Origin of the sequence: Streptomyces corallincola (assembly GCF_019104725.1) — a bacterium.
GTDB classification, from domain to species: domain Bacteria; phylum Actinomycetota; class Actinomycetes; order Streptomycetales; family Streptomycetaceae; genus Streptomyces; species Streptomyces corallincola.
The window spans coordinates 1-115343 of sequence record NZ_JAHRXF010000008.1 but is presented as its reverse complement, the minus strand read 5'-3'; the positions used below and the strand labels follow the sequence as shown (position 1 = coordinate 115343).

Sequence of the window (115343 nt, the reverse complement as noted above, 5' to 3'; positions counted from 1 at the left end):
AGGCCGCCGGAGGCGGTGCCGATGTTGCCGCCGATGGTGCAGGTCTCCCAGCTGGACGGGTCCGGCGGGTAGGCGAGGCCGTGTTCCCCGACCGCGCGGGACAGCACGGCGTTGACGACGCCGGGTTCCACGACGGCGACCCGGTCCACGGGGTTGATCTCCAGGATGCGGTCCATCTTCACCAGGGACAGCACGACGCAGCCGTCGGTGGCGTTGGCGCCGCCGGACAGGCCGGTGCGGGCGCCCTGCGGGACGACCGGGACGCGCAGTGCGGTGGCGGTGCGCATGACGTGCTGGACCTGCTCGACGGTGCGCGGCAGCACGACGACGGCGGGGGCCCCGGCCGGGGAGAAGCTGGCCATGTCGTGGGCGTAGGACGCGGTGACGTCCGGGTCGGTGAGCACGGCTTCCGGCGGCAGGACGGCGAGGAGCCGGTCGGTGAGGGTGCCGGTGTGTTCGTCGCGGGGGGCTTCGATACGGCTCATGATCATAGCCTCGCACTCGGGGCCATCGGTGTGAACCCCGTCCGTGCCTTCCCTCGGCCGGACGGGCTCCCCCGCCCGGCTGACGCACAGTGATCGGTATGGAAATCCGACAGTACGGCCATATGGGTCCGCCGTCACCGACGCCGTCCCCGACGCCCTCCCCGGTGCCCGGGCCGCCCCGCCGCCGCGGGCGCCGCCGCCTGCTGATCGCGGCCGGGGCGGTGTGTGTGGCGGCGGGCACGGTCCTCGTCCTGCTGCCCGCCGCGCCGGAGCGGACCCCGGCCCGTCCCTCGGCGGGCGCGCAGGCGCAGGCACGGGCGCGCGCGGAGGCGCGGGCCCAGGCGCGGGCGCTGACCGCCGTCACCTCCGGGGTACCGGCCGCACCGCCCGCGCTGGCCACGCTGATCGCCCGGCAGGAGAGCGCGGTACGGGCCCGCCCCGGGGACGTGGCCGCGTGGGCGGTGCTGGGGTCGGCGTATCTGGAGCGGGGTCGGCACACGGTGGACGCGGCGGACTTCCCGCGCGCGGAGCGGGCGCTGCGCACCGCGCTGGAGGCGGCGGGTCCGGCCGGGGACGCGGTGGCGCTGGACGCGATGACCGCGCTGGCGGTGGCCCGGCGGGACTTCCCCACCGCGAGGTCCTTCGGTGAGCAGGCGGTGAAGCGGGACCCCGGGCGCTGGCAGGCGTACCCGGCGCTGATCGACGCGTACACCGGGCTCGGGGACTACAAGGCGGCCCGGGGCGCGCTGGACAGGCTGATGGCGCTCAAGGTGAACGCGGCGGCGCGTCCGGCGGTGATGGCGCGGGCCGCCGCCGTGTACCGGGACCGGGGCTGGCGGGAGGACGCGGTCGCGCAGCTCACCGACGCGGCCGCCGCCGCCCGCACCCCCGCCGAGCAGGCCGCGTACCTCACCCGGACCGGGCAGCTGGCGTGGGAGCGGGGCGAACGGGAGGACGCGCTGCGGCACTTCGAGGCGGCGCTGCGGCTGGACCCGGACGAGCCGGCGGCGCTCACCGGCCGGGCGCGGGTGCTGGCCGCGCTGGACCGCCCCGACGAGGCGGTGGCCGCGTACCAGACCGCGCTGGCCCGGCAGCCCGACCCGTACGCCACGCTCGAACTGGGCGAGCTGTACGAGGCGTTGGGCCAGAGCGACGCCGCGCGCACCCAGTACGAACTGCTGCTGGAGCGGACCCGGCGGACGGTGGCCGGTGGGGTGGACGAGGAGCTGCTGATCGGCCGGTACGAGGCCGATCACGGCGACCCGGAGGAGGCGGTGGAGCGGCTGCGCGCGGAGTGGCAGCGCCAGCCCGGCATCGAGGTGGCCGACGCGCTGGGCTGGGCGCTGCACCGGGCCGGTGACGACGAGGAGGCGCTGACCTTCGCGGAGACGGCCACCGACTCGACCAAGGGTGGCGGGGTGCGCAGCGCGCTGTACGCGTTCCACCGGGGCATGATCGAGCGGGAGTTGGACGACTACGCGCCCGCGCGACGCGATCTGGAGGACGCGCTGCGCGTCAACCCGTACTTCTCGCCGCTGCGGGCGCCCGAGGCGCGGGAGGCGCTGCGGGGGCTGGACGCGCTGCCCGAGAAGCCCCCGCCCGCCGATTTCCTCTGAACCCGAACGTCCTTGACCTGCCAGGGTGTTACAGGTTGCCGCGCCGTTCCTGCTCGCGCTCGATGGCTTCGAAGAGAGCCTTGAAGTTGCCCTTGCCGAAGCCCATCGAGCCGTGCCGCTCGATGAGTTCGAAGAAGACGGTCGGCTTGTCCTGGACCGGCTTGGTGAAGATCTGCAGCAGGTAGCCGTCCTCGTCGCGGTCGGCGAGGATCTTCAGCTCGCGCAGGGTGTCCACCGGGACGCGGGTGTCCCCGACCCACTCGCCGAGGGTGTCGTAGTAGGAGTCCGGGGTGTCGAGGAACTGGACACCGGCGGCGCGCATGGTGCGGACGGTGCGCACGATGTCGTTGGTGTTGAGCGCGATGTGCTGGACGCCCGCGCCGCCGTAGAACTCCAGATACTCGTCGATCTGGGACTTCTTCTTGGCCACGGCGGGCTCGTTGATCGGGAACTTGACCTTGAGGGTGCCGTCCGCGACGACCTTGGACATCAGCGCGCTGTACTCGGTGGCGATGTCGTCGCCCACGAACTCCTTCATGTTCGTGAAGCCCATGACCTTGTTGTAGAACGCGACCCACTCGTTCATCCGGCCGAGTTCGACGTTGCCGACGCAGTGGTCCACGGCCTGGAAGGTGCGCTGGGCCGGGGGCTCGACGATCGGGTCGGCGGCGGTGTAACCGGGCAGGTAGGGGCCGTCGTAGCCGCCGCGCTCGACCAGGGTGTGCCGGGTCTCGCCGTAGGTGGCGATGGCGGCGAGCACCACGGTGCCGTGCTCGTCCTTGATCTCGTACGGTTCCTCCACGGAACGCGCACCGTGTGCGATGGCATACGCGTACGCGGCGCGGGCATCCGGCACCTCGATGGCAAGATCGACGACTCCGTCCCCGTGCTCGGCGACGTGCCGCTCAAGGAAGCGGGCGTGGTCGGATTCGGCACGAATGACGGAGGTGAGGACGAAGCGGGCGGACCCGCTCTCCAGCACGTAGCTCGCGGTCTCCCGGCTGCCGTTCTCCGGCCCGGAGTAGGCGACCAGCTTCATGCCGAAGCCCGTGGAGTAGTAGTGCGCGGCCTGCTTGGCGTTGCCCACGGCGAAGACGACCGCGTCCATTCCCTTGACCGGGAAGGGATCGGCCTGCCGTGCGGTGTCGGGAACGTGCTGGGTGCCGTCTGTGGTCTGCGTCATAGCCGAAGCGTGACCCTGCCTCGCAAGGTGCGCAATAGTTTGCGCTTTTGTTGGGCAGTATGACCAGCAGAACCACTGTTTCGGCGGACTTTCTGTACAGGATGACCAGAGGGAGGGGTGCGGTGGCGATCGATCGTCTGGACGGCCGGATCATCGTGCTGCTGGACCGGGAGCCGCGGATCGGCGTGCTGGAGATGTCCCGCAGGCTCGGTGTGGCGCGCGGCACGGTGCAGGCGCGCCTGGAGCGGCTTCAGTCGAATGGAGTGATCCGCGGATTCGGTCCCCAGGTGGACCCGGCCGCGCTCGGCTACCCGGTCACCGCGTTCGCCACGCTCCAGATCCGGCAGGGCCAAGGCCCCGACGTGCGGGCGTACTTGGCGACCGTGCCGGAGGTGCTGGAACTGCTGACCACCACGGGCACCGGGGACATGCTGTGCCGCCTGGTGGCCCGCTCCAACGCCGATCTCCAGCGGGTGATCGACCGGGTCGTCGGCTTTGATGGCATCGTCCGGGCCTCCACGGCGATCGTCATGGAGAACCCCGTTCCGCTGCGGATCATCCCGCTCGTGGAGCAGGCGGCCGGGGACGACGAGGAGACGACCGCAGGGGAGCCGGTATGAACGTCTGGAGCGCGGGGGAACCGGCATGAACTTCTGGGAGTATCTCGGCACCCGCCATCAGCAGCTGCTCGTGGACGCCTACCAGCACGCCAGCGCGGTCTTCCAGTGCATGGTGGTCGCCACCCTGATCGGGGTGGTGGTCGGGGTCGTCACCTATCGCACCGCGTGGGCCGCGAACCTTGCCACGCTGACCACCTCCACCATCCTGACCATGCCGTCGCTGGCGCTGATCGGTCTGCTCATCCCGGTGGTCGGGCTCGGTGTCGCGCCGACCGTGATCGCGCTGACCCTGTACGGGCTGCTGCCCATCACCCGCAACGCCATCGTGGGCCTGCGCGGGGTGGACCCGGCGCTGGTGGACGCGGCGCGCGGCATCGGGATGTCCCGCACGATGCGGCTGCTGCGGATCGAACTGCCGCTGGCCTGGCCGCCGATCCTGACCGGCATCCGGGTCGCCACCCAGATGCTGATGGGCATCGCCGCCATCGCCGCCTACGCCTCCGGGCCCGGACTCGGCAACGAGATCTTCCGGGGCCTGGCGTCGCTCGGCAGCAAGAACGCGTTGAACCAGGTCCTGGCGGGCACCCTCGGGATCATCGTCCTGGCGCTGCTGTTCGACGCCGCGTACGTCCTGATCGGACGGCTGACCATTCCGAGGGGTATCCGTGACTGATACGAGGGGTATCCGTGACTGAGCAGGCCGTCGCCGGGGCGACGATCGAGCTGGAGAATCTGACCAAGCACTACCCGGGCACCGAACAGCCCGCCGTGGACAGCGTCAGCATGGAGATCAAGGCCGGGGAGACGGTCGTCTTCGTCGGCCCCTCCGGGTGCGGCAAGTCCACCACCCTGAAGATGATCAACCGGCTGATCGAGCCGACCGGCGGCCGCATCCGCATCAACGGCGAGGACGTCACCGGCATCGACCCGGTGAAGCTGCGCCGCAAGGTCGGGTACGCCATCCAGTCGTCCGGTCTCTTCCCGCACCTGACCGTGGCGCAGAACATCGCGCTGGTGCCGAAGATGCTCGGCTGGTCCAAGGCACGGGTGCGGGACCGGGTCGGGGAGATGCTGGACCTCGTCGGGCTCGATCCGGGCGAGTTCCACGACCGCTATCCGCGCCAGCTCTCCGGCGGACAGCAGCAGCGCGTCGGCGTGGCGCGGGCGCTGGCCGCCGATCCCCCCGTCCTGCTGATGGACGAGCCGTTCGGCGCGGTGGACCCGATCACCCGCGACCACCTCCAGGACGAGCTGATCCGGCTCCAGCACGAACTGCACAAGACGATCGTCTTCGTCACCCACGACTTCGACGAGGCGATCAAGCTGGGCGACCGGATCGCGGTGCTGCGCGAGCGCTCGCACATCGCCCAGTTCGACACCCCGGAGGCCATCCTCACCAACCCGGCCGACGACTTCGTCTCCGGGTTCGTCGGCGCGGGCGCGGCCCTGAAGCGGCTGAACCTGACCCGGGTGCGGGACGTGGAGATGCGGGACTACCCGGCGGTGACCGTGGACACCCCGCTCCAGGAGATCTTCGGCCATCTGCGGGGCAGCGGCACCAACGAGGTCCTGCTGCTCGACCGGCGCCGGCGCCCCTACAAGTGGCTGCGGCGCGGGGACCTGATGCGGGCGCGCGGCTCGCTGGCGCGCGCGGGCACGCTGGTGCACGACACGGTGACACGGGACGCGACCCTGCGGGACGCGCTGGAGGCCGTGCTCACCGACAACGCGGGCCGGGTCGCGGTGACCGGGCGGCGCGGTGAGTATCTGGGCGTGGTGGACATGGAGACGCTGATGAACTCGGTCCACGAACTGCTGGAGGAGGACCGGCTGGAGGCGATGGAACACCAGCACGAGCTGGCGGAGACCCGCACCCAGCAGACCCACTTCGCGCAGGAGGGCGACGGCGGGGAGCAGAAGGCATGAGCGGCAAGGACGACGACGGCCGCGACGGCGGGTACGGGCCCCACGGGCCCGGCACCGACGGGCTCGGGGCGGGCAAGCCGGATGTCGGCGGCCTCGACCTCGACGGACCGGAGGGGCTGGACGGACCGGACGGGCTGGGCCCGCCCGACGACGGGACCGCGCGCCCCGCGCCCCCGCCTCCCGCCCGGCGCTCACCGCTGAGCCGGATCGGCTGGCAGCGGCTGACCCTGCTGCCCGCGCTGCTGATCCTGCTGCTGCTCGCCACCTGGCTGTGGTTCCAGCAGGCCCACCTGGACACGATCTCCACCAACGCGATCTCCGGCGGCCAGGTCACCAAGGCGCTCTGGCAGCACATCCAGCTCACCGTGATCTCCACGTTCTTCGTGCTGATCATCGCCATCCCGCTGGGCGTCCTGCTCACCCGGCGCGCGTTCCGGAAGGCGACCCCGATCGCCATGACCATCGCCAACATGGGCCAGGCCACCCCGGCCATCGGCCTGCTGGCCCTGCTGGTGATCTGGCTGGGCACGGGCACGAAGGCCGCGCTGATCGGCATCATCGTCTACGCGGTGCTGCCGGTCCTCGCCAACACCATCGCCGGTCTCAAGGCCAACGACCCGACGCTGGTGGAGGCGGCACGCGGCATCGGGATGTCCCCGCTCGGGGTGCTCGGGCGGGTCGAACTCCCGCTCGCCGTACCGCTGATCCTCGCCGGTGTACGGACGGCGCTGGTCCTGAACGTCGGCACCGCGACCCTCGCCACCTTCGGCGGGGGCGGCGGGCTCGGCGTGCTGATCACCACCGGCATCACCAACCAGCGGATGCCGGTACTGATCCTGGGCGCCGTTCTCACCATCTCGCTGGCGCTGCTGGTGGACTGGCTGGCCTCGCTCGCGGAAGTGCTGCTGCGCCCGCGCGGTCTGGAGGTGGAGGCGTGAAGGGCCGTACCGTCGCGCTCGGTGCCGCGCTGCTCGTGCTGGTGTCCGGCTGCGGCCTGACCAGCGGGTCCCCGATGGTGGACGACGTCCAACCCGGCTCCATCGGGCGGGGACAGCCACTCAAGGGCGCCGATCTCACCGTGGTGTCCAAGGAGTTCACCGAGCAGCTGGTGCTCGGCGCCATTATGGGCATCGCCTTCGAGGCGGCCGGGGCGAACGTCCTGGACCGCACCGGCATCCAGGGTTCCATCGGCGCGCGGGAAGCCGTCACCAGCGGCCAGGGCGACGCCATGTTCGAGTACACCGGCACCGCCTGGATCACGTACCAGGGCAACAGCAAGCCGATCACCGACCCGCGTGCCCAGTGGGAGGCGGTGCGCAGGGCCGACCTGAAGAACGGGGTGACCTGGCTGCCGCCGTCCCGCCTGGACAACACCTACGCGCTCGCCATGAACGAGGCCAACTTCAAGAAGTACCGGACGAAGACGCTCTCCCAGGTGGCCGAGCTGTCGAAGAAGGACCCCGACGCCGTCACCCTGTGCGTGGAGGGCGAGTTCGCCAACCGCGCCGACGGACTCCACGGCCTGGAGAAGGCGTACGGGATGGACATCCCGGCGCGCAACGTCACGCAGATGGACACCGGGATCATCTACACCCAGGCGGCGAAGGGCAGTTGCACCTACGGCGAGGTGTTCACCACGGACGGGCGCATCCGCTCGCTGCACCTGGTCGTCATGGACGACGACAAGCACTTCTTCCCCAACTACAACGTGGCGCCGGTCATCAACACCAAGGCGTTGAAGAAGTGGCCCGCCATCGCCGAGGTCATCGAGCCGGTCACGGCGAAGCTGGACAACTCGGTGGCGCAGACGCTGAACGCGAAGGTGGACGTGGACGGGGAGGACCCGCACCAGGTGGCGCTGGACTGGATGAAGAAGGAGGGGTTCGTGAAGTAGGGCCGCCCGAGCGGGAGTCGGCCACCCGCTCGCCCGGCCGGTCCCCGCCCGGCCGGGTTCAGCAGCTCGGGACGGTCCCCGTGCCCTTCTCCAGCGCGACCAGCGAGTTGACCGCGCCCTTGAGGTCGGTGACCGCCACCAGCCGCAGCCCCTTGGGGAGTTCGGCCCTGGCGTCGGCGCACTCGGCCTTCGGGACCAGGAAGACGGTGGCGCCGTCGCGGCGGGCGGCCTGCGTCTTCAGGGCCACCCCGCCGACGGCGCCGACCGTGCCGGACGCGTCGATCGTGCCCGTACCCGCGATGATCCGGCCCCCGGTGAGGCCGCCGCCGCTGCCGTCGCCGTCGAGCTTGTCGATGATCCCGAGCGTGAACAGCAGACCCGCGCTCGGGCCGCCCACGTCCGCGAGCCGGAGCCGTACCTTCACCTTCTCCGGGCTGAGGTGGAGATAGCCGAGCGCGGCCTGCGTCGCCGCGTCCTGGGACTGCTCCATCTGCTCGGTGTTGTGCCGCTCGATCTCCTTGACGCTGCCGCCCGTCGGATAGACCGCGTCACGGGGCATCACGGCCCGGTCGGTGCGGAACCAGTCGGTGATCAGCTCCCCGAGGTGGGCGGAGGTGTCCGGGCCGGTCGCCTCGATCGTCGTCATCCGCAGTTCCCCGTCGGTCTTCCGCACCGGCGCGCCCGACACCGTGATGACCTCGGTGTTCTTGTTCTCGCCCAGCACGTTGGCGGTCAGGCCGGGCTGCGCCACCGCGAACGGCAGCGGTGCCAGCGCGGCGGTGGCGATCAGGGCCGCGGCGGGCAGGGCACAGACGGCGACGGCCTGGGGACGCGTGAGACGTGAGAGCACGGAATCAATCTACGTGACGGCCCCGGGGCACCTGTGCGGCGCACGTCAGGGGGGTGCGGGGGTCCCGTGCGGGTGGTCCCTCGCGGGAAGCGGGATAACGGGGGCCCGTACGGAAGCGGGACCACGGGGGTCCGCTACGGGATCGCGGGAGCGGGGCACCGCTCAGCGCAGCGCCTCCGCCACCTCGCGGGCCGCGTCCACCACCCGCAGCCCGACCCGCTCGGGTACGGCGTCCGCGAGCATGACCACGCCCACGCTCCCCTCCAGCCCGGTGACCCCGACCAGCGGCGCGGCGGCACCGCAGGCACCGGCCTCCAGTTCGCCCTGGGTGAGGGTGCAGGCGGGCTCGGCGGCACGGGTCTGCCGGGCGGCGAGGATGGCGCGCCCGGCGGCACCCCGGTCCAGCGGGTGCCGGAACCCGGCGCGGTAGGCGACGTGGTAGTCGGTCCAGGTCGGCTCGACCACCGCGACGGCCAGCGCCTCGGTGCCGTCCACCAGGGTCAGGTGCGCGGTCGCGCCGATGTCCTCCGCGAGCGAGCGCAGCGCGGGCAGCGCGGCCTCCCGTACCAGGGGGTGCACCTGGCGGCCCAGGCGCAGCACCCCGAGCCCGACGCGGGCCCGGCCGCCGAGGTCGCGGCGGATCAGCGCGTGCTGCTCAAGGGTGGCCAGCAGCCGGTACACCACCGTGCGGTTCACGCCCAGCCGTACGGACAGCTCGGTCACGGTCAGCCCGTGGTCGGTGTCGGCGAGCAGCTTGAGGACGCGCAGTCCACGGTCGAGCGTCTGCGAGGTCTCGGCGGTCACGACGCCCACTCCTTCGGCGGTGAGACCGGTGCCTCCGCGCGGCGGATGCGGCCCCGAGTCCGTCGGCACCGCGCTGCGGAGGTCACCGATCGGCAGGACGGCCCGGCCGCTGTGGGCGCGTGTCGCTTCACGGCTGCGCCCCGCAGTTGTACTGCCACGGGGCGTGTGCGTAGCGGGACAGTAGCGAAGGGGGTTCGCTGAGCGGAAGTCTCCGTCCAGAATCCGGTCAGCACCCGGCCCCAACTGGAAGGATTCGTCCCGGTACGGGAGTTGGGGTGCCGGGTCCGCCGGGGTCGCGGCGCGGGTCAGCGCATGCGGGTGGCCCACTCCTGGACCTTCTCGATGCGCTGGCCGAGCTGTCCGGCGGTGGCCTCGGCGCTGGGCGGACCGCCGCACACCCGGCGCAGTTCGGTGTGGATGACGCCGTGCGGCTTGCCGCTCTGGTGGACGTAGGCACCGACGAGGGTGTTGAGCCGCTTGCGCAGCTCCATCATCTCCTTGTGGCTGACCACCGGCCGCCGCTCGGCGGGGAGTTCGAGGAGATCGGCCTCGGTGTCGGGCTTCTTGCGGCTGTGCGCGATCTGCCGTGCCTGCCGCTTCTGGAGCAGGAGTTGGACCTGGTCGGGCTCCAGCAGCCCCGGAATGCCGAGGTAGTCCTGCTCCTCCTCGCTGCCGGGGTGGGCCTGCATGCCGAACTCGGCGCCGTCGTAGAGGACGCGGTCGAAGACGGCCTCGGACTCCAGCGCCTCGAACGAGAACTGCTCCTGCTCGCCGGTGTCCTCGTCCTGCTCCTTGTTCGCCTCCTCCATCTCCTGCTCGGACTCGGCGTACGGGTCCTCCTCGCCGTTCTTCTTCGGCTTGTCGAGGGCGTGGTCCCGCTCCACCTCCATCTCGTTCGCGAAGGTCAGCAGGTCCGGCACGGTCGGCAGGAACACGGAGGCGGTCTCGCCGCGCCGCCGGGAGCGGACGAAGCGGCCGACGGCCTGCGCGAAGAAGAGGGGGGTGGAGATGGTGGTGGCGTACACCCCGACCGCGAGCCGGGGCACGTCCACGCCCTCGGACACCATGCGGACGGCGACCATCCAGCGGTCCTCGCTCGCGCTGAAGTCGTCGATGCGCTTCGAGGCGCCCGCGTCGTCGGAGAGGACGAGGGTGGCCTTCGTACCGGTGATCTCGCGGATCAGCTTGGCGTAGGCGCGCGCGGACTCCTGGTCGGAGGCGATGACCAGGGCACCCGCGTCCGGGATGCCCTTCCTGACCTCGGTCAGCCGCTGGTCGGCGGCGCGCAGCACGCTCGGCATCCAGTCGCCGCGCGGGTCGAGCGCCGTACGCCACGCCTGGCTGACGGCGTCCTTCGTCATCGGCTCGCCGAGCCGCGCCGCGATCTCGTCGCCCGCCTTGGTGCGCCAGCGCATCTGCCCGCTGTACGACAGGAAGATCACCGGGCGCACGACGCCGTCGGAGAGCGCGGAGCCGTATCCGTACGTGTAGTCGGCGGCGGAACGGCGGATGCCCGCGTTGTCCTCCTCGTACGCGACGAAGGGGATCGGGTTGGTGTCCGAGCGGAACGGGGTGCCGGTGAGCGCGAGGCGGCGGGTGGCCGGCTCGAACGCCTCCAGACACGCCTCGCCCCAGGACTTGGAGTCACCGGCGTGGTGGATCTCGTCCAGGATGACGAGCGTCTTGCGCTGCTCGACGCGGTTGCGGTGCAGCATGGGGCGGACGCCGACGCCCGCGTACGTCACGGCGACGCCGTCGTAGTCCCGGCCGAGCGGACCCGCGCTGTACTCCGGGTCCAGCTTGATCCCTATCCGCGCCGCCGCCTCGGCCCACTGCTTCTTCAGGTGCTCGGTCGGCGCGACCACGGTCACCTGCTGGACGACGTGGTGGTGCAGCATCCAGGACGCCAGCGTCAGCGCGAACGTCGTCTTTCCGGCACCCGGGGTGGCCACGGCGAGGAAGTCGCGCGGCTGCTCCTGGATGTACTTCTCCATCGCCCCCTCCTGCCAGGCCCGCAGCTTGCTCGCGGTACCCCAGGGCGCGCGGCCCGGAAAGGCGGGTGACAGGTGGTGCGACGAGGCGGGAACGGCGGAAGTAGTCACGGTCTCCGAGGCGGGGGTAGGCCGACATGGACGACATCCCGCCGGAGCGGGAACCGGGCCACCCTACCGGCGCGAGCGGCTCCGCCGGGGGCGGACGGGGGTGGGTCGGGGAGGGTGCGATTCACGTCACAGGGGTTCGCCGAGTTGCTGGTGCTGCCCAGGGCCGCCCGTAAAGGTCACCGTTCGCCGAGCCGTCTGCTCACCCACGTACCGAACAGGGCGACGACAGCCATCGGGAGGAAGACGGCGGCGAAGGCGACGGGGTGGAGGTGGGCGGCGGAGCCGGTGGTGTGGGCCGCGGTGACGGCCGCCGCGCCGCCCCCGCCGAGCGCGGCGAAGGCGGCACCGGCGGCGGCGAGCAGGACGACGTTGGAGAGGGCGTCGGAGATCTGGAGGGCGGCGGAGTTGGCACCGGCCTCGCGGGGCGGGGAGAGCTGGAGGAGCAGCACGCTGGTGGAGGAGATCACCAGCCCCATCCCGAAGCACCCGAACCCCCAGGCGACGGCGACGGTCCACACCGGCACCCCGGCCAGCAGCACACTCGGCGCGGCGGCGATCGCGGCGGCCACCAGCGCCATCCCGAACGTCATCAGCCGCTCCCGGTACGGCTCGACGCGCGGCCGGGACTGCACCCACGACCCGAGCGCCCAGGTCAGCCCGCCCGCCGCCAGTGAGAACCCGGCCAGCGTCGGCGACAGCCCGCGCTGCGTGACGAGCATCAGCGGCACGAACGACTCCGCCGAGATGAACGCCCCCGCCGACACCCCGCGCAGCAGCACGACCGACGGCAGCCCGCGTACGGCCCGGTAGGTCCCGCGCGGCAGCAGCGCGAGCACGGCCGGTACGAGGAGGGCGGCGCCGACGACACCGGGGAGCAGCGAGAGCCAGCGCAGGTCCTGGGCGGCGTACTGGAGGAGTCCGGCGCCGAGGGAGATGGCGAGGGCGTGGCGGATGCGGCGGGGCTCGGGGGGACGGGTCGTACCGGTGTCCCGGGTGTTCCCGGTGTCCCCGGTGTTCCCGGTGGGCGTGGGGTCGGGGGCGGTGCGGCGGCGGATCTGCGGGAGGGCCAGGGCGAGGGGCAGGACGACGAGGACGGGGATGCCGAGGAAGACCCAGCGCCAGCCGAGGTGTTCGGTGACGGCGCCGGAGGCGAGGGGGCCGACGATGGAGGGGACGACCCAACCGGCGGCGAAGGCGGCCATGATGGCGGGGCGGAGCCGTCCGGGGTAGGCGCGGCCGACGACGACATAGAGGGCGACGATGACTAGTCCCCCGCCGAGCCCCTGCACGGCCCGCCCCAGGATGAACACCCACATGCCCCGCGCGGTCCCGGCGACGACGAGTCCGGCCGCGAACGCGGCGATTCCGCAGGTCAGCGGCGCGAGCGGGCCCCGCCGGTCGGACCACTGCCCCGACAGCACCATCCCGAACAGGCTGGTGGTGAAGTACCCGGAGAAGGCGAACGCGTACAGCCCGACCCCGTGCAGTTCCCGCGCGGCGACGGGCATCGCCGTTCCCACGGCGGTCGCCTCGAACGCGATCAGCAGCACGACGGACACGATCCCGACACTGAGCGCCCGGTACTCGGCTCCCAGCACTCCACCGCTCTGCCGGTCGTCGGTGAGTGGGGGGTCCTGGGACCGAACGGCACGCATGAGAGCCAGCGTAAGGCCCTTCACCCCGGTTGACCCCTGTCAAAAGCCGCCCTCTGTGTACGCCACCAGTCCTAGGACCACTCTTCGTGAACGCCGCGTGGCAACCCCATTGCACCCCGCCCGCACTCCTTGAACCCCCCACCCCCGGGCTCCTACGGTCGTACTCGTCACCAACCCGGCCGTGTGCCCGAGTGGCCCAGGGACTCGCCTGCAAAGCGAGGTACGCGGGTTCAATTCCCGCCACGGCCTCTGTTCTTCGACAGAGGGAAAGGGAGCGGCACCTCTGAAAGCGGGTACCGCTCCCTTTCGTTTTCCCGCGCGATCCGCCGGACGCCCGAGCGAAGTCCCCTATTGCCGCTCCACCCCGTGCCGACAGTTGCGGACAGCGCGCGCCGCCTCGAAACGGGCGTTCGCGTCACCACGCTCCTTCGCCGCACCGAGTTGCCTCATCAACTCGGCACAGCGCTCGCAGCCCTCGTGCGGCTTCGCCTCGTACAACCAGCCGTCCAGCGGCAGATCGACAGCAGGACCGGGATACCGCCGCCCGCTCATCGCCCTCCGTGGCGCGGGCAACGACACGACTCCGTCCCACTGCCCATTTGCACCGACAAGGGCAATTCATCCCCGCGCGGCACCGAGACGGTACGCACCGGCCGCGCGGGAACACGGCCTGGTCCGACCTTGTAGATCCTGATCGTCATCTTGGGCCCCGCCGGTTCCCCGGACGGGGCGGTACTGTCGTTCATGTCCACGCTCCTCAACGGCGTTGACCGTGCCCCGGAACCGTGCCAGCGGCCGCCGGGGCTTCGCACTTCTCGTGACAGGGCGATGTGCGCGCGCTTACGTGGCGTGTTCGCCCGACAAAAAAGAAGACTGGACCGGTGGACCGGTCCAGTCAAGCGGATCGTGGATTCTCTACCGCATGGGGTATGTCGTCGTCTCCTCGAAGACGTGGGAGGGCGTGACCCCTTGCTCGCACACCAGCGGCCGATGCTGCTCGTCATAGGCCACGTGGAGCACGACCGCCACGGCTGTAAGGGCGTCCACCTCCAGGAGAAGGGCCTCGTCGGGCTGGATCAGGCGGACCGTCGTGGTGTCCACACCCTCGGCCGGGGAGCGCCCCGTGGTCCGGCGTACGTAGTGGGTCGTGCCCTCGGCGATCGGGCCTTCCTGGGACAGCTTGGGGGACAGGTTCGCGACGGCGGCCGGGAACCACGCGGTGACCAGAGTGCCCGGCCGGGCGTCGTCGAGCAGTACCAGGCGCGATCTGCGCAGCGCGGTCTCCCCCGGCGTCAACTCCAGCGCCTCGGCGATGCGCTCGGGCGGCACGACCCGGTCCGGGGCCCCCAGCCTCCGGTACGGCGCACCGCCCGCGATCCGGCTGGAACCCTTACCACGGCCGCCCGCAGGCCGCGCGAGAGGCGTCTCCGCAACGGTGAATCCCGAGCCCTGTCGAGCCTCTACAAGACCGTCGAACCGCAGCATGTCGTATGCCTTGACCACGGTCGCCCGCGACACCTGCCACTGCTCCGCCAGATCACGGCTTGAGGGCAGCAACTCACCGGGACCGAACTCGCCTGCGGCGACCCGGGTGCGGAGATCCTCCGCGATCTGCTCGTACTTCAGCAGGGCCATGACGCACTTCCGATCAGTGGACTGGTCCACCGGTCTACCATCAGAATGCCCGCATGACGAAGCCCGAGTTGGCACCGGAGATCGCCAGGTTCTACGGCGAGACCGTCGATGAGAGCACCCGGCTGAGCGGTACGGCGGACGGGGTGCTGGAGATGGTGCGGACTCAGGAGTTGTTGCGGAGGTGGCTGCCGCCGGTGCCGGCGCGGGTGCTGGATGTCGGGGGTGGGCCGGGGGCGCATGCGCGGTGGCTGGTGGGGGACGGGTACGGGGTGCATCTGGTCGATCCGGTGCCCCGGCATCTGGAGCAGGCGGAACAGGTGGGCGCCACCGTGGAGTTGGGGGATGCTCGGCTGCTCACGGCGGCGGACGGCAGCTTCGACGTGGTGCTGTTGCTCGGGCCGCTGTACCACCTGGTCGAACGGGCGGACCGGGACCGCGCGTTGGCCGAGGCGGCACGGGTACTGAAGCCGGGCGGGCTGCTGGCGGCAGCCGGGATCAACCGGTACGCGTCCCTCTTCGAGCATGCGGCCTTCGCGCATCTGCACCGCCCGGCGATGCGCGAGAGTGTCGGCGCGATCCTCGCCACCCAGGTCCACGACGGGAAGAAGGCGTTCACCTCGGCCTACTTCCACAGCGGAGCGGAGCTCGGTGCGGAGGTCCGGGCGGCGGGGTTCGAGGAGACCCGGGTGTTCGGGGTGGAGGGTCCCGCCTGGTCGATGCTCGCGGCCGCCGAGCGCGGCACCGGCGGCGACTTCCGGGACACCGACCTCTTCCGCTCCGCCCTCACCGCCGCCCGCCTCGCCGAACCCCACCCCGAACTCCTGGCCGCCGGCTCGCACTTGCTGGCCCTCGCCCGCCGCCCCGCCTGACGCACGGCATCCCGGACCGCGCTACGGCGACCTGCTCCGTCGCCCCACCGTGCCCTCCTGTCGCACGCCAGGTGTACGGTCCCCCCGTCGTGATCAAGAAGTACTGACGGTTCCTGGGGGGAACATGCGGCAGCGGACGAAGACCGGGGTCGGGCTGGGTGCGGTGGTGGTCGCCGTGCTGGCCATTGGCGGGTGTGGCGGGGCCCAGGGGCAGGGCGGGGCGGAACGTGCGGGCGCGAGCGCGGGCACGCGGAGCAGCGGTGCGACGGCCGGGGCCACACCAGCCCCCGTCTCCTCCGCACCGGCGACCCCGACGACCCCGGCGGACCGACTGGCCGCGCTCGACGGCGGGACCCGGCCCGCGGCCCAGTATCAGGACGTGCTCGGCGCACTGGCCCCGCGCTGCTCCGAGGACCCCGCCCACCTCGCCGGGATCATCGGCAGCACCCTGTCGGACCTCAAGAAGCACGGCGCCGGTGAGGAAGACGCCTTCGGTGTCCTCCAGCACCTGGAACAGAGCGTCCCCGCGGGCGGCAAGCCGGTCGCGTGCGAGAAGGCCGCGGCGAAATACGCCGCCTCACGCGAGGCGAACTAGCCGACCCCGCCCCGCCAGCCCCACCCCGTCCCGCCAGCCCCACCTGCCCCGCCGGTCGGCGAGACGCCTCACAGCACGCCGCTCGCCTCGTTCTCCAGCAACGAAGTCCAGTAGTGCCAGTCCGCCGAAGCCGAAGAAGAAGCCGACACCCCCGGCCCCGGCTCCGACCCCGTCCCGTCCACCGCCCCCAGCGTCTCCCGCATCACCGCCGCCAGGTGGTCGTGGGCGGTGGCCGTCAGTTCCCCGTCCAGGTGGGTGTTGATGGTGTGCTCGTGGTGGAGGAGCCAGAGGGTGAAGGTGAGGGTGGAGAGGTCGGTGTTGAGGGGGTGGAGGGCGCCGTCGTCGTCCGCGTAGGTGAGGACCGCGCCGGTGCGGCCGTCGAGGAGCAGGCTGTGGGCCTCGGCCAGCGCGCCCACCCGGATCAGGTGGTCCGCGTGGGCCGGGAGGCCGGAGAGGCTCTCCTCCTCCGCGTACTCCGTGAGCGTCGGCAGCGGGATGTCCGTGTCCGCGTGGAAGACGGACGCCTGCTCCGGGAGGCCCGCGTCGCGGAGGAACCGGCGGGTCGGCTCATGGGTCAGGGTCGGCGGGAAGTCCACCTCGTCGAAGCGGGCCATCCGGCCCGGTCCGAACTCCTGCTCCAGCACCCGCGTCGGCACCTCCAGCGTCAGGCCGTTCGCCGTGCCGGGGCCCGCCAGCAGGGAGAGCGGGCGGATCAGCGCCGTCGCCTTCCAGTACGGCGGGAGCACACCGTCCGTGCCCTCCTCGAACAACGCCAGCAGGCGGCGGGACGCCTCCGTCGCCGTCGCCACGCCGTACTGCCCGGCCAGCGAGGCGAACCGCCCGCGCAGGCCCGCCAGTTCCTCGGTCGCCGCCGCGAAGCGGAGCAGGGTCGTCAGGGACGGGGCGAAGGGGCGCGGGGCCGAACCCCGGTGCAGATACGCCGTGCTGATCTCGCCCGTCGCGCCGTCGAGCAGGATCGACTCGCGCCCGGCCGCACCGCGCCGGGTCCCCGCCGGGGACAGCAGTTCGCCCATCACCAGACGGTCGCGCAGCTCCTCCGCCAGCCGCAGCGGGCCCTCCGTCGCCTCCGCGCAGGTCCGCAGACCGTGGGCGCGCAGCGGGGAGAACGTCAGCGGGCCGGTGTCGGCGGGGGCACCCGCCGTGGCGAGCAGGCCGCGCGTGGGCGCGTGCGTGACGTACCGGTCCAGTTCCGCCTCGGTCAGCGCCACCGCCGCCGTACCCGCGTCCGCCCCCGTCGTCCTCATCGCTCCCCCGCCTCCGCACGCCGTCCTGTCACTGGGGAGGACAGTACGCCCCACCACTGACAACGGCTCAGAAATAGCGCAGAGCACGGGATTTCAGCAGGTCACAGCGGGAGCACGGCGGCTCCCCACGCCCTCAGCCGCGCGTGAAGTACACCCCGCCGAGCACCACGGCCAGGGCCGCCACCACGAACAGCAGCACCCAGAAGAACAGCTTCCCGACGCTCGGCGGCGGCTCGTACCGCCGCTCCTCCGTCACCGTACGGTCGGTCGCAGCCGCAGCCGCAGCCCCGGCCCCGGCCACATCCCTGTCCCCATCCACGTCCACGTCCACATCCACGTCCGCGCTCATTCCGCGCCGCTCCTCTCCCGCGCTCACCGCTCCACCACCACGGCCGCCTGCGGCCGGATCGGCAGCCGGTTCACCGGCCGCCCCGTGGCCGCCCGCACCGCCGAGGCGATCGCGGCCGGGGACGTCACCACCGGCACCGCGCTCACCGACTTCGCGCCGAACGGCGCCACCACGTCCCGTTCCTCGACCAGCCGGACGATCCGGATGTCGGGCGCGTCCAGCGCGGTCGGCAGGGCGTAGCCGGTGAGGTCGGGATGGCGGACGAGCCCGCGCGGGGTGCGCAGGTTCTCGGTGAGGGCGATGCCCACCCCCTGCGTGACGCCCGCCTCGATGCGTGCCGTGAGCTGCGCCGGGTTCAGCACCCGGCCTACGTCCTGTGCCACCGCCAGCTCGACCACGCGGACCGAGCCCAGCTCGATGTCCACGTCCACCACCGCGCGGATCGCGCAGAAGGCGAGGCCGACGAAGGCGTCGCCCTGGCCGTCGGCGTTCAGGGGCTCGGTGGGGTGGGGGCGGCACTGGGCGGTGGCCCAGAGGGACTTCCCCTCCAGGGCCTCCGCGACGGTGGTGGAGAGCACCCCGTCGTACGAGGTGATCTTGCCGTCGGCGATCTGGAGCAGTTCGGTGGACATGCCGAAGGTGTGCGCGAGCGGCTGGAGGAGCTGGGTGCGGACCATCTTGGCCGCGCGTTCCACCGCGCCGCCGGAGACCCAGGTGTGCCGTCCACGGCAGCCCGCTCCGGCGGGCGGCTGGTCGGTGTCCACGGGGGCGACGCGGACCTCGTCGATGCCCAGGGTCTCCTGGACGATCTGCCGGGCCAGCGTGGTGAAGCCCTGGCCGCTCTCGACGGCCGCGCACAGCACGGTCGCCACGCCGTCCTCGACCTTGACGGTCGCGGTGGACACCTCGTCGGCGCCCTCCGCCCCCAGCATGTGCACCATGCCGAGGCCGTAGCCGACGCCCCGGCGGACCGCGCCGGGCTCGCCCGCGCCCTCGGGACCGCCGGGCAGCAGCCACTCGTCCTCGGGGGCGTCCTTGGGCAGCGCGGGCAGCGGTTCGTCGCGTACCGCCTGGAGGAGTTCGGCGACCGGCGCCGGGCAGGTCACCGTCTGGCCGATGGGGAGGACGTCCCCGGTGGCCAGGACGTTGCGCAGGCGCAGGTCGGCCGGGTCCTGGCCGAGTCTGCGGGCCAGCTTGTCCATCTGCGCCTCGTACGCGGCGCACACCTGCATGGCGCCCTCGCCGCGCACGTGCCCGGAGGGCGGGTTGTTGGTGCGCACCGCCCAGCCCTCGATGAACGCGTTGGGCACGACGTACGGGCCGCAGGCGAAGGAGACGGCGGCGGCGAGCGCGTCGGCGGAGGTGTCGGCGTAGGGACCGGCGTCGAGCAGGATCTGCGCCTCGACCTTGACCAGCCGCCCGTCGGCGTCGGCGTGGTGGCGGTAGCGGAGCAGGGTGGGGTGGCGGTGGGCGTGCCCGAGGAAGGACTCCTCGCGGGTGGCGGTGAGCTTGACCGGGCAGCCGGTGGCCAGCGCGAGCAGGCCGAGCGGGAGTTGGAAGCCCTGGTCCTCGCGGTCGGCGGTGGCGCCGGGCACCCCGGTGACGACGATCTTCACCTGTTCCGGGGAGAGCCCGTAGCAGGCGGCGGCGGTGTTGCGGTCGGCGTGCGGGTCGGTGGAGGCGAGGTACAGCTCGACCCCGCCGTCCGGGCGCGGTACGGCGAGTCCGGCCTCGGCGCCGATGGGCGCCGGGTCCTGGCGGCCGATCCGGTACAGCCCCTCGACCACGACCTCACCGGCCGCGTCCGGGTCGCCGTGACTGAGCGGGATGTGCCGGATCAGGTTGCCGTCGGGGTGCAGGGGCTCGGCCTCGAACGCCTGCTCCGGGTCGGTGACCGGGTCCAGCACCTCGTACTCCACGATGACGGCGGCGGCGGCCATCCGGGCGGTGTCGGGGTGGTCGGCGGCGACGGCGGCGATGGGCTCGCCGTGGTGGCGCACCACCTCGGCGGCGAACACCGGCCGGTCGGGGGTGCCCCGGCCGTGGCGCGGGGTGCCGGGCACGTCCTCGTGGGTGACGACGGCGCGTACGCCGGGCATCTCGCGGGCGTGCCGGGTGTCGATGGAGACGATGCGCGCGTGCGCGTGCGGGGAGCGCAGTACGGCCGCCCAGAGCAGGCCCTCGGCCCACAGGTCGGCCGCGTAGGGAAAGGTGCCCTCGGTCTTGGCCGCCGCGTCGGCGTGCGGCAGGGAGACGCCGAGGCCGTGCGGGAGCGGTTCGGGGCCGGGGACGGCCTCCGGGTCGCCGGGGGCGGTGAGGGGCGCGGTGGCGGCATCCTGGCTCACGCCTGGCCTCCGTCCTGGCCGTGGTGCGGTTCGTGCGGGCCGTCGTGGGGTGCGGGGGCGGCGAAGGTGCCGGGGCTGTCGAAGACGCCGGGGGCGTCGAACGCGGAGTGGTGCACGCCGCCGGAGCCGGGGCCCGCCTGGTGCGGGATGCGCGGCTCGCCGTCGTCGTCGGCGCCGCGTGCCTCGCGTTCGGCGACGACCTCGCGGACGGCGTCCAGTACGCCCCGGTAGCCGGAGCAGCGGCAGAGGTTGCCGCACAGGGCCTGCCGGGTCTCCAGTTCGGTGGGGGCGGGGTTGCCCTCCAGCAGGTCGTGCACGGTCATCGCCATGCCGGGCACGCAGAACCCGCACTGCACGGCGCCGCAGCGGGCGAAGGCGCGCTGCACGTCGGAGGGCTGCCCGTCGGCGGCGAGGCCCTCGACGGTACGGACCTCGCTGCCCGCCGAGGTGACCGCCGGGACCAGGCAGGAGGCGACGAGCCGGCCGTCCACCTGGACGTTGCAGGCGCCGCACTCACCCTGCGAGCAGCCGTCCTTGGCCCCGGCGAGGCCGAGGCGCTCGCGGAGCACGTAGAGCAGGGACTCGCCGATCCAGGCGTCCGCGACGGGGCGGTCGGTGCCGTTGACGCGGAGCACGTAGGAGGCGAGGGGGTGGTCGTCGTGCGGCGGGAGGGGTTCGGGGGCGGGCTCCTCCGCGACGGGGGCCGCCGGGGGCGCCTCTGCATCTCCGGCGGACCCGGCGGACCCGGCGGACCCGGGGGCCTCCGCCTCCGTCCCGGCGGCCTCGGGCACGTCCTCGGGCGCGTCCTCCGGTGCCTCTCCGGCGGCCTCGGGGCCCTCGGCAGCGGTCTCGGGTCCGGCGGGCTCCTCGGGGCCGTCCAGGGGCGTCCCGGCGGCCTCCGGGGGGCCCTCGGGGTCGTACGGCTCGTCGGGCGCGTCTTCGTACCGCTCGTCGCGCGGACCGGGTCCGGCGGGGCCGCCCTGTTCGTCGTACGGCGCCCGCTCCCCGTGCCCGGCGGGCCTCGGATAGGTCACCGGCTCGACCAGCTCGGGGTGTTCGGCGGGCGGGGCCTCCGGGGCGTACCCGTGGGCGGCGCCTTCGGGGTGGCGCGGGGGGAGCTGGCCCCAGGGCTGTCCGGCGCCCTCGGTCGCCCAGGGCGCCGGTGCGCCGCCGGGGAGCGTGGCGGGCGGGGCGGTGCCCCACTGCTCGGCCAGCGCGGCGGGGCTGAACTCCCCCGACTCGTCCGGGAGATCACCGCCCGCGACCGGGATCGACCACTGGCCGGTGACCTCGTGGCCGGGGGCGGGCGCGGCGGTCTCGTCGTACGCCCACGGCTGGGTGGCGTCCGGCCGGTAGGTGAACCGGTCGTCGGCGGGGTGCCGCGGGGGGGCCGCGTCCGGGTCGGCCCACTGGTGGCCGTCGGCCGGGGCCCAGCCGCCGTCCTGGTCCTCGGCGGGCGGGGCGGCGGCGATGCGCGGGGGCACGTAGCCGTGGCCGGGCGCGGCCAGCGGGCTGTCGCCGGCCAGCAGGGCGTCGATGCCCCCCTCGGGGAGTTTGACGAACGCGGTGGCGCCGTCGTCGTAGTCGCCCTGGGGCAGCGGGTCCCACCGGCTGCCGCCGGGGGGCGTGCCCTCTCCGTGCCGGTCGTCGGTCACGACAGCGCCCTCCCGAGTGCTCGTCGGGCCAGTGCGGCGACGGTGCGCCGCAGATGCAGTACGGCGGGCGGCAGCGGGACCACCGAGCCGTCGGGTTCGGGTGCCGGGTCGGGGATGCAGGCCGCGGCGACGTACTCCCCGAAGGCGGTCAGCGCCTCGGGGACCAGGGCGCGGTCGTTGTCCCAGTCGATGAGCGAGGCGACCCACTGTTCGGCGTCCAGCGGGCGCAGCGGCATGGGCGCTATGGCGCCGACCGCGCAGCGCACTCCACGCCGGGCCGGGTCGAGGACCAGCGCGACCGAGGCGAGGGCGCGGCCGGGGCCGGTGCGCCCGGTGGCCTTCAGGAAGACCTGGGGGGCGTGCAGCAGCGGGACCCGGACGAAGCCGATGAGTTCGCCGCCGCGCAGCATGTCCACCCCGGCGAGCAGGTGGGACACCGGGATCTCGCGGCGGGCGCCGTCGGGCCCGGCGATGACCAGGGTGGCCTCCAGCGCGGCCAGCACCGGCAGCGCGTCGCCGGTGGGCGCGGCGGAGGCGATGTTGCCGCCCAGGGTGCCCGCGTTGCGGATGTGCGGGGGGCCTGCGGCGCGGGCGGCGGCGGCGAGCGCGGGGATCAGCGCGGCGAAGTCGGGGCGGCCCATGCGGGCGTGGGTGAGTCCGGCGCCGAGCAGGGCGTGTCCGTCGAGGTACTGCCAGCCGCGGATCTCGCTGATGCGGCCGAGGCCGACGAGCGCGGCGGGCCTGAGCTGGCCGGAGTTGACGGCCGCCATGAGGTCGGTGCCACCGGCCACGGGGACGGCCGCGGGCAGCGCGGTGAGGGCCGCCACCGCCTCGTCCAGGGTCGTGGGCAGCGTGACGGCCTGCGCCGCCCCGGGTGCGTGCGTGGTCAAACCGGCTGCCCCTTCCCGCTGCCCCACCTGTTCCGACCTGTGTGGCCGTACGGTACGTGGTCACAGGTCGGACGTGGCAACTCTGGCACATCTTCGCAGGGGCCGAACGCGGGGGTCCGCTAGGAGGTGTTCGTCCCTGTCGTCGCGGGGTTGACGGGTTTTCGTGGCACTTCTGCGGAGCGTACGGATCAAACCTCTTTGGGGAGCACTGGGAGGTTTGTCCGGTGTGCGCGGGCGCACGCCCACCGGACCGCACTCCCCCGCGCACCCCCACGGCGCCCCCGTGTCCACGGCGCCTCCCTGCCCCCGGCGCCCCCGGCCATCCGCCCCGCCCACCGCGCCTACCGGTTCGGCGGCGGCCCGTCCTTCGGCCGTCCCAGCACCCCGGGCCGCCGCTGCCAGGGGTGCGGTCCGGCGGGCGGCCGGTACGCCACCCCGAGGGCGTCGAGCCGCCGGTAGTGCTCGCTCATCCGGCGCTCGAAGTCCGCGAAGTCCCGTGCCGCCGGGGCGGGAAGCTCGCTCCAGGCGACCTCCGCGAGCGCGGCGAGGCGCGGGAAGGTCTGGTAGTCCACCCGCCCCGCGTCCTCCATCACCTCGGTCCACACGTTGCCCTGAGTGCCCAGCACATGGCGGGCCTCGGCCTCGGTGAGCGCCTCGGGGACCGGCTCGAAGCGGTACACGTCCTCCAGGGTGCGCACATGACTGATCGGCACCGGCTCGTCCTCGCCGGGCGCCTGACGGTGGTCCAGGTACACGTACTGCTCCGGGCACATCACCACGTCGTGCCCGGCGCGGGCCGCCGCGATCCCGCCGCCGTAGCCGCGCCAGGAGGCGACGGCGGCCCCCGGCGCGAGACCGCCCTCCAGGATCTCGTCCCAGCCGATCAGGCGCCGCCCGCGCGCGGCGAACCAGCGGTCGAAGTGCTTGATGAACCAGGACTGGAGCGCGTCCTCGTCGGCCAGCCCGAGATCGGCGATGCGGGTCTTGGCGGTGACCGACTCCGTCCACTGCTCCTTGCGGCATTCGTCGCCGCCGATGTGCACGAACGGCGAGAACTCGGCGGCGTCGGCGGGGAACAGCTCCAGGACTTCCTCGAACACGCCCTCGTAGAAACGGAGTACGTCCTCGGTCGGGGCGAGCACGTTGGCGGAGATTCCCCAGTTGTCCCAGACGGAGAGCGCGGCGGTGTCCACCACGTCGGTGTTGCCGAGTTCCGGATAGGCGGCGATGGCGGCCTGGGAGTGGCCGGGCACGTCGATTTCCGGGACCACGGTGATGTGCCGCTCGGCGGCGTAGGCGACGATCTCGCGGATGTCGTCCCGGGTGTAGAAGCCGCCGTGCGGCCGGTCGTCCCAGAGCGGGGAGGCGCGGTGCCCGAATTTCGTCCGGGAGCGCCAGGAGGCGACTTCGGTGAGGCGCGGATACCGCTCGATCTCGACGCGCCAGCCCTGGTCGTCGGTCAGGTGGAAGTGGAACACGTTCAGTTTGTGGGCGGCCATCAGATCGAGATAGCGCAGCACCCCGTCCTTGGGCATGAAGTGCCGTGCCACGTCCAGCATCAGCCCGCGCCAGCGGAACCGGGGCGCGTCCTCGACGGCCGCCGCCGGGTACACCCAGGCGTCCCGGCGGGCGAGCGGCGCCCGCCGGAAGGCGTCGGCGCCGAGCAGCTGCCGGAAGGTCTGGGCGCCCCAGAACACCCCGGCGGGGCTCGCCCCCTCGATCACCGTCCCGCCGTCGCCGTGGCGCAGCCGGTACGCCTCGGGGCCGCCCGCCTCCGTCTCCAGTGCCGGTACGACCCGCAGCGTGATCCGGTCGCCCTCGCGGGCGGGGTCCAGCGGGAACCCGGTGGCCGCGCCGAGGGCGCCGCGCAGCCAGCGGGCGGTACGGGCGGTGCCGGGGCCCTCGTCGATGCCGGTCCCGGCGTGCAGGGTGAGGGTCCCGGCGGGCGCCAGTCGGCGGGGGGCTGGGACCAGTCCGGCCGGAACGCCGGTGCCGTCGTGGGGAGTCGCGTCGATCACATCAGTCCTTGACCGCTCCGCCGAGTCCGGAGACCAGGCGTCGCTGTACGAGTACGAAGAAGATCAGCACCGGGACGGTCATCACCGTGGACGCGGCCATGACACCGCCCCAGTCGGGCTCGTCGGGCTTGTAGAAGACCAGCAGCGCCATCGGCAGCGTGGACTGCGAGATGTCGCTGATGAGGAACGACTTGGCGAAGAGGAAGTCGTTCCAGGCGGAGATGAAGGAGAACACGCTGGTGGCCACCAGGCCGGGAAGGACCAGTGGGAAAAGGATCTGCCAGAGGAATCGCCCGCGGCTCGCGCCGTCCAGGTAGGCGGCCTCCTCCAGCGCCTCCGGAACCGCTTTCACGAATCCCCGGAGCATCCAGATGGCGAACGGCAGCGAGAACGCGATGTGCGGCAGGATCAGCGAGCTGAGCGTGTTGAGCAGCCCGAGGTCGCGCATCTGGAAGAACAGCGGGATGGTGAGCGCTTCCACGGGCACCATCTGCGCGGCCAGGAACATGATCAGCAGTGTCGTGCGGAACCGGAAGCGGAATCGCGCGACGGCGGTCGCCGCGAGAAAGGCGATCAGCGCCGAGACGGCCACCACACTGCCCGCCACGATCAGGCTGTTGAGAAAGTAGCGCCCGAATTCCTGCTGCCCGAACACCCGCCGGAACGAGTCAAGGGTCGGGGTCAGCGTCCACGGGCGGGGCCGGTCGGACTGGATCTCCCCGGCCGGTTTGAAGGCGCTCAGGACCATCCAGTACAGCGGGAAGGCGACCACCACGGCGGTCAGCAGGGCCGTCGCCTCGGCCGCGAGCCGCCAGGGGCGCCGGACGCGCACCGCGCGAAGGTTCACAGTTCCTCCCCCTGTCGGCGCAGCAGCCGCAGGTACAGCAGGGTCACGGCGAGCAGGAGCAGCAGCATGATCACGCCGATCGCGGAGCCGAGCCCGTACTCGGAGGACGCGAACGCCTGCTGGTAGGCGTACACGTTGAGCACCATGTTCTGGCCCGCGATGCCGCCGCCGTTCGTCATGACGTAGATCTGCGTGAAGACCTTGAAGTCCCAGATCACCGACTGGATGGTGACGACGGTGAGGATCGGGCGGAGCATCGGCGCGAGCACCGAGCGCCAGGTCCGCCACTGCGAGGCGCCGTCGAGCGCGGCGGCCTCCAGCACCTCGGCGGGCACGGCGCGTATCCCGGCGTAGACGGTGACCATCACGAACGGGAAGGAGGACCAGACCACTTCGAGCAGGACGAGGAGGAAGGCGCTGTAGCGCCCGTACGTCCAGGAGTGGTCCCCGAGGCCGAGCAGCCGGTTGACCGGGCCGAAGTCCGGGTCGAACAGGAACAGCCAGACGGTGGAGCCGGTGACGGCCGGGGTCGCCCAGGCGCCCAGCGCGGCCAGCATCAGCGCGAGCCGGGGCACCGCCCGCACCCGGGTGAGCAGCACCGCGAGCGCGCAGCCCACGGCGAGCGTGCCGAGCACACAGGCCGCCGCGAAGAGCACGGTGGCGAGCAGCACCTGCCAGAACTGCCCGTCGGAGAAGACGTCCGCGTAGTTGCCGAAGCCCCGGAACACGGTCGGTTCGCCGCCGCTGACCTGGGCCTGGGTGTAGCGGAAGAAGGAGATCAGGCCGAGCTGGTAGACGGGGTAGACGAGCAGCGCGCCGAGCACGGCGAGGGCGGGCGCGAGGTAGAGCCAGGGCGTCCAGCCGGGCGCCCGGCCCACTCCCCCGCGCCCGGCCCGCCCGGTGCGCGGGGCGGGCGCGGGGGCGTGGGCCGGGACGCCGGGGACGGCCGCGGCCCCCGGCTCGGCGGCCTCGGTCACCGGGGTCACCCGGCGGAGCCGAACGCGTCGTTCATCCTGGTCGCGGCGGACTGGGAGGCGGCGTCCACGCTCTTCTTGCCGCTGACGATCTCCTGGAACATGGTCGGCAGCACCAGCGAGGAGTCGATCTGCGACCAGGCGGGGGATGCGGGCACGAACTTGGCACCGGCCGCGAGGGTGGCGACGAACGGCTTCACGAACGGCTGCCGGGTCGCCGCCTGGTCGCGCACGTCGGTGAAGGTGGGCAGGAAGCCCATCGCGTCGAAGAGTTCGGCCTGCGTCTTCTTGCCCGCGAGCCGCTCCATCAGGTCCACGGCGAGCGTGCGGTGCCGGGTGCTCTTGAGCACGCCGATGTTGTTGCCGCCCGCGAAGGCCGGGGCGATGGTGCCCTTCTCCACACCGGGCAGCGGGACGACGGCGTACTTGCCCCCGACCGAGCCCGCCTCCACGGCCGCGTGGCTGAAGTCGCCGCCGATGGCCATGCCCGCCTTGCCCCCGGCGAACGCGGTCACCGTGTCGTTGCCGCCCATACCGGCGCACTTGGCGGCCGGGCAGTTGGCGGCGCCGAACAGGCTCGTGTACTCCTTGATGCCCTTGCGCGCGGCGGCGCTGTCGATGGCCGAGGCGTACGAGCCGTCCTTGCCGGTGGCCAGGTCGCCGCCGTTGGCCCAGATGAACGGCATGGCGCCGTAGGTGTAGGCGCCGCCGACCGCGAGGCCGTACATGCCGGGTCTGGCGGCGTGGATCGCGCGGGCGGTGGTGGCGAGTTCGGCCAGGGTGGCCGGGGGCTTCAGGCCCAGCTCCTTGAACACGTCGGTGCGGTAGTAGAGCGCGCGGACCCCGACGTAGTAGGGCGCGCCGTAGACCTTGCCGTCCACGGTGACGGACTGGCGGGCCGTCGGGTCGGTGCTCTTGGCCTCGTTCCAGGCCGCGAACTCCTTGGTGATGTCGAGGAGTCCGCCGTCGTGGACGTATCCGGCGGTGTCGGTGTTGCCGAACTCCATGATGTCGGGCGCGGAGGCCGGGTCGTTGAAGGCGGCCTTGACGCGCTGGGCGCGGGTCTCGACCGGGATGTACTCGACGGACACCTTGGTGCCCGCGTGCGCCTTGCGGAAGTCCGCGACGACCGCGTCCACGACCTTCTGCTTGGGCGCGTTGCCGACCTCCTGGAACAGCCAGACGCGTACGGTGCCGGACTTCTCGTCCTTGCCCGAGGCGGAGTTGGACGAGGACTGGGGGGCGCACGCGGTCGCTACGGCGAGGGTGAGCAGCGCGGCGAGTGGGACGTACGGCTTCATGGAGCGTTCCTCCGGAGAGTGAGCACGTTGCAACATGTGCAATGACTGTTTCGCTCTGCACAACTCCACGGAGGCTATGAAGAACATGAACACGACGACAAGAGGTCTCCACCACTCTGTGACCGGAAAACGGGACCGGAGGGCGGGAACCGGAAGCGGACGCGCAAGCGGAAGGCCCCCGGAACGCGCGGGCACGCGCTTCGGGGGCCTTCCGGACAACAGGGGCCGGACGTCGGGGGCCGGGGGCCTTCCGCCGGGGGCGGGGCCGGGGCCGGGGGCCTACTTCTTCTTGTCGCCGTCCCCGTCGCCGCCCTTGCTCATCGACTCGTAGATCTCCTTGCACATGGGGCACACCGGGTACTTCTTCGGGTCCCGGCCGGGCACCCACACCTTGCCGCAGAGCGCGACGACGGGGGTCCCGTCGAGGGCGCTCGCCATGATCTTGTCCTTCTGGACGTAATGGGCGAAGCGCTCGTGATCGCCGTCGCCGTGGGACACCTGCGGCGTCGGCTCTACGAGGGTTCCCGTACCAGACCCGCGCTCGGGCTCCTGAGTGCTCATGGGAGCCAAGGGTACTGAAGCGCGCGGCCGTCAGTTGAGCGACGGGTCCTCCGGATAGGTCGCCAGCATCGCCAGCTCACCGCGCTGCCGCCGCAGCACCGCCCGCCACAGCCGCTCGGGCGCCGGGGAGGACACGTCACCGGGCTCGGACTCCACCACGTACCAGGCACCCTGGGACAGCTCGTCCTCCAGCTGGCCCGGCCCCCAGCCCGCGTACCCGGCGAAGATCCTGAGCGAGCCGAGCGCGGCGGCCAGCAGCTCGGGCGGGGTCTCCAGGTCCACCAGGCCGATCGCCCCGTGCACCCGCCGCCAGCCCAGCGGCCCGGCGCCGCCGGGGATCACCGCCACCCCGAGCGCCGAGTCCAGCGACACCGGACCGCCCTGGAAGACCACACCGGGCTCACCGGCCAGCTCGGCCCAGCCCTGGAGGATGTCGCCGACGCCGACCGGGGTGGGCCGGTTGAGGACGACACCGAGGGAGCCCTCCTCGTCGTGGTCGAGGAGCAGCACCACCGCGCGGTCGAAGTTCGGGTCCGCCAGGGCGGGTGTGGCCACGAGCAGCCGCCCCGTGAGCGAGGACACCTCGGTCATGCCTGCCATGATCCCGCATCCCGCCCCGCACCGGGAGGCGATCCGCCCCGGCCGGGCGAGGGTGCCGGGGGGCGGCAGGGAGCACGTACGGCGCACACGCCGCGCCGGTGACCCGACGCGTCCGGTTCATAACGTTTCGTGTTGTGACAGACCTATGACGCGACCCGGCGGCCCGCGGGCTAACAAGACGGGGGTGATCGGCGTTTACCCTGTCTTCCCGGCCCCTGCGCAATGTGACCGGCCGATCCCTGCCCGACTCTTCGGAACGCGAGATCCATGACCGTCAACGACGATGTCCTGCTTGTCCACGGCGGAACCCCGCTGGAGGGCGAAATCCGTGTCCGCGGCGCGAAGAACCTCGTGCCGAAGGCGATGGTCGCGGCCCTGCTGGGCAGCGCGCCGAGCCGGCTGCGCAACGTACCGGACATCCGCGACGTGCGCGTCGTACGCGGCCTGCTCCAACTGCACGGGGTGACGGTCCGGCCCGGCGAGGAGCCCGGCGAGCTGGTGATGGACCCGACCCGCGTGGAGAGCGCCAACGTCGCCGACATCGACGCGCACGCCGGTTCCAGCCGCATCCCGATCCTGTTCTGCGGGCCGCTGCTGCACCGCCTCGGCCACGCGTTCATCCCCGGCCTCGGCGGCTGCGACATCGGCGGCCGTCCCATCGACTTCCACTTCGACGTGCTGCGGCAGTTCGGCGCGGTCATCGAGAAGCGCGCGGACGGTCAGTACCTGGAGGCCCCGCAGCGGCTGCGCGGCACCAAGATCCGGCTGCCCTACCCCTCGGTCGGCGCCACCGAGCAGGTGCTGCTCACCGCCGTGCTGGCGGAGGGCGTCACGGAGCTGTCCAACGCGGCGGTCGAGCCGGAGATCGAGGACCTCATCTGCGTACTGCAGAAGATGGGCGCGATCATCGCGATGGACACCGACCGCACCATCCGCATCACCGGTGTGGACCAGCTCGGCGGCTACACCCACGCGGCCCTCCCGGACCGCCTGGAGGCCGCGTCCTGGGCGTCGGCGGCGCTGGCCACCAACGGCAACATCTACATCCGCGGCGCCCAGCAGCGCTCGATGATGACGTTCCTCAACACCTACCGCAAGGTGGGCGGTGCCTTCGAGATCGACGACGAGGGCATCCGCTTCTGGCACCCCGGCGGCCAGCTCAAGTCCATCGCGCTGGAGACGGACGTCCACCCCGGCTTCCAGACCGACTGGCAGCAGCCGCTGGTCGTCGCGCTGACCCAGGCCACCGGGCTGTCCATCATCCACGAGACGGTGTACGAGTCCCGGCTCGGCTTCACCTCGGCGCTGAACCAGATGGGCGCCCACATCCAGCTCTACCGCGAGTGCCTGGGCGGCTCCGACTGCCGCTTCGGCCAGCGCAACTTCCTCCACTCGGCGGTCGTCTCCGGCCCCACCAAGCTCCAGGGCGCCGACCTCGTCATCCCCGACCTGCGCGGCGGCTTCTCCTACCTCATCGCCGCCCTCGCCGCCGAGGGCACGTCCCGCGTCCACGGCATCGACCTCATCAACCGCGGCTACGAGAACTTCATGGAGAAGCTCGTGGAACTCGGCGCCAAGGTCGAACTCCCCGGCAAGGCCCTCGGCTGACCCCGGGCACGCGAACACGCGAAATGGGCGGTCCCCCCTGTCGATCAGGGGGGACCGCCCATTTTCTGGAACGTCTCACGCCGAGGCGCCCGGTCAGGGGCGCGGAAACCCGCGCGGGTGAACCGGCGCTGTCAGCGGAACGTCACTTGCCCTTGGCGGCTTCCTTGAGCTTCGAGCCCGCGGAGACCTTCACGCTGAAGCCGGCCGGGATGTTGATCGGCTCACCGGTCTGCGGGTTGCGCGCGGTACGAGCGGCACGGTGGGTGCGCTCGAAGGTCAGGAAGCCGGGGATGGTGACCTTCTCGTCGCCCTTGGAGACGATGTCGCCGACGACGTCGGCGAACGCGGCCAGAACGGCGTCGGCGTCCTTGCGGGTCACCTCGGCGCGGTCGGCCAGCGCGGCCACCAGCTCACTGCGGTTCATGTTCTTACTCCCGTGTTCTTCTTGCCGTGTAGGCGTGAGGTGAGATCGATGCCGATGCGCTCGCGCCCGAAGACGCATCCTGCCCCTACCTGCGGCGCGAAAGCCAATCCGGCACCCGTAGGAGTCGTGAGACCACCCTGGGGAGTCACACGAGGAGCGCCTGCTCGGCCGTCACCCTAGAGGGCGTCCGCCGGTCGGGGGTTCCGCGACGCGCCGGTGCGCCGGCCGCCGCTCACCGCCCCCGACCCTACGGCACGGCGTCCTGGACGGCGCGACGGGCGGGGCAGGGGGGTCAGGAAGCGGCGCCCGCCGCCCGCGCGGCCTCGCTGACGGCACCGGCGACGGCACCGGCGACCTTGTCGTTGAAGACGCTGGGGATGATGTAGTTCGGGTTCAGCTCGTCCTCGCCGACCACGTCGGCCAGCGCCGTCGCGGCGGCCAGCATCATCTGGGTGTTGACGGTGCGGGACTGGGCGTCCAGCAGGCCGCGGAAGACACCCGGAAAGACCAGCACGTTGTTGATCTGATTGGGGAAGTCGGAGCGGCCGGTGGCCACCACGGCGGCGGTCTGACGGGCGACCGCGGGCTCCACCTCGGGGTCCGGGTTCGCCAGCGCGAACACGATGGCGCCGTCGGCCATCGCGGCCACGTCGTCGCCGTCGAGGACGTTGGGCGCCGAGACGCCGATGAACACGTCCGCGCCGCGCACGGCCTCCTTGAGGGTGCCGGTGAGGCCCTCGGGGTTGGTGTTGTCCGCGATCCAGCGCAGCGGCGAGTCGGCGGACGCGGCCACCAGGTCCTCGCGGTCCGCGTGCACCACGCCGTGGATGTCGGCGACGACCGCGTTCTTCACCCCGGCCGCCAGCAGCAGCTTCAGGATGGCCGTGCCCGCCGCGCCCGCGCCGGACATGACGACCCGGATGCTCTCCATCGACTTGCCGGTGACGCGCAGCGCGTTGGTCAGCGCGGCCAGCACCACGATCGCGGTGCCGTGCTGGTCGTCGTGGAAGACGGGGATGTCCAGCGCCTCGCGCAGCCGGGCCTCGATCTCGAAGCAGCGGGGCGCGGAGATGTCCTCCAGGTTGATGCCCGCGAAGCCGGGGGCGATGGCCTTGACGATCTCCACGATGGCGTCGGTGTCCTGGGTGTCCAGGCAGAGCGGCCAGGCGTCGATGCCCGCGAACCGCTTGAACAGGGCGGCCTTGCCCTCCATGACCGGCAGCGCGGCCTTGGGGCCGATGTTGCCGAGGCCGAGCACCGCCGAGCCGTCGGTGACGACCGCGACGGAGTTGCGCTTGATGGTCAGCCGCCGGGCGTCCTCGGGGTTCTCCGCGATGGCCATGCAGACCCGCGCCACACCGGGCGTGTAGACCATCGAGAGGTCGTCACGGTTGCGGATGGGGTGCTTGGACTGCATCTCGATCTTGCCGCCGAGGTGCATCAGGAACGTACGGTCGGAGACCTTGCCGAGGGTGACGCCCTCGATGCCGCGCAGCTGCTGGACGATCTGGTCGGCGTGCGCGGTGGAGCTGGCCGCGATGGTGACGTCGATACGGAGCTTCTCGTGGCCCGAGGCGGTGACATCGAGGCCGGTCACCGAGCCGCCGGACGCCTCCACGGCGGTGGTGAGCTGCGAGACCGCGGTTCCGCTCGCGGGCACCTCCAGCCGGATGGTCATCGAGTAGGAGACGCTGGGCGCCGTTGCCATGCCGACTTCCTCTGCTTTCACCGTGTCGCGTGTTGTGCCGTCCGATCGTCGCACCTACCGCCGAGTACGTGGTAGCCGCCCCGGATTGAGGTTGTTTTGTTCACAGCCGCACGGCCCGGAGATACGGCGGCGGAAGCGGCGCGGCACGCGAAAAAGGAGGCCCACGTCACCCTGGGGTGACGTGGGCCTCCCACGTTCATGACACCGGCCCGCCATGCTCGCCTCGCGGCAAGTGGTCGCTCGTGGCGACTAAGGTTGGGCCCGGGGGCTTGGATCGAACCGGTGCCACGTCCAGGCTAACAAACGGTCGGCGAAAGCCATTCCCCTTGTGCGGGGTTCACCGGAATTCGCCGCCGCCGCGCCACCCGTTCAGTCCCGGAGCAGATCCGGGACGCCCGCCGCGTCCGGCTCGTCCCGCTCCCCCGACACCACGGTGAGCTGCTGGGTGGCCCGGGTGAGCGCCACGTACAGCACCCTGAGGCCCGCCGGGGACTCGTCCGCGATCTCCGCCGGGGAGACGACCACCGTCGCGTCGTACTCCAGGCCCTTGGCCTCCAGGCTGCCGAGCGCGACCACCCGGTCCCCGAGCCCGGCGAGCCAGCGCCGGGCCTCGGAGCGCCGGTTCATCGCCACGACCACGCCGACCGTGCCGTCCACCAGCCCGAGCAGCCGCTCGGCCTCGGCGCGCACGGCGCGTTCCACGGAGCCGTGCGCCCGCGTCGTGACGAAGCGCGGTTCGACACCGGTGGAGCGTACGGCGGTGGGGGCCTCGGCGCCGGGCATGGCGAGGGCGAGGAGGCGGGCGGCCAGCTCGGCGATCTCGGCGGGGTTGCGGTAGTTGACGGTGAGCTGGAAGCGGCGCCGGGGCCGGGAGCCGAGTGCCTCGTCGCGGGCCTCGCCCGCCTCGTCCGGGTCGGACCAGGAGGACTGCGCGGGGTCGCCGACCACGGTCCAGGTGGCGTGCCGCCCCCGGCGGCCGACCATGCGCCACTGCATCGGGGTGAGGTCCTGCGCCTCGTCCACGATGACGTGCGCGTACTCGACGCGTTCCTGGGCGAGCCGTTCGGCCCGCTCCCGCTGGGTCTCCTCGCGCACCGGCATCAGTTCCTCCAGGCCGGTGAGGTGGTCCAGCGGGTCCAGCTCGCGCTTCTTGCGGGGGCGGGCGGGGGCGCCGAGCATCGCGTGCAGCTCGTCCAGCAGGGCGATGTCGTGCACGGTGTGCCCGTCGCGCTGGAGCGAGCGGGCGACGCGGCGGACCTCGCCGGGGTTGAGGATGCGGCGGGCCCAGCGGCCGAGGCGCCGCTCGTCGGCCATCGCGGCGAGCACCCCGCGCGGGGTCAGCTCGGGCCACCAGGCGGCGAGGAACCCGATGAAGGAGTCCTCACTCGTGACGTCCTCGTCGAAGGAGAGCCGCAGTTCGGCGGCGAGTTCGGGGTCGCTGTGCCGGGTGGCCGCGCCGGACTTGGCCCACAGGGCGTCCAGCAGCAGCTTGCGGGCGCGCGGGCGCAGCAGGTTGACCGGCGCGGTGCCGCCGAGGGCAGTCCGGCGTACGTGCTCCAGCTCGGCGGCCTCCAGTTCGAGCCGCCGCCCGAAGGCGACCACCCGCAGCCGGGTCGGCGTGCCCTGCGCGGCCGGGGTGACCTGCTCGTCGGAGTCGTAGGAGTCGTCGGGGTCGCCGGAGTCGGCGGGGACGGGCGCGCCGCCCCCCGCACCGAGTTCCAGGGCGCCCCGTGCGGCCCGGCGCAGCACGCGCAGCATCCGGGAGGAGCCCTTGGCACGGGCCACGGCCGGGGTGTCGTAGAGGGTGGCCTCGGCGCCGTCCACCAGGGAGCCGATGGCGCGGACGGCGACCTGTCCCTCCTCGCCCAGGGAGGGCAGCACGCCCTCGGTGTACGCCACCAGCAGCGGTGTCGGGGAGACGATCAGGATGCCGCCCGCGTAGCGTCTGCGGTCCTGGTAGAGCAGGTAGGCGGCGCGGTGCAGGGCGACGGCGGTCTTGCCAGTGCCGGGGCCGCCCTCGACCAGGGTGACGGAGGCGGCGGGGGCGCGGATGACCAGGTCCTGTTCGGCCTGGATGGAGGAGACGATGTCCCGCATGGTGTGGCCGCGCGCCCGGCCGAGCGCGGCCATCAGCGCGCCGTCCCCGATGACGGAGAGTTCCCGGCCGTCGAGGGACGCGGTCAGCTCGGGGCGCATCAGGTCGTCCTCGACCCCGAGCACCCGGCGTCCCTTGGAGCGGATCACCCGGCGCCGGACGACCCGGCCGGGGTCGCGGGGCGTGGAGCGGTAGAACGGCGCGGCGGCGGGCGCCCGCCAGTCGATGACCAGCGGTGAGTAGTCCTCGTCGAGCACGCCGATCCGCCCGATGTGCAGGGTCTCGGCGATGTCGGCCGTACGGTCCTCGCGGACCGCGCCCTCGGCGGGCTCGACGGCGGTGTAGGCGCCGTCGGGGCCCTTCTTGCCGTCCTTGCCGAGGAGGAGGTCGATCCGGCCGAAGAGGAAGTCCTCGAACTCGTTGTTGAGCCGGTTCAGGTGGATACCGGCCCGGAAGACCTGGGCGTCCCGCTCGGCCAGCGCCCCCGGCGTGCCGACCTGGCCGCGCTGGGAGGCGTCCCGCAACAGGAACTCGGCCTCGTGGATCTTCTCCTCCAGGCGGAGGTACACCCGGTCCAGGTGTTCCTGTTCGACGCGGATCTCTCGCTCGCGCACCGAGTCGGATGCGTGCGGGTGCGAGAGATCCGCGGACTGCTGAACCTGTGCGGCCACCGGGCCCCCTTCTGACGTGCTTGGGCAGCCGTCAACCGTACGCGAAGGGGGGCCCGTCAGGCTACGCGTCCACGTCCACCAGCTTCTTGCCGTCGAACGTGACGATCTCGAACTTGTCGATCTGGTCTGGGGAGAGCGCGGTGCCGCCGCCGATGTAGAGCGGCTTCCTCGCCGTCTCGGAGGCGGCGCCCGCGATGCCGTACCCCTGTGCCGGGACGCTCCAGGAGCCGATGGTCTGGCGCTCCCCGCTACGGGAGATCACGACCATCGAGCACTTGAGGGGTCCCTTGACGCCCTTCAGTTCGAGGACGGCGGAGGTGCCCCAGCCCTTGCCGTCCATACCGACGGTGGCGGTGACCCCGGTGGCCGGGTCGGTGCCGGTGACCTTGCGGGTCATCCGGTCGAACGTGGTCTGCGCGGAGGCCGCCAGCGGCTTCGCCGGGGCCGCGGTCTCCCCGCCGCCGGCCGCGGACACCGCGATCGGGCCGCCGATGATCAGGGCCGCCGCCGCGGCGACCAGGTAGAAGCCCCTACGGCGCTTGCGGGCGCGCTGCTCGGAGACCTCGTCCACCAGTTTCTCCACCAGCCGGGGACTCGGCCGCGCGGACAGCGACTCGCCGATCACCGGGGTGCTGCCGCTGCCGGGCAGGTCCGCGAGGGCGGCCAGCATGGGTTCCATGCCGGAGAGTTCGTCGAGCTGATTGGCGCACCAGTCGCAGCCCGCGAGGTGGACCTCGAACGCGGTGGCCTCGGCGTCGTCCAGGATGCCGAGGGCGTACGCGCCGACGGTCTCGTGCTCGTTGGGCGCCGCGGTTCCCTGAGAGGGGCTCATGGGCCCTGACATACCCGGACCTCCCGCGCCGAACCCCTGCATACCCCCGTAGCCGCGCATCACGCCGTCACCCCCCGCTCCTCCAGAGCCAGCTTCATGGACCGCAGGGCGTAGAACACCCGTGAGCGGACGGTTCCGCTCGGTATGCCGAGCGTCTCGGCCGCCTCGTTGACCGTACGCCCCTTGAAGTACGTCTCGACCAGCACCTCCCGGTGGGCCGGGGTCAGGTCGTCGAGCGCGTCCGACAGCGTCATCAGCCACAGCGCCTTGTCGATCTCGTCCTCCGCGGGGATGACCTCCAGCGGCGACGGATCGACCTCCTGCGGCCGGGCCTGCCGGCTGCGGTGGCCGTCGATGACGATGCGGCGCGCGACCGTCACCAGCCAGGGGCGTACCGAACCGGTCGCCCGATTGAGCTGACCGGCGTTCTTCCAGGCACGGATGAGCGTTTCCTGCACCACGTCCTCGGCGCGCTGCCGGTCGCCCGCGACCAGCCTGAGGACGTACGCGAGCAAGGGTCCGGCGTGCTCCCGGTACAGGGCACGCATCAACTCCTCGTCGGGCTCGGGGGTCTGTGAGGACATGCGATGTCGGGCCCTCGCTCCACGTTCATTGGCCACGGCCGCATCCTTGCGCACGCCCACCTCCGGTGTCCGGGGGTTCCCCCAGTCGGTCGCTCGCCCACCCGTACGCAAGGGGGTGCGGGAGTGTTCAACGCGGACGGGGGAATTTCCCGGGTCCGGCGTGACGAGCGGGACATGCGCGCACATTCCCCCCGCGAGGTGTTCACATTTCCGGCACGACCGGAAGGAGCGGCGCGCTGCCCGGCCCGCACCGGGACCAAACTCCGTGTTGCGGAGATCACTTGAGGCAGGTTGCGGGCATCTCCGGCACAACGCGCTTTACGGGCGCGGGAGTTGCGGCAGCCGGTCAGCGGGTTCCGTGGGGCTCCGCCAATTCCGTGGGCTCCACGGGCTCCGCCGCGAGGCGGTACCCGCGCTTCACCACCGTGCGGATCAGCTCCGGTTCGCCCAGCGCGGTGCGCAGCCGGGCCATCGCGGACTCCACCGCGTGCTCGTCGCGCCCGCCGCCGGGCAGCGCGCGGAGCAGGTCGGCGCGGGACACCACCCGGCCGGGGTGCAGCGCCAGGGCCCGCAGCAGCGCCATGCCCGCCGGGGGTACGGCACGCGGCGCACCGTCGAGCAGCACGGCGTGCCCGCGCAGCTCCACCCGGCGCCCGGCGACCTCGAACGACCGCGCACGGGCGGGGAGTTCACGGCACAGCGTCTGCACCAGGGGTCCGAGCCTGAACCGCTCGGGCTGGACCACCTCGACGCCGTGCGCCCGGAGCGGGGCCGCGGTGACCGGCCCGACGCAGGCGGCGAGCACACCGGTGCTCAACGCCTCGACCACCGCGCCGAGTTGACCACGCCTCCCGGCCCGGTCGAGCAGGGACAGCGCCGCGGGCGCGCTGGTGAAGGCGACGGCGTCCACACCCCGTACGAGCAGGGAGTCCAGCAGCCGGTCCAGCGGGCCGGGGTCGGCCGGGGGCAGCCAGCGGTACACCGCGAGCGGCACCACGTCCGCGCCCCTGGCCCGCAGCGCGTCCACGAATTCGGTGAGCGGTTCGCCGTGTTGCTGGACGGCGATCCGGCGCCCCGCCAACTCCTGGTCGAGCAGCCGCTGAAGCACCTCGGCCAGGGACTCGCCCTCCGGTGACCACGTCTCGGTGAGCCCGGCGCCCCGCACGGCGCCCTTCACCTTGGGACCTCGGGTCAGGATCTCGGCGGCGCGCAGCCGGTCCAGCAGTTCCGCGCCGAGCCCCCAGGACTCGGCCGCCTCCAGCCAGCCCCGGAAGCCGATGGCCGTGGTGGCGACCACGATGTCCGGTGCCTTCGCCACGATCTCCTCGGTGGCGGCGCGGAGTTGGCCGTCGTCGGCCACGGGGACGGTCCGCAGCGCGGGCGCGTGCACGACGGCGGCCCCGCGCCGCCCGAGCAGCCCGGCGAGTTCGTCGGCCCGGCGGGCGGCGGTGATGCCGACGGTGAAACCGGCGAGGGGTTCGGCGGCGGCCGCGGACTCCCGGGCGACGACGGGGCCGCCGGGCGCGGGGTGGTGCTGTGCGTCGTGCATCGTTCTCCTGCTCGGTACCGCCCGTACGGGTCACCTCCGAGCCTGGCACGGCAGCGGACGCCGGTCATCTCCGGGGCGGGGCCGGGGGCGGCGGGGACCGGCCGGGGTCTGTGGGCACCCTCACTTCGACCGGCGTCCGCCCCCGCCCTTCGGCGCCCCCGCGGGCCACGGACGCGGGCGGCGCCGGGCGGCCAGGTCCTCGATCCAGCCGAAGGACAGCACGGCCGCGGCGATCAGCGGCCACACCAGGACGAACGCCCAGAAGGTGTAGGTGGCGTCGTAGAGGGAGGCGGCCCTCGCGTCGTCGAGGAGGGGCAGCCGGTAGGCGAGGTCCAGGATCGGGAACGTGGCCATGATCAGCATGTTGTGCCACAGGTAGATCGTCACCGCGCGGTTGTTGGTGAGGGTGACGAAGCCGTCCCAGCGGGCGAGGCGGCCGGGCAGCCGCTGCCAGGAGGGGCTGTACTGGAGCAGGATCACCACGAACCCGAGCGACCAGCACGCCTGGGCGAACGGGATGTCGTTGAGGTCCCAGCCCTCGGCGCCGTGGTGTCCCGAGGCCCACCACAGGCCGAGGGCCATCAGGGCGGCGGCGGCCGACACCGCGAGGTAGCGCGGCACACGGGCCAGCACCCCGTCGTGGTGGGCGAAGCCGAGCACCCAACAGCCGCCGTAGACAGCGAAGTCGGTGACCGCGTTGCCGGTCTCGCCGGGGATCGTGACGACTCCCGTGCCCACGACGGCCGTCAGCGCGAGCGGCGCCAGCACGGTCGGCCAGGGGAAGCGGCGGACCGCCCACAGCAGCGGCGGGGAGGCGACCACGAACCACAGGTAGGCCCGCAGGTACCAGAGGGGCCCGGCCGCCTGACCGGCCCAACTGCTCTCCAGCAGCCCCGACTCGGAGCCGATGTGCCACGGGTAGGGCGGGGCGCCGATCGGCACGAGGTAGTCGATCAGGTCGAGCACGCCCCAGGTCCCGCCGCCGTCCGGGTCCCGGGCGGGGTTCCAGCCCTGGAGGAACAGCAGCGTGAGCACCACCGCGCCGAACGCCCAGAGCGGGGGCAGCAGCCGTCGCAGCCGCCCCCGGATCACACCCGCGGCGGGCCGGTTCAGCGAGCGTGCCATCAGTGACCCGGCGAGGGCGAACATGACGCCCATCGACGGGAACAGCACCGACAGCCAGGCCCAGCCGAACAGGTGGTACACCACCACCCGGACCAGGGCCACCGAGCGGAGCAGATCGAGGTACCGGTCCCGGCCGGGCTGGGGACGGGCCGGGCCGGGAGAGCCGCCGGACGCCCGCTCCCCCGGCCGCCCGGCCGGAGCGGGTGCCTGCTCATCGGTCCGCTGCCGCGGAATCCCGTACCGGGGCGTGGCGCCCGAGTCCGGTGTCCCCGTCGGATGCGCCTGGGTCATGCGACCGGCCTCCGTTCCCTGCCGCCGCCCGCGCGCTGGGCCGGGACCGCGCCGCCGGGCGCCTCCACGACCCCGGTGCGCCGGAGTTTCTGCCAGCGCAGCCGACCACCGGTGAGGGCGGTGATCCAGGACTGGAGCAGGACGACGTACATCAGCTGACGGTAGAGGATCTGCTGGAGCGGCAGGGAGACGAGGTGCGTCATGCGTTCCCGGTCCAGCCGGAACGCGTAGGCCGCGCAGACCGCCTGCACGGCGAGGACGCCCAGCCAGGCCACGACGGTCTTCGCGGTCGGGCCGAACACCACGCCGTAGAGCAGGAACACGTCGATCAGCGGGGCCAGCAGCGGGGCGAGGACCATGAACAGGGAGACCAGCGGCAGCCCCACCCGCCCGAACCGCCCCGAGGGGCCGCGTTCCACCAGGGCGCGCCGGTGCTTCCAGATGGCCTGCATGGTGCCGTAGGACCAGCGGTAGCGCTGTGACCAGAGCTGTTGCACGGACTCCGGCGCCTCGGTCCAGGCGCGGGCCTTCTCGGCGTACACGACCCGCCAGCCGTCGCGGTGCAGGGCCATCGTGACGTCGGTGTCCTCGGCGAGGGTGTCGTCGCTCATGCCGCCCACCCGTTCCAGCGCGGTGCGCCGGAACCCGCCGACCGCGCCGGGGATGGTCGGCATGCAGCCCAGGACGTCGTACATCCGGCGGTCGAGGTTGAAGCCCATCACGTACTCGATGTGCTGCCAGGCGCCGATCAGCGAATCCCGGTTGCCCACCTTGGCGTTGCCCGCGACGGCGCCCACGCGCGGGTCCCCGAACGGCTGGACCAGCTCGCGCACGGTGGACGGTTCGAAGACGGTGTCGCCGTCCATCATGACGATCAGGTCGTGCCGGGCGTTGGCCACGCCCCGGTTGAGCGCGGCCGGTTTGCCCGCGTTGACCTGCCGGACCACGCGGACGCCGGGCAGCGCGAGGTCCTCGACGACGCGGGCGGTGCCGTCCGAGGAGCCGTCGTCGATGACGATCACCTCGATGGGATGGTCGCTCGCGGCCAGCGAACGGACGGTGTTCTCGATGCACTTGGCCTCGTTGTACGCGGGCACCAGCACCGACACCGGTTCGGTCACCGGCGGCCCCCAGCGGAAGCCGCGCCGTCGGACCCGGCGGGCGTGCGCCCCGGACAGCAGGAACATCAGCGCGAACCGGGCGATGACCAGCACCCCGACGACGGCGAGGCACACCCCGACCACCCCGGTGACCCCGTCCGAGGCGGAGACCAGGAAGATCCACGCTTTTCCCTTCCACAGCTCGGGCCCGGTCACCCTGGTGGAGGCGCTGGGGGCGTGCAGGGCCTCGGTGAGGTTGGCGAAGGTGTAGCCGCGCTGCTGGAGCGACGGCACGAACCGGTCGAGCGCGGCCACCGTCTGGTGCCGGTCGCCGCCGGAGTCGTGCATCAGCACCAGCGCGCCCTTGCCGTCCTCGGGGGTGGCCCGGCGGACGATCTCCGCGACGCCCGGCTTCTTCCAGTCCTCGCTGTCGGTGTCGTTGACGACCGTGATGTAGCCGCGCGAGCCGATGTACCGCGTCACCGGCCAGGACCGGTCGTCCATCGCGTCGGCGAACGAGGAGTACGGCGGCCGGAACAGCGAGGTGCGGATACCGGCCGCGCCGGTGATGGCGAGCTGGTTGGTGGACAGCTCCCAGTCGGTGCGCCGCTTCGACTGGTACGACAGGTCGGGGTGGTTGAAGGTGTGCAGCCCGACCTCGTGTCCCTCGGCCACCATCCGCCGGACCAGCTCCGGATAGCGGGAGGTCATGGTGCCGGTGACGAAGAAGACGGCGTGCGCGTGGTGCTTCTTCAGCACGTCCAGCACCTTCGGGGTCCACTCCGGGTCGGGTCCGTCGTCGAAGGTGAGGACGAGACGGTGGTCGGGGACGCGCAGGCTGGTGGTGCGCCCGCCGCGCGTGTCGATCACCGGGCCGCCGTCGAGGATCTTCTGCGGGACGTGGTCGGTGGCCGCCTCGGGGCGGACGCGGTGGTCCGCGAGGATCTCGCTGTGCACGTAGCCGCGCAGCATCAGCATCGCGGCGAGCGCGCAGAGCACGAGCAGCGGGAGCATCAGGCGCAGCGGCAGGCGGCGGCGCCGGGCGGCGGCACGGGCTCGGCTCGGTGCGGAACGCCGCCGCCGGGTACGGGATGCCATCAGAGGTCGTACTCCGGGGACGGGGTGGACTCCGGGCCCGGACGCGCGGCGCCGGTCGCGGTGCGGTGCACGGCGGGACGGGCGTGCGGGGCGCGGACGGTACGGACGGGCGCGGTACGGGCCCAAGCCGTGCCGGTGCGTGGCTGACCGGCGGTGCGGTGGTGGGCGGCGGGCTGCGGGGCACCGTCGCCGGGGCCCGGTGCGGTGCCGCCGGAGCCGGTGCCGCCGGTGGTGTCCCCGCCGCCGGTCCCGGTGCCGCCCGTGGCGGGCGGGGTCTCGGCGGGCGGCGTGGTGCCGGTCTCACCGGTGGTGCCGGTGCCGGGGGTGCCGCCGGGAGCGCCGGGCGGCGGGGTGGTGCCGCCCGCCGGGGTGGTGGGCCCGGTGCCGGTGGTGGGACGGCCGGTCCCGCCGGGGGCGCCGGTGGGCTTGCCGCCGGGCTTCTCCGGCCCGGTCCCGGAGGCGCTCGGGCGGCCGGTGCCGGAACTCCCGCCCGCGTCCGGTGCCCTGCCGTCGGCGCCGGCCGGGGGCGCCGTGCCGGTACCGGCCGCCGGGGAGGCGCCCGGCGCGGCGGCCCCGCCACCGGCCGTACCGCGTCCGGCCGGTCCGGTACCGGCGGGGGCGGGCGAGGTGTCGGCGCGCCCGGCGGGCCTGTCGCGGTGCTGGCCGGGCACGGGCAGCCAGGGCGCGTCCGAGCTGCCGGACAGCAGGGTGACGACCATGATCACGGCGTACACCGCGCAGACCAGGCCGACGCCCAGGCCGATCCGCCGGTAGCGGCGGCTGCGGCGCCCGGACTCGTCCACGAAGACCGGCCCGTCCTCCCCGCGCGGGGCACCGGCCCTGCTCCCGGCGCCGTCGAGCTGGACGGTCACCTCGTGCGGATCGTTGCCGGTGCCGGTGCCGCCGCCGGGTGGCGGGGCGGGGTCCGGGCCGGGGTCGGTGCCGGTCGCGGCGGCCGGGTCCCAGGGGTCGCGCAGGGCGCCGGTGAGCGGCACGAAGGGGTCGGCGGGGCCACTCGTACGCGGTGCGGCGGCCGGTCCGTCCGTACTCGCCGGACTCGGACTCGTACGCGGTCCGGCGGGACTCGGTACGGCGGGCAGCACGGCCGTCCGTTCCATGTCCGCGCGGGCGGACCGGCCGGTCGGCAGCAGGCCGCTGTCCACCAGGGACATCGCCGCGAGCGAGCCGCCCGAGGGCAGTGCTCTGGTGTCCGGGAAGCTCTGGGCCTCACCGAAGGTCTGGGTCTCGCTCGCCACCACCGGTGTGCCCCACGTCGCGGACGCGATGTCGGGCCAGTCGGTAGGAGCGTCTTCTCGCCACTTCTCCACGCGCGTACATCCCCCAGGGACGGTTCACGGGCGCGCGCCTACGGCACTGAGCACCAGCCGTCGGGCAGGCCCCCACCTGTCCCGAGCGCCCCCCTTGACACACCGTGCTCAGGTCTCGACCGTAGCGCGCGGTAAGAGGCCGAGTACGCCATGTGTCACTTATGGACGTTCCGTTACGGATGTTTTCATCGCATGAACATCACTGGCCGGAATCCACCCGTCCGTGGGCAGCCGCAGCCATCCCCCGGCCCGCGCGCTCTCGGCGGCGGCCGTCCGCAGCGCGGCCAGACCGGGGTGGACGAGCCCCTTGCGCCACACCAGCGACACCGGGGACAGCGGGACGGGGTCGGTGAGCGGGCGGGCGACCGTGCCGGGCAGCGCCGCGAAGTCCACGACCGCCAGCACGGGTTGGTTTCCCTTGGCCATCAGCCGCGCGAACTCCTCGTCCCCGACCGCGAGCGGCTGCGGCGGGGCGAGTCCGATGCCGTACGCGTCGAAGAGGCGGCGCGCGAGATCCGTCCACTCGGTCGTCCGCGTGTTCCCGGCCCCGGCGTACACCGTCTCCCCGGCCAGCGCGGCGAGCGGCACCTCGGGCAGCGCGGCCAGTGGATGGCCCTCGGGCAGCAGCACCGTCATCGGCTCGTACCGTACGGGCTGTTGATCGAGTCCGGCCCGCAGAACGGGGTCCAGACCGGCGAACCTCCCGAACGACGCGTCCAGTCGTCCGGCCAGCAACTCCACCGCCGCACCGGCGAGTCCGCTCTCGTACCGGGCCATCAGCTCGCACTCCGGGGCGAGTTCACGCGCCCGGTGCAGCACGCGGCGGCCGGTGCCGAGGCCGGGCGAGTTGAGGTCCACCAGCAGCGGGCGGGCCTGTCCGGCGGCGGCGAGCAGGTCCTCCTGAGCGGCCAGCACCCGCCGCGCGTACGGCAGCAGCCGCTCCCCGTCCGCCGTCAGCTCCACCCGGCGGGTGCTCCGCAGGAACAGCTCCACCCCCAACTCCCGCTCCAGCCGCCGCACATCACGGCTGAGCGCCTGCTGCGCGAGGTACAGCCGGGCCGCGGCCCGCGTGAAGTGCAGCTCCTCCGCGACAGCGACGAAGGCACGCAGCAGCCGCGGTTCCACGGCGAAGGGGGTGGACATGACCGCGAATCTACAACGCGGGTGCGTGAATGGGCCCCGGACAGGTGTTGGACCAAGTGATCGTCACCGGGCGAGCGTTGAGCCATGCCGAAGACGACGACCGGCGGACACCCGCCGGGGACGAACCCGACCCCGTACCCCCACCCCGACCGGGACGGCGCCCCCGCGCACCCCCACCCCGACCCGCACCGGGACCGGAACCCCGCGCACGAGCAGGGCGGCCGGGCTCGACTCCCGCGAACGGAAGCCGGGTCGGCCACCGCCGTCCCGTACCGCCGCCTCTTCTCCCTCCCCGGCACCCGTGCCTTCACCGCCGGGAATCTCCTCGCCCGGCTGCCCATCGGCATGTTCGCCGTGAGCGCGGTCGTGATGATCGCCGGGACCCGGGGGTCGTACGCGCTGGCCGGGGCCGTCACCGCGACCGGGCTGGCGGCGACCGGGGTGGGCGGGCCGTGGCTGGCGCGGCTGGTGGACCGGTACGGGCAGGCGCGGGTGGCGATACCGGCGACGCTGACCGCCGTGCTGGGCAGTGCGGCGCTGATGCTGTGCGTGCGCGCCGGTGCCCCGGACTGGACGCTGTTCGCGTCCTACGCCGCCACCGCCGCGACCCCGAACATCGGCGGCCTCTCCCGTGCCCGCTGGGCGCATCTGCTGGCCGGTGATCCGGCGGCGCTGCACACCGCGAACTCCTTCGAGCAGGCGGCGGACGAACTGTGCTTCCTGCTCGGCCCGGTGCTCGCCGCGTTCCTCGCCGGGACGTTCTTCCCGGAGGCGGGCACGCTGGTGGCGGCCGTCCTGCTGCTCGCCGGGATGCTGCTGTTCACCGCGCGGCGCGGGACGGAACCGCCGCCGACACCCGCGACCCGGGGCCGCTCCCCGCTGCGCAGTCCGGGCATACCGGCGCTGCTGGTGTGCTTCACGGCGACCGGCGCGGTGTTCGGCTCGATGGAGGTGACGACCCTCGCGTACGCCGACGCCCTCGGCCACCGCGCGGCGGCCGGTGCCGTGCTCGCCCTCCAGGCCGCGGGTTCGTGCGCGGCCGGGCTGCTGTTCGGCGCCCGCCGCCCGGCCGGCGTCCGGCTGCCGCACTGCCTGCTGGCGATGGCCGCCCTGATGGCGCTGCCGTGGCTCGCGGCCACCGCGACCCGTTCGCTGACCGTGCTGGGCGCGGCCCTGCTGCTGGCGGGAACGGCGACCGCCCCGACGATGGTCACGGCGATGACGCTGGTCCAGCGCACCACCCCGGCCGACCGGCTGAACGAGGGCATGAGCCTCACGGTGACCGCCCTGCTGACCGGGATCGCGGCGGGCTCGGCGGTGGCCGGACGGCTGGTGGAGGCGCGCTCCCCCGCGACCGCGTTCCTGCTGCCGACGGCAGCGGCCTGCGCGGCGCTGCTGATCGCCCTGGCCACCCGCCCGGACCGCCACCCGTGCCGCGACGGGAGCCCGGACATGACGAAGGCCCCGTCACGGTTGAGGTGACGGGGCCTTCGCCCACATGGGTTGGGAGGCTGCGTGGGCCTCCCGATCGTGGAGATGGCGGGAATCGAACCCGCGTCCACCGGTGCGGAATCAGGGCTTCTCCGTGCGCAGTTCGCTGTGATTTTCTCAGCCCCGGCGATCACGCGAACAAGTCGCCGACGGGCTCAGTCACTGTTAGGTTTCCCTCTTCACCCCGTGACCGGGATCAAGGTTTAGTTCCCTAGCTGATGCCAGGATCCGGGTCGGGAACAGCCCCGGGCTGACACTTCGCAAATCGCTACTTAGGCAGCGAGGGCGAAGGAATCGCGCTTGGTATTGGCGATTATTTTTTTCGGCCTGTGGTTTACGAGATCATGGCCGCTTCCTCGACACGCTTCCCCTGCTTCGACAGCCGCTGTCGAAACCGATCATCCCCATGTTGTTTTTTCAATCCGCTCCGGCGGACCGGGGCGGGGCGCGCACCCTCGGTGGGGTGCTGTGCCATCGTACGTGACCGACGCGGTTCGGTGCCAGCGCATTTCCCGCGGGCCGGGCACCCGCCCGGCCGCCGCTCCGGTCAGCCGCGCTGCTGGCGGCGGACCGCCGACACCGCGCGCTCGGTCTCGCGCCGGTCCTGCTTCTCCCGCAGGGTCTGCCGCTTGTCGTACTCCTTCTTGCCCTTGGCGAGCGCGATCTCGATCTTGGCGCGACCGTCCTTGAAGTACAGGGCGAGCGGCACGATGGTGTGCCCGGTCTCCTGGGACTTGGCCTCCAGCTTCTCGATCTCCACCCGGTGCAGCAGCAGCTTGCGGCGGCGCCGGGCGGTGTGGTTGGTCCAGGTGCCCTGGCTGTACTCGGGCACGTGCACGTTGTGCAGCCACGCCTCGTGCCCGTCGAGCTGCACGAAGCCGTCCACCAGCGAGGCACGTCCCTGGCGCAGCGACTTCACCTCGGTGCCGGTGAGGACCAGTCCGGCCTCGTAGGTGTCGAGGATGAGGTAGTCGTGCCGCGCCTTCTTGTTCTGCGCGATCAGCTTGCGCCCTTTTTCCTTAGCCATAGTGCCGACCATTTTCGCACCACGACCGGGGTGTCTGGGAAGCGCATTTGCCGGGCGGTGGCTCCGGTCAGCGGTCCTCGGCGCGGGTGCCGAGCCCGGTGAGGACGGTCAGCGCGTGGTCCAGGGCTGCGGAGCCCGCCTCCAGGTCGGGGGTGATGCCCCGCCCGTCCACGGCCCGCCCGGCCGGGGTGCGGTAGTGGCCCACGGTCAGCTCGGCCACCGAGCCGTCGGGCAGCGTGGTCGGCATCTGCACCGAGCCCTTGCCGAAGGTGCGGGAGCCGATGACGACCGCCCGGCCCCGGTCCTGGAGCGCGCCGGTGAGCATCTCGGCGGCGCTCATCGTGCCGCCGTCCACCAGGACGACGAGGGCGCGGTCGGTGTCGCCGCCGGGCGCCGCGTGCAGGACGCGCTGGGCGCCGTCCACGTCGTAGGTGGCGACGAGGCCGCCGTCGAGGAAGGCGGAGGCGGCGGCGGTGGCCTCGGTGACCAGGCCGCCGGAGTTGCCGCGCAGGTCGAGCACGATTCCGGCGCCGGAGGGCGCCCGGCGGACCGCGCGGCGGACGTCGGCACCGGTGCCCTTGGTGAACGCGGAAACCCGGACGACGGTGGCCCCGCCGGGCAGTCGGCGCTCGGTGACGGGGTCGGTGGTCAGCCGGGCGCGGCGCAGGGTCTCGGTCCAGTCGTGGGTGCCGCGCCGCAGGCCGAGGGTGACGGCGGTACCGGCGGGCGCGTCCTGGGCGTCGCCCCTGAGTAACGCGACGACGTCGGTGACCGGGCGGCCGTCCACGGCGGTGCCGTCCACGGTGCGCAGCCGGTCGCCGGTGCGGACACCGGCGCGGGCGGCGGGCGAGCCGGGCCGTACGGCACTGACCTCGACCTGGCCGCGCTCGGTGCGCCGGGCGGAGAGGCCGACGCCGGTGTAGCGGCCGTCGAGCGACTCCCTGAACTCCTGGTACTCGCCTTCGGAGTAGACGGCGGCCCAGCGGTCTCCGCTGCGGCTGACGGCGCGTTCGGCAGCCTCGACGGGCGAGGTCCCGGCGGCCATCGCCGCGGCGGCGGCCCGCCGGACGTCCACCTGCCCGAGGGCCGAACGGCCGCTTCCGGCGGCCGGTTTGGGGCTCTCGTCGGCGGAGAACGCGGTCTCCGGGAAGGAGGCGGTCGCCGCACCGGCGACCAGCACACCGACGAACGCCAAGGTCAGGGCGGCCCCGCGGCGTTGGCGGCGGGGCTGGGGACAGAAGGGGTCACGGCCTGACATGGCGGCGAGTCTAGGACAAGCCGAAGGGCCGCACGCCCGGATGCGCGTACGGCCCTTTTGGCATGTGTCACACCTTCAGGTACTTGCGCAGCGCGAAGAAGGCCGCAAGGGCGGGCATCAGCACACTGGTCGCCAGGATCAGCGGCAGCTTGGTCAACACCGCGTCCCAGCCCACGAAGTTGATCAGCGTGAGCTTGCTGGAGAGCGCCATGCCGTGGTCGATGGTGAAGTACCGCCCGACGACCAGGAAGACGCACGCGAGCCCGCCGCCGATGAGCCCGGCGACGGCCGCCTCCATGATGAACGGCGCCTGGATGTAGAACCCGGAGGCGCCGACGAGCCGCATGATGCCGGTCTCGCGGCGGCGGCTGAACGCCGACACCCGCACGGTGTTGACGATCAGCAGCAGTGCGACGAGCAGCATCAGCGCCATCACGCCGAGCGCGGCCCGGTTCATCAGGTTGAGCAGCTGGAACAGGTTGTCCAGGATGCCCTTCTGGTCCTGCACGGACTGCACACCGTCGCGCCCGTTGAACGCGGTGGCGATCACCTGGTACTTGCGCGGATCCTTCAGCTTGATGCGGTACGACTCCTGCATCTGGTCCGGGGTGAGGGACCCGGCCAGCGGGGAGTTGCCGAACTGCTCCTTGTAGTGCTTGTACGCCTGGTCCTGCGACTCGTAGGTGACCCTCTGCACCAGCGTGGTCATCTTGTCGAGGTCGGCGCGGATCTGCTTCTTCTGGTCCTCGGTGACCGCGCCCTTGGCGCAGTTGACGTCCGTCTGCGCGTCGCTCTTGTTGCACAGGAAGATCGAGACGTTGACCTTGTCGTACCAGTAGCCCTTCATGGTGCTCACCTGGTCGCTCATCAGCAGGGAGCCGCCGAACAGGGCCAGGGACAGGGCCACGGAGACGATCACGGCGAAGGTCATCGTCAGGTTGCGGCGGAGACCGACTCCGATCTCGGACAGGACGAACTGGGCGCGCATGGCGTCTGGTCAAGCCTTTCGCTGGTGAACTTCAGTGCTGGTAGCCGTAGACGCCGCGGGCCTGGTCACGGACGAGGCGGCCCTTCTCCAGCTCGATGACGCGCTTGCGCATCTGGTCCACGATGTTCTGGTCGTGCGTCGCCATGATGACGGTGGTGCCGGTGCGGTTGATGCGGTCGAGCAGCTTCATGATGCCGACGGAGGTCTGCGGGTCGAGGTTGCCGGTGGGCTCGTCGGCGATCAGCAGCTTGGGCCGGTTGACGAAGGCCCGCGCGATGGCCACGCGCTGCTGCTCGCCGCCGGACAGCTCACCCGGCATCCGGTCCTCCTTGCCGCCGAGGCCGACGAGGTCGAGGACCTGCGGGACCGACTTGCGGATCTCGCCCTTGGACTTGCCGATGACCTCCTGGGCGAAGGCGACGTTCTCGGCGACCGTCTTGTTGGGCAGCAGCCGGAAGTCCTGGAAGACCGTGCCGAGCTGGCGGCGCATCTGCGGCACCTTCCAGTTGGACAGCCGCGCGAGGTCCTTGCCGAGCACGTGCACCTGGCCGTGACTGCACCGTTCCTCGCGCAGCACCAGCCGCAGGAAGGTGGACTTGCCGGAACCGGAGGAGCCGACGAGGAAGACGAACTCGCCCTTCTCCAGTTCCAGGGAGACGTCCCGGAGCGCGGGACGGGTCTGCTTGGGATAGACCTTGGAGACGTTGTCGAATCGGATCACGGTGCACCAACGGGTCGCCGGGGGTAGATGAGCGTGACCATACGCGAACCGGGAGCGGCGGCGCAGGGCCCGGTCGCGGTTGGGTACGGCTTGTACGTTTTTGTACGGGAGGCGGGTTCGGTACGCCGTCGGTTTCCCGCTTCTCCGGGCGCCCGCGCCCTTTCCGGGGGAAGCTGGCAGAGTGGAGTGGGAACGTATCCGTTCCCGTGTGCGTTGTCGTAGGTGTTGACACTGCCGGTGCGAGGAGGGCGAGCGCATGACGTACGACCGGTTGGTGTGCGCGAACTGCGCGTCCCCCGTGAGCGAGGGCCGGTGCCCGGTGTGCCGCGCCAACCGCCAGCGGCTCCAGCAGGAGGGCTTCCTGAACGGGGTGAGTCTGAGCCCGGTGATGCTGATCGCGCTGCTCGTGGCGCTGATCGCGGCCGTGGTACTGCTGGCCCACCCCGGCATCTGAGCGGAGCCAGGAGCCGGAGCACCGGCCCGGAACGCGAGAAGGGCGGTCCGGAGCGTCGAGGCTCCGGACCGCCCTTCGTCCTGTCCCGCGGCGTCAGGCGGCCCGGCCGCCCTTGCCCGCCAGGCGCGGCAGCACGCGGAAGCCGATACCGCCCGCGATCATCGTCGCGGCGCCGATCAGCAGGAACGTGGTCTCCCCCGCACCCGTCTCGGCGAGCTGCTTGTCACCGCCCTGCGGGACGGTGTCCGAACCGGTGTCGGTGAGCGCGGAGGACCCGGCCTCCTGCGCGGCCTGCCCGTCGGGCGAGGTGTTGTTCCCGCCGGTGGCGGAGCCGGTGTCACCACCAGTGGAGGCCGTACCGCCGTCGCCGCCGGAACCACCGGTGGAGGAGGTGCCGCCGGTGCTGGAGGTACCACCCGTGGTGGAAGTACCGCCGGTGCTGGAGGTACCACCCGTGCTGGAGCTGCCACCCGTGGAGGTGGAGCCGCCCGTGGAGGTGGAGCCGCCGTCGGTGGAGGTGCCGCCCGTGGTGGAGGAACCGCCGTCGGTGGTGGAGCCGCCCGTGGTGGAGGTGCCGCCGTCGGTGGAGGTGCCGCCGTCGGTGGAGGTGCCGCCCGTGGTGGAGGAACCGCCATCGGTGGAGGTGCCCGTGTCGCCGCCGACGACCCCGCCGATGACGGTCCCGCCACTGATGGTGGTGCTGCCGCCGTCGGTGGTGGACCCGGTGGAACCGTCCGTGGTCGAACCGGTGGAACCAACCGTGGTGGAACCGTCCGTGCCCCCGTCGGTGCCCGCTGTCGTACCGCCGTCCGGCGGGCACTCGGGCAGGGTGCCGATGCCGCAGGTCGGGTCCGGGGTGGGCGTGGGATCGGCGGAGGCGACGCCGGTCACCATCAGCGAGGCACCGGCCGCGACCACGGCGCCGGCCGCTATGCGTGCGACGCGGATGCGCGTCTTCTTCGTCATGTGGTTGCTACCCCCAGTAGCTCTGAGTCGATGAGGGCCGCGCGTGGGGACATGCCGTGATCGACGGAGGCAGCGGTGACGAATGAGGTTCGCGCCCATTCCCCCGGTTCACATGCGCCCCGTAAACACGCATGCCGCGCTTCACCTTTCCGATTTTCCAAAGGAACGTCAAGGCCATTGCGCGCGCAATGTCCAGTGCGGTGCTGTTTGCGGCGACTTGGTGGCCGAAAGTGTGACGCGAAACCCAGAAAACGGGAACTGCCGCCCCTCGGGCGGCAGTTCCCGTATCGACAAAGGTACTTCTTTACTTCTCCTGCTGCTTGCGCCAGCGAATTCCGGCTTCCAGGAACCCGTCGATCTCCCCGTTGAACACGGCCTCGGGGTTGCCGACCTCGAACTCGGTGCGCAGGTCCTTGACCATCTGGTAGGGGTGCAGGACGTACGAACGCATCTGGTTGCCCCAGGAGTTGCCGCCGTCGCCCTTGAGGGCGTCCATGCGGGCCTGCTCCTCCTGGCGGCGCCGCTCCAGCAGCTTGGCCTGGAGGACGTTCATCGCGGTCGCCTTGTTCTGGATCTGCGAGCGCTCGTTCTGGCAGGAGACGACGATGCCGGTCGGGATGTGGGTCAGGCGCACCGCGGAGTCCGTGGTGTTGACGCCCTGGCCGCCGGGACCGGAGGAACGGTAGACGTCCACCCGGAGTTCCGACTCGTCGATCTCGATGTGGTCGGTCTGCTCCACCACGGGCAGCACCTCGACACCGGCGAAGGAGGTCTGGCGGCGCCCCTGGTTGTCGTAGGGCGAGATGCGCACCAGGCGGTGGGTGCCCTGCTCGACGGAGAGCGTGCCGTAGGCGTACGGCGACTGCACGGCGAAGGTGGTGGACTTGATGCCCGCCTCCTCCGCGTACGACGTCTCGTAGATCTCCGTCTTGTAGCCGCGCTGCTCGGCCCAGCGGAGGTACATCCGCTGGAGCTTCTCGGCGAAGTCGGCCGCGTCCACACCTCCGGCCTCGGCGCGGATGTTGACCAGCGCCTCACGGGAGTCGTACTCACCGCTGAGGAGGGTGCGGACCTCCATCTCGTCCAGCGCCTTCTTCACGCCGGTCAGCTCGGACTCGGCCTCGGCGCGGGTGTCCGGGTCGTCCTCCTCCTCGGCCATCTCGAAGAGGACCGCGAGGTCGTCGATGCGGCCACGCAGCGCCTCCGCCTTCCGCACCTCGGCCTGGAGGTGGGAAAGCCTGCTGGTGATCTTCTGCGCCTCGTCCGGGTTGTCCCACAAGGACGGCGCCGCCGCCTGGTCCTCCAGGACGGCGATGTCGGCCCTCATCTTGTCGAGGTCCAGGACGGACTCGATCGACTTCATGGTCGAGGAGAGGGACTTCAGCTCTTCGGATACATCGACGACTGCCACGCCTCCAGCGTAACGGCTGCCGCAAGCGGCCCCGCCCGCTCCCGGCTCTCCGGGGGGCGGGCGGGGGCGGTATCAGGGCGCCGACGTGCTGTGCGTGCCGTCGGAGGGCTCGTCGCCGCCCGAGGTGGCGGCCCAGGCACCGGCGCCGACGGCGGCGGCCAGCGCGACCCCGGCCAGGCCCAGGGTGATCCGGCGGCGCCGGGCGGCGGCCCGGTGTCGTGCGGAGCCGGGCCGGGGCGCTCCGGGCGTCCGGGGGGCGCGGGCCGTGCCGAGCGCTCCCCCGGCCAGTTCGTCGGGGCCCGGGACGCGCATCGAGGTGTGGGTGTCCCGGTTGGAGTCGGGCTTGGCGCCGGGGACGAGGGAGACCGCGCCCCGGCGCCGCACCGGCTCACCGGTACCGGCCGCGGGCGTGCTCTCCTCGGCCTGCTCGGCGGCGGCCTCGGCGCCCGGCTCGTCCACGTCCAGCGGGGGCATCCCGGCGAGCAGCGGCAACTGCTCGCGCAGCCGGGCGGCCAGCTCCGAGGCGCGCAGCCGGGACGCCGGTGCCTTGGCGAGGCACTGCACCAGCAGCTGCCACAGCTCCTCGGGGATGCCGGGCAGCGGGACGACGGTCTCGGTGACGTGTCGGCGCAGTACGGCACCGGGGTGGCCGCCGCCGAACGGGGTGAACCCGGCCAGCAGTTCGTAGAGCACGGTGGCCAGCGCGTAGATGTCCACGGCGGCGCGCGGCGGCAGGCCCTCGACGATCTCGGGGGCGAGGTAGTCGGGGGTGCCGATGATCTTCGTGGCCCTGGTGCGGCGGGGCGAGTCGATCAGCTTGGCGACACCGAAGTCGGTGAGCAGCGCGGGGTGGGAGCCGCCGGGGCCGAGCGGTCCCCGCATGTCGAGCAGGACGTTCTCGGGCTTGACGTCCCGGTGCACGACCCCGGCCGCGTGCGCGGCGGCGAGGCCGTCCGCGATGTCCGCGACGATGGCGACGGCCGCCTCGGGGGCGAGCCTGCGCTCGCGCTCCAGTCGGGTGCGCAGGTCGGTGCCGCGCACCAGGTCCATGACGAGCGCCAGGTCGTTGCCGTCCACCACGAGGTCGCGGACGGTGACGATGTGCGGGTGCTCCAGGCCGAGCAGCGCGGTGCGCTCCTGGACGAAGCGGCCGACGAGTTCCTGGTCGGAGGCGAGGTCCTCGCGCAGCAGCTTGACCGCGACGGGACCGTCCGGCCCCTCGCCCAGCCATACCGTGCCGGCGCTGCCCCGCCCCAGGATCTGGTGGGCGGTGTACCGGCTGCCGATCTTCCGTGCCAAGGCTGCTCCTACGGACGCGTGTTGTCGCCAAACTACGCGCCTGGAGCGCCAACCTTCACCGCGGGGACGGAAATCACCCGTCAGATATCGATAAATCCGCAAAGCCGGTGACGGGTTGGCGTCTTTGCCGGAATGGGGCCGGTTGCGGCCGGGTGGACCGCTTTCCCGGCCCTCCCGAACGTCTCCCGGCCCTCCCGAACGTCTCCCGGCCCTCCCGAATGTCTCCCGGCCCGCCCGAACGCCGTACGGCGGCCCCGGCGCCCCGGTCAGTTGCCGCTGCCGCCGCCCAGGTTGCTCACCCAGTCGCTGACCTCGCCGGTCCACTTGGTCAGCGCCGACCAGTAGCCCTCGCCCTGGCCGACCCAGGTGTGCAGCGGGGTGAGGTCCCAGATCAGCCAGCCCGCGACGAAGAGGATGACCAGCGTGAACAGGCAGCCCTTGAGGCAGCCCAGGCCGGGGATCTTCATCGGGTTGGCGCCGCGCTGCCTCGGCGGCCGGGGCTCACGGGCGGGCCGCCGGGGCTCCGGGGCGTACCCCTGGGGCTGGGGCGGGGCGTACTGCTGCCGCTGCGGCGCGTACTGCTGCGGCTGCTGGGGCGGGTAGCCGTAGTCGGCGGCGGGCTGCTGCCGTCCGCGCTGCTGGGGCTGCTGGGGGCGGCCCTGCGGGGCCTGGCGCTGCGGCTGCTGCGGGCGGGCCGCCTGCCGCTGCGGACGGCGGCGCAGCGGGTCCTCGTCCGGGGCGAGGTACTGCACCTGCGTCTGCTCGTTGCGGTCGCGGGCGGCGCGGAGCTGGGTCTGCCAGGGGTGCGGCTGGTCGGGGGGCTGCTGGTTCTGGTTCTGGTTCTGGTTCTGGTTCTGCTGATTCTGGTTCTGCTGGTACGGCTGGTTCTGCGGGACCGGCGGGAGGACGGCCGTGGGGTCGGCGGCGCCGGTGCTGGGCAGCACGGTGGTGGGGTCACCGGCGCCCGCCGGGCCGCCGGTGGGCAGGAAGCCGGTCACCGCGTTCGGGTCGTACGTGGGCTGCCCGGTGTCCGGGGCGTAGGGCTGTCCGGCGTGCGGCCGGAGGGCGCGGGTGGGGTCGGCGGCGCCGGGCACGTCCGGGACGGGCGCCGGGGCCGGGTCGGGGGCGAGCAGCGCGGCGACGCCGTCCGCCGCGGCGATCCGCGCGGAGTTCGCGTGCACGCCGACACCCTCGGCGACCACGCGCAGGGCGCGCGCCAGGCTCTCCGCGCCGGGGCGCTGCGCGGGGTCCTTGCGCAGGCAGCGCTCGATGACCGTCCACAGCGGGTCGGGGCAGGTGGAGGGGCGGCGGGGTTCGGCGCTGAGGTGCTGGTGCAGCACTTCGAGCGCGGAGGCGCCGGAGAACGGGGGGCGGCCGGTGATCAGTTCGTACATCAGGATGCCCGCGCCGTAGATGTCCACGGCGGACGTCTGCGGGCGGCCCTCGGCGGACTCGGGCGCGACGTAGGCGGGGGTGCCGACGAACTCCTGGGTACGGGTCAGGCCCGGCGAGTCCGCGAGGCGGGCGATGCCGAAGTCGGTCAGCATCGGGTGCATCCGGCCGTCGTCCTGCGCGAGCAGCACGTTCGCGGGCTTGAGGTCGCGGTGGACGACGCCGTCGCGGTGGCTGACGGCGAGCGCGTCGGCGACCTGCGCGGTGAGCAGCGCGGCGGCCACCGGGGTGAGGGGGCCGTTCTCGCGCAGGTAGCGGTGCAGGTCGGGGCCGTCCACCAGGTCCATGACCAGGGCCAGCAGATCGCCCTCGACGACGAGGTCGCGCACCCGGACGATGTTGGGGTGGGTGAGCCGGAGCAGGACGGAGCGTTCCCGCAGGAAGCGCATCACGATGTCCGGGTCGCTCGCCAGCTCCTCCTTGAGGACCTTGATGGCGACCGTCTCGCCGGGCTGGCCGGGCACAGCTGCCTCGGCGCCCGCGGTCTCCCGCTGACGGGCCCGCCAGACGGTGCCCGTGGCGCCGCGCCCGATGGGCTCCTCAAGCAGGTACTTGCTGCCGACTGGCCGCACGTCACGCGCTCCCTGCTGCTTGGCTGCTTGCTTTCCCGGAACCGGTCCGCCGCCGGTTCGGCACTCGGCCCACTGTAGTGCCGCCCCCCTGAACACCACGCGGACCGTCACGACCATGTTCGAAGGAAAGACGCTCACCCCGGTCGTCCGGTTGCCAGGGGGCGGACGTGATCGGTCTCAAGTGATCACCGAAGCGTGACGGGTCGGCCACTTGTCGGGCACTTTTGGGGGCAGAGCTGACCAATCAAGATCACTTGGCCGCCGGGGGCGGGCGCGGCGCCGGTGACAGGTGCGAGGATGCGTGCAGTTACTGGCCGAGACGCCCGTGCTGGGTCGCGCCGACGCGACCGGGGACGCCCCCGCACGGGGAGTGCGTGCCGGGCGGGCTTCGCGGGCACGGCCCAGGGGCCGGGGCCGACCGCGCACGCGCAGAAGGGACCGCTGACGGCGATGCAGATCCGGCTGACCGTCGTAGATCCGCCGGGGCCGTCCCCGCAGCGGGGCCGTGCCGTGAGCCGTGACGTCCTGGTCACGGCGCCGACCGGAACCGACCTCGCGGCGGTGGCGTCGGCGCTGGCCGCCGCGGTCACCGGCGACGGCGGCGGTACCGGCCGGGACACCGGCGGTGCCCCGGTGGTGCTGTACGCCGGTCCGGAACGCCTCGACCCGCGCCGCTGCCTGCTGGGCGAACCGCCGCTGGTGGACGGTGCCGTACTGGCGCTGGGCGCCCCGGCGGCGGCCGAACCGCACCCCGAGCTGGACGACGCCCCGACCCAGCTGCACGTGGTCGCCGGGCCGGACGCGGGCGGGGTCCATCTGCTGCACGGCGGCCGGATCACCGTGGGCCGCTCGGCCGACGCCGACGTCCCCCTCGACGACCCGGACGTCTCCCGCCTGCACTGCGCGGTCACCGTCGCCCCGGACGGCACCGCCTCGCTGGCCGACCTGGGCTCCACCAACGGCACCGTCCTGGACGGGGTGCGCGTCGGCGGGCACCCGGTGGCGTTCGCGCCGGGCGCGCTGCTCCGCATCGGTGAGTCGGCGCTCCGTGTCACCCCGTCCGGCGGACCGGGGGCCCGGGTGCGGACGGTGCCGGACGGCGAGGGGTGCCTGCGTCCGGCGCCGGGGGAGGACGCCGACGCCGGGGGCGTGGCGGAGGGCGCGCGGGTGCCGGGGGCGCGTACGGCGGCGGACCGGGGGGCGCACGGCCCGGCCGGTCCCACGGGGCACGCGTACGGCACCGGGCACGGGTACGCGACGGGTTCCGGGGGCGGGCCGGGTTCCGGAGACCACGCGGAGCGCCGCCCGTACACCGACCCGCGTACGGGACGCCCCTTCACGGTGACCGCCGGAGGCGCGGGCATCCCGATCCCGGCCGGGTTGCCGGGCGGGGACACGCACGCGGGCCGGTACGGCGTCGGCGGCGCCCCCGGCCCGGACCGCGACCCCGGCTCCGCTCCCGACGAGGGCACCGGTGCCGCGCGCTCCGAGGCACGCAGACGGGGTCTCGGCGCCTGGGCGCGGCGGCTGGCGGGCGGTGCCCGGGGCGGCGGCCCGGAGCAGCCCGGCGCGGACACCGGGCCGGTGTCCGGCGCGGTCCCGGAGACGTTCCCGGCCGAGGTGTCCAAGTCCCCCGAGACCTGGCCGGACATGGCCGCGCTGCTGCTGACGGCGCTCGGTCCGGGACCCCGGCTGTGGGAGCGCGGCGCGGGGCACCCGGAGGCGCTGACCGTACGGCTCGGCACGGCGGACCGGGGGGCGCCGGACGGCTCGGGCGTGCTGCCCGCCGTCCCGGTGACGGCGGCGCTCCGCGAGGCGGGCGCGCTGGGCCTGGCCGGTCCGCGCCCCCGGCTGTCGGGGGCCGCGCGCGCGGTACTGGCCCAGCTCACCGCGCTGCACTCCCCCGATCTGCTGGAGATCGTGCTGATCAGCGCCGACCGGGCACGCCCCGAGGCGGAGCGCGTCGCCGAGTGGGCGTGGCTGGGCTGGCTGCCGCACGTCCGTCCCGGACGCGGCCAGGACTGCCGTCTGCTGCTGGCGTTCGACCGCGAACAGGTGGCGGCCCGTACGGCGGAACTGCTGCGCCGGGTCGAGGAACACGCGGCGCACGGGGGGCGGGGTCCCGCCCGGGCGGGCACGGCGGCACCCGCCGACCGCGCCGCCGGGACCACGCACCCGCCGGGCGCCCGCTCCGGCACGGCCCCCCTCCGGGGAACCGGGGAGGAGCCGCCGTACGACCGGCCCGCCGGAGCCGCCGCACCGCAGGGCGCCGATGCCCGGCGGCCCTCGTGGGCGCGGGAGGCGGACGGTCCGGGCGGGTTCCCCGGCCCGTACACGGTGGTCGTGGTGGACGGCGATCCCGGCGGAGCCGCGCTGCACGAGTCGCTGGCGCGGCTCGCGGTGGCGGGGCCGCGCGCCGGGATCCACGTGGTGTGCCTGGCGGACATCCCGGCGGCGACGGCGTCCTCGCCGGTGACGCGGACGTACGAGGCGGCCTGCGCGGCGACGCCGACGTTCCGGCACTGCGGGGCGGTGGCGCTGCTCGGCGGGGACGTGGCGGGGACGCTGCGGCTGACGCGGGTGGCGCCGACGGGCCCGGTCGGGGAGGGCACCCCCGCCGTGGTGGACGCGGTGTCGGCGGCCTGGGCGGAGCGCTTCGCGCGGGCGCTGGCGCCGCTGCGGCCGGACGGTCCGGCGGGCGACCGGCACGCGCGGGCGGCCGTGCCGCTGCCGAGGTCGGCGCGGCTGCTGGACGAGCTGGGCCTGGCGCGGGCCACCCCGGCGTCGCTGATGGCGCGCTGGGCGGACGCGGCGGACGACACCGGGTCGCTGGGCGGCCGGGCGCGTGCGGTGCTGGGCGCCGGGCCGCGCGGGCCGCTGACCGCCGATCTGGTCGCGGACGGCCCGCATCTGCTGGTCGAGGGCCCGGCGGGCAGCGGCCGTACGGAGCTGCTGCGGGCGGTGGTCGCCTCGCTGGCCGCCGCTGAACGCCCGGACCGGCTGAGCATGGTGCTGATCGACGGCCGGGACGGCGTGGGCACCGGCGCGGGCCGCTGCGAGGGCCTGCGGACCTGCACGGACATCCCGCACGTGACGACCCACCTGATCGCCAACGACCCCGTCCGCATGCGGGAGTTCGCGCAGTCGCTGAGCGCCGAGCTGAAGCGGCGCGCGGAGCTGCTGGGGCGCGGCGACTTCACCCAGTGGCACACCGGGCGCGAGGTGTCGGGCCGGATCGTCGCCCAGCGCACCCCGCTGAACCGCCCGGAGCGCACCGACCGCACGGACCGTACCGACCGCCCGGAGCGCACCGACCGGCCCGCGCCCTACGAGCAGCCGGGCAACGGCGACCTGGACACCCCGCCCAGCTCCACCATGCGGCTGCGCCCCGGCGCGGCGGCCCGGCAGGCGGAGGCCGGGCCGCCGCCCGGCGGGACGGCACCGCTGCCCCGTCTGGTGGTGGTCGTGGACGACCTGGACGCGCTGGTGTCCCCGGCGCTGGGTTCGCCGGGGCGGCCCGCCGCCGGTTCGGTGCTGCGGGCGCTGGAGGCGGTGGCGCGGGACGGCGCGCGGCTCGGCGTGCATCTGGTGGCCGCCTCCGCGCCCGGTGGCCGTACGGCGGAGACGGAGCCGGTGCGGCAGGCGGCGCTGCGGGTGACGCTGGACGCCCCGGCGGCCGGGCCGGACGAACCGGCGCCGGGGCGTGGGGTGTTGGTGTCCGGGGACGGTGTCCGCACCGGTTTCCAGGGCGGCCGGGTCACCGGCCGCATCCCGCGCACCGCGACCCTGCGGCCCACGGTGGTCCCGCTGGAGTGGCAGCGCACCGGGGACCCGCCGACCCGTCGCCCGGTCCGTGAACTGGGCAACGGGCCAACGGACTTGGCCCTGCTGGCGAGCGCGGTGGAACGCGCCGCGCGGGAGGTGTCGGCGGCCCGCGTCCCGTCCCTGCTGTAGGCCGCGTCGGCGGGGTCCCGGCTGCCCGGCGGGGCGCGCTGGCTCCAACTGCCGTGCCCCGCCCCCCACTTCCCCGATCACGACCCGGTCACGATCACCGCCCGTACCGCGCAGGCGCTCTTGCCGCCTCCGCTCGGCGCGGCGTAGACCGGTGAGATCGGGAGATGTGTTCCGGCGTTCAACGGAGAACGACGAACGGGGAAGTGATGCAGAGCAGCACGATCCGGGCAGGCAGAACGGCGAGCACCCTCGCCGCCCTTCTCGCGGGGGCGCTCGCGCTCACCGCGTGCTCCGGCGGGGAGACGAAGAAGGAGGGCGGCGACGGCGGTGCCACCAGCGGTGGTTCGAGCCTGAGCCTGCCGAAGCTGGACGGGACGACGCTGGAGGTCGCCGCCGTCTGGACCGGTACCGAGCAGAAGAACTTCAAGACGGTGCTGGCCGAGTTCGAGAGGCGCACGGGCGCGAAGGTGACGTTCGTGCCCGCGCAGGACCCGATCATCAACTTCCTCGGCTCGAAGATCGCGGGCGGGCAGCCGCCGGACGTGGCGATGCTGCCGCAGCCGGGCGCGATCAAGCAGGCCGTGCAGAAGAAGTGGGCCAAGCCGCTCGGCGCGGAGGCGCTGAAGGAGCTGCGGAAGAACTACTCGCGGGGCTGGCAGGACATCGGCTCGGTGGACGGCACGCCGTACGGCGTCTACTACAAGGCGGCCAACAAGTCGCTGATCTGGTACAACGCCCAGGCGTTCGAGAACGCGGGCGCCAAGGTGCCGAAGACCTGGCCGGAGCTGCTGACCACCGCGCAGGCGGTCTACGACTCGGGCGTCACCCCGTTCTCGGTGGGCGGCGCGGACGGCTGGACGCTCACCGACTGGTTCGAGAACGTCTACCTCTCGCAGGCCGGGCCCGAGAAGTACGACCAGCTCGCCCAGCACCGGATCAAGTGGACCGATCCGTCGGTGAAGCAGGCCCTCACCACGCTCGCCCAGGTCTGGGGCAAGAAGGACTACGTGGCGGGCGGCGCGGACGGCGCGCTCCAGACGGAGTTCCCGGCGTCGGTGACGCAGGTGTTCACCGGCGGCGACCAGCCGAAGGCCGCGATGGTGTACGAGGGCGACTTCGTGCAGGTCAACATCGGTGACACCAAGGCGAAGGTGGGCACGGACGCGAAGGCGTTCCCGTTCCCGGCGGCCGGTTCGACGGCGCCGGTGGTGTCCGGCGGCGACGCGGCGGTGATCCTGAAGGACTCCAGGGGCGCGCAGGCGCTGGCGACCTTCCTGGCCTCGCCCGACGCGGCCACCATCCAGGCCAAGCTGGGCGGTTACCTCTCGCCGAACAGGAACGTGCCCGAGTCGGCGTACCCGAACGAGGTGCAGCGGACCATCGCCAAGGCGCTGATCGCGTCCGGCGACGACTTCCGCTTCGACATGTCCGACCAGGCGCCGCAGGCGTTCGGCGGCACGCCGGGCAAGGGCGAGTGGAAGGACCTCCAGGACTTCCTGAAGAACCCGAAGGACGTCGCGGGCGCGCAGGCGAAGCTGGAGAAGGACGCGGCGGCGGCCTTCGGCAGCGGGAGCTGACCCGGTGACCGCGTCGGCCGCCGCGGCCGGGTCCCCACCGGGCCCCGCCGCCTCCGATGGTCCCGCCGCCGGGGGCCCGGTCTCCAAGTCCCCCGGCGGTGGCCGGAGTCCGCGGAGCGTGACCGGTACGCGCAGGGCGGTGGCGGCGCTGTTCCTGCTGCCCGCCCTGGTGCTGCTCGGGGCGCTCGTGGTCTACCCGATCGGGTACTCCGTGGTGCGCAGTTTCCTCAACACCGCCGGGGACGGTTTCGCGGGCGGCGCCAACTACACGGCGCTGTTCACGGACGACGGCATCCGCACCGCCCTGAAGAACAACGTCATCTGGGTGGTGTTCGCCCCGACCGTCTCCACCGCGCTCGGTCTGGTCTTCGCGGTGCTGACCGAACGGGTGCGCTGGGGAACGGCGTTCAAGCTGGTCGTCTTCATGCCGATGGCGATCTCGATGCTGGCCGCCGGGATCATCTTCCGGCTGGTGTACGACCAGGACCCGGACCGGGGGGTCGCCAACGCGGTGTGGGTGGGCGTGCACGACACGTTCGCGCAGTCGTCGGCGTACCCGAAGGCGCATCCGGGGCGGCAGTCGCCGCTGAGGGCGGAGGGCGGCGGGTTCGTCACCGTCTCCCCGGTGCGCGCCGGGCGGCCGGTGGCGCTGCCGCTGGTCGGGGTCGCCCCGGACGTGATGCCGGACTCCGCGCGGCCCGCCGCCGCCGCGAAGCCGGAGCCGGGCAGGGTCACCGGCACCACCTGGCAGGACTTCACCCGTGGCAGGGGCGTCGGGAGGCTCGGCGCCCCGGACGCCTCCGAGCGGGGGTACGCCGGGATGCGCGTCGAGGCGGTGAAGGACGGCAAGGTCGTCGCGTCCACCACGGCGGCGGCGAACGGCACCTTCACGCTGCCCGGGTCGGCCGACGGCGCCCGACTGCGGCTTCCGGCGAGCAACTTCAAGGAGCCGTACAACGGCGTGGACTGGCTCGGCCCGTCGCTGGTCACCCCGGCGATCATCGGGTCGTACGTGTGGATGTGGGCCGGGTTCGCCATGATGCTGATCGCGGCCGGGCTCGCGGGCGTGCCGCGTGAGCTGCTGGAGGCGGCGCGGGTGGACGGCGCGAGCGAGTGGCAGGTGTTCCGCAAGGTCACCGTGCCGCTGCTGGCGCCGGTGCTCGCGGTGGTCACCGTCACCCTGATGATCAATGTGCTGAAGGTGTTCGACCTCGTGTACATCATCGCGCCGGGCTCCTCCCAGGACGACGCGAACGTCCTGGCGCTGGAGCTGTACCGCAAGGGCTTCGCGGAGGGGCGGCCCGGCGTGGCCAGCGCCATCGCGGTGCTGCTGCTCCTGCTGGTGATCCCGGTGATGCTGTTCAACGTGCGTCGGCTCAGGCGGGAGGTGCGGCGATGACGGCGACCGCCACACGGGCCGGCGGGGCGGCCTCCGCCCCGGCCGGAACGAGGGCGCGGACCCCGCTGGGGACGCGGATCGCGGAACGGCTCGGCGGCGGCCTGGTCCGGGTGGTGCTGCTGCTGGTCGGGCTGTTCTGGCTGGTGCCGACCATCGGGCTGCTGATCTCCTCGCTGCGCGCGCCCGAGGACATGAGCGCGAGCGGCTGGTGGACGGTGCTGTCCGAGCCGTCGAAGCTGACCTTCGCCAGCTACCGCAGGCTGCTGGAGAACGGCGACATCACGCACTCGCTGCTGAACACCGTGCTGATCACGGTCCCGGCGACGGTGCTGGTGGTGGTGATCGGCTCGCTCGCGGGCTACGCGTTCGCGTGGATGGAGTTCCCCGGCCGGGACTGGTGGTTCCTCGGCGTGGTCGGTCTGCTGGTGGTGCCGGTGCAGGTGGCGCTCATCCCGATCGCCGAACTGTTCGGCTCCATCGGCCTGTTCGGGTCGATCCTCGGGGTGATCCTGTTCCATGTGGGGTTCGGGCTGCCGTTCGCGGTGTTCCTGCTGCGGAACTTCTTCGCGGAGATCCCCCGCGAACTGCTGGAGGCCGCCCGGCTGGACGGCGCGGGTGAACTCCGGCTGTTCGCACGGGTGGTGATGCCGCTGGGCGGTCCCGCCGTGGCAAGCCTCGGCATCTTCCAGTTCCTGTGGGTGTGGAACGACATGCTGGTCGCGCTGGTGTTCACCAAGTCCGGTTCGCAGCCGATCACGGTCGCGCTCCAGACCCAGGTCCGCCAGTTCGGCAACAACATCGACGTGCTGGCGCCGGGCGCCTTCATCTCGATGGTCGTCCCGCTCGTCGTCTTCTTCGCCTTCCAGCGGCAGTTCGTGTCCGGGGTGATGGCGGGCGCGGTCAAGTAGGCGTCTGCGCAAAGGCGTTGCAGGGGGCGGGCCCGCCGGGGTCCGCCCCCTCGGCCGTTCCCGGGGTCCCCCGGAAGACGTACGCGGGCGTAACCCATTCGCCTCGGCGGACGTTGCCGGGCAGAGCGCCCGAGCGACCGATGTAGCGACCGATGGATGTGCCGTGCCCAGGTTCAGTGTGATCGTCCCCGCGTACGGGGTGCAGGCGTATCTCTCCGAGTGCCTGGAGTCGGTGCTCGGGCAGTCGTTCACCGATGTCGAGGTGATCGCGGTGGACGACTGCTCACCGGACGCGTGCGGGGCGCTGATCGACGAGTACGCGGCACGCGACGCCCGGGTGAAGCCCGTGCACCTGGCCCGGAACCAGGGGCTCGGCCCGGCCCGGAACGCGGGGATGGCGGCGGCGACCGGCGAGTACCTGGTGTTCCTGGACGGCGACGACACCCTCACCCCCGGCGCGCTCGCCGCGATGGCCGACCGGCTGGCCGCGACCGGTGATCCCGAGGTGCTGATGGTGGACTACGCCCGCACCCACTGGCACGGCGCCACCGTCCGCAACCGGCTCGCCCCGCTGCTCACGCAGGACGGCCCCGCGCCGTTCCGGCTCACCGACCGCCCCGCCCTGCTGGGCGTGCTGATGGTCGCCTGGAACAAGGTGTGCCGCCGGGACTTCGTGGCCCGCCGGGGCTTCGCCTTCCCCCCCGGCTACTACGAGGACACCCCCTGGACGTTCCCCGTCCTGTTGGCGGCCGAGTCGATCGCCACCCTGGACCGGGTCTGCGTGCACTACCGCCAGGGCAGGCGGGGCAGCATCCTGCGCACCACCAGCCGCAAGCACTTCGACGTGTTCGAGCAGTACGAACGGGTCTTCGCGTACGTCGATCGGCACCCCGAACTCGACCGCTGGCGGCCGGAGTTGGCGGCCCGGATGCTGGACCACTACGTGACGGTGCTGTCCCGGCGCGACCGGCTGCCGCGCGGCAGCCGCGCCGAGTTCACGCGCCGGGCCCGCGCCCACCACCGCGCGTTCGGGGTGCCGGGCGCGGCGGTGCCCGCGCGCTCACGGCCGCGGCACACCCTGGTCCGGCTCGGCGCGCACCGCGCGTTCGGGGCGCTGCGGCTGGCCGGGGCGGTCCGCAGGCGGCTGCGGCGGCCCGGCCGCGCCCTGGTCCGGGCGCTGCGCGGGGGCCTGCTCGGGCTGTACGGCCGCGTCCAGCGCTGTCTGCCGGTGCGGGCCGACCGGGCGGTCTTCGCGGCCACCGGTCCCGGCGGGGACCTGGCCGCGCTGGAGGAGGCGTTCCGCGCGCACGCCCCGCGGCTGCGCACCACCTGGGTCACCGGCCCGGCGGGCACTCGCACGGCACCGCGCGGGGCGCGTCCGGCACGGCCCGGCGGCGCCGCCCACCGGACGGCACTGGCCCGCTCCAAGTATCTTGTTTCTGACGGGAGTTGGGGTCAGGGGCTGCGCAAGCGCCGGGGGCAGGTCCTGGTGCACGTCCCGGCGGGCACCCCGCTCGGACAGGTCGGCCTGGATCTCCTGGAGCGTCCCGCCGCCGCCCGGAACACCGACTTCACGGCGCTGATGCGCGAGGTGGACCGCTGGGACCACGTCGTCACCGGCAACCGGCACTCCACCCTGGCCCTCCAGCGGGCGCTGCCCGGCCGCTGGACCCCGCTGGAGTGCGGCGGACCGCGCAACGACGTGCTCCAGCGGGCCACTTCGGCGGACGTGGCCCGGCTGCGCACCGAACTCGGAGTCCCCGAGGGCAGCGTGGCCGTGCTGTACGCACCGGCCCGCCGCGACCACCGGCGCACCCAGCACCCGCCGCTGGACCTGGAGCGGCTGGCCCGGCGGCTCGGCCCGCGCTTCGTGTTCCTGTTCCGGCCGCCCGAGCCGTGCGACGGCGCCCTCACGGCGGACGGCCGCGTCCTGGACGTCTCCGCGCATCCGCGCCCGGAGGAACTGTGCCTGGCCGCCGACGCGTTGCTCACCGACTACGCCCCGCTGATGTTCGACTACGCCAACCTGGACCGGCCCGTCGTCCTGCACACCGGCGACCGGGACGCCTGGGAGGCGAGCCGGGGCTCCTACTTCGACGTACGGGCGTTCCCGCCGGGCGCGGTGGCGCGGAGCGAGGACGAGGTGGCGGACATCTTCGCCTCCGGGCACTGGAACGGCTCCCGCTCGGCGCAGGTGCGGGCCGCGTTCCGGGAGCGGTTCTGCCCGTGGGACGACGGCCGGGCCGCCGAGCGGGTGGTACGGCGGGTGGTGCTCGGGGAACCGGCGGGGCGCCCGGCCGCCGTACCGCTCGCGGGGCGGAACCCGGTGCCGTCGGCGGCGGCGCGGGCCCGTGGCCCGCTCGCCACCGTGCCGCAACCTTCCGGCCCGCTTCCCGTCACCGAGAGCCGCTGAACGGCGTTGTCCCTCACGGGAGTCTCCCTGCCCCTCGGCACGACGCGGCCCACCCCGTCCCGGCCGTCCGCCTGGCGCCCGACCGGACGACCGGGCCGCGTCCGCAAGACAACGGAAAGAGCAGAATGCCCCGCTTCAGCATCATCGTCCCGTCCCACGGGGTCGCCGGAAAGTTGTCCGAGGCGCTGGACTCGGTCCTCGGCCAGTCCTTCGGCGACCTGGAGCTGATCCCCGTCCGCGACGCGCCCGACGCCCCGGCCGCCGAGGTCAGCGACGGCTACGCGGCACGGGACGCGCGGGTGGTCCCGGTGGACTCGGACCCGTCCGCCGGGCTGAGCGGGGCGCGCAACGCGGGGCTGCGCGCGGCGACCGGCGGCCATGTGCTGTTCCTCGACGGCGACGATCTGCTGCTGCCGGGCGCGCTGGCCGCGCTGGACGCCCGGCTGACCGAGACCGCCGGGGCGGACGTGCTGTACACCGAGCACGAGCGGGCGCCCTGGTGGGAGGGCGAACCCGGCAACCCGGTGGCCCCGCTGCTGGCGAAGGCGCCGAAGGGGGCGTTCGCACCGGAGGCGTTCCCCCGGCTGACCGGCGCCCACCTCCCCGCGTGGAGCGCGGTCTACCGGCGCAGCTTCCTCACCGAGCACGAACTGACCTTTCCCGAGGGGTACTTCACAGATCTCGGCTGGGGCACACGGGTGACGGCCGCCGCCCGCCGGACCGCCGTGCTGCGCCGCCCGGTGGTCCGGCACCGGCTGCGCAGACAGGGCAGCAGGCTGAACCTGCCGGGCCCGCACCAGCACACCCTGCTGGACCGGGTCGAGGAGGCGCTCACCCACATCGCCGACGCGGAACTGGACGCCGGGGTGCGCGGCGCCCTGTTCGACGAGCTGTTCACGCACGTCCTGCGCACCGCGTCCCGGCCCGAGCGGCTGCCCGGCGGACACCGGGCGTTCTTCCGCCGTGCCGCCCGCCTCCACCGCCGCCACCGCCCGGCCGGGCACCCGGCGCCGGGCGGCAGCCTCGGTGTCCAGCACCGTCTGCTGGCGGCCGGTGCCTACACCGCGTTCCGCACCCTGCGCGGCGCCAACCGGAGTGCGGAGTCGCTGAGTTCGGCCCTGCCCCGCCCGCGCATGCTGCGCACCCGACTGCGGTACGCCCGCGAACTGCGCCGCCCGCTGGACCCCAACCTGGCGGTGTACTGCGCCTACTGGGGCCGGGGTTACGCCTGCAACCCGGCCGCCATCCACGCCAAGGCCCGTGAACTCGCCCCGCACATCCGCTCGGTGTTCCTGGTGGAGGCGGGGCAGGAGCACACGCTCCCCGAGGGCGTGGAGCACGCGGTGATCGGCTCCCGGCGCTACTGGGAGGTGCTGGCGCGGGCCACCTATCTGGTCAACAACGCCAACTTCGCGGAGGGCGTGGTGAAACGGCCGGGCAGTGTCCATGTGCAGACCCAGCACGGCACCCCGCTGAAGACGATGGGCACCGACCAGTCCACCTACCCGGTGGTCGCCGCGCGGTCGGGCAGCTTCACCAAGCTGCTGAGCCGGGTGGACCGCTGGGACTTCAACCTCTCCGCCAACCGGCACTCCACCCAGATGTGGGAACGCGCCTTCCCCGGCTCCTACGAGCAGTTGGAGTACGGCTATCCGCGCAACGACGTGTACTGCACCGCGACCGCCGAGGACGTGGCCCGGGTCCGCCGGGAGCTGGGCGTACCGGAGGGCGCGACGGCCGTGCTGTACGCGCCGACCCACCGCGACCACGCGACCGGCTTCGAACCCGGCCTGGATCTGGAGGAGTTCTGCGCGGCAGCCGGTGACGACGTGGTGGTGCTGCTGCGCGCCCACTACTTCTACGACCGGGGCGGCGCCCGGAGTTCGGACCGGATCATCGACGTGACCGCGCACCGCTCCTCGGAGGACGTGTGCCTGGCCGCCGACGCGCTGGTCACGGACTACTCCTCGATCATGTTCGACTACGCCAACCTGGACCGCCCGATCGTGGTGTTCGCCGACGACTGGGAGGTGTACCGGGAGACGCGCGGGGTGTATTTCGACCTGATGGCCGAGGCGCCGGGACCGGTCGCGCGGACCCCGGAGGAACTGGCCGCCGTGTTCCGGGACGGCTCGTACGCGAGCGCGGGCTCCGCCGCGCTGCGGGCCGCGTTCCGGGAGCGGTTCTGCGAGTTCGACGACGGGCGGGCCGCCGAGCGGGTGGTGCGCCGGGTGCTGCTGGGCGAGCCGCCCGAGGCGCTGCCGCCCGTGGTGCCGCTCGCCGAGCGCGTCCCCGCCCCCGCCGCCGCGACCCTCGTCAGGAGCTGACCCCGCCGTGCCCCGCTTCAGTGTGATCATGCCCTGCTACAAGGTGCAGGGCTTCCTGCGCGAGTGCCTGGACTCGGTGCTCGGCCAGTCGTTCACGGACTTCGAGCTGATCGCCGTCAACGACCGTTCCCCGGACGGCTGCGGCGCGATCCTGGACGAGTACGCGGCCCGCGACCCGCGCGTCACCGTGCTGCACCTGCCGGAGAACGTGGGCCTCGGCCGCGCCCGCAACGCGGGCCTGCCGCACGCCACCGGCGACTATCTGTTCTTCCTGGACAGCGACGACACCCTCACCCCCGGCGCGCTCGCCGCGATGGCGGACCGGCTGGCCGAGACCCGCGACCCGGACGTGCTGGTCTTCGACTACGCGCGCACCTACTGGTGGGGCGGCACCCGGCGCAACGCGCTCGCCCACGTCCTCGCCGACGCGGGCCAGGACACCTTCACGGCCGCCGGGCACCCGGAGATCCTGGACCTGCTGATGGTGGTCTGGAACAAGGTGTACCGGCGCGACTTCGTCACCGGCAACGGCTTCGTCTTCCCGCCGGGCTACTACGAGGACACGCCCTGGACGTTCCCGGTGATGCTGAGCGCCCGCCGGATCGCCGCCCTGGACCGGATCTGCCTCAACTACCGCCAGCGCAGGCAGGGCAACATCCTGTCCACCACCAGCCGCAAGCACTTCGACATCCACGACCAGTACGCGCGGGTCTTCGCGTTCGTCGCCGGGCGCCCCGAACTGGCCTCCTGGCTGCCGTACCTGCACCGCAAGATGGGCGAACACTGTCTCGACATCCTGGCCAAGCCGGACCGGCTGCCGTCCGCCGACAAAGCGGAGTTCTTCCGCCGTACCGCCGAGATGTTCGCCGAGCACCGCCCCGAGGGCGCCCGGGTGGACGGTGAAGTGGCCGTGCTGGAGGGCGGGTTCACCGCGTACCGGATGAAGGCGCGCGCGGGGAGGCTGAGCCGGGAGGCGGCCCGCCGGGCGGGACAGGTGCGCCGGGCGGCCGGCGGCCGGGCGCGCACCGGCTGGTCGGCGCTGCACGCGCTGCGCCCGCTCGACCCGGAACTGGTGGTGTACTCGGCGTCCTCGCACCGGGGCGTGCTGGGCGACCCGGCGGCGATCTGGCGCAAGGCCGCCGAGATCGCACCCCAATTGCGGGGGGTGTGGGTGGTGCGGGACGCGGAGACGGCGGCCGGGCTGCCCGCCGGGACGGAGTACGTGGTGCTCGGCTCGCGGCGCTGTCTGGAGGTGACCGCGCGGGCGAAGTTCTTCGTCAACGACGTCAACTGGCCCGGCTCGCTGGCCAAACGGCCCGGCAGCGTGCACATCCACACCCACCAGGGGACCCCGCTGGAGTACACCGGCGCCGATCTGCTGGGCAAGCCGGGCGCGCGGCTCGGGTTCGACGTGCCGCAGATGCTGCGCCGGGCCGACCGCTGGGACCACAGCCTGGTCGCCAACGCCCACTCCGAACTGGTCCACGAGCGCGCCCACCCCTGCCACTTCGCCTCCGCCCGCACCGGCAGCCCCCGCAACGACGTCCTGGTGGACGCGGCTCGCGGCACGGGCGACACACGGGGGGCGGCGTTCCGGCTGCGCCACGGCATCCCGGCGGACCGCACGGTCGTGCTGTACGCCCCGGCCCGCCGGGACTACCGGCGCGGCGGGTACGTGGAGCGGCTGGACCTGGCCCGGTTCGCGGCCGAACTCGGCCCGGACCGCACGCTGGTGGTCCGGCTGCACCCCTCGCTGGCCGCCGGGCACGCGCGCGGCATGGGCCTGGCGGACCTGGACCGGCGCGGGATCGTGGTGGACGCCACCGACGAACCGCACACGTCGGACGTGCTGCTCGCGGCGGACGCCCTGGTCACCGACTACGCGTCGGTGATGTGCGACTACGCCAACTTGGACCGCCCCGTCGTGCTGTACACCGACGACCTGCCCGCGTTCACCGCGAGCCGGGGCATGTACCTGGACCTCACCACCGGGACACCGGGCCATGTGGCGTCCACCGAGCGGGAGTTGGCCTGGCTCTTCGCCTCCGGCGCCTGGCGGGACGAGGAGTCGGCGCGGCTGCGGGCCGGATTCCGGAAGCGCTTCTGCACGTACGACGACGGCCGGGCCGCCGAGCGGGTCGTACGGACCCTGCTGCTCGGCGAACCGGCCGGGGCGGACGGTCCGGGCGGGGTGCGCATCCCGGCGCAGCACGCGGAGGGCGGACTGCCCGCGACGAGGTGACCCCGGCGCCTTCGGGGACGACGCCCTCCGGGGACTACTCGACGACGAGGTCCACCTCGATGTTGCCGCGCGTGGCGTTGGAGTACGGGCAGACCTGGTGGGCGGTCTCGACCAGCTTGCGGCCCGTCTCCGCGTCCACGGTGTCGGGGAGCTCCACACGCAGCGTGACCTTCAGGGCGAAGCCCTCACCCTGCTTGCCGATGCCGACCTCGGCGGTGACGGCGGCGTCGCTGACGTCCACCTTGGCCTGGCGGCCGACCAGTCCGAGCGCGCTGCCGAAGCAGGCCGCGTAACCGGCGGCGAACAGCTGCTCGGGGTTGGTTCCCTGACCGTCGCCGCCCATCTCCACCGGCATGGCCAGGGCGAGGTCGATCTTGCCGTCCGAGCTGACGGCGCGGCCCTCGCGGCCGTGGGTCGCGGTGGCGACGGCGGTGTAGAGCGCGTCCATGAAGACCATCCCTGTTCGTCTCGGCTGTCTGCGGCTGTCTGCGCGGCGGCCGGTGGCCACCCTGACGACAGCCAGTGAAGCACACAACTTAGTTGTGCACAATCAAATGACGGGCGGGGGTTTACCCTGGACGGCATGACCTCCTCGCCGACCCCGCCGCCGGGTGCCGCCCCCGAGCCGGGCTGGCTCCGCCTGGACCAGCAGATCTGCTTCTCCCTGCACGCGGCCTCCCGCGCCTTCAACGGCGTGTACCGCGTGATCCTCAAGGAACTCGGGCTGACCTATCCGCAGTACCTGGCCATGCTCGTCCTCTGGGAGCGGGACGACCTCCCGGTCAAGGCCCTCGGCGAGCGGCTCCGCCTGGACTCCGGCACCCTCTCCCCCCTGCTCAAGCGGCTGGAGGGCGCGGGTCTGCTGCGGCGCGAACGCAGCACCGTGGACGAGCGCTCGGTGCGGGTGCGGCTCACCCCGGAAGGCTCCGCCCTGCGGGAACGGGCGCTGGAGGTGCCGCGCCGGATCGTCGCCGCCACCGGTTTCGACCCGGCGGAGATCGGTGACCTCCGCGACCGCCTGGACCACCTCACGGCCGCCCTGGACGCGGCGGCGTCGGCGGAGTCGGTGTCGGAGTCGGTGTCGGAGTCGGCGTCGGCGTCGGCAGGGGGCGCGCGGCAACCGACTCCACCGCTCCGCTGAGCAGGTGCCGACGGACGTACAGCCGTACGACCACGCTGTTCCGGGTCACCTGCCAGGCGGGCGCGAAGTCCCGTGCGAGCAGGTCGAGTTTGGCCCGCTCGGTGGGGTTCCCCGGCACCCACTCCCCACCGAGCACCCGCCGGTCCCCGACCACCCACACCCGGTCGAGCCCGGCCACCCCCCGCACCACCTCGTCGGCCCCGGCCTCCCGCCCGTACAGGGTCCCGGAGTCCCCCGCCGACTCCACCAGGGCGACATCCCGCACCCCGCGAAACGCCTCGGGATAGGCCAGCGCCGCGTTCCGCCCCATCTCCGGCACGAACAGCACGGCATCCCCCGGCCCCCCTTCCCGCCGTACCACCCGCGCCACGGCCCCCAGGTCATCGGCCCGCCGTCCCGGCTCCCGGTCCCACTCCAGCAGGGGAAGCACCTGCGCGAACACCACGCCGACCGCCAGCACCCCCACCAGCACCCCGCCGGAGCGACGCCGGACGCGGGGAAGGGCGGGCACACGGCGACCACCGGCGCGCGGCCGCCGTACGACCCCGGCCAGCCGCTCCGCGCCCAGCGCGACCAGCACCGGGGCCCCCGACAGCGCGTACAGGACGTAGCGGTCCACGTACAGCGGCGACACCTGGGACGCCAGCATCAGCACACCCGGCGGTACCAGCATCAGAGGCACCGCGACTCCCGCCCCGGTGACGCGTCCACGCCCCACCGACCCCAGGGCCCCCACGGCGGCCAGTGCGAGGCACCCCCACACCACACCGTCCGCCCCACCCAGGAACTCCCCCAGCAACCCCCACGCGGTGTCCGGGTCCGGCGCCCGCAGCCAGGCGACCTGGGCCGCCTGCCCGTGGGAGACGACGACCATCGGCAGCAGCGCACCGGAGACGCACAGCGCGGCCCGCCCCCACCCCCGCCACACGGCGCCCCGCACCCGCCCGAGCAGCAGGGACACCGCGTGGGCGAGCAGCACCAGCACGGCGAACTCGTGCACCCAGCAGGTGACTCCGAGGACAACCCCGTACCCGCCCCAGCGTCCGCCCCGCGCCGCGGCGGAGACGAAGAGCAGCGTGGCCCAGGTGACCCCGGCCGCGACGAGCGCGTAGGACCGCCCCTCCTGCGCGTAATGCCCGCTCATCGGCGTGACGGCGTACAGCAGACCCGCCCACAGCCCGACCCGCGCCCGCGCGACCCGCGTGCCGAGCGCCCCGACGAGCCCCGCGGTGACGGCGGCGGCGCAGACGGACGGCAGCCGCAGCGCGACCTCGCCGGGCGGGCCCGGGTCGGCGGCGAGGACGGCGTGCATGAGGAGGTAGTAGAGGCCGTGCACGGCGTCCACCTCGTGCAGCAGCGCCCAGATCTGCGGCACCGTCCGCCGGGCCACCTGGAAGGTGACCGCCTCGTCGCGCCACATCCCGCCCCGGTCCAGCCGCCACAGCCCGAGCAGGAACGCGACCAGCGCGGGCACTCCCGCCGCGAGCCCGGCGCGTACCCGCGCACGCGCCCGCGCGGACAGCCCGCCCGGCCGGTCCGCACGGCCTTCCGCACCACTTATCGCCGCCCGCGTCGTTGCACCGGACGGGACCGGAGCCTCCACCGTGACGACAGCGCTGCCAGCCGCACGACGCGGCTGCGGACTCAGGAGAGGCTCGGCGTTCACCACTGCCCGATCTTTTGCGATGAGCCAACTTTTGACACAGATTGACGGCGTATCGGCATGAATACACCATCCGCGCGGATTAGGCTCCCACGTGATGAACCGTCTCCGTGTCACCTCCGGTCCGGTCCTCGCCCTCACCACCGTCTGGGCGGCCAGCCGTGCCCTGATGGGGTGGCTGCTCACGCACGACAGTTCGCCCCTGCTGGGCGGCGGTTCGGTGCCGCGCGAGGTCTGGCGGCTGTACGTCCACTGGTACGGCGTCCTCGCGCAGGGCACGTTCCCGACGCACGACAGCACCTGGCAGTACCCGCCCGGCGCGGGCGCGCTGCTCCTGCTGCCCGGTGCGGTGACCCGCCTGGTACCGGGATCGACGTACTTCCAGGCGTTCGTGGCGCTGACCCTGACGGCGGACGCGCTGATCCTGGCCGCGCTGGTGTACGCCGGGACCCGGCCGGGCCGCAGCCTCGCGGGCGCGGCCCTGTGGACCTGCGGTCTTCCGCTGCTGCTGCACCTCCCGCTCGCCCGCTACGACGTCCTGGTGACCGCGCTCGCCGTCGCCTCGCTGCTCACCGCGGGGCGTTCGCGGCGCGCGGGGGGCGCGTTCGCGGCGCTGGGCGCGCTGGTGAAGGTGTGGCCGGTACTGGTGCTGCTCGGCACCCCGCGCGGCCCGGCGACGCGCCGCGCGTGGGGGTGGGCCGCCGGGACCGCCGCCGCCGTGTTCACCCTGCTGGCCGTGGCCCTGCGGCACCCGCTGGACTTCCTGCGCGAACAGGGCGGCCGGGGCGTGCAGATCGAGTCGTTCGGCGGTACGGCGCTGAATCTCGCCCGGCGTCTGGGCTGGCCGGGCCGCGCCCGCTACCAGTACGGCTCGGTGGAGATGACCGGCCCGCACGTGCACGCCGTCGCCACCGCGTCGCTCGCGCTGACGGCGGTCGCGTTCGCGCTGCTGGTGCTGTGGCGGCTGCGAGCCCGGCACTGGAGCCCGGCCACGCCGTACGACGCCGCGCTGGCGGCCGTCCTGCTGTTCACGGTGACCAGCCGGGTGATCAGCCCGCAGTACCTGGTCTGGCTGATCGGCCTCGCGGCCGTGTGCCTGACCTCCCGGCACACCACCCAGCGCCCGGTGGCCCTGCTCATCTGCGCGGCCAGTGCGCTGAGTTCGGTGGTGTACCCGGTGTTCTACCAGGACGTCGTCACCGGCACCTGGACCGGCTGCCTGCTGATCCTCGCCCGCAACCTGCTGCTGGCCGCCGCCGCGCTGCTGTCCTTCGTCCGCCTGTGGCGGGCCGCCCGCCCGCCTCGCGCGGAGCTCCCGGCGACGAGGGTGCGGGCACGCTCGGGGACGGAACGGCGCGCGGAGCGGAAGGTGGGGAAGGTGGGGGCGTAGGGGGACGCGTAGGGGTCGGGTCGGGGTGGGGGGACCCGTAGGGGGTGGGTCGGGGTGGGGACCCGTAGGGGACGGGGTGGGGTGAGGGGACCGTAGGGGAGGGGGCGGGGTGAGGGAACCCGTAGAGGGCGGGGCGCGTGAGAGGCCCGTGAGCGGCCGGTGCAGCGCACGGCCCGTTTCCTTCGTACCCTTTTGTCCGTGAACGCGCCTCCACCGCAGAGCCTCCCGCAGAGCCCACCGCGGAAGCCGCCGCAGAGCCCCCCGCAGGTGACCGTCGTCGTGATCGGCCACAATGACGCGGCCCATGTCGGGGACGCCGTCGCCTCCGCGCTCGCGCAGGGGCCGGCGGTCGGTGAGGTGCTCGCCGTGGACGACTGTTCGACGGACGAAAGCGCCGCCCTGCTGTCCCGCCTCGCCGAGCGGGAGCCCCGGCTGCGGGTGCTGCGCCGGGCGGTGAACAGCGGCGGCTGCGGCACCCCGCGCAATACGGGGATCGACGCGGCGGCGCTGCCGTACGTCATGTTCCTGGACAGCGACGACCTGCTGCCGCCCGGCGCGGTGGACGCGCTGCTCACGGCGGCGACCGGGGCGGGCGCCGAGGTGGCGGCCGGTCTGTGCGTCCGCCGCGAGCTCCCGTCGGGACGCGAACAGCCGTGGCAGCAGCGTCTGTTCACCACCCCGGCGGTCGTCGCGGACCCCGCCGGGCGCCCGCGCCTGGTCCACGACACCCTGTGCGTGAACAAGCTGTACCGCACCGCGTTCCTGCGCGAGCACGGCATCCGTTTCCCCGAAGGCCGCTTCCTCTACGAGGACTTCGTCTTCACCGCCCGCGTACTGGCCGCAGCCCCACGCCTCGCGCTGATCCCGGACCGCGTCTACCTCTGGCACGTACGCCGGTCGGCCGAGCGCCTGTCCCTCTCCCTGGACCGGGACCGCATCGACAACTGGACGGCCCGTACCGAGGCGTGCGCCCAGGCATACGACATCCTGCTCGGCGCCGGGCGCGAGGAGCTGGCGCGGGCGGCGCGGGCGAAGTTCCTCGACCACGAACTCCGCATGTACGCCAAGGAGTTGCCGCTGCGCGACGAGGCGTACCGGCGTGCCTGGTGGGCGCACACCCGGTCCTGCCTCGCACGCTTCGACGCCGCCGACTGGGAGCGGGACCCGGCGGCACCGGGATGTCTGCTCGGCCGGGTGATCATGGCCTCCCCAGAGCCGCGCGACCTGCCCCGGCTCCGCGAGCTGGCGGCCCGCCCGGCGCGGCTGCTGCCCCCGTACGCCCGCACCCCCGACGCGAACCCCGTCTGGTCCCCGGATCTCCCCCGGATCACCCTGACCCCGCTCCTGACCAGACCTCCGGCGACCCTCCCCCTGACGATCGAGGCCGAGGTCCGCCCCCTGGGGCCCCTACGGGGCACCCTGCGCCTCCATCTGACCCTGTACGAGCTCTACGGCCGCGTGGCGGAGGCGGGCCCGCGCGATCTAGACGTGACCTGGCACCGCAGGGAGACCGGCGAACCGGCCCGGCGGACCCGAACCCGGCTCGCCCCGGCGACCACGGGCGACGCCCCCACCTGGACGGCGGACCTCCCGCTGCGCCCGGCGGCCCTCGGCACCGGCACCTGGGACCTGCGCCTGGCCCTGCGCTTCGCCGACGGCACCCACCGCGACCTCACCGCCCACGCCCACCCCGCCACCACCCGCCGCCACGCCCTCCCCAGCGCCCGCCACGGCCTGCTCCTGATCCACCCGTACGCGACCCACTCCGGCTCCCTGGCCCTCCGCGTGGCAACGGGACCCGGCGGCGCGATGTCCGTACTGCGCGGCCGGGCCGAGCGGTTCCGCCGCACACACTGAGGCACGACCAGCCGTAGGCTCCCGCCATGTCCACGACCTCCCGTACCGACCGCGCCATCGGCGCCGTACTCGGCTCCGCGGTGGGCGACGCGCTCGGGGCTCCCTTCGAGTTCGGCCCGGAGGGAGCGTTCTCGGCGCGGTTCCCGGTGCGTGGGCAGGGCGGTGAGATGTGCGGGGGCGGCGGCTGGGACCCCGGCGAGGCGACGGACGACACGCAACTGGCCGTCCTGACCGCCGAGTCGCTGCGGGAGCGCGGCGGCCTGGACCCGGCCGACGTGTTCGACCGGTTCCGGCGCTGGGCGGCGGCCGACCCCAAGGACATCGGCCTCCAGACGGAGGCGGTGCTGACCGGCGGCGCCCCCTGGGACACGGCGGCGGCCCTGCACTTCGCGTCGAACCAACGCGCGGCGGGGAACGGCGCGTTGATGCGGGCCGCCCCCTCGGCGGTGCACTTCGCCCGCCACGGCAGCACGGCCACGATGGACGCGGCCCGCCGTCTCTCCGCCCTCACCCACGGCGACCCGGCGGCCTGGGAGGGCACCGCCGTCCTGCACGAACTGGTCCGGGTCGCCCTCACCGGCGCCGACCCGCTGTCCGCCCTACCGGACATCCTCGCGGCACTCGTGCCGGAACACCGCCCCCGCTACGCCACTGTCCTCGCCCCCGACTGGCACCCCGACGAAGCGACGGAGTTCAACGGCGCCGTCTGGCCCTGCCTCGGCTCGGCGGTCTGGGCGCTGCGGACGACCTCCACCTACGAGAACGCGGTGCGCGCGGCGGTGGACCTCGGCGGTGACACGGACACCGTGGCAGCGGTCACCGGCACACTGGCGGGAGCGGTGTACGGCGCCGCGTCGATCCCGGCCCGCTGGACGGCCGCCCTTCACGTACCCCTGCCGGGCTTCGGCGACCGGGTGCTCCGGGCGCCCGAACTAGCATCTTTGGCTGAGCAGTTGGCCCAGTAAGCCACCGGTTCCCTCAGCCGACGCACACCACGCGGGCCCAGGACGACGGACCGGTCGGGACGTACTCCGGGTCATGGCCCGCCACGCCGTGCCGCGCCCCGCCGACTCCCCTGAACGCAACGCCCGTTGCCCCCCGCCCCCGTCAACTCACCGGCATCCAAACGGACTCACAGCGCCGCCAGCGCGCCCGCCGTGGCGCGGGCCAGGTTGGGCAGGTAGTCCTTCGGGAGCTGCGGGGCGCGGATGACGAGGGAACGCCAGTACAGGGGGCCGGAGATGAGGTCGAGGGCGAGGGCGGGGTCGGCGTCGGGGCGGATGTCGCCCCGGCGGACGGCGGCGGCGACGATGCCGCTGGCGACGCCGTCCTGACCGTCGCGGACGGCCTTCTGGAGGGCCTCGGCGATCTCGGGGTTGCGGGCCGCCTCCGCCTGGAGGTCGGGGATGATCTGCGAGGCGACCGGGTGGCGCAGGGCGCGCGAGGTGACCTCGTAGAGGAGCCGGAGGTCGCCCTCCAGGGAGCCGGTGTCGGGGGCCGGGAGGCCGAGGACGGCCATCGCGGAGACCACGTCGAGCACCAGGTGCAGCTTGGACCGCCAGCGCCGGTAGACGGCCGTCTTGCCGACGCCCGCGCGGCGCGCGATGCCCTCGATGGACATCCTGGCGTACCCGACGGTGGCCAGTTCCTCGAAGACGGCCGCGCGGATGGCCTCGGTCACGTCCTCGCGGAGCACGGCGGCCCCGGCGGGGGCCCGGCGGCGCGCGCGCTTCGGGGCCTCGTCGGCGTCGGTAGTCATACGGACCAGCATAGGGCGTGACGACGGAACGGTTGCGTTCCGGCGTGCGATGGATCTACTCTCCCGTTGCGACGATACGGTCCCGTCCCGACGTAAGAGAACGTGAAGCGAAGCGTAAGGAAACGCCGGGCGAACGGGCACGCGACGCCGTCGGCCCGGCGGCAGCCGGACACCACCCCGCACCCGACCCCTCCCCCGAGCGAAAGCAGCGGATGTGAGCCAGGTACTCCACACACCGCCCCCGATCCAGGCGCCCCCCGCCGACGAGGACCTCTCGGCCCTGGCCGCCCGGCACGGCCTGACCGTCAGCGGTGCCCGTCCCTCCCTCCCGGCGTACGTCCGCCAGCTCTGGGACCGGCGCCACTTCATCACCGCGTTCGCCACCGCCAAGCTCACCGCGCAGTACAGCCAGGCGAAGCTCGGCCAGGTCTGGCAGGTGATGACGCCACTGCTGAACGCGGCCGTCTACTACTTCATCTTCGGTGTCCTGCTCGGCACCAAGCAGCACGTCCCGGACTACATCCCGTTCCTGGTGACGGGCGTCTTCATCTGGACGTTCACGCAGAGCTCGATCATGGCGGGCACCCGCGCCATCGCCGGAAACCTGGGGCTGGTGCGCGCCCTGCACTTCCCGCGCGCCGCGCTGCCGATCTCCTTCGCGCTCCAGCAGCTCCAGCAGCTGATGTTCTCGATGGCCGCGCTCATCGTGATCCTGCTCTGCTTCGGCGTGCCCGTCTCCGCGTCCTGGCTGCTGGTGATCCCGGCGCTGCTGCTCCAGTCGGTGTTCAACACGGGCGTGTCCATGATCGTGGCCCGGATGGGCGCGAAGACCCCGGACATCGCCCAGCTGATGCCGTTCGTGCTGCGCACCTGGATGTACGTGTCCGGCGTGATGTGGAGCATCGACCGGATCACCAAGTCCGACGACCTGCCGCACATCGTGCTCGTACTGCTCCAGACCAACCCGGCCGCCGTCTACATCGACCTGATGCGGTACGCCCTGATCGACAGCTTCCACGCCAATCAGCTCCCGCCGCACGTGTGGCCGGTCGCGCTGGGCTGGGCCCTGGTCGCGGGCGTCGGCGGCTTCATCTACTTCTGGAAGGCTGAGGAGACCTACGGCCGTGGCTGAGCAGACCTCCGAGCACGCGATCGAGTTCATCACCGACGGACGTACGGCTGCCGAAGACCGCGCGTCCGGGGGCCACACCGCCGAGTGGACCCCGGGCAGTGCCGAGTCCCCCGAGGACGCGCGGGGCGAGCGCGTCCCCACCGTCGTCGCCGAGGACGTGGACATCGTCTACCGCGTCAACGGCACCGGCGCCGGGCGGGGCACCGCCACCGCCGCGCTCAACCGCATCATGCGCCGCAGGCAGGCCGAGAAGGCGGCGGGCGTCCGGCTGGTGCACGCGGTGAAGAAGGTGTCGTTCGTCGCCTACAAGGGCGAGGCGATCGGCCTCATCGGAACCAACGGCTCCGGCAAGTCCACCCTGCTCAAGGCGATCGCTGGCCTGCTCCCGGTGGAGCGCGGGCACATCTACACGCACGGCCAGCCCTCGCTGCTCGGCGTGAACGCGGCCCTGATGAACGACCTCACCGGCGAGCGCAACGTGTACCTGGGCGGCCTGGCGATGGGCATGTCCCGCGAGCAGGTACGGCAGCGGTACCAGGACATCGTGGACTTCTCCGGGATCAACGAGAAGGGCGACTTCATCACGCTGCCGATGCGGACGTACTCCTCCGGCATGGCCGCCCGCCTGCGGTTCTCCATCGCCGCCGCCAAGGACCACGACGTACTGCTGATCGACGAGGCCCTCGCCACCGGCGACCGCTCCTTCCAGAAGCGCTCCGAGGAACGCATCCGCGAGCTGCGGCAGAGCGCGGGCACCGTGTTCCTGGTCAGCCACAACAACAAGTCCATCCGGGACACCTGCGAGCGGGTGCTCTGGCTGGAGCGCGGCGAGCTGCGCATGGACGGGCCGACGGAGGACGTCATGCAGGCGTACGAGGCGTTCACGGGCGACAAGAAGAAGTAGCCCGCGAGGGGCTTGGAGGCTTGGAGTCCCGGCGGGTTCGGGGAGGGGGTGCCGATCGCGGCGCCCCCTCCGTGCGCATACCGCCGGGCCCGCTCCGTGCGTGTACCCGGCGGTCCCCTCCGCACGGGTACCGCCGAGCCCCTCACCACGTATGCCGTCGGCCCCTCACCGCGTGCGCCGCCGGCCCCCTCACCCGACCCGCGCCGTAATTATCCCTTTTATCTGCCTAATGACAGTATGTTAAGAAAGGTGCCCTCCGAGACGACATCCAGCCGAAGGAGACCCCGGCGATGCCCCAGCTCAGCGTGATCGTCCACGGACCGAACACCCAGGGGCGTCTGACCGAACTGCTGGACTCCCTGGCGGCGCATCCCCTCCCCGACACCGAGGTGATCGTCGCCGCCGTGGGCGACTGGGCCCGCGAGACCGCCGAGCGGCACGCCCCCGATACGGTCGTCCTCGCGCTGCCGGACGGCACCGGAGACCCCGAGGCGCGGACGGCGGGCGCCGCGCGGGCCACCGGCCGCTGGCTGCACTTCGTCCACGCCAAGGACGGCCTCCCGGCGGGCGCCCCCCGGCTGATCACCGAGCGCCTGGCCGAGCTGGACGACACCGTGGACGTCCTGCTCACCGACCACGTCACCACCACCTGGCGCACGGCGGCCGCCCCCTCCCGCGACGGCCGCCTGCTCGCCGCCGCCGGACGCGCCGCCCTCCCGCCCGACCCGGCCGCCGCCCTGCTCCGGCTCACCCCGCTGCTCGGCACCCGCGTGCTGCGCGCCGCGTTCTGGCACGCCCACGAGGACCTGCGCACCACCTCCGACGAGCCGTACGCCGCCCGCGCCGCTCTGCTGCGCGCCGACCGGGTCGCCTGCCTCAACCAAGTCGCCTACGAACAACGGGTGTTGCGCCCGGAAAGCCTCCCGGAGCGCACCCCGGAGGACCGGCTCGCCCTGGTCGGCCACTACGAGACGCTGCTCCCCCTCACCAGGGACCGGGGCAAGGCCCGTACCGTCCTGTACGACCTGATGGTCCGCGACCTGATCCGGGTCTTCGCCCGCGAAGACCTGCCCGAGGCGGTCGCCCGCGAGTTCTTCCGGCGCGCCTCGCTGGCCGCGCTGCGCTGGCGCCCCGAGGGGCACCAACGCCCGGCGGGCCTGGAGGGCGTACGGCACGCGCTGCTGGAGGAGGGCGCGTACACCCGCTACCGCGCGCTCCAGACCGTGAACCGGGCGCGCCGGGCGACCCGGAAGACCGTACGGTCGCGGAAGCGGCAGATGGGCACCCGGCTCCGCGACCACCAGTACCGGCGGGCACTGGACCAGCCGGTCGATCCCCAGCTGGCGGTGTTCGCGGCCTACTGGGACCGGGGCGTGTCCTGCAACCCGGCGGCGATCGCCGCCAAGCTCGGCGAACTCGCCCCGCACGTACGGCAGGTGTGGGTGGTGGCGAAGGAGAACGCGGCCCTGCTGCCGCCCGGCACCGACCATGTCGTACCCGGCACCCGGCGGTACTGGGAGACGCTGGCCGGTGCACGGTACCTCGTGAACAACGTCAACTTCCCCGGCGCGGTGGTGAAACGGCCGGACGCGGTCCACCTCCAGACCCATCACGGCACCCCGCTCAAGCGGATGGGCCTGGACCAGATGGACCACCCGGCCGCCGCCAAGGGCCTGGACTTCGCCGCGCTGCTCGCCCGCATCGACCGCTGGGACTACAGCGTCAGCGCCAACAGCCACTCCACCCGCATGTGGGAGCGCGCCTACCCGGCCCGCTACACCTCGCTGGACCACGGCTATCCGCGCAACGACGTGTTCTACACGGCCCGTTCGGCCGACGTGCGCGCCGCCCGCGACCGGCTCGGCATCGCCCCCGGCCGCACCGCCGTCCTCTACGCGCCGACCCACCGCGACTACGAGGCCGGGTTCACCCCCCGGCTCGACCTCGCCGCGCTGGCCGACCGGCTCGGCGAGAACACGGTCCTGCTGGTCCGCGCCCACTACTTCTACGGCGGCGCCGCCTCCCCGCTGACCGGGCTGCGCCGCTCGGGGCGCATCATCGACGTCTCCTCCTACGATCCCGTGGAGGAACTCTGCCTGGCCGCCGACGCGTTGGTGACCGACTACTCCTCGATCATGTTCGACTACGCCAACCTGGACCGCCCGATCGTCGTCTTCGCGGACGACTGGGAGACGTACCGCACCACGCGCGGTGTCTACTTCGACCTGATGGCCGAGTCACCCGGCCATGTCGCCCGCACCCAGGAGGAGTTGACCGAGATTCTCACCTCGGGAGCCTGGCGCGACGAGAGCGGCGCGAAGGCGCGGGCCGCCTTCCGCCGCCGGTTCTGCGAGTACGACGACGGGCGCGCCGCCGAGCGGGTCGTACGGCGGGTGTTCCTCGGGGAGCCCGAGTCCGCGCTGCCGCCGGTCCTGCCGCTGGACGCCCGTACCCCCGCCCCGACGCCCGAGGAGGCCACCGCATGACGACCCCCGACGTGACGGTCACGGTCATCGTCTACAACGACGCGGCCCGGCTGCCCCGTGCGGTCGCCTCCCTGCGGGCGCAGACCCACGCGAACATCGAGATCATCATCAGCGACGACCACTCCACGGACGAAACACCCTCCGTTGCACGGGAGTTGGTCACTCAGGACGATCGCATCCGCTATCTGCGGCTGCCCGAGAACAGCGGCGGGTGCAGCGCGCCGCGCAACCGCGCCGTCGAGATCGCCCGCGCGCCCTATCTGATGTTCCTCGACAGCGACGACGAACTCCCGCCGCGCGCGGTCGAGTCGCTGCTCGCCGCACACCGCGAACGGGACGTGGACTTCACGATGGGCGCGGTGCGGCGGGTCCGCGTGGACAACGGGCGCCGCTCCACCTGGATGCCGCACCTCGTCGCCGAGCGGCGCACGGTCGAGGGCATCGCGGACGACCCCCGGCTGTTCTTCGAGCACCTCTCCACCAGCAAGATGTACGCCCGCGCCTTCCTCGACCGGCACCGGCTGCGCTTCCCCGAGGGCATCCACTACGAGGACCAGCTGTTCTCCGCCCAGGCGTACTGCCTGGCCCGCGCGTTCACCGTGATCCCCGAGCCGGTGTACGTCTGGTACATCGAGCCCTACGCCGACGCCTCCGCCGCCTCCATCTCCAACCAGCGGCACAAGATCTCCAACGTCGAGGACCGGGTACGCGTGCAGCGGCTCATCGACGCGTTCCTGCTGGACAACGGGCACGGGGCGCTGCGCGAGGACAAGGACTACAAGTTCCTCAAGCACGATTTCCGGATGTACGCCGGGGATCTGCCCTACCGGGACGACGCCTGGCTGGAGTCCTTCGGCGCCGTCATGAACCCGTACCTCGACACACTGGCCGAGGGCGCGTACGCCCGGCTACCACGGCCCGAACGGGTCGTGCTGGAGCTGCTGCGGCAGGGACGGACGGCCGAAGTACGGCTCGCGGCACGGGGGTTGGGGCATCAGGTGGGGCCCCGGGAGGTGACGGCGGAGGGAGCTTCGGGGGTGGTGTACTGGGGGGACTCGGTACCGGACACGGAGCGGGCCCGCCGTGAACTGGACCTGTCCGACATGGAGTTGGAGACGCGGCCGTTCTCCGGGGCGTACTTCCGGCACGAGATCACCTCGGTGGAGACCGGGCCGGGTGCCTCGCTGCGGCTGGCCGTCCGCACCTACGATCCCGGTCTGCGGCTGCCCGTCGGGCCGCAGCGCGCGTCCCTGCTGCTGACGCCGGGCCGCCGCCGTCTGACGGTGCCGTTCCGGCTGAGTCCGGTGCGGCCGGGGGTCTTCGAGGGGCGGGTGACCCTGGACCCCGGCGCCGCCGCCATCCCCCTGCACGGCTTCAGCGGCACCCGGCACCCCGTCCTCCGCCTCACCCAGCAGGGCCTCGCCCACACCGGCATCCTGCTGGCCCCCCTCTCCCTCCCCACTTCCACCGCCCGCCTCCCCTACCGCTCCGGCACCGCCCCCCACACCCTCACCCTGGAACCCGAACCCCGAAACCCCGGCCGCCTGCAACTCCGCTGGACTCCGGTGGGCATCACGTCCCGCGTGCTCCGGCCCGCCCTGAGGACCTTGGCCCGGCCTCGGGTGCGGGCTGTGGCCCGGCTGGTGTCGAGCGCGCTGAAGTAGGGGTGCGCGGTGGGTGCGCCGATGTAGGGGTGCGCGGTGGGTGCGGGCAGATGGGCCGCCGAGGGCGGCGCGGGAGGGGGCGGGGCGCGGGGACATAGCTGCGCGGGGGCGCAGCGGCGTGGGACGCGGCGGCGTGGGGGCGTGGCGGCGTGGGGGCGTGGGGGCGTGGCCGACATAGCTGCGCGGCGGCGCGGGGGCGCGGGGGCCGTCCCTCCGGTGCGGGCGGGCGGCACCCCGCCCGGCCGGCAGCGGCGCCGGTCAGCCGCCTACCTCGTACAGCGCCTGCCCCCCCGGTCCCACGGCGACCCGGTGGAGGAACGGCTCGGCAGGACCGCCCAGGACGAAGCGCACCCCGTACCGCTTCAGCAGGGACAGGCGTTCACCGGCGGACGTGGTGGCGGAGAAGTAGCGCCGCACCGCCGCGTCACGCGCCCCCGCGTCCGGGAGGAAGACGTCGGGGTAGCCGGGGGCAACCGTGTAGCCGCCGTAGGCGGGCAGCTGGCGGGCGGGGAAGGTGCGGGCCATGACGACGTCGCCGTACTTCACCCAGGGGGTGACCCACTGGTACCCGCGCCAGGGCTCGCGGTACTTGGCGGCGACGGCACCGGGGAGCGCGGACCGGCCGGTGACGTAGCCGAGGGTGCCCGCCTGGGTCCACGCGCCCACCAGCAGGGCGGCGCCCAGGGCCCACGCCCATCCCAGCCGCGCGCCGCGCCGCCCTCGGGACACGGCCTCCAGCGCGGCGGCGAGCTGGGCCGGGATCAGGACGGCGGGCAGGGCGCGCCCCCAGGAGTAGTGCCCGGTGAGACCGCCCGCGGCGAACACCAGCACGCCGAGGACGAAGAACAGCGCCAGCGCGTCCCACCGGTCCCGCCGCCACCGCGCCACCAGCGCGACGACCCCGAGCAGGACCAGCCCGAACCGCCCGGCGAGCCCGGTGTACAGCGAGCGGTGGATCGCCTCCAGGTCGGCACCGGCGGAGAACAGCGCGAAGAAGTCGTAGTACGGCCAGACCCCCAGCAGGACCACGCCGAGCACCACCCCGCACCCCAGCCGCAGCAGCACCGCCCTCCCCGGCCGCGCGGAGAGGACCGTCGCCAGCGCGCCGAGGGAGGCGACCACACCCGTGAACTGGTGGCACAGCAGGATCACCCCCCACAGCAGTCCCAGTCCGAGCCACACCCGCCAGCGCCGCTCCCCGCCCCGCAGGGCATGGGTGAGCCAGGCCCAGAGGTGGAAGGACAGACCGAGCGAGAGGACGCTCGGGTAGGCGACGGTGAGCGCGAGGGAGTTGAGCCCGAGGAACCCGCTCCACTCGAACAGCACCGGCCCCCACAGGAACAGCAGGCAGAGCAGCGCGAGCGCGGGCGCCGCCCGGTGCGCGCTGAGCGTGCGGACGTACCGCCACACCCCGCCGACCAGCAGCGCCAGCCCGACGACCGCCCCCACGCGCAGCACCTGGAAGACGGACAGGCTCGTCACCCGGGCGACACAGCCGAGCAGCAGCATCCAGGGCGAGTAGTACGGACTCGGTGTGTCCGCATCGACCAGCGGATTTCCGGGATGCAGCAGGCTGTGCCGCAGCCGTTGCAGCGTCGCCGCGTGCATACCGAGGTCGCCCGCCCAGGGCAGTCGGACCACGACCAGCAGCATCAGCAGCAGGACCAGCGCGACGGCGGCCTGCGGCAGCACCCGGCCGAACGTGGCGGCGCGGTCCGGTGTGGACCGCGTCCCGCCGGACGACCGGGGCCTCGGGGGGTTCACTGTCACGGCCCGACCCTATCCGAAACCCCCCAAAGTGCCGGGAAAGCGACAAAGGGGCGCCCCGGACCGATGACTCCGGTCCGGGGCGCCCCCCGTCGTACGACGCCTCGCGCGCCGTACCGTCATCACTCCGCCGCTACGAGTGAGACCTCAGCAGCGTCCGCATGGTGCGCATCGCCACCGACAGGTTGGCGAGGTCGAACGCGTCCGAACCCCGGATCTCCTCCAGCGTCGTCCGCGCCCGGCCCAGGATCGCCGCGTTGTCCGCCTCCCACGCCTCGTACCGCTGCCCCGGCGTCGCCGGGCTGTCCCCGGCCGCGAGCACGTCGGCGGTGAGGGCGGCATGGGCCGCGTACAGGTCCTCACGGATGGAGGCACGGGCCATCGACTGCCAGCGGTCCGCGCGGGGCAGCTCGATGATGCGGTCCATGAGCTGGCTGATGCCGAGCCGGTCGGCGAGGTCGTAGTAGACCTCGGCCACGTCCAGCGGCTCCTTGCCCATGCGGTCGGCGACCGAGACGATGTCCAGCGCCGGGAAGGCGGAGGAGAACCCGGCCACCTTGGCGGCCAGTTCGTCCGGCACCCCGGCCTCGGACAGCTCGTCGTACACGTGCTGGTACCACTCCAGGTCCGCGCCGCGCACCAGCTTCGGCAGCTCCTGCCAGACCCGCTCGACCCGCTCGCCGAAGAACTCGACGGTCTCCGCGAGCTGGAGCGGCTGCGGCCGGTTGTTCAGCAGCCAGCGCGTGCCGCGCTCCACCAGGCGCCGCGAGTGCAGCCGGATACGGGTCTGCACCCCCGCGTCCACCGTGTTGTCCAGCTCCTCCACCGCGTCCCACACCGGCGCCGAGCGGAAGATGGCACGGGCCGCGGTCTGGGCGCGGACGATCTCCTCCAGGGAGGCCCCGGTCTCCTCGCGGAGCCGGTGCAGATACGTCGTACCGCCCGTGTTCACCGTGTCGTTGACCAGCACGGTCGTGGTGATCTCACGGCGCAGCGGGTGGCTGTCCACGGCCTCCGCGAACCGCTCGCGCAGCGCGGTCGGGAAGTACGCGTGCAGCAGCCCGCGCAGATACGGGTCGTCGGGCAGCGAGGTGTGCAGCAGCTCGTCCGCGACCGTGATCTTCGTGTAGGCGAGCAGGACGGCCGTCTCCGGGCCGGTGAGACCCTGGCCCTGGTTGAGCCGCTCGCGGATCTGCCGGTCGGCGGGCAGGAACTCCAGCGCCCGGTCGAGGTGGCCCTCGCGCACCAGGTGGCGGATGAACCGCTGCTGGGCGTGGAGCATGTCGTTCGACTGGAACAGGGCGTTGGCGATGGCGGTGTTCTGCGCGTAGTTGTTGCGCAGCACCAGGGCGCCGACCTCGTCGGTCATCTCGGCGAGCACCTTGTTGCGCTGCTTCACCGTCATGTCGCCGTCGGTGACCAGGCCGTTGAGCAGGATCTTGATGTTCACCTCGTGGTCGGAGGTGTCCACACCGGCGCTGTTGTCGATCGCGTCGGTGTTGATCCGGCCGCCCGCCAGGGCGAACTCGATCCGGCCGAGCTGGGTCAGGCCCAGGTTGCCGCCCTCGCCGACGACCTTGACCCGCAGGTCGGCGCCGTCCACCCGGATCGCGTCGTTGGCCTTGTCGCCGACATCGGCGTTGGACTCCGCCGACGACTTCACGTACGTGCCGATGCCGCCGTTCCACAGCAGGTCCACCGGGGCGTGCAGGATCGCCTTCATCAGGTCGGCCGGGGTCATCTTGGAGATCTTCTCCTCGATGCCCAGGGCCTGCCGGATGTGCGCGTTGAGCTGGATCGCCTTGGCGCTGCGCGGGAACACCCCGCCGCCCGCCGACAGCAGCTTCGTGTCGTAGTCGGCCCAGCTGGAGCGGGGCAGCTCGAACAGCCGGCGCCGCTCGGCGTACGAGGTCGCCGCGTCCGGGACCGGGTCGATGAAGATGTGCCGGTGGTCGAAGGCGGCGACCACCCGGATGTGCTCGCTGAGCAGCATGCCGTTGCCGAACACGTCACCGGACATGTCACCGATGCCGACGACCGTGAAGTCCTCGGACTGGGTGTCCACGCCCAGCTCGCGGAAGTGCCGCTTCACGGACTCCCAGGCGCCGCGCGCGGTGATGCCCATGCCCTTGTGGTCGTAGCCCGCTGAACCGCCGGAGGCGAACGCGTCCCCGAGCCAGAAGTCGTACGACTCCGCGACCCCGTTGGCGATGTCGGAGAACGTCGCCGTGCCCTTGTCGGCCGCGACCACCAGATAGGTGTCGTCCCCGTCGTGCCGGACCACGTCACGCGGCGGCACGACCTCACCGGCCACCATGTTGTCGGTGATGTCGAGCAGCGCCGAGATGAACGTCTTGTAGCTGGCGATGCCCTCCGCGAGCCACGCGTCCCGGTCCACCCCCGGATCGGGCAGCTGCTTGGCGACGAAGCCGCCCTTGGCGCCCACCGGCACGATGACGGTGTTCTTCACCATCTGCGCCTTGACCAGGCCGAGGATCTCGGTCCGGAAGTCCTCCCGCCGGTCCGACCAGCGCAGACCGCCGCGCGCGACCTTGCCGAACCGCAGGTGCACACCCTCCACACGCGGGGAGTACACCCAGATCTCGTACGCCGGGCGCGGTGCGGGCAGGTCGGGGATGGCCTGCGGGTCGAACTTCATCGCCACGTAGGAGTGCGGCGTGCCGTCCTCGGTGAGCTGGAAGAAGCTGGTGCGCAGGGTGGCCTTGATGACGGTGAGGAAGGAACGCAGGATGCGGTCCTCGTCCAGGCTGGCGACCTGGTCCAGCGCCGCGTCCAGCTCCTCCAGCAGCGCGTCGGTCAGCTCCAGTCCGGCCTTCTGCCGGTCCGGGGACATCCGCGCCTCGAACAGCGAGACCAGCAGCCGGGTGGTGTGGACGTTGTTGCGGAGGGTGTCCTCCATGTAGTCCTGGCTGAAGGTGGAACCGGCCTGGCGCAGGTACTTCGCGTAGGCGCGCAGCACCATCGCCTGCCGCCAGCCCAGTCCGGCGCTCAGCACCAGGGCGTTGAACCCGTCGTTCTCCGCCGCGCCGGTCCAGGTCGCGGCGAACGCCTCCTGGAACCGCTCCCGGCCGTCCTCGCCGAGCAGGTCGCCATTACCGGCGCCCAGCGCCTTCGGCATGCGCAGGCCGAAGTCGTAGATCCAGGCGGTGGTCCGGTCCGAGCAGCGCAGTTCGTACGGCCGCTCGTCCACGACCTCGACGCCGAGCCGGTTGAGGACCGGCAGCACGGCCGACAGGGAGACCGCGTCGCCCCTGCGGTAGATCTTGAAGCGGCGCTCACCGGGCGCGGCGCCCACCGGCTCGTACAGGCTGAGCGAGAAGTCGTCGCCCTGCTCGCCGCTCAGGCGCTCCAGGTGGACGAGGTCCGCGACGGCGGCACGCGGGGTGTGGTCCGCCTTGTACCCCTCGGGGAAGGCGTTGCCGCCCTGGTAGCGGCGGAGCATCTCGGCGGCGCGCTCCTCGCCGCACTCAGCGTTCAGCGCCTCCGCGAAACCGTCCGCCCAGGAGCGGGCGGCCTCGACCAGCCGGGCCTCGATGCGGTCCTTGTCGGCGTCCGACAGCTGGGGCAGCTCGGTGCCCTGCGGGACCCGGACCACGAAGTGCAGCCGGGACAGGATCGACTCGGTGTTCCAGGCGGTGAAATCGACGCTGATACCGCCCAGTTCCTCCTTGAGGATGTCGATGATCCGCAGCCGGACGCCGGTGGTGTAGCGGTCGCGCGGCAGGTAGACGAGGGCCGAGTAGTAGCGGCCGTACTCGTCCTGGCGGAGGTAGAGCCGCAGTCGGCGGCGCTCCTGGAGGTAGAGCACGCTGGTGGCGATGGACTGCAGTTCGGCGGGCGGGGTCTGGAACAGTTCGTCGCGCGGGTAGGTCTCCAGGATCTGGAGCAGGTCGCGGCCGTCGTGGCTGTTGGGCGAGAACCCGGCGCGCTGGAGCACCTCCGCGACCCTGCGGCGGATGACCGGCACCCGGCGCACCGACTCGGTGTAGGCGGCGGACGAGAACAGACCGAGGAAGCGGCGCTCACCGACGACGTTGCCGTCCGCGTCGAACTTCTTGACGCCGATGTAGTCCAGGTACGACGGCCGGTGCACGGTGGCCCGGCTGTTGGCCTTGGTCAGCACCAGCAGCTTGTGCTCGCGGGCCTTGGCGCGGGCGTCGGCGGACAGCCGCTCGAAGGAGGGGCTGACCGGGTGCTGGTCGTCCTCGGAGTGCTTGGGGTCGGAACGCAGGACACCGAGGCCGGTACCGGGGACGGCGGCGAGGCTGTCGTCGTCCAGGAGCTGGTACTCGCGGTAGCCGAGGAAGGTGAAGTGGTCGGCGGCGAGCCAGCGCAGCAGCTCGCGGGCCTCCTCCGCCTCGGCGGTGTCGAGGTCGGCGGGGGCGGGCTCGGCGGTCAGGCCGTCCGCGACCCGGATCGCCGTCTCGCGCATCTTCTCCCAGTCCTCGACGGCCTCACGGACGTCGGACAGGACCCGGAGCAGGTCACCGGCGATCTGCTTGAGGTCGGCGCGGTCGGTCTCGCGGTCGGTCTCGACGTGAATCCAGGACTCGACGTGCGCGTCGTGCGGGAGGTCACCGGAGGAGGCCGGGACGGGCAGCACCTCGATCAGCTTGCCGGTGAGGTCGCGGCGCACCACCATCTGCGGGTGGATCACGACGTGGATGCCGCGCCCCTGCCGGGTCAGCTCGTTGGTGACCGAGTCCACCAGGAAGGGCATGTCGTCGGTGACGACCTCCACCACGGTGTGGCTGCAGGTCCAGCCGTTCTCCTCGACCGTCGGCGTGTGCACCCGGACGTTGGCGGTGCCCTGCGGCCGGGTCTCGGCGAGCCGGTAGTGCGATACGGCGGAACCGAAGGCATCGACCGGGTCGCGGCCGGAGAGGTCCTCGGGTGCGGTGTGCAGGTAGTAGCGCTGGAGGAACGCGAGCGTGGACGCGGGGTCGGCGGTGCCCGCCGAGCCGTCGCCCGTCGCCCCGGTCGGTAGGTGCCCCCCGACCGGGCTGTTCTCAGCTACGCGGGCCGCCCGTTCGAGCAGCTCGGCCTTGGCTTCGTCCAGCTTGGTCTGCATTGTCCTCTGGCTCCTGTCGCGCGCCGTTGCGTGACGTAGAAGGAAACACGGTGTCTCCCCTTCCGGCTCGACGCCGCGGTCCGGGGTTTCCGGTCCGTTCCGACGCTATGCCGAGAGGTGAGATGAACGCGGGGATTTCCGCCATGTCCGACAGGCCCGTCCGGTGTGACGTCGCTCTCGCGGCGTTCGTCTCCGGGGCTGTCGTCGGCGCCTCGGGGGCTTCCGCGCCCCCGTCCCGCCCGAGCGGATCAGCGACCGCCACCCGGCCACGGAGACTGTCCGTGCAATCCGGGCGCGGGGCAGGGACAGGATGGTCCCCGCGAACTATCGCGCTGATCACGCCCACAAGGCTATCTCCCTTCTCGGGTGGCCCGTCATGAGCCTTATGCGTACAAAACCCGGTGCCGAAGTTTGACGTTCTGCACAGGGACTCGGGGGGTGGGTGTGGCGTAGAGGGGTGGTGGCCGGTGAGTGGCGGCGGCCGTGGGACCGAGGTGCTCACGGAGCGGTGGCGGTCGTGGAGTGGTGGCGCTGACGGAGCGGTGGCGGTCAGGGAGTCGTGGTGGTTCCGGCGGTCGTCCTGCCGTGTCGGTGGGATCGCGGGTCGCGCCGGGCGGCGGGGAGTCGCACGCTGGGAGCGGACGCCCCCTCGTCCGGGCTCGTCTACGAGTGTGCCGGGCCGGGACCGCGCCCACCTCCCCCGCGCGGGGGAGGCACCTCCCCCGAAGGAGGGGACATGCCCCCGAAGATCCTCGTCGTCACCGGCGACGCGGCGGAGTCCCTCGAAGTCCTCTACCCGTACCAGCGGTTGCGGGAGGAGGGGTACGAGGTGGACATCGCGGCCCCGGCCCGCAAGACGCTCCGCTTCGTCGTCCACGACTTCGAACCCGGCTTCGACACCTACACCGAGAAGCCCGGCTACACCTGGCCCGCCGACCTGGCCTTCTCCGAGGTCGATCCCGGCGCCTACGCGGCCCTGGTGATCCCCGGCGGCCGGGCGCCCGAGTACCTGCGCAACGACCCCGAACTCCGCAAGATCCTCAAGGCGTTCTTCGACGCGGACAGACCCGTCGCCCAGATCTGCCACGGCCCGCTGCTCACGGCCGCGGTCGAGGGCCTGAGCGGGCGCCGGGTCACCGCCTATCCGGCGCTGGAGATGGACATGCAGACGGCGGGCGCCCACTTCGAGGACGCCGAGGCGGTGGTGGACGGCACGCTGGTCTCGTCCCGCGCCTGGCCCGACCACCCGGCGTGGATGCGGGAGTTCCTGAAGGTGCTGCGGGTGGCGGCCCCGGTGGACTGAGCCCCACCGGTACCGGGCGGAGGACGGCCCGTGGCCGGACCGGCCCCGCTCAGGCGGCCAGCCGCCGCGCCTCGTCCACGGCCTCGGCCAGCGTGTCCACGACCGGCACCCCCTCGACCCCCTCCAGGCTGGCCCGGCTGTGCGAGCCGCCGGTGTAGAGCACCGCGTGGGCACCGGCGTGCCGGGCGGCGACCGCGTCGTCCGCCGCGTCCCCGATCACCACGGTCCGAGCCGCTTCCACGCTCCCGGCCAGCGCCGCCAGGTGCCGCACCATGTGCGCGGCCTTGCTCCCGCCGGACGGCCCCGTACGCCCCTCGACCCGCAGGAAGTGCGCCTCGATACCGAGGTCCCGCACCAGGGGCACCAGCTCGTCGTGGCCGTACATGCTCAGCAGGGACTGGCTGTGCCCGGCCGAACGCCAGCCCGCCAGCAGGTCGGTGACGCCCTCGGTCAGCGCGCAGCGCACCCGGCGCTCGGTGTAGTGCCGGTGGAACACCCCGTCCATCAGCTCCCACTCGGCGTCGGTGGGCAGTCGGCCGAGCAGCCGCTCGTAGAACTTCGGCACCGGGACGCAGTACAGCGCCCGGTACCGCTCCAGCGTGATCGGCGCGAGCCCGATCTCCGCGAACGCCGCGTTGGTGGCGCCGATGATCGCGTCATTGTCGTGGAACAGGGTGCCGTTCCAGTCCCAGACTATGTGCGCGCCGACTTCAGTACCCATGCCGAAGACCGTACCCGCAGCCACCGACAACAGGGTCCGGCGGGGACTCAGACCCCGCCGAGCAGGGCCGGGATCTCCTGGGTGGCGAACCAGAGCAGTTCGTGGTCGTCCGTCTCGTCCACCAGGAACCGCGCGTCGTCGTCACCGTCGTCCGCCGCCTGGAGCGCCTCCGTGGCGGCCGTGACGTCCGCCTCCGCGTCGTCGGCGTCCACGTGCACCGCGGCGGCCTTCGCCAGCACCACCGGGCCGGAGACGGCCACTTCGGCGAGCGCGGACGGGTCGAGCGCACGGTCCGGGTCGGCCTTGACCGCGCCGTCGGCCACGTCCACGGCGACCACGACCCGGCGCGGGGCGGCGCCGGTGTCGGCGGCGAGCAGGCGCAGGGAGGCGAGCGCGGCGCGGCCGAGCGCGGCGTACTCCAGCTCCTCCAGGTCGTCGGAGACGTACCACTCACGCAGGCCGGGCGTCACCGCGTACGCCGTGAAGGAACCGGCCCCCAGCTCGCCCGTCCGGTGCGCCTCGGCGAGACGGGGGAGGGTCAGGGGGACGTAGACGCGCATGGCGGCCGCACTTTCCTGGTCAACGACGGGCCTTCAGGATACGTGCGCCCGTCCCCTTTCGAGTCCCCACCCGCACCCCTCCGGGCGTCAACCCGGCACCCGTTCGTTCACCCGGTACCCCCGCTCAACCGGGGGGTTTTCGGGGTCCCTCGTCATCCTGATAAGTGAATCTTCGGGGCCCCCGCGCCCCGGCCCCGCGTTCCTTGCGGCCGACTCCGGCACCCCGTACAAGATCTCCTAGCGAGTTACCGCCCGGTATGTCCGCCGAGGAATCTCACGAGCACAGGAACGGGGACCCCCATGAACAAGGTCATGAGCCGCACCGAGGACCGTCCGGCGCGGCCCCGGCACCGTCCGCCGACCCGCCGCGACTCCCGCCGCCCGGCGGGCGCCCCGCCCCGCAACCCGGTACGCGGCACGGCGGAGGTGAACGCGGCCCGCGTCGTCGCCGAGCCCCGGCCCACCGACCTCTTCGCGGAACGCCTGCTGGCCGTCCTCAGCGGGCGCCGCCCCGTGCACTGGATGCTCCGCTACACAGCGGGCTCCGCCTACGACGAGCTGTCCCGCCTCGCCGCCCGGCGCCCCCTGCCCGCCCCCGCCGTCCAGGACATCGGCTACTACGTCCCCCGCGACGGCGCCCTGGAGGTCTTCGCCCGCGTCACCACCGGCGCCCACCTCCGCGCCCTCGCCTTCCGCCTCGAACTCGGCCCCGCCAACCGCTGGCGCTGCACAGCCCTCTCCCTCCCCCTCCCGGGCAACGCGGCGGACCACGACGCCTGAGCACGCGTGGCTACGGGCAGGCCCACCCCGAGAACACCACGGGGCCGAAGCCCGGAAAACACCGGTGGGCCGAAGCTCGAAAGCCCCGGCCCACCGGCCAAACCGCTCAGCAGGAGCGCGGCGAGTTACTTCTTGCGCCGCCGCCCGGCACCCTTCGCCTGCTTGCGCCGCTCGGCACGGGTCAGCCCGTCCGACTCGGACCGCACCGGCTCCTCGTCCTCAAGATCCCGCTCCAGAATCCCGCCCTCACCGTCCACCGTGGGAGCGGAGAAGTGCAGATCCCGCCGCTGCGGAACATCCAGCCCCTTGGCCCGGATCTCCGGCCGGGAACCCGCCCCCGCCTGCGCGGGCACGGTGTCCTGGACCCCGTCCACGGTCGGCAGCTCGACGTCCTCGACCGGGACCTCCTCGACCTGCTGCTCGACCTGGACCTCCAGGTTGAACAGATAGCCGACGGACTCCTCCTTGATGCCCTCCATCATGGCGGTGAACATGTCGAAGCCCTCGCGCTGGTACTCGACCAGCGGGTCCTTCTGGGCCATCGCGCGCAGCCCGATGCCCTCCTGGAGGTAGTCCATCTCGTAGAGGTGCTCACGCCACTTGCGGTCCAGGACGGACAGCACGACGCGCCGCTCCAGCTCACGCATGATCTCGGAACCGAGCTGCGTCTCCCGCGCCTGGTACTGGTCCATGACGTCGTCCTTGATGGACTCGGAGATGAACTCGGCGGTCAGACCGGCCCGGTCGCCCGCGGCCTCCTCCAGCTCCTCCACGGTGACCTTCACCGGGTAGAGCTGCCGGAAGGCACCCCACAGCCGCTCCAGGTCCCAGTCCTCGGGGAAGCCCTCGGCGGTCTCGGCGGCGACGTAGGCGTCGATGGTGTCGCTCATGAAGTGCTGCACCTGCTCGTGCAGGTCCTCGCCCTCCAGGACGCGGCGGCGCTCGCCGTAGATGACCTCGCGCTGCCGGTTGAGCACCTCGTCGTACTTCAGGACGTTCTTGCGCGTCTCGAAGTTCTGCTGCTCGACCTGCGACTGGGCGGAGGCGATGGCGCGGGTGACCATCTTGTTCTCGATCGGCACGTCGTCCGGGACGTTCGCCATCGACATCACGCGCTCGACCATCTGCGCCTTGAACAGCCGCATGAGGTCGTCGCCGAGCGACAGGTAGAAACGGGACTCGCCGGGGTCGCCCTGACGGCCGGAACGACCGCGCAGCTGGTTGTCGATACGACGGGACTCGTGCCGCTCGGTACCGAGGACGTAGAGGCCGCCGATGCTCTCGACCTCCTCCTTCTCGGTCTTGACGGCACCCTCGGCGCGCTCCATCGCGGCGGGCAGGGCCGCGGCCCACTCCTCGATGTGCTCCTCGGGGTCGAGGCCGCGCTGGCGCAGCTCCGCCTCCGCGAGGTCCTCGGGGTTGCCGCCGAGCTTGATGTCCGTACCGCGGCCGGCCATGTTGGTGGCGACGGTGACGGCGCCCTTGCGACCGGCCTGCGCGACGATCGACGCCTCGCGCTCGTGGTGCTTGGCGTTCAGCACCTCGTGCTGGATGCCGCGCTTGCTGAGCTGCTGCGAGAGGTACTCCGACTTCTCGACGGAGGTCGTGCCGACCAGGATCGGCTGGCCCTTCTCGTGCTTCTCCGCGATGTCGTCCACGACCGCCTCGAACTTGGCGACCTCGGTGCGGTAGATCAGGTCCGACTGGTCCTTGCGCACCATCGGCTTGTTCGTGGGGATCGGCACCACGCCGAGCTTGTAGATCTGGTGGAACTCGGCGGCCTCGGTCATGGCCGTACCGGTCATGCCGGAGAGCTTGTTGTAGAGGCGGAAGAAGTTCTGCAGGGTGATCGTGGCGAGCGTCTGGTTCTCGTCCTTGATGTCCACCCCTTCCTTCGCCTCGATCGCCTGGTGCATGCCCTCGTTGTAGCGGCGACCGGCGAGGATACGGCCGGTGTGCTCATCGACGATCATGACCTCGCCGTCGATGACGACGTAGTCCTTGTCCTTCTTGAACAGTTCCTTCGCCTTGATGGCGTTGTTCAGATAACCCACGAGCGGGGTGTTCACCGACTCGTAGAGGTTGTCGATGCCCAGCCAGTCCTCGACCTTGCCGACGCCGTTCTCGTGGATGGCGACCGTGCGCTTCTTCTCATCGACGTCGTAGTCGCCGGTCTCCTCAAGGCCCTTCAGCGGGTTGCCGGCCTCGCCGCGCTTGAGACGCAGCACCAGCTTCGCGAAGTCGCCGTACCACTTGGTGGCCTGGTCGGCGGGGCCGGAGATGATCAGCGGCGTACGGGCCTCGTCCACGAGGATCGAGTCCACCTCGTCCACGATGGCGAAGTTGTGGCCGCGCTGCACCAGTTCGTCCTGCGACCACGCCATGTTGTCGCGCAGGTAGTCGAAGCCGAACTCGTTGTTCGTGCCGTAGGTGATGTCGCACGCGTACTGCTCGCGGCGCTGCGCGGGCGTCATGTTGGCCAGGATGCAGCCGACGGACAGCCCCAGGAACTTGTGGACGCGGCCCATCATCTCGGAGTCGCGCTCGGCCAGGTAGTCGTTGACCGTGATCAGGTGGACGCCCTCGCCGGACAGGGCGTTGAGGTACGCGGGCAGCGTGCCGACGAGGGTCTTGCCCTCACCGGTCTTCATCTCGGAGACATAGCCGAGGTGGAGGGCCGCGCCGCCCATCATCTGCACGTCGTAGTGGCGCTGGCCGAGGACGCGCTTGGCGGCCTCGCGGACGGTGGCGAACGCCTCGGGAAGCAGATCGTCCAGGCTCTCGCCGTCGGCGTATCGCTGCTTGTACTCGTCGGTGAGGGCGCGGAGCTCGGCGTCGGAGAGGTGGACGAAGTCCTCTTCGATGGAGTTGACCTGGCCCGCGATGCGGTGCAGCTTGCGCAGGATCTTGCCTTCGCCTGCACGCATGATCTTCGAGAGGACGGACACGGGGGCTGGTCTCCTTGCCGGTCGGGCCTGGGACGGTCGGTTTCCTTATACGGACTGAGCAACGGCCATCGTATGCGAGGACCCGGCCGCGCCGGGAGGGCCTGGCTGCCCGACGGTCGCTTCACAGGTTCCAACGGACGGGACGGGCCGTTGGTGCCGCTCCGGGCCGATGAATTGCGCGAATTGTGACCGCCCGCTCACCCTCCGGACAACCGCTGGCGCACACCCGCGCCCGGCACCCAGAATCGGCCGATGGAACCCGTCGCCCTCACCACCGAGCGCCTTCTGCTGCGCGCCGTCACCCCGGCCGACACCGACGCCGTGTACGACGCGGCGCGGGACCCCGTCGTCCAGCGCTGGATCGGCGACATCCCCTCGCCCTATCTGCGCGAGCACGCCGAGGCGTTCACGGGACGGATCGTCCCGGACGGCTGGGCCGACGACAGCGCGTACACCTTCGGTGTCTTCCTGTCCGGCGGGGAACTGGCGGGCGCGCTGGCGGTGAACCGGCGCGGATGGGGCGTCCGCGAGGTCGGATTCTGGGCCGCCAGGGAGCACCGGGGCAGGGGCTACGTCACCGAGGCGACCCTCGCCGCCGCCCGCTGGGCCTTCACCGAACTGGCCGTGGACCGCCTGGAATGGCGCGCGGAAGTCGGCAACACGGCCTCCCGCGCGGTCGCCGAGCGCGCCGGATTCACCATCGAGGGCGTCCAGCGCGCCGCCACGGTGAACCGGGGTGTGCGCCGGGACTGCTGGCTGGGCTCCCTGCTCCCCTCCGACCTCGGCCTGCCCTCCACCGAGCCGTACGTCCCGGCACCCGCGTAACCCCGCCCACCACCCCATAGCACACGAACCCGCAGGTCAGCGCCGATTGTCAGTGGCACCCTCTATCGTCCTCGGCATGACGACCCTCCTGCGTCCCGCAGCCGCCCTCTCCGCGGACGATGCCCGGCGCATCGCCCTGCGGGCGCAGGGTCTCCTCGGCGCCCCCGACCGGCGCTCCGGCGTCCGGGGCGTGCTGCGCCACCTCGGCGCGGTCCAGCTGGACACGATCTCGGTGCTGGCCCGCTCGCACGAACTGGTGCCGTACGCCCGGCTCGGCGCGGTCGGCCGGGGCTCCGTGGAGTCGGCGTACTGGAAGCCGGACGGACCGGACGGCAGACCGCGCGCCTTCGAGTACTGGTCGCACGCGGCCTGCCTGCTGCCCGTCGAGGAGTGGCCGCACTTCGCCTTCCGCCGCCGCGCCTACCGCGCCCGCCCGCACTGGAACCACCAGCTCCCGGACGGGGTGTACGACCAGGTGGTCAAGCAGCTCCGCACCGAGGGCCCCCTCACCGCCACCGAGTTGGGCGGCGCCAAGAAGACCAGTGACTGGTGGGACTGGTCCGGCACCAAGGTCGCCGTCGAACGCGCGCTGATGTACGGCGAAGTGGTGTGCGTCGAACGCCGGGGCTGGAAGCGGGTGTACGACCTGGCCGAGCGCGCGATCCCGGACGACCTGCTCCACGACGACCTGGACGACACCGAGTGCGTACGGCGCCTGGTGCGGCTGGCCGGTGAGGCGCTGGGCGTGGGCACCCGCGCGGACATCGCGGACTACCACCGGCTCAGGGGCGAGCAGGTGGACGCGGTGATCGCGGACTCCGGTCTGGTCCCGGTGGAGGTGGCCGGGTGGGGCAGACCCGCCTGGGCGGACCCGGCGGCCCTCACCGCCCCGCCGCGCGGCCGGCACCGTACGACACTGCTGTCCCCGTTCGACTCGCTGGTATGGGAACGCGCCCGCACGGAACGGATCTTCGGCTTCACCCACCGGCTGGAGGCGTACGTCCCGAAGCCCAAGCGGGTGCACGGCTACTTCGTGATGCCGGTGCTGTCCGGGGGCCGTCTCGTCGGCCGGGTCGATCCTGCCCGCGAGGGCCGCACCCTGGTGGCCCGGCAGGTCGGTGTCGAGAACGCGAAGGCGGTCCCGGCGGTGGCGCGGGCGCTGACGGAGGCGGCGACCTGGGTGGACTGCTCGGACGTGAGGGTGGAACGCGTGGACTCCCCCGAGCTGCGCGAACCGCTGATCCGCGAACTGGCCGCGCTGCTGGACTGATCCGCGAACTGGCGGCGCTGGTGGGCTGATCGGTGCTCGGACCGCTGGTCCCCGACTTCGGGGGCTCAGCGGATTTCGAGGATCTTCTCCCGCATCGCGTACACCACGGCCTCCATCCTGGAGTGCAGTTGCAGCTTCTCCAGGATGTTGCGGACGTGGTTCTTCACGGTGTTCTCGGAGATGAACAGTTCCTTGGCGATGTCCCGGTTGTTCATTCCGGTGGCGACGAGTTTGAGGACTTCCAGTTCGCGCTCGGTCAGCCGGGGCGCGGGGACCAGTCGGCGTTCGTCGGTGCGCTGGATCATCGACTTGAATTCGGTGAGCAGCTTCGACGCCATCGAGGGGCTGATCTGCGACTGTCCGTCGGCCACCGCGCGGATCGCGGTCGCCACCTCGTCGGTGGAGATCTCCTTCAGCAGATATCCGGTCGCGCCCGCCTTGATCGCGTCGTAGAGGTCGGCCTCCTCGTCGCTTATCGTCAGCATGATGATCTTCGCGCTGGGGGCGACCTCCTTGATGGAGGTGCACGCCTCGATCCCGCCGCGCCGGGGCATGCGCACGTCCATCAGCACGATGTCGGGCAGCAGGTCGGCGGCCTTGTCCACGGCCTCGGCGCCGTCGCCCGCCTCACCGACGACCTCGATGTCCTCCTCGGCAAGCAGCACGATCTCCAGACCGCGGCGGAAGAGGGCATGGTCGTCCACGACCAGGACCCGGATGGGTTCCGCGCGCGCGGAGTCCGCGTCGCGGTCGGCCGCGGTGCCGTCACCGGCCCCGGCGCCCCGCAGTGGTCCGAAGGTGTCCGCCATCGTTCCTCCCCCTGAAGGCTGTGGCCTGGTCCGTGCCATCGCCAACCCAAGGCAACGGCCCACCTGTTGGGCCGCTGCGGTCATGATTCCATGCTCGGGCGTCACTGCGGGGACGTGCGGGGCGCGAAGTGGTCGCACGCCGGTGCCCCTGGGGGCGCACACGCGCTTCCAGGGGCACCGGCTGCGCTCCGGCCGGGCGGATCAGCCGCCCAGCGTGCCCCCGGCCGCCGGGGGCTGCACCTCGGCGACCATCGGGTCGGTGCTGAGGTGGATGACGCCGTAGTCGTAGGCGTGCCGCCGGTAGACGACACTGGGTTCCTTGGTCTCGGAGTCCACGAACAGATAGAAGTCGTGGCCGACCAGTTCCATCTCGTAGAGGGCCTGGTCCAGGCTCATCGGGGACGCCACGTGGGTCTTCTCGCGGACGATCAGCGGGCCCTCGCCCTTGACCTCCAGCGAGCCGATCCGCTTCGTCGGCACCCCTTCCGTGTCCTCCTCGTGCACGACGCGGCCGTCACCGTCGAGCGTCGCCGCGTCCGGCACGTGGTCGGCGACCTCGGCCGCCGGGATGCGACGCGAACCGCGCCGGGAGAACCGCTTGTCGTGCTGCTTGCGCAGCCGCGCGTCCAGCTTCTCCGCCGCCAGGTCCAGCGCCGCGTAGGGATCGTTCGCCGCCGCCTCCGCCCGGATCACCGGGCCGCGCGTCCGGAGGGTGATCTCCACCCGGTCGCACCGGTCCGCCTGCCGGGGGTTCGGCTCCTTGGACACCTCGACGTCGAGGCTGATCACCTTGCCGTCGAGCTTCTGGATCTTCTCCAGCTTCAGCTTCTCGGCCACGTGCTTGCGGAACCGCTCGGGCACCTCGGTCTTGCGGCCCTTGACGACGATGTCCACGCAGAACTCCGTTCCCGGATAGCCCCGCTCCACTGGCGGAGCATCTCCCTTTTGCACCCGGCTCCGGTCATCCCCGGAACCTCGGACTCGGTGACGTCCACCTCCTCATCCCCCACGGACGGGCTCTCCACCCCGTCGCCGCGGGTGATTACGGATAAACCCGCGACACGGCATTCGGATTCGGGAGGTGTGGCCTGCGCCTTTCCTCTGAACCGAACATATCTCGCCCGGACGGATGTCGTCACCCTCTACTGCGGCGTACCTCCGTTCAGGTGAATAGACCCTTCTACTACCTGCAACGACGCAAGTTCTCGGTCAGTTCCTGTTTATTTCGAAGGAATCCCGTGGCGCGGCGATCACCGCCGCGCGGAGTGGCTCTCCGACGACATGCGCTGCCGTCTTTCCCGGTGCGTCATGCACCCACTCCTCACCCTCCGGCCCTCCGCCGATCCGTCGTTCTCCCCTTCCTTCCCGGCATCGCGCCGCATATTCGGCGGACACGGGTGCGAGGCGTGTTCCGAGCGCCGCGCGCAGCGCACGCGCCGCCTCCGCGAGGCTCGCGCCGGTGGTCATCAGGTCGTCCACGACCACCACCCGGCCCCCGTCGAGCAGCCGCACCGCGCCCGCCGGGACCTCCAGCGCGCCCGCCAGGTTGGCCAGCCGCTGTCGGCCGTCCAGCGCCGCCTGGTCGGCCACCGGGCGCCGCTGCCGCAGCACGGAGGCCACCCGTGCGGGCGTCCCGGTGCGCCGCAGTTCACGGGCCGCCGCGAGCGCTGTACGCCGTACCGGGTCGTGCCCGCGCGCCCGCACCGCCCGGCGCGCGGAAGGCATCGGCACGAGCAGCACCGCCCCGGCACCGGAACGACACCCGGAACCACCCGCACCACCCGCCCCGAGTCCGCCCCGCACCGCCCGCGCGAGCGCCCCGCCCAGCACCCCGGCGAGCGGCAGCGCACCGCGCTCCTTGTGGGCGAGGATCATCGACCGCACCGTTTCCCCGTACGGGGCGACGGCGTGCACCACCGGCAGTCCCGGCGGCTCCGGCACCGGACGCACCCGGCGCGGGGCGAGCACGCCGAGGGTCGTACGGCACCGGGAGCACAGAGCGGTACGGGGTGTTCCGCACCCCGCGCAGTCGGTCGGGAGCACCAGATCGGTGAGGTCCTGCCACCACCTCGGCATGCCCACCACTCTGCCAACGCCGAACCGAACCGGCCACCCCTGTGGACAACGCCCTGTGGACAAACGCACCCGGCGCCGGACACGCCTCACCCACACGTGTGAGGACAACCGACTCGGGGCGACCGCACCCCCAACCGACACAGGCCCCCGGGCAGGGCAGCACTCACCCCGGACGAACCCGCACCGCACCCCGGACAGAGCCGCACGTCACCGCATATGGGCCCGCACCGCACCCCGGACAAAGCGGCGCTCATCCCCGACAGATCCGCACTTCACCCCGGATGAACCCACACCTCACCCCGGATAGACCGGCGCCGTCCCGTCCTTGTCCACCTTCTGCCACTGCGCCCCGCTCGGCAGCCGCACCACCCCGTCGTCCTCGGAGTAGGCGACCAGCGGAGCCCGCTCGTCCTCGGACGCGGCGATGGCCTTCACCCCGGACAGCGCGGCCGGTGCGGGTCCGTCCAGCGTGGAGCCGTCCACCTGGATGTACCGCATCTGGTGCACACCCCCCTGTTCGAGCCCGACGGCGACCAGGCGGCTGTCCCCCGCCCAGGACATGGCGGTGACCTGCTCCAGGTCGGGCGCGGCGGGGCGCAGCTCGACCACGGTGGGCGCGGCGCCCGACTTGTCGTCGCGCTCGATACGGCCGATCCGCAGCGACTCCTTGTCGCCGTCGGTGACGACCAGTGCCACCCGTACCCCATCGGCGGCGACCCGCACGTCGCGGATGCGGCCGTGCAGGCCGGGTACGTTGACCCGTTCCGGTTTCCCGGCGCCCTGCGCGAGCACGTACAGCTTGGGGTCGCGCGGGTCGCGGTCGGCCACCCACAGGTCGCCGCGCGCGTCCCAGCTCGGCGTGGTGAGCCGGTTGTCCGGGGTGAGCCCCTGGCTGGTGACGACCGCCGGGCCGAGCGAGCCGCCCGCGGCGAGCGAGGCGACGTACAGGCCGCGCCCGTCGGCACTGACCCCGGCCGCGGTCTGCTCGTCGCGCGCGACGGCCACCGACCGCAGGTCCTTGGCGCCGTCACCGAGCGGTCCCGGCACGGGGGCGGCGCTGGTGGTCGCACCGGTGGTCGGCAGCCGTTCCAGCCGGTGCTTGCCGTCCAGGTAGTACAGGTAGTCGGGGCGCTGTCCCGAGGCGTGCCAGGCGACCGCGTCGGCCCGGCCCTCACCGAGGTCGCACAGCGCGTGTCCGCCCGGCCCGCGCAGCTCGACCGACTCCAGGGTCGGCATCAGGTTCCGCAGGGTGAACAGCAGCTGCGTCGCCATCTCCGTGCACTTGGCCGGTCCCGCCTGCGCGGCCTTGGCGTTGAGCGGCACCGTCAGCCGGTTCTGGTCGTCCGGGGCGAGCCCGGTGACGCCCTTCTGGAGCGCGGAGCCGGTGGGGAAGCTGGAGCGGACGACCGGCCCGAGCCAGCGGCTGGGGCCGTCGAGCAGCGACCGCACCACCTGGGTCATCGGATCGACCTTGCCGCGCACGAACACCGGATCGGCGACCGCGACCGGCTGCCCGGTCGCGCCGACCGTGGCGGTCGAGGCGAAGTAGTACTTGTTGACCGACGTGTAGTTGCGCTGGAAGTCCGTACGGCCCATGACCACGCCCTGCGGCAGCCCGTCGATCCGCCACTGCCCGCTCTTCGGGTCCTTGGTCATGTGCACGCTCGCCTCGTACGACCCGTGCGCGGGCGCGTACGCCTGCTCGGCGTCCACGGCGGCGACCCTGCTGCCGGAGAGCAGGTAGGTGACGCCGTTGTCGGACGCCTCGCGGTCCCGTGGCTGGGTGGCGGGCGCCACGCTCGGCCCGTTGGCCAGCACGGTCGCGGACTCGTCGGGCTGCCAGGAGGCCGCGGCCTTCTCCGTCAGATACTTGCGTGCCGTGTCGTACTGGGGATCGTCGCTGGTCAGCGCTTCGAGGAAGCCCTGCATGATCTCGCCGGGGCGGGCGCCCTCGGCGGGCGGCATCGCGAAGACCCGTACCCCCGTGTCCTGCCGGGGCGTGGACTCGACGTCCCGCAGGTCCCCGCTGTCCGGCATCGACGCGCACCCGGCCAGCAGTACGGCACCACAGGCGGCGTAGGCCACCGCGCGTCCGGATCTGCGCCGGACGCCCCCCTCGCGGTCAGCGCCCACGAAATGCCTCCCCTGGCTCACTCGCGTCCTTCGGCCCGGCCCCCTCCGGGCTGCCGCCGGTCTGTCCGGGCACCGGCCGGTCGTCGTGCCCGCGCGGGGCGGCCGTACCGCCCGCGCTCCGGCCGCCGTCGGCGGGTCCGGCCGGGCGCGGCACCACACGGGCGCCGTTGCCGTTGCCCGGCAGCGCGGCCGGACCGGCGGACGGGCCGACCGCCGTACGCGAGCCGACCCCGGCGTGCGCGGGCAGCTGCTGCCCCTGGCCCGCTCCCGGCCGCACCGGTACGGTCGCCCGCTTCTCGTCGGCCCCGCGCGCCACTCCCGCCTCGTCCAGGCCCCGGTTGCGCCGGGAGTCCTTGGGCTCCAGCGGTATCGGGGAGCCGCGCAGCGGTTCGTCGGCGGTGCGCGGCAGGGTCAGCCGGAACTGCGAACCACCGCCGGGCTCGCCCCACGCCTGGAGCCAGCCGCCGTGCAGCCGGGCGTCCTCCAGGGCGATGGACAGCCCGAGGCCGGTGCCTCCGGTGGTCCGCGCGCGGGCCGGGTCGGCCCGCCAGAACCTGCTGAACACGCGGGTCGCCTCGCCGGGTTTGAGCCCCACGCCGTAGTCGCGTACGGCGACGGCGACCGCGCCGCCCGCCGAGGCGAGCCGTACGACGACGTCCCGGCCCTCGCCGTGCTCGACGGCGTTGACGACCAGATTGCGCAGGACCCGCTCGACGCGCCGGGCGTCGGCCTCGCACACCACCGGCTGCTGGTCCCCGGCGACCCGGATGCGGGTGCCCTTGCGTTCGGCCAGCGGCTCGGCGCCGCCGACCACCCGGCGCACGACCTCGCGCAGGTCGATCGGCTCGGCCTCCAGCGCGGCGGCGCCCGCGTCGAACCGGCTGATCTCCAGCAGGTCCGCGAGGAGCGACTCGAACCGGTCGAGCTGGTCCGCGAGGAGTTCGGCGGAACGCGCGGTCACCGGGTCGAAGTCCCCCCGTGCCTCGTGGATGACGTCGGCGGCCATCCGTACGGTCGTCAGCGGGGTGCGCAGCTCGTGCGACACGTCGGAGACGAACCGCCGCTGCATCCGCGACAGGTCCTCCAGCTGCTGGATCTTGAGCTGGAGGTTCTGCGCCATCTTGTTGAAGGCTTCACCGAGGCGGGCGATGTCGTCCTCGCCGGTGACCTTCATCCGCTCCTGGAGCCGCCCCGCCGACAGCCGCTCCGCGATCCCGGCGGCCATCCGCACCGGCGTCACGACCTGCCGCACGACCAGCCAGGCGATGGCTCCGAGCAGCACGACGACGAACAGCCCGGCCGTCGCCAGGGTGCCCTTGACCAGGCTGAGGGACTTCTCCTCCTGGGTCAGCGGGAACAGGTAGTACAGCTCGTACGGGTGGCTGTTGAGGTCGTTGATCTGCTTGCCGATGACCAGCGCGGGCTGGGAGCTCCTGCCACCCGAGTAGACGATCCGGGTGTAGCTCTGCGCGGCCGTCGTGCTGTTGTTGATCCGCTCGCGCAGGGCGGCGGGCACGCTCGCGGTCGGGTCCACGTTGCCGGAGCCGCGGGGACTGCGTCCGCCGCCGCTCTCGTCGCCGACGGGCAGCGTGACCACGTCGAACGCGCCCGCGCCGCCGCTGGACAGGGATTCCACGAGGTCGCTCATCCACTGGATGACGTTCTGCGACTGGCGTCCGTCGGCGGTCGTGCCGTCGGCGTCGTCCGTGTCCGGCGCACCGCCCGCCGCGCTCGCCGCCTCGTCGGCCCGCTGCTTGGCGACCGCGAACCCGCCGGTGGCCTGGCTCTGCGACGCCTTCACCTTCGCGTCCAGCAGGCCGTTGCGCACCTGTCCGATGACGACGAACCCGAGCAGCAGCACCACGCCCAGCGACATCAGCAGCGTCGCGGCGACGACCCGGAGCTGGATGTTCCGCCGCCACAGCCGCATCACGGGCAGCAGGGGCCGCCGCACCCAGCGCAGGAACAGCCGGACGACCGGGCTGCCCTGGACCCCGCCCTGGAGCAGCCCGCCCTCCAGGAACCGCGGTCGGCGCGAGCCCGCCGGAGCGGCACCCGCGGACCGCCCCGGACGCTCACCGGGTCCGCCGGGAGCCGAAGCGGTCCGATCCCCGGACACGTCAGCTCGGTCCGGCCTTGTAGCCGACACCGCGCACGGTCACCACGATCTCCGGGCGCTCCGGGTCCTTCTCGACCTTGGAACGCAGCCGCTGCACATGCACGTTGACCAGGCGGGTGTCGGCGGCGTGCCGGTAACCCCACACCTGCTCCAGCAGCACCTCGCGGGTGAACACCTGCCAGGGCTTGCGGGCCAGCGCCACCAGCAGGTCGAACTCCAGCGGGGTCAGCGCGATGGACTGCCCGTCCCGCTTCACCGAGTGCCCGGCGACATCGATGACCAGATCACCGATGGTGAGCTGCTCCGGCGCCGGCTCCTCCGACCTCCGCAGCCGGGCCCGGATGCGGGCCACCAGCTCCTTCGGCTTGAACGGCTTGACGATGTAGTCGTCGGCGCCCGACTCCAGCCCCACCACCACGTCCACCGTGTCGCTCTTCGCCGTCAGCATCACCACCGGCACCCCGGACTCCGCCCGGATCTGCCGACACACCTCGATGCCGTCCCGTCCGGGCAGCATCAGGTCCAGCAGCACCAGATCCGGCTTTACCTCCCGGAACGCGGCCAACGCCTTGTCGCCATCCGCGACGAACGACGGCTCGAACCCCTCACCACGCAGCACGATGCCCAGCATCTCGGCCAGCGCGGCGTCGTCGTCAACGACGAGAACTCGTCCCTTCATAAACGACATCATCCCATTCACATAACGACGACAGAGGCGCAGGTGAGGCAGCTCACCGCACCGTGACGATAGTCGTACCGGCCAGTCACTGTCTGCCCCGGCCCCCTCCCGGACCCGCCGACCCGGGGCACCGGGCCCGGCGCGCACCCTGCGCCCCGGGCCCGACCGGTCGGCGTCAACCCCGCTGAACCGCCCCGTCCTTCCCGTCGAACAGCCCCGCCACCGCCTCCGCCGTCACCGGCGAGATCACCCCGCGCTCCGTCACCAGTGCCGTGACCAGCTCCGGCGGGGTCACGTCGAAGGCCGGGTTGTACGCCTGCGTGCCCAGCGGGGCGACCGCGACACCGGACGGTCCGGGGCCCGCGGCCTGCGGCGACGCCAGCTCGGTCACCTCGTAGCCGGGACGCTGCTCCACCTCGATGGCGGCACCGTCCGGAGTGGAGGTGTCCACCGTCGTCAGCGGGGCGACCACGATGAACGGCACGTGGTGGTAGCGGGCCAGCACCGCGAGCGGATAGCTGCCCACCTTGTTGGCCACCGAGCCGTCCGCCGCGATCCGGTCCGCGCCGATCAGCACCGCGTCCACCTCACCCGCCGCGAACAGCGACCCGGCCGCGTTGTCCGTGAGCAGCGTGTACGCCATCCCGTGCCGGGCCGCCTCGTACGCGGTCAGCCGGGCGCCCTGGAGCAGCGGACGCGTCTCGTCCACCCAGAGCCGCCGCAGCCGCCCCTGCCGGTGTGCGGCGAGCGCCACCGCGAACGCCGTGCCCTCCCCGCCGGACACCAGCGCGCCGGTGTTGCAGTGGGTCAGCACCCGCTGTCCGCCGCCCGGGAGCAGCTCGTCGAGGAGCGCGAGCCCGTGCGCGGCCATCGCCGCGCTGGCCTCCGCGTCCTCCCGGTGCAGCTCCCGCGCCGCGCCCAGGGCCGCCGTCGCGGCGGCGGTCGGATCGCCGGTCGCCGCAAGCGCCTCGCGGTACGCGGACTCCGCCCGCCCCACACCGAGCGCCAGGTTCGCCGCGGTGGGCCGGGCCGCCTCCAGGGCGCGCGCCGCGTCCTGGACGTCGAAGCCACGCGCTGCGGCGAGGGCGACGCCGTACGCGCCCGCGATGCCCAGCAGCGGCGCACCGCGCACCGCAAGCGAGCGGATCGCCTCCACCAGCGCCGGAGCGTCCGTGCAGACCAGCTCGACCTCCTCGGCGGGCAGTCGGGTCTGGTCGAGCAGGACCACCACGGGTCCCTCGGGCGGTTCCTCCCATCGGATCGCGGGTATCCCGCTCGGCCGCCTGTCCTCACCGGATCGCGCGCGCTGATCAGCCATGCCGTCAGTCTGCCCCGTATCCGCCGGAGAATTGAAGGATCACAGCTCATGCAGCGGCCGGTCACCTCGCATGCCGCTCGTGGCACGATGGCTGCCAGCCTGCCGCCGCGACCGCGGAACGGCACCGTGAAGGAGCTTCGATGACTGACACTCCGGGCTGGGCCTCGCCCGGAAACCCCCCGTCGCCCGAGGACCGGGAGTCCGGCACGTCCGGCCCCACCGACCGGCCGGGCCCCAGCGGGCCCGAGGGACAGCCCGGCATACCTCCGCAGGACGCGTCGGGGCCCAAGTGGGCCGGGGAACAGCCGCCCCCCGGCCAGTGGTCGGCACCCACCGGCGCCCCGCACCCCGGCCAGACCCCACCGCCCCCGCCCTCCGGCCCCGGCTGGGGCGGCCAGCCCGGCGGCTACGAGACACCCGGCACCCCCGGCGCCCGGGGCAACGGCCCGACGGGCTGGGGCAACGGCTGGAACAACGGCTGGGGCGGGCCCCCGCCCGCGGCCAAGCCCGGCGTCATCCCGCTGCGCCCGCTCGGCGTCGGCGAGATCCTCGACGGCGCCGTCTCCACCATGCGCACCTACTGGCGCACGGTCCTCGGGATCTCCCTGACGGTCGCCGTCATCTCCCAGCTCGCCGTCGTACTGCTCCAGGGCCTGGTGCTCAAGCACACCCTCGAGACCTTCGGCACCGCCGGTCTGGACAACCCCTCCATCACGCCGAGGGAGGCACTGAGCACCCTGGGCGGGCTCGCGGCGGGCGGCGGCCTCGTGACCGTGATCGGGCTCGTCGCCAACCTCGTCGCCACCGCCCTGCTCACCACGGTCACCAGCCGCGCCGTCATCGGCCGCGAGATCAGCGCCCGCGAAGCCTGGCGCCAAGCCCGCCCGCAGGTACCGAGGCTCTTCGGCCTGCTCCTGCTGCTCGGCCTCATCACCGTCGGCGTGCTCGCCGTGGGCCTGGCGCCCGGCTTCATCGCCCTGCTGGCGGGCTCCGAAGTCGCCGGCGCCGCGCTGCTGGTCGTCGGCCTGATCGGCGCCGCCGTGGTCGCCGTGTGGCTGCAGGTCCGCTTCTCCCTGGCATCGCCCGCGCTGATGCTGGAGCGGCAGCCCATCGTGAAGGCGATGAGCCGCTCCACGAAGCTCGTCCGCGGCTCCTGGTGGCGGATCTCCGCTATCCAACTGCTCGCCGCGGTCATCGCGGGCGTCGTCTCGTCGCTGGTGGTCTTCCCGTTCAGCCTCATCGCCATGACCGCGGGCGGCGGCATGCCGGGGATGCTCGGTGCCGGCCAGGGACAGAGCTTCGGCTGGACGTACCTGATCATCACCGGCGTCGGAGCGGTGATCGGCTCCACGATCACGCTCCCGCTCAACGCGGGTGTCCTCGTCCTCCTCTACATCGACCAGCGCATCCGCCGCGAGGCACTCGACCTCGACCTCGCCCGCGCCGCCGATGTCCCCGCTCCCGGCGCCACCGGCGCCCCCGGTCCCGTACCCGGGAGCTGACGGGGTGGGCCTGACGGGGGGAGTCATCACGGCGGCAGCGGGGGCGCCGTACACGACGGGAACAGCCGGAGCAGCCGTACGACGGCTGCTCGGCACCGCGCACACCACGGTCCTCGCGGCCCAAGGCCCGTCGTCCGGGCCGCCGGTCACGACCCCGCGCGACCCGGCACGCGAGGCCGCCCGCCGCGAACTGTCCAAGGGGATGTACCACCAGCACGACCCGAGCCTGTTCCAGCGCGTCTGGACCGCCTTCTGGGAGTGGATCGGCAGACTCCTCGACCGCGCCGCGTCCGCCACCCCCGGCGGCGCGGTCGGCCTGATCGTCGTCGCCCTGTGCGTACTCGCCGTACTGGCCGCCCTCTGGTGGCGGCTCGGCACCCCGCACCGCCGACCCGCCTCCGCACCCGCGCTGTTCGACGCCCGCCCCCGCAGCGCCGCCGAACACCGCTCGGCCGCCGAGGCGCACGCCGCCCAGGGCCACTGGAACCAGGCCGTCCAGGAACGCATGCGCGCCATCGTCCGCGCCCTGGAGGAACGCGCCCTGCTCGACGTACGGCCCGGCCGCACCGCCGACGAGGCCGCCGCCGAAGCGGGCCGCGCCCTCCCCGCGTTCACCGGACGGCTGCACACCGCCGCCCGCGCCTTCGACGACGTCACATACGGCGGACTCGGTGCCGACGAGCCGACATACCGCGACCTCACCGCACTCGACGCCGACCTGGAACGCAGCCGCCCGGTCCTCACCGACAGCACGGCCACGACCGCCGACAGCACCACGGCCGCCCAAAGCACCCACCGGGGAGCCGCCGGATGACGACCACGGCCCCACTTCCCACCGTCCCGGCCACCTCCACCGCGCCCACCACCCGCCAGATGTGGACCCGCTCCCGAGGCATAGCCCTCGCCGTCGTCCTGATCCTGGTCACGGCCGTCGCCACCGCCGCGCTCAACTCCCGCGCCCAGTACGGCGCACTCGACCCGCGCTCCCCCGACCCCCAGGGCAGCCGCGCGGTCGCGGAGCTCCTCGCCGACCAGGGCGTCTCCACCCGCGTGGTCACCACACTCACCGCGGCCCGTGCCGCCGCCGCACCCGACACCACCCTCCTCGTCGCCGCACCCGACCTGCTGACCCACGCCCAGCAGAACCGGCTGCACGCGTCCACCGCCGACACGGGCGGCCGAACCGTGCTGGTCGCCCCCACCGCTTGGTCCACCAGCCGCCTTGCCCCCGGAGTCACCGCGAGCGGCACACCCGACGACGCCTCGCCGCACGACCCCGACTGCGCGCTCCCCGCCGCCCGGCGGGCCGGTCGAGCCGACACCGGAGGCATCCGCTACACCACCGCCCGCCCCGGCGCCGACGCCTGCTACCCCAGCTCCGGCCGCGCCACCCTGCTCCGCCTGCCCGCCCCGACAGGCAAGGGCGACACCGTCCTGCTGGGCGGCCCCGACATCCTTCTCAACGAACATCTCGGCGAACAGGGCAACGCCTCGCTCGCTCTCCAACTCCTCGGCTCGCGCCCTCATCTGGTCTGGTACCTCCCCTCTCTGTCGGACGACTCCGCCACCGCGAACGGCGCACAGAAGGACTTCCTGGACCTGCTCCCCTCCGGCTGGCTCTGGGGCACCCTGCAACTGCTCATCGCCGCTGGTGTCGCCGCCTTCTGGCGCGCCCGCCGGTTCGGTCCCCTCGTGCCCGAACGGCTCCCCGTCGCCATCCGCGCCTCGGAGACCGTCGAAGGCCGCGCCCGCCTCTACCACAGGGGCGACGCCCGGGACCGCGCCGCCGACGCCCTCCGCACCGCCACCCGCACCCGCCTCGCCCCCCTGGTCGGCGTCCCCGCCACCAGGGCGCACACCGCCGAGGCCCTGCTCCCGGCCCTGGCCGCCCACCTGGACGACAGCGCCGGACATGCCCTGCACGGCCTGCTGTTCGGACCGCCGCCCGGCGACGACGCGGCCCTGATCGACCTCACCGACCGACTCGACGCCCTCGAAAGAGAGGTTCGCCGTCCATGATGGACCCGACCACCGACAACGCCGGGAAGACCGCGCACCCGGACGCCGCACGGGCCTCCCTGGAGGCCCTGCGCGCCGAGATCGCCAAGGCCGTGGTCGGCCAGGATCCCGCCGTGACCGGCCTCGTCGTCGCCCTCCTCTGCCGGGGCCACGTCCTCCTGGAAGGCGTCCCCGGCGTCGCCAAGACCCTCCTCGTCCGCGCCCTCGCCGCCGCCCTCGAACTCGACACCAAGCGCGTCCAGTTCACCCCCGACCTGATGCCGAGCGACGTCACCGGCTCCCTCGTCTACGACACCCGCAGCGCCGAGTTCTCCTTCCAGCCCGGCCCGGTCTTCACCAACCTCCTCCTCGCCGACGAGATCAACCGCACCCCGCCCAAGACCCAGTCCTCCCTGCTCGAAGCGATGGAGGAACGCCAGGTCACCGTGGACGGCACCCCGCGTCCGCTCCCCGACCCCTTCCTCGTCGCGGCCACCCAGAACCCGGTCGAGTACGAGGGCACCTATCCCCTACCGGAAGCCCAGCTCGACCGCTTCCTGCTCAAGCTCACCGTCCCGCTGCCCTCGCGCGAGGACGAGATCGACGTCCTCACCCGGCACGCCTCCGGCTTCGACCCCCGCGACCTCAAGGCCGCCGGAGTACACCCGGTGGCAGGCGCCGCCGACCTCGAAGCCGCCCGCACCGCCGTCGCCAGGACGACCGTCTCCCCGGAGATCACGGCGTACGTCGTGGACATCTGCCGCGCCACCCGCGAGTCGCCCTCGCTCACCCTCGGCGTCTCCCCGCGCGGTGCGACCGCCCTCCTCTCCACCGCACGCGCCTGGGCCTGGCTCACCGGCCGCGACTACGTCATCCCCGACGACGTGAAGGCCCTCGCCCTGCCGACCCTCCGCCACCGCGTCCAACTGCGCCCCGAGGCCGAGATGGAGGGCGTCACCGCCGACTCCGTCATCAACGCGATCCTGACGCACGTCCCGGTTCCGCGCTGATGGCCGTCACCGGACGCGCCGCCCTGGTCGCCGCCATCGGCTCGCTCCCCGTCGGCCTGCTCGATCCCGGCTGGACGGGCATCCTCGCCGTGAACGGCACCGTCGCCCTGGCCTGCGCCTGCGACTTCGCCCTCGCGGCCCCCGTACGACGGCTCGTGCTGTCGAGGTCCGGCGACACCACCACGCGTCTCGGCGAACCCGCCGATGTCACCCTGACCCTGACCAACCCGACCCGGCGACAACTGCGTGCCCGCGTCCGTGACGGCTGGCCGCCCAGCAGTTGGGCACCTGGCACCGAGACCGAAGGGTCCCGGCACAGCGTCACGGTCCCGCCCGGAGAGCGGCGCCGCCTGACGACCCGTCTGCGTCCCACCCGACGCGGCGACCGTCACGCCGACCGTGTCACCATCCGCTCATACGGCCCCCTCGGACTCTTCTCCCGCCAGGGCTCCCACAGAATCCCCTGGTCTGTACGGGTTCTGCCCGCTTTCGCCAGCCGAAAGCATCTACCGTCCAAACTCGCACGATTGCGTGAACTCGACGGCCGGACCAGCATGCTGACCCGCGGCGAGGGCACCGAGTTCGACAGCCTCCGCGAGTACGTCCCCGGCGACGACACCCGTTCCATCGACTGGCGGGCCACCGCCCGGCAGACGGCCGTCGCCGTCCGTACCTGGCGCCCGGAGCGCGACCGGCACATCCTGATCGTCCTCGACTCCGGCCGCACCTCAGCCGGTCGCGTCGGCGACGTCCCGCGCCTGGACGCCGCGATGGACGCGGCCCTCCTCCTCGCCGCACTGGCGGCCCGCGCGGGCGACCGCGTCGATCTCCTTGCCTACGACCGCAGGGTGCGCGCACTCGTCCAGAACCGCTCCGCCGCTGAGGTCCTGCCGTCCTTGGTCACCGCGATGGCCACGCTGGAGCCGGAGTTGGTGGAGACCGACGCCCGCGGCCTCACGGCAACCGTCCTGCGCGCGGCCCCTCGCCGCTCCCTCGTCGTCCTGCTCACCACACTGGACGCGGCCCCGGTGGAAGAAGGCCTGCTGCCGGTACTCCCCCAGCTCACCCAACGGCACACCGTCCTCGTCGCGGCCGTCTCCGACCCGTTCATCGACGGCATGGCGAAGGCCAGGGGGGATGTCGAGGCGGTATACGAGGCCGCGGCAGCAGCACAGGCCCAGAATGAACGCCGACGTACGGCGGAGCAGCTGCGTCGGCACGGAGTGACGGTTGTGGACGCGATGCCGGAAGACTTGGCGCCCGCGCTGGCGGATGCCTATCTGGCCCTGAAAGCGGCTGGCCGTCTCTGAATGAGAATTACCGCGCCGAGCCCGCCGGGGCGGTAATTCTTCATTTCCCCCGAAAAGGTCCGGAAATGCGGAA

Annotated in this window: 87 protein-coding genes, 1 tRNA gene and 1 other RNA gene (1 of these 89 running past the window's edge); 36 read left to right on the top strand and 53 right to left on the bottom strand. The window is 72.9% G+C overall.

The window, feature by feature from the left end; genetic code table 11:
* On the bottom strand, positions 1–491 hold the 5' portion of the coding sequence (locus KUM39_RS08415; RefSeq protein WP_217784803.1) for an FAD-binding oxidoreductase. Its footprint begins 916 nt before the window's first position; the window shows 491 of its 1407 coding nt (coding positions 1–491); its start codon is at positions 489–491; its stop codon lies off the left edge, out of view.
* Positions 492–607: 116 nt separating this feature from the next.
* On the opposite strand from KUM39_RS08415, the gene KUM39_RS08410 reads away from it, so the two are divergent.
* Entirely contained in the window at positions 608–2101 is a 1494-nt protein-coding gene (locus KUM39_RS08410) for a tetratricopeptide repeat protein (protein ID WP_217784860.1), read from the top strand.
* Positions 2102–2129: 28 nt separating this feature from the next.
* On the opposite strand, the gene hppD is transcribed toward KUM39_RS08410, so the two are convergent.
* Positions 2130–3284 carry a 4-hydroxyphenylpyruvate dioxygenase gene (gene hppD, locus KUM39_RS08405; RefSeq protein ID WP_217784802.1) on the bottom strand — a complete coding sequence of 385 codons (1155 nt, stop codon included), beginning with the start codon at positions 3282–3284 and terminating at the stop codon, positions 2130–2132.
* Positions 3285–3406: 122 nt separating this feature from the next.
* Here hppD and KUM39_RS08400 point away from each other — a divergent pair, with 122 nt between their 5' ends.
* Genes KUM39_RS08400 through KUM39_RS08380 form a run of 5 tightly spaced genes read left to right on the top strand, consistent with a single transcriptional unit; the run spans position 3407 to position 7724 of the window.
* Positions 3407–3904: an Lrp/AsnC family transcriptional regulator gene (locus KUM39_RS08400; protein ID WP_217784801.1), complete on the top strand. Its 498-nt coding sequence runs from the start codon at positions 3407–3409 to the stop codon at positions 3902–3904.
* A gap of 25 nt (positions 3905–3929) precedes the next feature.
* Entirely contained in the window at positions 3930–4577 is a 648-nt protein-coding gene (locus KUM39_RS08395) for an ABC transporter permease (RefSeq protein ID WP_217784800.1), read from the top strand.
* 14 nt (positions 4578–4591) lie between these two features.
* Positions 4592–5830 carry a betaine/proline/choline family ABC transporter ATP-binding protein gene (locus KUM39_RS08390; protein ID WP_217784799.1) on the top strand — a complete coding sequence of 413 codons (1239 nt, stop codon included), beginning with the start codon at positions 4592–4594 and terminating at the stop codon, positions 5828–5830.
* The gene (locus KUM39_RS08385) at positions 5827–6768 is read left to right on the top strand and encodes an ABC transporter permease (RefSeq protein ID WP_246619804.1); all 942 of its coding nucleotides are present in this window, start codon (positions 5827–5829) and stop codon (positions 6766–6768) included. Before KUM39_RS08390 ends, KUM39_RS08385 begins: the two co-directional genes overlap by 4 nt.
* On the top strand, positions 6765–7724 hold the full coding sequence (locus tag KUM39_RS08380; protein ID WP_308288084.1) for a glycine betaine ABC transporter substrate-binding protein: 960 nt from the start codon (positions 6765–6767) through the stop codon (positions 7722–7724). The genes KUM39_RS08385 and KUM39_RS08380 overlap by 4 nt, the downstream gene beginning before the upstream one ends.
* A gap of 58 nt (positions 7725–7782) precedes the next feature.
* Here the strand turns inward: KUM39_RS08380 and KUM39_RS08375 are convergent, their stop codons facing one another.
* The 4 genes from KUM39_RS08375 to KUM39_RS08360 form a co-directional block, all read right to left on the bottom strand.
* Positions 7783–8574: a S16 family serine protease gene (locus tag KUM39_RS08375; protein WP_217784798.1), complete on the bottom strand. Its 792-nt coding sequence runs from the start codon at positions 8572–8574 to the stop codon at positions 7783–7785.
* A 162-nt stretch (positions 8575–8736) separates the two neighbouring features.
* Positions 8737–9378, bottom strand: a complete 642-nt coding sequence (locus KUM39_RS08370; protein ID WP_217784797.1) for an IclR family transcriptional regulator — start codon at positions 9376–9378, stop codon at positions 8737–8739.
* A 305-nt stretch (positions 9379–9683) separates the two neighbouring features.
* Positions 9684–11480 carry a DEAD/DEAH box helicase gene (locus tag KUM39_RS08365; RefSeq protein ID WP_217784796.1) on the bottom strand — a complete coding sequence of 599 codons (1797 nt, stop codon included), beginning with the start codon at positions 11478–11480 and terminating at the stop codon, positions 9684–9686.
* Positions 11481–11656: 176 nt separating this feature from the next.
* Positions 11657–13135 carry an MFS transporter gene (locus tag KUM39_RS08360; RefSeq protein WP_217784795.1) on the bottom strand — a complete coding sequence of 493 codons (1479 nt, stop codon included), beginning with the start codon at positions 13133–13135 and terminating at the stop codon, positions 11657–11659.
* A gap of 177 nt (positions 13136–13312) precedes the next feature.
* Between KUM39_RS08360 and KUM39_RS08355 the strand changes: the two genes are divergently transcribed.
* A tRNA-Cys gene (locus KUM39_RS08355) sits at positions 13313–13384 on the top strand.
* Positions 13385–13483: 99 nt separating this feature from the next.
* Here KUM39_RS08355 and KUM39_RS08350 read toward each other — a convergent pair.
* Entirely contained in the window at positions 13484–13708 is a 225-nt protein-coding gene (locus tag KUM39_RS08350) for a hypothetical protein (RefSeq protein ID WP_217784794.1), read from the bottom strand.
* Positions 13709–14050: 342 nt separating this feature from the next.
* The gene (locus KUM39_RS08345) at positions 14051–14770 is read right to left on the bottom strand and encodes a GntR family transcriptional regulator (protein WP_217784793.1); all 720 of its coding nucleotides are present in this window, start codon (positions 14768–14770) and stop codon (positions 14051–14053) included.
* A 53-nt stretch (positions 14771–14823) separates the two neighbouring features.
* On the opposite strand from KUM39_RS08345, the gene KUM39_RS08340 reads away from it, so the two are divergent.
* Both KUM39_RS08340 and KUM39_RS08335 read left to right on the top strand, forming a co-directional pair.
* Entirely contained in the window at positions 14824–15639 is an 816-nt protein-coding gene (locus KUM39_RS08340; RefSeq protein ID WP_217784792.1) for a class I SAM-dependent methyltransferase, read from the top strand.
* Between the two features lie 124 nt (positions 15640–15763).
* Complete coding sequence (locus KUM39_RS08335; protein ID WP_217784791.1) at positions 15764–16234, top strand: hypothetical protein; 471 nt, start codon at positions 15764–15766, stop codon at positions 16232–16234.
* A 68-nt stretch (positions 16235–16302) separates the two neighbouring features.
* On the opposite strand, the gene KUM39_RS08330 is transcribed toward KUM39_RS08335, so the two are convergent.
* The 11 genes from KUM39_RS08330 to KUM39_RS08280 form a co-directional block, all read right to left on the bottom strand.
* Complete coding sequence (locus KUM39_RS08330) at positions 16303–17499, bottom strand: SUKH-4 family immunity protein (RefSeq protein WP_217784790.1); 1197 nt, start codon at positions 17497–17499, stop codon at positions 16303–16305.
* Positions 17500–17632: 133 nt separating this feature from the next.
* Positions 17633–17848, bottom strand: a complete 216-nt coding sequence (locus tag KUM39_RS08325) for a hypothetical protein (RefSeq protein ID WP_217784868.1) — start codon at positions 17846–17848, stop codon at positions 17633–17635.
* A 23-nt stretch (positions 17849–17871) separates the two neighbouring features.
* Entirely contained in the window at positions 17872–20193 is a 2322-nt protein-coding gene (locus KUM39_RS08320) for a xanthine dehydrogenase family protein molybdopterin-binding subunit (RefSeq protein ID WP_217784789.1), read from the bottom strand.
* Entirely contained in the window at positions 20190–21848 is a 1659-nt protein-coding gene (locus KUM39_RS08315) for a 2Fe-2S iron-sulfur cluster-binding protein (protein ID WP_217784788.1), read from the bottom strand. Before KUM39_RS08315 ends, KUM39_RS08320 begins: the two co-directional genes overlap by 4 nt.
* Positions 21845–22738: an FAD binding domain-containing protein gene (locus tag KUM39_RS08310; RefSeq protein ID WP_217784787.1), complete on the bottom strand. Its 894-nt coding sequence runs from the start codon at positions 22736–22738 to the stop codon at positions 21845–21847. Before KUM39_RS08310 ends, KUM39_RS08315 begins: the two co-directional genes overlap by 4 nt.
* 341 nt (positions 22739–23079) lie before the next feature.
* The gene (locus tag KUM39_RS08305) at positions 23080–24756 is read right to left on the bottom strand and encodes a beta-N-acetylhexosaminidase (RefSeq protein ID WP_308288083.1); all 1677 of its coding nucleotides are present in this window, start codon (positions 24754–24756) and stop codon (positions 23080–23082) included.
* Between the two features lies 1 nt (position 24757).
* Positions 24758–25603, bottom strand: coding sequence for a carbohydrate ABC transporter permease (locus tag KUM39_RS08300; protein WP_217784786.1), 846 nt, complete (start codon positions 25601–25603; stop codon positions 24758–24760).
* Positions 25600–26481: a carbohydrate ABC transporter permease gene (locus KUM39_RS08295; protein ID WP_217784856.1), complete on the bottom strand. Its 882-nt coding sequence runs from the start codon at positions 26479–26481 to the stop codon at positions 25600–25602. The genes KUM39_RS08300 and KUM39_RS08295 overlap by 4 nt, the downstream gene beginning before the upstream one ends.
* 104 nt (positions 26482–26585) lie before the next feature.
* Positions 26586–27878, bottom strand: coding sequence for an extracellular solute-binding protein (locus KUM39_RS08290; protein ID WP_217784785.1), 1293 nt, complete (start codon positions 27876–27878; stop codon positions 26586–26588).
* A 279-nt stretch (positions 27879–28157) separates the two neighbouring features.
* A complete protein-coding gene (locus tag KUM39_RS08285; RefSeq protein WP_217784784.1) occupies positions 28158–28439 on the bottom strand; it encodes a DUF3039 domain-containing protein in 282 nt (93 codons plus the stop codon).
* A gap of 30 nt (positions 28440–28469) precedes the next feature.
* Positions 28470–29030: a YqgE/AlgH family protein gene (locus KUM39_RS08280; RefSeq protein WP_217784855.1), complete on the bottom strand. Its 561-nt coding sequence runs from the start codon at positions 29028–29030 to the stop codon at positions 28470–28472.
* Between the two features lie 276 nt (positions 29031–29306).
* On the opposite strand from KUM39_RS08280, the gene murA reads away from it, so the two are divergent.
* The gene (murA, locus tag KUM39_RS08275) at positions 29307–30647 is read left to right on the top strand and encodes a UDP-N-acetylglucosamine 1-carboxyvinyltransferase (RefSeq protein WP_217784783.1); all 1341 of its coding nucleotides are present in this window, start codon (positions 29307–29309) and stop codon (positions 30645–30647) included.
* 142 nt (positions 30648–30789) lie between these two features.
* Here murA and KUM39_RS08270 read toward each other — a convergent pair whose 3' ends face one another.
* From KUM39_RS08270 to KUM39_RS08225, 10 genes are all read right to left on the bottom strand, one after another.
* Positions 30790–31071 (bottom strand): HU family DNA-binding protein, encoded by a 282-nt coding sequence (locus KUM39_RS08270; RefSeq protein WP_217784782.1) that lies wholly within the window; start codon positions 31069–31071, stop codon positions 30790–30792.
* A gap of 292 nt (positions 31072–31363) precedes the next feature.
* The gene (locus tag KUM39_RS08265) at positions 31364–32779 is read right to left on the bottom strand and encodes an NAD-dependent malic enzyme (RefSeq protein ID WP_217784781.1); all 1416 of its coding nucleotides are present in this window, start codon (positions 32777–32779) and stop codon (positions 31364–31366) included.
* Positions 32780–33148: 369 nt separating this feature from the next.
* Positions 33149–35545 (bottom strand): HelD family protein, encoded by a 2397-nt coding sequence (locus tag KUM39_RS08260; protein WP_217784780.1) that lies wholly within the window; start codon positions 35543–35545, stop codon positions 33149–33151.
* Between the two features lie 61 nt (positions 35546–35606).
* Entirely contained in the window at positions 35607–36377 is a 771-nt protein-coding gene (locus KUM39_RS08255) for an anti-sigma factor family protein (protein WP_246619803.1), read from the bottom strand.
* A 59-nt stretch (positions 36378–36436) separates the two neighbouring features.
* Entirely contained in the window at positions 36437–37021 is a 585-nt protein-coding gene (locus KUM39_RS08250; RefSeq protein ID WP_217784778.1) for a sigma-70 family RNA polymerase sigma factor, read from the bottom strand.
* A gap of 286 nt (positions 37022–37307) precedes the next feature.
* The gene (locus KUM39_RS08245) at positions 37308–38510 is read right to left on the bottom strand and encodes a uroporphyrinogen-III synthase (RefSeq protein ID WP_217784777.1); all 1203 of its coding nucleotides are present in this window, start codon (positions 38508–38510) and stop codon (positions 37308–37310) included.
* 120 nt (positions 38511–38630) lie between these two features.
* The gene (locus KUM39_RS08240) at positions 38631–39926 is read right to left on the bottom strand and encodes an acyltransferase family protein (RefSeq protein WP_217784854.1); all 1296 of its coding nucleotides are present in this window, start codon (positions 39924–39926) and stop codon (positions 38631–38633) included.
* Positions 39923–42124: a bifunctional polysaccharide deacetylase/glycosyltransferase family 2 protein gene (locus KUM39_RS08235; RefSeq protein WP_217784776.1), complete on the bottom strand. Its 2202-nt coding sequence runs from the start codon at positions 42122–42124 to the stop codon at positions 39923–39925. The genes KUM39_RS08240 and KUM39_RS08235 overlap by 4 nt, the downstream gene beginning before the upstream one ends.
* Entirely contained in the window at positions 42124–43452 is a 1329-nt protein-coding gene (locus tag KUM39_RS08230; RefSeq protein ID WP_217784775.1) for a hypothetical protein, read from the bottom strand. The genes KUM39_RS08235 and KUM39_RS08230 overlap by 1 nt, the downstream gene beginning before the upstream one ends.
* Positions 43453–43611: 159 nt before the next feature.
* Positions 43612–44595: a LysR family transcriptional regulator gene (locus KUM39_RS08225; protein WP_217784774.1), complete on the bottom strand. Its 984-nt coding sequence runs from the start codon at positions 44593–44595 to the stop codon at positions 43612–43614.
* A gap of 84 nt (positions 44596–44679) precedes the next feature.
* On the opposite strand from KUM39_RS08225, the gene KUM39_RS08220 reads away from it, so the two are divergent.
* Entirely contained in the window at positions 44680–46077 is a 1398-nt protein-coding gene (locus KUM39_RS08220) for an MFS transporter (protein WP_217784773.1), read from the top strand.
* Between the two features lie 46 nt (positions 46078–46123).
* Here KUM39_RS08220 and ssrA read toward each other — a convergent pair.
* The 5 genes from ssrA to ftsE form a co-directional block, all read right to left on the bottom strand.
* Positions 46124–46492: a transfer-messenger RNA gene (gene ssrA, locus KUM39_RS08215) on the bottom strand.
* Positions 46493–46633: 141 nt separating this feature from the next.
* Complete coding sequence (smpB, locus tag KUM39_RS08210) at positions 46634–47113, bottom strand: SsrA-binding protein SmpB (protein ID WP_217784772.1); 480 nt, start codon at positions 47111–47113, stop codon at positions 46634–46636.
* A gap of 67 nt (positions 47114–47180) precedes the next feature.
* A complete protein-coding gene (locus KUM39_RS08205; RefSeq protein ID WP_217784771.1) occupies positions 47181–48371 on the bottom strand; it encodes a S41 family peptidase in 1191 nt (396 codons plus the stop codon).
* A 67-nt stretch (positions 48372–48438) separates the two neighbouring features.
* A complete protein-coding gene (gene ftsX / locus KUM39_RS08200; protein ID WP_217784770.1) occupies positions 48439–49359 on the bottom strand; it encodes a permease-like cell division protein FtsX in 921 nt (306 codons plus the stop codon).
* A gap of 31 nt (positions 49360–49390) precedes the next feature.
* Positions 49391–50080 (bottom strand): cell division ATP-binding protein FtsE, encoded by a 690-nt coding sequence (ftsE, locus tag KUM39_RS08195; RefSeq protein WP_217784769.1) that lies wholly within the window; start codon positions 50078–50080, stop codon positions 49391–49393.
* Positions 50081–50336: 256 nt separating this feature from the next.
* Here ftsE and KUM39_RS08190 point away from each other — a divergent pair, with 256 nt between their 5' ends.
* Complete coding sequence (locus KUM39_RS08190) at positions 50337–50534, top strand: hypothetical protein (RefSeq protein WP_217784768.1); 198 nt, start codon at positions 50337–50339, stop codon at positions 50532–50534.
* 93 nt (positions 50535–50627) lie between these two features.
* On the opposite strand, the gene KUM39_RS08185 is transcribed toward KUM39_RS08190, so the two are convergent.
* The 4 genes from KUM39_RS08185 to KUM39_RS08170 all read right to left on the bottom strand — a co-directional run bounded on the left by KUM39_RS08185 (position 50628) and on the right by KUM39_RS08170 (position 56234).
* Positions 50628–51500, bottom strand: coding sequence for a hypothetical protein (locus tag KUM39_RS08185; protein WP_217784767.1), 873 nt, complete (start codon positions 51498–51500; stop codon positions 50628–50630).
* A gap of 304 nt (positions 51501–51804) precedes the next feature.
* Positions 51805–52911 carry a peptide chain release factor 2 gene (gene prfB / locus KUM39_RS08180; RefSeq protein ID WP_217784766.1) on the bottom strand — a complete coding sequence of 369 codons (1107 nt, stop codon included), beginning with the start codon at positions 52909–52911 and terminating at the stop codon, positions 51805–51807.
* Between the two features lie 72 nt (positions 52912–52983).
* Positions 52984–54210, bottom strand: coding sequence for a serine/threonine-protein kinase (locus KUM39_RS08175; protein WP_217784765.1), 1227 nt, complete (start codon positions 54208–54210; stop codon positions 52984–52986).
* Between the two features lie 266 nt (positions 54211–54476).
* Positions 54477–56234: a serine/threonine-protein kinase gene (locus tag KUM39_RS08170; protein ID WP_217784764.1), complete on the bottom strand. Its 1758-nt coding sequence runs from the start codon at positions 56232–56234 to the stop codon at positions 54477–54479.
* A gap of 450 nt (positions 56235–56684) precedes the next feature.
* On the opposite strand from KUM39_RS08170, the gene KUM39_RS08165 reads away from it, so the two are divergent.
* From KUM39_RS08165 to KUM39_RS08135, 7 genes are all read left to right on the top strand, one after another.
* Entirely contained in the window at positions 56685–60188 is a 3504-nt protein-coding gene (locus tag KUM39_RS08165; RefSeq protein ID WP_217784763.1) for an FHA domain-containing protein, read from the top strand.
* Positions 60189–60394: 206 nt separating this feature from the next.
* Positions 60395–61765, top strand: a complete 1371-nt coding sequence (locus tag KUM39_RS08160; protein ID WP_217784762.1) for an ABC transporter substrate-binding protein — start codon at positions 60395–60397, stop codon at positions 61763–61765.
* Positions 61766–61883: 118 nt separating this feature from the next.
* Positions 61884–63164, top strand: a complete 1281-nt coding sequence (locus KUM39_RS08155; protein ID WP_217784761.1) for a carbohydrate ABC transporter permease — start codon at positions 61884–61886, stop codon at positions 63162–63164.
* A complete protein-coding gene (locus KUM39_RS08150) occupies positions 63161–64072 on the top strand; it encodes a carbohydrate ABC transporter permease (RefSeq protein ID WP_217784760.1) in 912 nt (303 codons plus the stop codon). Before KUM39_RS08155 ends, KUM39_RS08150 begins: the two co-directional genes overlap by 4 nt.
* Positions 64073–64235: 163 nt before the next feature.
* Complete coding sequence (locus tag KUM39_RS08145) at positions 64236–66485, top strand: bifunctional glycosyltransferase/CDP-glycerol:glycerophosphate glycerophosphotransferase (protein WP_217784759.1); 2250 nt, start codon at positions 64236–64238, stop codon at positions 66483–66485.
* Between the two features lie 125 nt (positions 66486–66610).
* Positions 66611–68812, top strand: a complete 2202-nt coding sequence (locus KUM39_RS08140) for a bifunctional glycosyltransferase/CDP-glycerol:glycerophosphate glycerophosphotransferase (protein ID WP_217784758.1) — start codon at positions 66611–66613, stop codon at positions 68810–68812.
* Between the two features lie 7 nt (positions 68813–68819).
* Entirely contained in the window at positions 68820–71054 is a 2235-nt protein-coding gene (locus tag KUM39_RS08135) for a bifunctional glycosyltransferase/CDP-glycerol:glycerophosphate glycerophosphotransferase (RefSeq protein ID WP_217784757.1), read from the top strand.
* A gap of 34 nt (positions 71055–71088) precedes the next feature.
* Here the strand turns inward: KUM39_RS08135 and KUM39_RS08130 are convergent, their stop codons facing one another.
* The gene (locus tag KUM39_RS08130; RefSeq protein ID WP_217784756.1) at positions 71089–71502 is read right to left on the bottom strand and encodes an organic hydroperoxide resistance protein; all 414 of its coding nucleotides are present in this window, start codon (positions 71500–71502) and stop codon (positions 71089–71091) included.
* A 135-nt stretch (positions 71503–71637) separates the two neighbouring features.
* Here KUM39_RS08130 and KUM39_RS08125 point away from each other — a divergent pair, with 135 nt between their 5' ends.
* The gene (locus KUM39_RS08125; protein ID WP_217784755.1) at positions 71638–72195 is read left to right on the top strand and encodes a MarR family winged helix-turn-helix transcriptional regulator; all 558 of its coding nucleotides are present in this window, start codon (positions 71638–71640) and stop codon (positions 72193–72195) included.
* Here the strand turns inward: KUM39_RS08125 and KUM39_RS28545 are convergent.
* On the bottom strand, positions 72083–73669 hold the full coding sequence (locus KUM39_RS28545) for a glycosyltransferase family 39 protein (protein ID WP_308288082.1): 1587 nt from the start codon (positions 73667–73669) through the stop codon (positions 72083–72085). The two genes, KUM39_RS08125 and KUM39_RS28545, sit on opposite strands and share 113 nt — an antisense overlap.
* A gap of 286 nt (positions 73670–73955) precedes the next feature.
* On the opposite strand from KUM39_RS28545, the gene KUM39_RS08115 reads away from it, so the two are divergent.
* From KUM39_RS08115 to KUM39_RS08105, 3 genes are all read left to right on the top strand, one after another.
* Positions 73956–75248, top strand: a complete 1293-nt coding sequence (locus KUM39_RS08115) for a glycosyltransferase 87 family protein (RefSeq protein WP_217784754.1) — start codon at positions 73956–73958, stop codon at positions 75246–75248.
* A gap of 279 nt (positions 75249–75527) precedes the next feature.
* On the top strand, positions 75528–77105 hold the full coding sequence (locus KUM39_RS08110) for a glycosyltransferase (RefSeq protein ID WP_308288081.1): 1578 nt from the start codon (positions 75528–75530) through the stop codon (positions 77103–77105).
* A gap of 26 nt (positions 77106–77131) precedes the next feature.
* A complete protein-coding gene (locus tag KUM39_RS08105; RefSeq protein WP_217784752.1) occupies positions 77132–78070 on the top strand; it encodes an ADP-ribosylglycohydrolase family protein in 939 nt (312 codons plus the stop codon).
* A 167-nt stretch (positions 78071–78237) separates the two neighbouring features.
* Here the strand turns inward: KUM39_RS08105 and KUM39_RS08100 are convergent, their stop codons facing one another.
* Positions 78238–78876, bottom strand: coding sequence for a TetR/AcrR family transcriptional regulator (locus KUM39_RS08100; protein ID WP_217784751.1), 639 nt, complete (start codon positions 78874–78876; stop codon positions 78238–78240).
* A gap of 202 nt (positions 78877–79078) precedes the next feature.
* Between KUM39_RS08100 and KUM39_RS08095 the strand changes: the two genes are divergently transcribed.
* The 4 genes from KUM39_RS08095 (at position 79079) to KUM39_RS08080 (ending at position 85050) form a co-directional block, all read left to right on the top strand.
* Positions 79079–79996: an ABC transporter permease gene (locus tag KUM39_RS08095; RefSeq protein WP_217784750.1), complete on the top strand. Its 918-nt coding sequence runs from the start codon at positions 79079–79081 to the stop codon at positions 79994–79996.
* Positions 79997–80153: 157 nt separating this feature from the next.
* Positions 80154–80900 carry an ABC transporter ATP-binding protein gene (locus tag KUM39_RS08090; protein WP_217784852.1) on the top strand — a complete coding sequence of 249 codons (747 nt, stop codon included), beginning with the start codon at positions 80154–80156 and terminating at the stop codon, positions 80898–80900.
* Positions 80901–81190: 290 nt separating this feature from the next.
* On the top strand, positions 81191–83386 hold the full coding sequence (locus KUM39_RS08085; protein WP_217784749.1) for a CDP-glycerol glycerophosphotransferase family protein: 2196 nt from the start codon (positions 81191–81193) through the stop codon (positions 83384–83386).
* Positions 83383–85050 (top strand): glycosyltransferase family 2 protein, encoded by a 1668-nt coding sequence (locus KUM39_RS08080; protein ID WP_217784748.1) that lies wholly within the window; start codon positions 83383–83385, stop codon positions 85048–85050. Before KUM39_RS08085 ends, KUM39_RS08080 begins: the two co-directional genes overlap by 4 nt.
* A gap of 258 nt (positions 85051–85308) precedes the next feature.
* On the opposite strand, the gene KUM39_RS08075 is transcribed toward KUM39_RS08080, so the two are convergent.
* Together KUM39_RS08075 and KUM39_RS08070 are read right to left on the bottom strand one after the other, a co-directional pair.
* The gene (locus KUM39_RS08075) at positions 85309–86703 is read right to left on the bottom strand and encodes a putative glycosyltransferase family protein (RefSeq protein ID WP_246619810.1); all 1395 of its coding nucleotides are present in this window, start codon (positions 86701–86703) and stop codon (positions 85309–85311) included.
* Positions 86704–86950: 247 nt separating this feature from the next.
* Positions 86951–91909, bottom strand: a complete 4959-nt coding sequence (locus KUM39_RS08070; RefSeq protein WP_217784747.1) for an NAD-glutamate dehydrogenase — start codon at positions 91907–91909, stop codon at positions 86951–86953.
* A gap of 736 nt (positions 91910–92645) precedes the next feature.
* Between KUM39_RS08070 and KUM39_RS08065 the strand changes: the two genes are divergently transcribed.
* Positions 92646–93212 (top strand): DJ-1/PfpI family protein, encoded by a 567-nt coding sequence (locus KUM39_RS08065; protein WP_217784746.1) that lies wholly within the window; start codon positions 92646–92648, stop codon positions 93210–93212.
* Positions 93213–93261: 49 nt separating this feature from the next.
* Here KUM39_RS08065 and KUM39_RS08060 read toward each other — a convergent pair whose 3' ends face one another.
* Entirely contained in the window at positions 93262–93933 is a 672-nt protein-coding gene (locus KUM39_RS08060; RefSeq protein ID WP_217784745.1) for an HAD family hydrolase, read from the bottom strand.
* A gap of 47 nt (positions 93934–93980) precedes the next feature.
* Positions 93981–94493: a DUF6912 family protein gene (locus KUM39_RS08055; RefSeq protein WP_217784744.1), complete on the bottom strand. Its 513-nt coding sequence runs from the start codon at positions 94491–94493 to the stop codon at positions 93981–93983.
* Between the two features lie 300 nt (positions 94494–94793).
* Here KUM39_RS08055 and KUM39_RS08050 point away from each other — a divergent pair, with 300 nt between their 5' ends.
* Entirely contained in the window at positions 94794–95273 is a 480-nt protein-coding gene (locus tag KUM39_RS08050) for an Rv3235 family protein (RefSeq protein ID WP_217784743.1), read from the top strand.
* Positions 95274–95398: 125 nt separating this feature from the next.
* Here KUM39_RS08050 and secA read toward each other — a convergent pair whose 3' ends face one another.
* Complete coding sequence (gene secA, locus KUM39_RS08045; protein WP_217784742.1) at positions 95399–98221, bottom strand: preprotein translocase subunit SecA; 2823 nt, start codon at positions 98219–98221, stop codon at positions 95399–95401.
* A 252-nt stretch (positions 98222–98473) separates the two neighbouring features.
* On the opposite strand from secA, the gene KUM39_RS08040 reads away from it, so the two are divergent.
* Positions 98474–99046: a GNAT family N-acetyltransferase gene (locus tag KUM39_RS08040; RefSeq protein WP_217784741.1), complete on the top strand. Its 573-nt coding sequence runs from the start codon at positions 98474–98476 to the stop codon at positions 99044–99046.
* 76 nt (positions 99047–99122) lie between these two features.
* A complete protein-coding gene (locus tag KUM39_RS08035) occupies positions 99123–100316 on the top strand; it encodes a winged helix-turn-helix domain-containing protein (protein ID WP_217784740.1) in 1194 nt (397 codons plus the stop codon).
* A gap of 65 nt (positions 100317–100381) precedes the next feature.
* Here KUM39_RS08035 and KUM39_RS08030 read toward each other — a convergent pair whose 3' ends face one another.
* The 7 genes from KUM39_RS08030 to mtnA form a co-directional block, all read right to left on the bottom strand.
* Positions 100382–101125: a response regulator gene (locus KUM39_RS08030; RefSeq protein ID WP_217784739.1), complete on the bottom strand. Its 744-nt coding sequence runs from the start codon at positions 101123–101125 to the stop codon at positions 100382–100384.
* Between the two features lie 201 nt (positions 101126–101326).
* Positions 101327–102019 (bottom strand): ribosome hibernation-promoting factor, HPF/YfiA family, encoded by a 693-nt coding sequence (hpf, locus tag KUM39_RS08025; protein WP_372455724.1) that lies wholly within the window; start codon positions 102017–102019, stop codon positions 101327–101329.
* A 315-nt stretch (positions 102020–102334) separates the two neighbouring features.
* Positions 102335–103201, bottom strand: coding sequence for a ComF family protein (locus KUM39_RS08020; protein ID WP_217784737.1), 867 nt, complete (start codon positions 103199–103201; stop codon positions 102335–102337).
* Positions 103202–103495: 294 nt separating this feature from the next.
* A complete protein-coding gene (locus KUM39_RS08015) occupies positions 103496–105334 on the bottom strand; it encodes an LpqB family beta-propeller domain-containing protein (protein WP_217784736.1) in 1839 nt (612 codons plus the stop codon).
* Positions 105324–107453 carry an MtrAB system histidine kinase MtrB gene (gene mtrB / locus KUM39_RS08010; protein WP_217784735.1) on the bottom strand — a complete coding sequence of 710 codons (2130 nt, stop codon included), beginning with the start codon at positions 107451–107453 and terminating at the stop codon, positions 105324–105326. Before mtrB ends, KUM39_RS08015 begins: the two co-directional genes overlap by 11 nt.
* A 1-nt stretch (position 107454) precedes the next feature.
* Positions 107455–108144: a two-component system response regulator MtrA gene (gene mtrA, locus KUM39_RS08005; RefSeq protein WP_217784734.1), complete on the bottom strand. Its 690-nt coding sequence runs from the start codon at positions 108142–108144 to the stop codon at positions 107455–107457.
* 163 nt (positions 108145–108307) lie between these two features.
* Positions 108308–109450, bottom strand: a complete 1143-nt coding sequence (gene mtnA / locus KUM39_RS08000) for an S-methyl-5-thioribose-1-phosphate isomerase (protein WP_217784733.1) — start codon at positions 109448–109450, stop codon at positions 108308–108310.
* 140 nt (positions 109451–109590) lie between these two features.
* Between mtnA and KUM39_RS07995 the strand changes: the two genes are divergently transcribed.
* From KUM39_RS07995 to KUM39_RS07975, 5 genes are read left to right on the top strand one after another with little or no spacing between them, the layout of a single operon-like run.
* Positions 109591–110952: a DUF7544 domain-containing protein gene (locus tag KUM39_RS07995; RefSeq protein ID WP_217784732.1), complete on the top strand. Its 1362-nt coding sequence runs from the start codon at positions 109591–109593 to the stop codon at positions 110950–110952.
* Between the two features lie 4 nt (positions 110953–110956).
* Entirely contained in the window at positions 110957–111766 is an 810-nt protein-coding gene (locus KUM39_RS07990; RefSeq protein ID WP_372455723.1) for a DUF4129 domain-containing protein, read from the top strand.
* Positions 111763–112971, top strand: a complete 1209-nt coding sequence (locus KUM39_RS07985; RefSeq protein WP_217784730.1) for a DUF4350 domain-containing protein — start codon at positions 111763–111765, stop codon at positions 112969–112971. Before KUM39_RS07990 ends, KUM39_RS07985 begins: the two co-directional genes overlap by 4 nt.
* On the top strand, positions 112971–113960 hold the full coding sequence (locus KUM39_RS07980; protein ID WP_217784850.1) for an AAA family ATPase: 990 nt from the start codon (positions 112971–112973) through the stop codon (positions 113958–113960). The genes KUM39_RS07985 and KUM39_RS07980 overlap by 1 nt, the downstream gene beginning before the upstream one ends.
* On the top strand, positions 113960–115270 hold the full coding sequence (locus tag KUM39_RS07975; protein WP_217784729.1) for a DUF58 domain-containing protein: 1311 nt from the start codon (positions 113960–113962) through the stop codon (positions 115268–115270). Before KUM39_RS07980 ends, KUM39_RS07975 begins: the two co-directional genes overlap by 1 nt.
* Positions 115271–115343 lie beyond the last annotated feature (73 nt).

Bases quoted from the DNA above. Each gene is read 5' to 3' on its own strand.
- KUM39_RS08410 (WP_217784860.1), top strand. From the start codon at position 608: ATGGGTCCGCCGTCACCGACGCCGTCCCCGACGCCCTCCCCGGTGCCC.
- hppD (WP_217784802.1), bottom strand. From the start codon at position 3,284: ATGACGCAGACCACAGACGGCACCCAGCACGTTCCCGACACCGCACGG.
- KUM39_RS08395 (WP_217784800.1), top strand. From the start codon at position 3,930: ATGAACTTCTGGGAGTATCTCGGCACCCGCCATCAGCAGCTGCTCGTG.
- KUM39_RS08385 (WP_246619804.1), top strand. From the start codon at position 5,827: ATGAGCGGCAAGGACGACGACGGCCGCGACGGCGGGTACGGGCCCCAC.
- KUM39_RS08360 (WP_217784795.1), bottom strand. From the start codon at position 13,135: ATGCGTGCCGTTCGGTCCCAGGACCCCCCACTCACCGACGACCGGCAG.
- KUM39_RS08345 (WP_217784793.1), bottom strand. From the start codon at position 14,770: ATGGCCCTGCTGAAGTACGAGCAGATCGCGGAGGATCTCCGCACCCGG.
- KUM39_RS08340 (WP_217784792.1), top strand. From the start codon at position 14,824: ATGACGAAGCCCGAGTTGGCACCGGAGATCGCCAGGTTCTACGGCGAG.
- KUM39_RS08335 (WP_217784791.1), top strand. From the start codon at position 15,764: ATGCGGCAGCGGACGAAGACCGGGGTCGGGCTGGGTGCGGTGGTGGTC.
- KUM39_RS08330 (WP_217784790.1), bottom strand. From the start codon at position 17,499: ATGAGGACGACGGGGGCGGACGCGGGTACGGCGGCGGTGGCGCTGACC.
- KUM39_RS08325 (WP_217784868.1), bottom strand. From the start codon at position 17,848: ATGAGCGCGGACGTGGATGTGGACGTGGACGTGGATGGGGACAGGGAT.
- KUM39_RS08290 (WP_217784785.1), bottom strand. From the start codon at position 27,878: ATGAAGCCGTACGTCCCACTCGCCGCGCTGCTCACCCTCGCCGTAGCG.
- KUM39_RS08285 (WP_217784784.1), bottom strand. From the start codon at position 28,439: ATGAGCACTCAGGAGCCCGAGCGCGGGTCTGGTACGGGAACCCTCGTA.
- KUM39_RS08280 (WP_217784855.1), bottom strand. From the start codon at position 29,030: ATGACCGAGGTGTCCTCGCTCACGGGGCGGCTGCTCGTGGCCACACCC.
- murA (WP_217784783.1), top strand. From the start codon at position 29,307: ATGACCGTCAACGACGATGTCCTGCTTGTCCACGGCGGAACCCCGCTG.
- KUM39_RS08270 (WP_217784782.1), bottom strand. From the start codon at position 31,071: ATGAACCGCAGTGAGCTGGTGGCCGCGCTGGCCGACCGCGCCGAGGTG.
- KUM39_RS08265 (WP_217784781.1), bottom strand. From the start codon at position 32,779: ATGGCAACGGCGCCCAGCGTCTCCTACTCGATGACCATCCGGCTGGAG.
- KUM39_RS08255 (WP_246619803.1), bottom strand. From the start codon at position 36,377: ATGAGCCCCTCTCAGGGAACCGCGGCGCCCAACGAGCACGAGACCGTC.
- KUM39_RS08245 (WP_217784777.1), bottom strand. From the start codon at position 38,510: ATGCACGACGCACAGCACCACCCCGCGCCCGGCGGCCCCGTCGTCGCC.
- KUM39_RS08240 (WP_217784854.1), bottom strand. From the start codon at position 39,926: ATGACCCAGGCGCATCCGACGGGGACACCGGACTCGGGCGCCACGCCC.
- KUM39_RS08235 (WP_217784776.1), bottom strand. From the start codon at position 42,124: ATGGCATCCCGTACCCGGCGGCGGCGTTCCGCACCGAGCCGAGCCCGT.
- KUM39_RS08225 (WP_217784774.1), bottom strand. From the start codon at position 44,595: ATGTCCACCCCCTTCGCCGTGGAACCGCGGCTGCTGCGTGCCTTCGTC.
- KUM39_RS08220 (WP_217784773.1), top strand. From the start codon at position 44,680: ATGCCGAAGACGACGACCGGCGGACACCCGCCGGGGACGAACCCGACC.
- smpB (WP_217784772.1), bottom strand. From the start codon at position 47,113: ATGGCTAAGGAAAAAGGGCGCAAGCTGATCGCGCAGAACAAGAAGGCG.
- KUM39_RS08205 (WP_217784771.1), bottom strand. From the start codon at position 48,371: ATGTCAGGCCGTGACCCCTTCTGTCCCCAGCCCCGCCGCCAACGCCGC.
- ftsX (WP_217784770.1), bottom strand. From the start codon at position 49,359: ATGCGCGCCCAGTTCGTCCTGTCCGAGATCGGAGTCGGTCTCCGCCGC.
- KUM39_RS08190 (WP_217784768.1), top strand. From the start codon at position 50,337: ATGACGTACGACCGGTTGGTGTGCGCGAACTGCGCGTCCCCCGTGAGC.
- KUM39_RS08185 (WP_217784767.1), bottom strand. From the start codon at position 51,500: ATGACGAAGAAGACGCGCATCCGCGTCGCACGCATAGCGGCCGGCGCC.
- KUM39_RS08165 (WP_217784763.1), top strand. From the start codon at position 56,685: ATGCAGATCCGGCTGACCGTCGTAGATCCGCCGGGGCCGTCCCCGCAG.
- KUM39_RS08160 (WP_217784762.1), top strand. From the start codon at position 60,395: ATGCAGAGCAGCACGATCCGGGCAGGCAGAACGGCGAGCACCCTCGCC.
- KUM39_RS08150 (WP_217784760.1), top strand. From the start codon at position 63,161: ATGACGGCGACCGCCACACGGGCCGGCGGGGCGGCCTCCGCCCCGGCC.
- KUM39_RS08140 (WP_217784758.1), top strand. From the start codon at position 66,611: ATGCCCCGCTTCAGCATCATCGTCCCGTCCCACGGGGTCGCCGGAAAG.
- KUM39_RS08130 (WP_217784756.1), bottom strand. From the start codon at position 71,502: ATGGACGCGCTCTACACCGCCGTCGCCACCGCGACCCACGGCCGCGAG.
- KUM39_RS08125 (WP_217784755.1), top strand. From the start codon at position 71,638: ATGACCTCCTCGCCGACCCCGCCGCCGGGTGCCGCCCCCGAGCCGGGC.
- KUM39_RS08115 (WP_217784754.1), top strand. From the start codon at position 73,956: ATGAACCGTCTCCGTGTCACCTCCGGTCCGGTCCTCGCCCTCACCACC.
- KUM39_RS08105 (WP_217784752.1), top strand. From the start codon at position 77,132: ATGTCCACGACCTCCCGTACCGACCGCGCCATCGGCGCCGTACTCGGC.
- KUM39_RS08100 (WP_217784751.1), bottom strand. From the start codon at position 78,876: ATGCTGGTCCGTATGACTACCGACGCCGACGAGGCCCCGAAGCGCGCG.
- KUM39_RS08085 (WP_217784749.1), top strand. From the start codon at position 81,191: ATGCCCCAGCTCAGCGTGATCGTCCACGGACCGAACACCCAGGGGCGT.
- KUM39_RS08080 (WP_217784748.1), top strand. From the start codon at position 83,383: ATGACGACCCCCGACGTGACGGTCACGGTCATCGTCTACAACGACGCG.
- KUM39_RS08075 (WP_246619810.1), bottom strand. From the start codon at position 86,703: ATGCTGCTGGTCGTGGTCCGACTGCCCTGGGCGGGCGACCTCGGTATG.
- KUM39_RS08070 (WP_217784747.1), bottom strand. From the start codon at position 91,909: ATGCAGACCAAGCTGGACGAAGCCAAGGCCGAGCTGCTCGAACGGGCG.
- KUM39_RS08065 (WP_217784746.1), top strand. From the start codon at position 92,646: ATGCCCCCGAAGATCCTCGTCGTCACCGGCGACGCGGCGGAGTCCCTC.
- KUM39_RS08060 (WP_217784745.1), bottom strand. From the start codon at position 93,933: ATGGGTACTGAAGTCGGCGCGCACATAGTCTGGGACTGGAACGGCACC.
- KUM39_RS08055 (WP_217784744.1), bottom strand. From the start codon at position 94,493: ATGCGCGTCTACGTCCCCCTGACCCTCCCCCGTCTCGCCGAGGCGCAC.
- KUM39_RS08050 (WP_217784743.1), top strand. From the start codon at position 94,794: ATGAACAAGGTCATGAGCCGCACCGAGGACCGTCCGGCGCGGCCCCGG.
- KUM39_RS08040 (WP_217784741.1), top strand. From the start codon at position 98,474: ATGGAACCCGTCGCCCTCACCACCGAGCGCCTTCTGCTGCGCGCCGTC.
- KUM39_RS08035 (WP_217784740.1), top strand. From the start codon at position 99,123: ATGACGACCCTCCTGCGTCCCGCAGCCGCCCTCTCCGCGGACGATGCC.
- KUM39_RS08030 (WP_217784739.1), bottom strand. From the start codon at position 101,125: ATGGCGGACACCTTCGGACCACTGCGGGGCGCCGGGGCCGGTGACGGC.
- KUM39_RS08020 (WP_217784737.1), bottom strand. From the start codon at position 103,201: ATGCCGAGGTGGTGGCAGGACCTCACCGATCTGGTGCTCCCGACCGAC.
- mtrA (WP_217784734.1), bottom strand. From the start codon at position 108,144: ATGATGTCGTTTATGAAGGGACGAGTTCTCGTCGTTGACGACGACGCC.
- mtnA (WP_217784733.1), bottom strand. From the start codon at position 109,450: ATGGCTGATCAGCGCGCGCGATCCGGTGAGGACAGGCGGCCGAGCGGG.
- KUM39_RS07995 (WP_217784732.1), top strand. From the start codon at position 109,591: ATGACTGACACTCCGGGCTGGGCCTCGCCCGGAAACCCCCCGTCGCCC.
- KUM39_RS07985 (WP_217784730.1), top strand. From the start codon at position 111,763: ATGACGACCACGGCCCCACTTCCCACCGTCCCGGCCACCTCCACCGCG.
- KUM39_RS07980 (WP_217784850.1), top strand. From the start codon at position 112,971: ATGGACCCGACCACCGACAACGCCGGGAAGACCGCGCACCCGGACGCC.
- KUM39_RS07975 (WP_217784729.1), top strand. From the start codon at position 113,960: ATGGCCGTCACCGGACGCGCCGCCCTGGTCGCCGCCATCGGCTCGCTC.